The sequence below is a fragment of the Pseudomonas sp. SORT22 genome (genome assembly GCF_018417635.1).
Lineage (GTDB): Bacteria > Pseudomonadota > Gammaproteobacteria > Pseudomonadales > Pseudomonadaceae > Aquipseudomonas.
Genome location: NZ_CP071007.1, coordinates 3616771 through 3726323, shown reverse-complemented (window position 1 = coordinate 3726323; position 109553 = coordinate 3616771). Strand labels below are relative to the sequence as shown.

The following is a 109553-nucleotide window of genomic DNA, read 5'->3' as shown; positions in this document are numbered from 1 at the left end:
ACACAAGTGTGTACTTGAGTAGCAAATTTATGGATACAAAAACTAGCCGTAGCGTTACTGGTTTTCTCACCGTAACGCTGTAGGCGATTGACCACTTGATCAGGTTTATTCGCTTTTCAAGTGTTCAGGTGAAAAATTAATTCTATAAAAATCAATAGCTTAAATGTGTTTATAGGATGCACGTTCAACCACTTCGCCACCCATCTGGCACACATATTGTTCGTCGAAAATCGTTAGACAATTATTGTATGCAATTTTTGTATGCATCGGCGCAGGGCAGCGCCAACACTGCGGTCCCACTCTTCAAATCCAACAATAATTCGCTGCAACGCCCTGACTCAGGGGCTGCAGAAGGAGCCCGGGGAACATGCAACTGGATACTTCCAACCCGCTGCAAACCGCCTACCTGCCGCCGCAGGCCGCGCCGCTCGAGCCGGGGGCGCTGAGCCCCAGGCTGCACAATGCCGACCTCGCGCCAACCAAGGCCGAAGGCCGGCGCTGGGGCGGCTACAGCATCTTTGCCTTGTGGACCAACGATGTGCACAACATCGCCAACTATTCCTTCGCCATGGGCCTGTTTGCCCTCGGGTTGTCCGGCTGGCAGATGCTCGCGGCGCTGAGCATCGGCGCCGTGCTGGTGTACTTCTTCATGAACCTTTCTGGCTACATGGGGCAGAAAACCGGGGTGCCGTTCCCGGTGATCAGCCGCATGAGTTTCGGCATTTATGGCGCGCAGTTGCCGGCGATCATCCGCGCGGTGATCGCCATCGCCTGGTTCGGCATCCAGACCTACCTGGCCTCGGTGGTGCTGCGGGTGCTGCTGGTGGCGGTGTCGCCGGACCTCGCTCGCTTCGATCAGGACGCGATCCTCGGCCTGTCGAGCCTTGGCTGGGCGAGTTTTATCGCCATCTGGCTAGTGCAACTGGTGATCCTCACCTTCGGCATGGAGATGGTGCGCAAGTACGAATCCTTCGCCGGGCCGGTGATTCTTTCCACCGTGCTGATCCTGGCGGTTTGGATGTACCTGCGGGTCGATGGCAACCTGGCCTGGTCGGTCGGCGAGCCGCTGACCGGCTGGACGATGTGGACCCAGGTGTTTGCCGGTGGCGCGTTGTGGCTGGCGATTTACGGCACGCTGATCCTCAACTTCTGCGACTTCGCCCGTTCCGCGCCGTGCCGCAAGACCATTCGCGTCGGCAACTTCTGGGGCCTGCCGGTGAACATCCTGGTGTTCGCGGTGATCAGCTTTGTGCTGGCCGGGGCGCAGTTCAGCATCGATGGCCGGGTGATTGACAGCCCGACCCAGATCGTCGCGGCGATCCCCGACAAGGTATTCCTGGTGCTCGGTTGCCTGGCGTTCCTGATCGTCACCGTGGCGGTGAACATCATGGCCAACTTCGTCGCCCCGGCCTTCGTGCTCTCGAGCCTGGCGCCAAGCCGCCTGAACTTTCGCCGCGCAGGCTTGATCAGCGCCACCCTGGCGGTGCTGATCCTGCCCTGGAACCTCTACAACAGCCCACTGGTGATCGTCTACTTCCTTTCCGGCCTGGGCGCGCTGCTGGGGCCGCTGTACGGGATCATCATGGTCGACTACTGGCTGATCCGCAAAGCCCAGGTGCACGTGCCCGACCTCTACAGCGAAGCGGCCAGCGGCACCTATCACTACACCCGCGGGGTCAACTACAAGGCAGTTGCCGCCCTGGTGCCCTCGGCCATTGCCGCCGTGGTGCTGTCGCTGGTACCGGCCTTCAGCGCCCTGACGCCGTTCTCCTGGTTCTTCGGCGCCGCCATTGCCGGCGGCGTGTACTACCTGATCTCTGATCGCAACAAACATTACGTGGACTGCTCCGGCGAGCACTTTGCCGTCGACAGCGCCCAGCACTGAGTTCTGCACAAGGAATACCGCAATGAGAATTCTGGTCGTAAACGTCAACACCACGCAGTCGATCACCGACGCCATCGCCCGCCAGGCGCGTAGCGTGGCCTCGCCGGGCACCGAGATCGTCGGCCTGACCCCGCGCTTTGGCGCCGAATCGGTGGAGGGTAATTTTGAAAGTTACCTGGCGGCGGTGGCCGTGATGGAGCGGGTGCTCAGCTACGACCAGCCGTTCGATGCGGTGATCCAGGCCGGTTACGGCGAACATGGCCGCGAAGGCCTGCAGGAGCTGCTCAATGTACCGGTGGTGGACATCACCGAGGCGGCGGCCAGCGTGGCGATGCTGCTCGGCCATCGCTATTCGGTGGTCACCACCCTGGACCGCACCGTGCCGCTGATCGAAGACCGCCTGAAGCTGGCCGGGCTGGACAACCGCTGCGCCTCGGTGCGCGCCAGTGGCCTGGCGGTGCTCGAGCTTGAAGAAGATCCGCAGCGGGCCATCGAGTCGGTGGTGCGCGAAGCCGAGGAGGCGGTTAATGTCGACAAGGCCGAGGTGATTTGCCTGGGTTGTGGCGGCATGGTCGGGCTGGAGGAGCGGATCCAGGCGCGTACCGGGGTGCCGGTGGTCGATGGGGTGACGGCGGCGGTGGCGCTGGCGGAGTCGCTGGTGCGCCTGAAGCTGAGTACCTCGAAGGTGCGCACCTACGCCAAGCCGCGGCAGAAGCAGATTCTGGGCTGGCCTCGGGCGATGTTGGAGTGAATGGCCTGGTCCACTTATGAAAAAGGCCCGCATTGTGCGGGCCTTTCTTACTCAGCGGTGTTTGTGCTTACGCTTGTGCTTGTGTTTATGCCCGCTGGAATCGTGACGGTTATCGTCGGCGATGTTGTTGCCCAGGGCGCCGCCGGCCGCGCCACCGAGGCCGGCACCGATGGTTGAGCCGGTGCGCCCGCCCACCTGGTTGCCGATCACCGAGCCACCAGCCGAACCCAGGCCGCCGCCGATCGCAGCTTCGGTGCGGTTGCCCTTGCGTGCGCCGACCGCGCTACCGGCGGCGCCACCGACGCCGGCGCCAATGGCTGCGCCGGTGCTGCCGCCGATCTGCTGGCCGACCACGTTACCCAACGCCCCGCCCAGGCCACCACCAATGGCGGCGGTGCCGTCGCCGGCAGCCATGGCGCCCTGGGAGAGCAGGATACCCAGCGTCAATGCAGGTAATGAGATACGCATGTTGTTAGCCTCAGGAAATACGGGGGTTATGGGAACAGCAGGCAGCTCAGTCGTGATCATCGTCGTCACGGTCGCGACGCCGGTCATGGTCGTAGTTGCGGTAGCGGTCGTCATCGCGGTAGCGCTTGTAGTTGCGATGGTCGTGATCGTCGCGGTCGTCCCAGTCGCGGGAGTAGCGATGGTCACGGTCGCCACGGCGGTAATCGTCGCGGTCGTAATCGTGGTAATAGCAGCCGGAGGCGGCCAGTACGCTGGTGATCACGGCGATTTGCGTCAGCTGTTTCAGCACTGAGGGTCCTTGATCCGCAGGGCGGTAGGGAAGGTACAAACTCAGACTGTGTTTTCGGGATTTTGTTTCCCCATGAGCGTTGTAATTTGCCGCAACAAAAAAGGCCCACCGAGGTGGGCCAAACGTTCTGAAGGGAGGAATTGGAGGATAAATCCGCGGTGGTTAAGCCGTCGTTAAGGCGGGGCCGGGTCTATAATTTTTTCGCGTTGCCCGTCTTGCCCTCTATATCCGTGCTGATGCAGCCCACTGATCAGATCCAATCGCACGATTCTCCCGCGCCGGCCTCCCAATAACACGCCTCTGGCTTCTGGAGGCGCGATCAGGAGGACTTCATGAACAAGCACAGCGACAGCGGCGCAAATTCGTCTGAACACGCCAGCAAAGCGGATGACTTGGGCTTCGACCCGGACTCGCCGGACCTCGATGATCCGCAGGTCGACCCAACCGGGCCGGCCAAGGCGCCTAACCAGCCCCGACCCGACCAGGCCGCCCGGGACAACGACTACAGCCCGGACTTCAAGTCCAGGCCCGAAGACAAACCGCGCAAGGACGCCGACATTGATACCGATGGTGGATAGCAACCGCGCAGTTGACAGGCGCGCGCATCTGCGCCAAGTTGGCCGCCTTCAAGCCTGACCTCGGTCGGGCTTTTGTTTTTTCTGGCAGGGATGTCGAACGATCGTGAAGTTTCTCAAGAAAGCCGTGTGGTTTGTCCTGTGTGTTACCTCCGGGATTGTCATGGGTACCGGGTTGTTCCAGTTCGTCGGGCCTGGCGGCAATACCGACCTGGGCGCGATGCTGGTGATGATCGCGTTCTTCATGGGCTATTTTTTGCGCCCGCAACGCCCGCGGCAAGTGGTGCGCTGAGCCATGGACTGGAAAGCCCTGGAAAACAGCCTGGTCGAGTCGGCCCGGGCCACCCTGGAGGCGCTGCTTGCTGAAGGTGTCGGGCCGCTGTATGGCGCCGCCTTCCATGCCAGCTACCGCGAAGAGGAGCGGGTCATCGACCTGCCGTCGTTTGCCGCCAACAGCCTGGCGGCGCTGGAGGAGGATCATCCGCGGCGCAAGCAGGAGGGCTTCTGGGGCGTGCAGTGGAACCCGGCGGACTGGCGCTGGGACTGGATGCTGGACGATTACGCCAACCCCTCCCTGAGTGCCCTCGAAGCGCCGTTGCAGGCTTACGCCAATCGCGCCGGGCCGGATGCCTGGACGGCGGCCGAACAGCGGTTTGTGAAGAGCGTGGCGCGCGCTGCCAAGGCGCTTAACCGCATTTACGCTAAAGACCCACGGCTGGCCAAGAACTTCATCGTGTTCTTCCATGATGAATGCGGCGGGCCGCAACTTGCGGCCAAAAGCCTGACGCCGCGCCAGTTTCTGCTGCACTTCCCCGAGCAGGACGCCACCGGCCAGGAGCGACGTCGGGTAGCCGCGCTGGCAGAGCAAGAGCAGGTGAGTTATTACCTGCGCTGCCTTGTCCGTCCTATGCCGATTGACGCTGAAGAGGCCTGCCGCTGGCTGATTGCCCGGGGTGCCAGTGCCACGGCGGCGCTGGTGCAGATGCTGCACAAGGGCCCGGAGCGCTGGCGGGCGGCGATGCTCCTGGGGCTTGCCGGGGTCGCCGACCCGGCGGCAATCGCGGCGCTGCGCTTGCAAGTGGTCAACGGCACAGAGCCGAGCACGCGCAGGTGGAGCGCCAACGCGCTGGGTTACCTGGGTGATTTCGACTGGTTGCTGGCGCAGGCTGATGACGCAGCGCTGGCGAGCTTGGCGGTGGCGGGTTGCTGCGCCAATCTTCGGGCCTTTCGGGATCAGGGCGCGCAGGCGTCGGTACTTGACTACCGGCCGCTGGAAACCCTGCTGCAGCGTTACCCGCAGTGCGCAGCGGACGCCGAGGAGGTGATCAAGCCGGGCTCCAGCTACTGCACCATCAGCAACAGCGATATCGACGAAGCGCTGCGCGGCCTGGGGTGCGAGCATGTCGCCATTCGTCGCCATGCCGCCTGTGTGCTCGACAACCGTCGACTGGGCAAGCGCAAGCTGAAAGCGGCCCTGATCGCGCTGCAGGAATGCCTCAATGATGCTGACCCGAAGGTGGCCTACCTGGCTGGCTTGACCTTGGAGTCGCTGCAACGCTGAGACGGGCAACCTGCCTCTGTCTTGGCAGCCACTGGTCCAGCGGACACAGCTCCACTGTGGGGCTTTGCCAGCGTCCTACAGGTCCGGTGTATGCAGATCTATTGTGGGAGCGGGCTTGACCCGCGATGAGGCCGGTGCAGTCAGCACATCAGCTAGCGCCTGGATTGCGACCGCTTCGCGCTCGATCGCGGGGCAAGGCCCGCTCCTACAGGTCCGGTGCATGCAGATCTATTGTGGGAGCAACTGTCTTGATCAGGCTGTTAGCACATCACCTGGCGCCTGCTCGCCTGGCGCCGCAAACACCCAACCATATAAAGGACAGCAACCAGACGTAATACCCATAGGTGTACCCGGTAACGGTGAACTGACCGTCCTCGTCATACAGGCTCACCGGCTGCCACTGCAGCGACAACCCGGCCAGCAAGGCCAGCAGGGCATAGATCAACCGGCGCCTGTCGCTACGGGTGCGGTAGGCCGCCAGGAACAAGGGGTTCGCCAGCCAGGCGAAGTAGCCGAACAGCATCGCCGGCAAGCCCAGGATGCAAGCAATGAAGCCGGAATTGATGGTGTGGCTGTACTCCTCGCGCAGCCAGTTGTGCTCCTCGCTGTGCACCGCCGGGAGCACCAGGCTCAGCAGGTACAGAGCAAGAGCCAGGTGACGCCATTGCAGCCGAGGCAGGCGCAATTTGTTCATCGCGGCAACTCGATACGCGCCAGCAGGCCACCGCCCCGGCGGTTGCTCAGCAGCAGTTCACCCCCCTGTTCGCGAACCGCCGAGCGCGCCGACGACAGCCCCAGGCCAACACCCCCGGTATCGCGGTTGCGCGAGGACTCCAGGCGAAAGAACGGCATGAACACCTGTTCCAGCGAGGCCTCGGCAATGCCCGGGCCGCGGTCGCGGATTTCGATGACGACGGCATGGGCGCCGCGGCTCAACTGCACTTCGGGCTCGCGGGCATACTTCAGGGCATTTTCCACCAGGTTGGTCACGGCGCGCTTCAAACCCAGCGGCCGGCCATGGAACACCAGGTTGGCCGGGCCTTCGAAAGCGATGCCGATCTGCTGGTCGCGGTAGTCGTCGATCAGGGTTTGCAGCAGTTCGGCCAGGTCGAACGGGGTGGTTTCTTCCAGCCGGGTTTCGTCGCGGAAAAAACCCAGCGCGGCATTGATCATGCTTTGCATCTCATCAACGTCACGGAACAGCTTGCGCTGTTGCTCGGGGTCGTCGATGAACTCGCCGCGCAGGCGCATGCGCGTCAAGGGCGCGCGCAAGTCGTGGGAGATGGCGGCGAGCATCTGCGTACGCTCGGTGACGAAGTGCTGGATCTGCGCCTGCATGGTGTTGAAGGCAGTGATCGCCTGGCGCCACTCGTGCGGGCCTTCGAGGCGGATGGGCGGTGCGCGAAAATCGCTGCCAAAGCGCCGCGCCGCCCGGGCGAAGCGCTGCAGCGGGCCGGCCAGCTGGCGGGTGCCGACCCAGGCCACCAGCAGCGCGGCAACCAGGGCCAGCACGCCGATGATGGTAAAGCGCATGGCAGAGCTCAGGCCCCAGCTGCGATATGGCGGGGTGAAGGCCAGCCAGCTGCCGTCGCTGATCTGCATGACCAGTTTGTAATGGGCGTCGGCGCTGTCCGCCGGCCAGTCGCTGGGCTGGAAGCCCTCAAGCTGGCGTGGGCTGTCGGCCAGCAGGCGCTGCAGCGGCGGGGTTTCTTCGAGGGTAATCCGCGCGCCCGGCCCGGGCAGTTGCAGGTCGGCGCGCTGGCGGCTCCACTGCACCTCGAGCAGCGGGTTGCTGGCGGCCTTGGCCAGGGTCGCGCGCAGTTCCGGTGGCGCTGCTTCGAGGGTGCGGGTGGTGACGGCGATCTGTTCCAGCAGGCCGGTCTGGGTCAACGGCGGGCGCGCCCAGACCCCGGCCATTTGCACGAACAGCACATTGAGCGCCACCGAGGTCAGCATCGCCGCGATGATGGTCAGGGCGATGCGCCGGCTGATGCTGTCGCGGCGCAGGTCGAGGCGGATCACGAGCGGCTGACCTTGGCGCTGAACAGGTAACCGCCATTGCGCACGGTGCGGATCAGCTCCGGGCGCTTGCTGTCGGGCTCGATCTTGCGCCGCAGGCGGCTGACCTGCACGTCGATGCTGCGGTCGAACGCCTCGTGGCCCTGGCCACGGGCGAGGTCGATCAGTTGCTCGCGGGTGAGGATGCGCTGCGGGTGTTCGAGGAATACCAGCAACAGGTCGAACTCTCCGGCCGACAGCGGCACCATCACCCCGTCGGGGGTGCGCAGTTCACGGCGGGTGACGTCCAGCTGCCAGTGGTCGAAATGAATCAGCGGGCGGCTTTCCTCGTTTGTCGGGCGCAGTTGCTCACCGGCCCGGCGCTGCACGGCGCGCAGGCGGGCGAGCAGCTCGCGGGCGTCGAAGGGCTTGCCCAGGTAGTCGTCGGCGCCCAGCTCCAGGCCGACGATGCGGTCACTGAGCTCGTCCATGGCGGTCAGCATGATGATCGGGATGCCGGTGTTGGCGCGCAGTTTCTGGCACAGGCTCAGGCCGCCTTCGCCGGGCAGCATCAGGTCGAGGATGATGATGTCCGGGCGCTGCTGCTCGATCGTCGCCCACATGGCCTCGCCGTTGCCGGCCAGGTCGACGTCATAGCCGTGGCGGACAAAGAACTTCTTCAGCAGGGCACAAATTTCCAGGTCGTCATCGACGATCAGCAGTCTGCTCACGTTGTGGTCCACGGGCCGTGAAAAGTGCGTATCTAAAACCATTCTGCGCTGCCGGTCATTTATTTCAATCTCGTAACATTCCTGCACGGCCGACACAAAGCGGACATCAGCCAGCAAAAGCCCTGGGGCAGGCTGTGGCCAGTTCACTCAAGAGAGTTTTCCATGCCGGCCACCCACCCGACCCAAGACTTTGACAGCAACCAGTCGCTGACCCTCGACCTGCGTACCCAGGAGCTCTGGCGCAACGCGCTGCTCAGCTACCAGGACTCGCGCCTGGGTTTGTCCAGCGACGGCAGGCACATGCTCCTCAGCCATTATTTCGAGCGCTACAGCCCGACCAGCAATCAGTGGATGGAGTACAGCTACAAGATCCCCGTGGGCGAACTGGTGCACTGGATCATGAGCCACGGCGAGCTGCACGTGGACCGCTCGACCAGCACGCCGCGCCCGGCCAATGACGGCTTCGGAGGCTGAGCATGCGCAAGCAATTGATCGTACCGCTGTTGAGCGCCTCGCTGCTGCTGGCCGGTTGCAGCCAGAACAAGGTCAGCCCCAAGGAGTACTCGGGCTTTTTGCGCAACTACGACCAGCTGAGCGAACACAAGACCGCTTCCGGCGACGCCGTGCTGCGCTGGGTCAGCCCCAAGCTGCGCATGGAGCGCTACAGCCAGGTGTACATTGCCCCGAGCCAGTTCTACCCGATGCCCAAGACCAGCCCGCAGATTCCGGCGAGCACCCTGCAGGCGGTAACCCGTTACTACGATGCGGCGCTCAAGCGCGAACTGGGCAAGGTCCTCAACCTGGTCGAGCAGCCCGGCCCGCACACCTTGATCGTGCGCCCGGCGATCACCTCGGTGGGCGCCCATACCCAGGCGCTGCATTTTTATGAATACCTGCCGGTGACCCTGGTGGCCGCCGGAGTCAGCAGCGCCGTCGGTATTCGCGATCTGGACAGCGTGATCGCCACCGAAGCAGCGTTCCTCGACGGCGGCAGCCGCGCGGTGGTTGCCGAGGTGGTGCGCAAGGGCACCGGCCTGCCGCTGGAGAACGACGATCAGGTGATGACCGCCGACAACCTCAAGGTGGTCCTTGATGGCTGGGCGCGGGACTGGCGCCAGGCCGCCGAAACCCTCCAGGCGCAGAAGCGCGGCGCCGTCACAGGGCAAACAGCCAAGGCACCATGATCACGCTGACCACCATCACCAGCAGGGTGAACGGCACCCCGACCTTGACGAAATCGCCGAAGCGATACTGGCCGGGGCCGAGCACCAGGGTGTTGACCGGCGACGATACCGGGGTCATGAACGCCGCCGAGGCGGCCAGGGCGACGATCATCGCAAAGGGGTAGGGCGAGGCGCCCAGTTGCTCGGCGGTGGTCACCGCCACCGGCGCCATCAGTACCGCGGTGGCGGTGTTGGAGATGAACAGGCCGATGATCGCGGTGATGGCGAACAGGCTGGCGAGGATCACATAGGGCCCGGCGCTGCCGAGCATCTGCACCAGGCCGTGCACGGCCAGGGCGATGCCGCCGGTTTTCTGCAGGGCCAGGGCGAACGGCAGCATGCCGACGATCAGCACCAGGCTCTGCCAGTGGATGGCGCGGTAGGCGCTGTTCATGTCGATGCAACGCCCGGCGCCCATCAGCAGGCAGCCGATCAGCGCGGCAATCACGTTGGGCACCACGCCGCTGACCATCAGCCCGACCATCACCGCCAGGCTGATCAGCGCATAGGGCGCGCGGTTGCCGGCCGGGGCGACGTTGTCGATTTCCGCTGGCAGGCTCAGTACCAGGAAGTCCCGCGGCTGGGTCTGCAACCGGCGAATGGCTTTCCAGGTTCCGATCACCAGCAGGGTATCGCCGAGCTTGAGTTTTTCTTCCACCAGTTGATCTTCGATGGCGTTCTGGTCGCGGCGCAGGCCGACCACGTTGAGGCCCCAGCGGCTGCGGAAGGTCAGCTCCAGCAGGCTCTTGCCGATCAATTGCGAGCCCGGCGGCACCGCCACTTCGGCCATGCCCACTTCCTGGGACTGGTCGATGAAGTAGGCGGCCTTGAAGTGCAGCGGTTCCAGCTGCATGCTCTGGCACAGGCTGCGCAGGTCGTCCTTGGGCGCGAACAGGTCGAGCAGCAACACGTCGCCTTCGTGCACCGTGGTGCTCGAATCGGGGCTGAGCACGCGGGTGGTGAACTTGTGCTGGCGCTCGATGCCGACCACGCTGGCGCCGTGTTCGGTGCGTAGTTTCAGTTCGCTCAGGCTGTGGCCGATCAAGGGCGAACCGGGGCGCACGCGCAGGCGCCGTTCGCGGCCGGCGAGCTTGTAGTCGATGATCAGGTCGAGCAGGGTGCGGCGGGTTTGCGCGCTGCCGTCCTTGCGCACTTCGCCGCCCAGCCAGTGGCGGGTCAGGAGCATGTAGCCAACCCCCAGCAACAGCACCACCAGGCCGAACGGGGTAAAGCTGAAGAAGCTGAAACCGCTTTCGCCATGGCGCACCAGTTCACTGTGCACCACCACGTTGGGCGGGGTTGCCACCAGGCTGAGCATGCCGCTGATCAAGCCGGCGAAGGCCAGCGGCATCATCAGCCGGCTGGGTGAGACCTGCATGCGCGCGGCAATGCTCAACACCACCGGAATGAAGATCGCCACCACCCCGGTGGAGCTCATCACCGAGCCCAGGCCGGCGACGCAGACCATCAGCAAGACAATCAGCCGCGCTTCGCTGTTGCCGGCGCGGTCGGCCATCCACTCGCCGATGCGGTAGGCGATGCCGGTACGCACCAGGCCTTCGCCGATCACGAACAGGGCGGCGATCAGCACCACGTTGGGGTCGCTGAAACCGGCCAGGGCCTCCTGCACGCTGATGATGCCCAGCAGCGGCAGGGCGACGATCACCAGCAGGGCGACCACGTCCATGCGTGGCCGGTTGGCGATGAACAGGGCCACGGCGCTGAACAGCAGGCCGAGTACCCAGAGCAGATCGTGGTTCATGCAGTCATCCTGATACCTGAAGGCTGCAAGTCTGGCAGAAAATCAGCGCCAGTTCGTTGATGTGCTGCAGCGTGCGGGGCATTGCCGCGGATCGGTGGTAGAGTGGCCGCCGATTTTTGCTCATTCAAGGAAGAACGTTTTGGACCACAACACCAGCAACTGGAAGGGCACCGCCGTGGCCCTCGGTTTCATTGGCTGCATCACGCTGATCGGCTACATCATCAACTACACCTCGACGATCAATGTCTTTCTGATCTGGGATTTCAAGGCCTACTCCTACATCGCCATTTGCTTCAGCCTGGTGGCCCTGGCGTTGCTGGGTACGTTTTTGCTCAATCACCACAACATCGACACCAACGTCTTCGGCGGCCTGCTGGTGTTGGCGATAGCGGGTATCTCGCAGATGATCTTCGGCGTCGAGCCCTCGGTGATCATGTGCCTGGCCGGGCTGTACGTGGCGGGGGTGATAGGGCTGATGAACGGCATGGCCAACAAGCGTGAAGTCGAAGAAGACGAGGACGCCGACGAGGCTTTGTAAGTTAGCCGGTGCCTGCCTGCTGGCGCAGCACCCTGAGGTCGCGGCTGTCGATCACATAGCTGCGCGCCAGCCAGTCGCCGGGCCGCTGGCAATGGCGCGACTCGGCGCACAGCCAGATGACGATCAGGCCAAAGGCGGCCTCGAGCGGCCGGGTGATGCCGCGCACCAGCGCCTGCAACAGGTTCGGCGGCTGGCCGGCGCGGTTGATCACCATCAGCCCCAGCAGCAGCTTGCCCGGGGTTCGCCCGCGCATCAGGTATTCAAATACCGGGAAGTACAGCAGCTGCATCAGCAGCATGCCGTCTTCGCCACGGCCATAGCCGAGCACGGCCAGCACAAACCAGGCGCCGAGGGCGAACAGGGTATCGAGCAGCCAGGCGCCGATGCGGCGGATGATCAGGGTGGTGCGGGAGACGTGCATGGTGATTGCGCTGATCCTTGCGAGGTAGGGCGATGGTCGCATTCCTGGCGCTTTAACGCACGGCCTGGATTGGCAGCAACCCCCTGATGCGCTCGCAATTCTTGCACCAATGGATTAACACTTATAGCCAAGGAGTATTTGCTTATTGTCGCCGGTGCTTTAACCATGTGGATTGGATCCACAGCAGGGATGCGACTCAATGGCCAGGCATATTGTCATTGTGGGTGGCGGCGTCGGCGGTACGATGCTGGCCAATCAACTGGTAAGCAAGCTCTACCCGGAAGTGCTCAGTGAGCAGGTGCGCGTGACCCTGCTGTCCAATTCCGCTCATCACTACTACAAGCCCGCGTTCATGTACGTGGCCTTCAACCAGTTCTTCGAAAACGAGCTCAAGCGCCCGCAGCGCTCGTTGCTGCGCCCGGAAATCGACTTCCAGGTGCAGGAAGTCACCCACTTCGATTTCGCCGGGCAAACCCTGCATACCCGCTCAGGCAAGCGCTACGGCTATGACTTTCTGGTGATCGCCACTGGCTGCGTGCCCGCCCCGGAGCGTATCGAGGGCCTGCAGGAGGCCGGTGACCACTTCTACCAGTACGAGCCGGCGCGGCAACTGGCGCGGCGCCTGGCGAGCATCGAGAAGGGGCGGATTTTCATCACCGTGTCGTTTCCGCAAACCCCCAACGTGCCGCACCAATGCGGCATCGCTCCGGTGGAAACCACCCTGATGCTCGACGACTACCTGCGCCAGCGCGGGGTGCGCGACAAGGTCGAGATCATCTACACCTACCCGAGCACCGCGCAGCTGCTGCGCAATTGCCTGTTCTTGCAGCGGCCCACCGGCGAGATCCTGCCGGGCATTTTCGAGCAGAAGAACATCCGCTTCCAGCGCGGCTTCACCCTCGGCAAGGTCGATCCCGCACAGCGCATTGCCTACTCCGAAGAGGGCGACGCGCAGCCGTTCGACATTCTCATGGCCACGCCGCCAATCCGCGCGGTGGATGCCGTGTTGCACAGCGGCGCCTCGCGCGCGCCGAACAACGAAGGCTGGCTGCCGACCAACCACGAAACCCTGCAGGTCTATGGCCTGGACGGCGTGTATGTGATCGGCGACAGCGTCGACCTGCCGATCAGCAAGGCCGGCGGCGCCTGCCATAACCAGGCACCGATAATCGCCAACAACATCGCCGGCGAAATCCGCCTGGGCAGCACCTGCGCGGTGTACAACGGCAAGGTCCAGGCTGCGGCGCAGATGGGCCTGGGGATGGGCATGCCGCTGTGCTACGACTACCTTCACGACGTGCTGCCGACGCCGCCGACCAAGCTTGGCAGCCTGCTGCGCAATGGATTCAACCGCGGCCTGTACTGGGCCGTGGCCCGTGGAATGCTTTGACCCGACAACGGGAGGAGCCGAGTGTCATGGATGCTATCGATTCACCCGCCGTAGTGAGCGCCAACCCGGGCCTGGACGCCCTGCTGCGCAAACTCCAGCCGCTGCTCGACAGCGGCCGCCTGGACAACGTCGTCGACCTGCTGTCACTGAGCGCCGACCTTGTCGACCTGCTCGATGCGGCCATGGTCGAGAAACTCTCGGGGCTGTTCGAGGAGGCCACGGCCCTGAGCTGGAACCTGGGCAATGCCTTGCGCATGGCCTCGGCGCAAACCCGCAACCAACCCACCCCCAGCCTGTATGGCCTGCTGTTGCTGCTACGAGACCCGCACACCCGTCGAGGGCTTGCCCTGGTACTCAGAGTATTGAATGTCATTGGACGACAGGATTGATCGCACGGAGCTAGAGGACCACCGTCATGCTCGAACCGCGTAAACGCACCACCGCACCCGGCGCCAACAGCGCCTGGGACCCCAAAAGCTACCTGCAGTTTGCCCGCCTGCGCGAACGCCCGGTGCTGGAATTGCTCGACCACCTGCACCTGGACTCACCCGAATGCATCTATGACCTGGGCTGCGGCACCGGCATCGCCACGCGCCTGCTCGCCGAGCGCTGGCCACGGGCCGAGCTGTTCGGCGTCGACAGTTCGGTCGAGATGCTCCAGGAGGCACTGGCACTGCCGATCAGCGTCAACTGGCTGCATGTCGATGTCAGCCAGTGGCAGGCGCAAAAACCGGCCAACCTGCTGTTTGCCGCCGCCGTGCTGCACTTTATCGAAGACCACGAAAGCCTGTTGCCGCGCCTGCTCGGGCAGTTGCAGGCGGGCGGCTGCCTGGCTGCGCACATGCCCAACTGGCGCGATGCGCCCTGGTACCAGTTGATGCTGCGCGCCCTCAGCGAGCCCGGGCCCAGTGGCCGGCCGTTAGGGACCCTGGAGCTGCGCAAGTTCATGGCCGCGCGCAATGTGCTGACGCTGGACAGTTACTATCGCTTGCTGGCGCCGCTGACCCGCGAGCTGGACATCTGGGAGACCGAGCACCTGCAGGTGGTCGAGGGCAATTCGCCGATCTTCGACTGGGTCAAGGTCTCGGCCCTGCGCCCGGTGCTCACTGCCCTGGACGAGGTCGAACGCCAGGCCTTTCTCGACAAGTACCTGAAGCTGTTGCACGCGCACTACCCGCAGGAGGACGACGGCCGCACGCTGTTCCCGTTCAAGCGCACCTTTATTGTCGCCACCCTGTGAATTTGCCCGGCATCAGCGCCGGGCGATGTCGTAGGGCAGCAGCACCACGTCCAGGGTCACGTCCACCGGCAGCGAGACGATAAAGGCCGCCGGGCAGACCAGGGTTGGCCAGCAGTACTGTAGGTAGGTCGGGGCGAACAGCATCGCCACATTCGAGCGGCTGCCCATGAAGGCGCCATCGGAGGGGCGCTCAGAGTAGTAGCCCGAGCCCCGACCCATGATCGAGCCGCAGGCAGAGAGGGCGAGGGTGCTGCTGAGCAGCAGGCAGGCGAGGGTTCTGATGGTGCGCTTCCTTGGCAGATGAAACCGCTGCTTTATGCGCGCGGGTTGTCTCTTTGACGCCCGGGCAATGCTACAGTCACGTCTTTTTTCTGACGAGGATGAGTCATGCGGGTAGTAATGGCGATGGTCGCTGCAGCGTTGTTGGCCGGGTGTGCGTCTTCGGCCATGGAGGCGGCGCGCGGCCAGGCGCCGACCAAGGCCTTCACCTCGACCAAGGCGGCGGATGTGGTTGCCCAGTGCATCCAGTTCGGCTGGCAGGACGAGGACGTCTTCGGGGTCGATGCCAGCGGCTACCTCGAGCCTGGCAAGCAAGGCGGCTTCACCGTCTACACCCGTGAGGCGGAGTCCTTTGCCGACATCAAGGCCCAGGGCGCCAGCACTGCGGTCAGTTACTACGCCAAGCACAACGACAACGTCGCCCTGCGGCGCATGGCGGCCCTGGCCACCTGCCTGTAAATCTGCCTAGCGCGGCATGTACCTGAGCTGCCAGCGCCGCGGGATCTTCAGCGAGATCAAGCCCAGCGCGGCGGCCAGCAGGGCGCTGAACAGCAGTGCGGCCAGATCGAAGGCCTGCTCCAGCAGCACCCCGAGCACGGCGCCGACGAACATCCCGGTCCACGGAATCAACTGCACCCGCCAGCCTTGCCGGCGCTCGCCCAGCAGCGCCCGGCCCAGGCCCCGGCCAAAGCGCGACAGCGCGCCGGTGACATAGGTGAGGCCGATCGGCAGGCCGTTCACCTCTTCAACCACGGCGTTGATCATGCCCATGGCGGTGACGGCCGAGACCAGTGCCGGCAGTTGCAGGGTGCTCGGCAGCAACGCCGCCAACCCCAGCAGCGCAGCGATGATCAGCAGCAGCGGGCACGGGCGGCGGCCGCTCAGGCGCGCGATCACCACGCCCAGGGCATTGCCGACGACAAAGGCCAGCAGCACCGCGCCAATGCGCAGGATCGGCGCCAGCTCACCTGCACCCAGCGATACCGCCAGGCGCGTGGTGTTGCCGCTCATGAACGAGACGAAATCGCCGGTGGCCATGAAGCCGATGGCGTCGGTCATGCCGGCCAGCACCGACAGCGCGGCGACAAAATACAAGCCGACCCTGCCGCGCAGGCGCGCGACCCGGGCAGAAGTAGAGGTGGAACCTGGCAGCATCCTTGGCGCTCCCGATAAGCGATGAGTGGGCTTAGGGTTTTTCTGTCAGCCGTGCTTCGAGCCCGGCGATATGCGCCTGCAGGCGCTCGTGCTCGCAGCGCTCGGCGCTGATGTCCTCGAACACGCTGATCAGGTGCTCCGGCGCACCGTCCCGGCGGCGCTGCAGCGAGGTGCGCGCGCGTACCCAGAGGTACTCGCCGTTCTTGCGGCGCACGCGTTTTTCCACCTCGTAGCGCTCGCTCTGGCCCGCGAGCATGGCCTGCAGCAACTGCAGGTTGGCGGCCAGGTCATCGGGGTGGGTGATCTGCTGGAAGGTCATGCCGTAGAGTTCTTCGGCGCGGTAGCCGAGCAGCTCGCAGAGGCTGTTGTTGACCCGCTGCCAGCTGCCGTCGGGGTCGATGTAGGCGAGGGCGCCCCAGGCCAGTTCGAAGATCGCCCGGAAGCGCTCTTCACTGTTGCGCAGTTCTTCTTCGGCGACCTTGCGCTCGGTGTTGTCCATGCTGATGCCGACCATCTTCACCGAACGCCCGGCACTGTCGCGCAGCACCGTGGCCCGGGAAGCAATCCAGCGCACCTCGCCGTCGGGGCGGGTGATGCGAAAATCGCATTCGCAGCCACTGCCGTCGGCCACCGCCTGGGCGTACATGGCCTGCATGTGCTCGACGTCTTCGGCCGGCAGGTGGGCCCAGAAGTCTTCGTTGCGATGCACCGGCCAGCCATAGACCTGCTCGACGTTGGGCGAGTAGGTGACTTCGTCGCTGATCAGGTTCCACTCCCAGGTGACGATGCGCGCACCTTCCTGGGCCAGCTTCATGCGCGTTTCGCTTTCCATGATCTGGGCGGTGTAGCGCCGGCGCAGGTCGGTCATCGGCAGCTCGACCACCTGCGGCTGCTGGATGTTTTGCAAGGCTTCTTCGCCGTAGCGCAGCCAGATCCAGTTGACCTTGAGAAAATCGGCCAGCTTGCGCAGGTTGTCGTAGTCGATTTCGCCGCCGCGGGTCCATTTGTGTACCGCCGTGCGCGAGATCCCCAGGGCCGTGCCGACGGCTTGCAACGTCAGTTTGTGATGCTCGAGCAGTTCCTTGAGGCGAAAGGCGAAACTGTTTTCCATCATCGGCAGGGTGTCCTGATCGGGGGCCAAGAGCCTGCCAGTATACCTGTGGGGCAGCTTCAAGCTTCAAGCTTCAAGCTTCAAGCTTCGAGCTGCAAGAGGAGCCTGAGCGTACCTGTCTTGCAGCTTGAAGCTTGAAACTTGGCGCTTGATGCCTACAGATCCAACACCAAGCGTGCCGAGCGGGCCCGCGAGACACAGAGCATCATGCTCTGCTGCGCGGCTTTTTCGTCATCGCTCAGGTATTGGTCAAAGTGCTCGGCCTCGCCCTCAAGGATCGCCGTCTCGCAGGTGCCGCACACGCCTTCGCGGCACAGGCATTCGACCTTGGCGGCCTTGGACTTCTCGATGGCCTGGAGGATGGTCATGCCTTCCTCGACCTGCAGCTCGGTGCCGGAACGGGCCAGCACCACGGTGAAGGCGGCGCCGGTCACCGGGGCGGCGGCGAACTGCTCCCAGTGTACGCGCTGCTCGCCGATGCCGGCCTTGGCGGCGGTGGCGATCACCGCATCGATCAGCGGCTTGGGCCCGCACACATACAGGTGGGCATCGTCAGCCAGGCCCGCGCACAGCGCGGCGAGGTCGAGCTTGCGCTCGAGGCTGTCGATGTAGAAACGGGTGTTGCCGGCATGCGGGCCGCTTTCCAGCTGCTGCTGGAAGGCACCGTGCTCCGGGGCGCGGAAGGCGTAGTGCAGCTCGTAATCAGTGGCGCCACCTTCCAGTTCGTGCAACTGGGCCAGGAACGGCGTGATGCCGATGCCGCCGGCAATCAGCACATGGCGCCCGGCGCTGGGGTCGAGGGCGAACAGGTTGTTCGGCGAGGAGATGGTCAGGCGGCTGCCGACCTGCACCTGCTGGTGCATGAACGCCGAACCGCCCTTGGACTGCTCTTCAAGGCGCACGCCGATCTGGTAGCTGCGGGTGTCGCGCGGGTCGCTCATCAGCGAATAGGCGTTGCTGAACTGGCTGCCATCGGCGCCCTGCATCTGCACGATGACATGGCTGCCGCCGGTGAAGGCGGGCATCGGCGCGCCGTCTTCGCGGGCCAGGGTGAAGCGCTTGATCAGCGGCGTTGCCTGTTCGACTTCGGTTACCTGCACGCTGAACATTTCATACTTGTTGGCCATGTTTCACCTCGACTGCAACAGCACGCGGCAGGCCCTGCCGCGTGTCGGAACCTGTGCTCAGACCGCCAGGCACAGGTATTTGATTTCCAGATAATCCTCGATGCCGTACTTGGAGCCTTCACGGCCCAGGCCCGATTGCTTGATGCCACCGAACGGCGCGACCTCGTTGGAGATCAGCCCGGTGTTGACCCCGACCATGCCGTACTCCAGCTGCTCGGCAACCTTGAACACCCGGGCGATATCGCGGCTGTAGAAGTAGGCGGCGAGGCCGTACTGGGTGGCGTTGGCCAGGGCAATGACCTGCTCGTCGCTGCTAAAGCGCACCAGCGCCGCCACCGGGCCGAAGATTTCTTCTTCGAGCAGCTCCATGCCCGGGCCAATGTTGGCCAGCACGGTGGGTTCGAAGAAGTTGCCGCCCAGGGCATGGGCCTTGCCGCCTAGCACCAGCTCGGCGCCTTTGCCGAGCGCGTCGTCGATCAGGCTGCGGACCTTGGCCACCGCCTTGTCGCTGATCAGCGGGCCGATCTGGCTGCCGACGGCGCTGCCATGGCCGACTTCCAGGGCCCGTACGCGTTCGACGAAGCGCTGGGCAAACTGCTCATACACACTGTCGTGCACGTAGAAGCGGTTGACGCACACGCAGGTCTGCCCGGCGTTGCGGTACTTGGCGACGATGGCGCCTTCGACCGCCGCGTCGATGTCGGCATCGGCGAAGACAATGAACGGCGCGTTGCCGCCGAGCTCCAGGCTGACTTTCTTGATGGTCTCGGCGCACTGGCCCATCAGCAGGCGGCCGATAGGCGTCGAGCCGGTAAAGCTCAGCTTGCGCACGCTCGGGTGGCCGGTGAACTGCGCGCCAATCGCCGGGGCATCGCCGGTGACCACGCTGAACACCCCGGCCGGTACCCCGGCGCGCTCGGCAAGCTCGGCCAGGGCCAGGGCGCAGAACGGTGTTTCGTTGGCCGGCTTGACCACCATGGTGCAGCCAGCGGCCAGGGCCGGGGCGACCTTGCGGGTGATCATCGCCGCCGGGAAGTTCCACGGGGTGATGGCGGTGCACACGCCGATGCCTTGCTTGATCACCAGCAGGCGTTTGTCGTTGGCGGGGCTGGGGATCACGTCGCCATAGACGCGCTTGCCTTCTTCGGCGAACCATTCGACGAAGGAGGCGGCGTAGCGGATTTCACCCAGGGCTTCGTGCAGTGGCTTGCCCTGTTCGAAGGTCATCAGCCGGGCGAGGTCCTGTTCGTGCTCGAGCAGCAGCTCGAACCAGCGGCGCAGCACCTGGGCGCGTTCCTTGGCGGTGCGCCCGCGCCAGTCGGCCAGGGCCGCTTCGGCGGCTTCGATGGCGCGCACCGCTTCGTTGCCGGCCATCAGCGGCACGCTGCCGAGCAGCTCGCCGGTGGCCGGGTCGGTTACTGGCAGGCTGCGCCGGTCATCGGCGTCGCACCAGCGCCCGGCAATGTAGGCCTGCTGGCGGAACAGCTTGTTGTCATTGAGTTTCACGCAAGGCACTCCGAAGCGCGCCGCAGGCGGTCAGGCCTGCGGCGGGCGGTATCAGTCGTTGAGGTGGGCGACGGCGATCAGGTTGTGGAAGTGAGCAATGCCGTGCTCGCTCATGCCGCTGCGCTCGCGGTCGGCCATGATCCGGCCCTGGCCACGGTAGCCGCGCGACTTGAGGCCTTTCTGCACGCTCTCGACCAGGCGCAGGTCTTCGGGGCGGAACACTTCGCGGTACCAGTCGATGAGCTTTTGCTGCTCTTCGCTGATGTCCTTGTTGAGGAAATAGATGTCGTAGTGCTGCAGGGTGGTTTCGGCATCGACCGGGAACTCGTAGATCACGGTCATGAAGTTGGCTCCTGGCGGCACGTTGAACATGGTGCACGGCCAGGCCCAGAAACCTGCGAAGGAGGGGTCCTTGACGCTTTCGTCGAACTTGAACGACTGCTCCGAAGGTTTCGCCAGGCCGTACTGCAGGGTCCAGTTGCCATGCATGCTGTGGCTGTACTGGCCGACGTCGACCGAGTCGGAGAAGCCCGGGTGGGCCGGGGCGCAGTGGTAGCACTCGAGGTAGTTGTCGACGATCGACTTCCAGTTGGCCGGGGTGTCGCTGACAAAGCGCGCGGCCAGGTGCAGGTCGTCGATCACGCCGCAGGCTTCACGCATGCGCGCTTGCAGGCCGGGCAGCTGGTCTTCGACCGAGCCTGCTTGCATGTCCATGTTGATGAAGATGAAGCCTGCGTATTCTTCGACGCGCAGCTGCACCAGGGTCGAGTTCTCTTTGTCGAAGTTGACCACGTTGTCGCAGTTGCGGGCGTGGGCCAGGTCACCGTCGAGCTTGAAGGTCCAGGCGTGGTACGGGCAGGTGATGACGTTCTTGGCCTTGCCGCTGCCGCTGAGCAACTGGTGGCCACGGTGCGGGCAGACGTTGTAGAAGGCGCGCAGGATGCTGTCGCGACCGCGCACGACGATGATGCTTTCGCCGATCACTTCACGGGTGATGTAGGCGTTGTTCTCGGCCACTTCACTGCGGTGGCCGACGCAGATCCAGCTGCGGGCGAAGATGTTTTCTTTCTCGTGCTCGAACACCGCGGCCTGGGTGTAGAAGCTCGCTGGGATGGTGAACGCCTCTTCGGCGTTGGCGCAGAAATCGGCGGGCAGGCGTTTGAAGTCATTCATGATCGGGGTCTCACAAGCACGGTTTTTAGTTATTGGTTAACGCGTATCTATCAGTTAACAAATCAGGCAAAAAAATTTACTGCTGTTGTAGGAGCGGGCTTGCCCCGCGATCTGGCCTGTACGAGGCTCAGATCGCTATCGCGGGGCAAGCCCGCTCCCACAGGTGTGTGATCAGTGCACTGCGGCGGCGCTGCGCGGGGCTTTTTGCGCCGGTTCTTCACCGGCCATGCGCGCCGCTTCTTCCTCGATGCGGTAGGCCGGGACCTGGCCGTAGTCTTCGATCATCCATTTGAAGAAGCCGTAGATCTTTACCAGCAGGATCACCATGAACGGGATGGCGGTGAGCACCACGGCGGTCTTCATGGTCGACAACGAGGCCTTGGCGAACAGCATGGCCAGCGGCACCAGGGTCAGCACCACGCACCAGAACAGGCGGTGGGTCGGCGTCGGGTCGTCGCCTTCGCGCAGGTTGCGGGTGCTGGTGGCGGCCACGGCATAGGCGGCGGCGTCCATGTGCGAGGCGCAGAAGATCGCCATGATGAACAGGTACACGCCCAGGAACACCTGGCCCCACGGCAAGGCCAGCAGCAGATGGGTCACCGCCGATTCGCCGCCTTGTTCGCTGAGCATCTTCGGCACGTCGACGGCGCCGGTGATGAACTGGTGCATGCTGTAGCTTTCCAGCGCACCGAAGAAGAACCAGCAACCGAAGCTGCCACCGAGCAGCAGGGCCATGACCACTTCCTTGATTTGCCGGCCGCGCGATACGCGGGTCACGAACATGGCCACGCCTGGCGCGTAGGACACCCACCAGAGCCAGTAGAACACCGTCCAGTTGCGGGTAAAGGCACCATCGCCGGCCGGGTCGGTGAACAGGCTCATGTGCACGTAGTTCTGGATCATCAGGCCAATCGAGTTGGCGGTGTTGTTGATGGTGAACTGGGTCGGGCCGACCAGCAGCACCACCAGGGCAAACACCAGGGCGCCGATACAGACCATCTTGCTCAGGCGCTGCAGGCCGCCATCGATACCGATGTAGGAGCTGAGCGAGAACATCACCGCCACCGCACCGATCACCAGCAGTTGCACGGTGAAGGTGTCCGGGGTGCCGGCCAGGTCATGCAGGCCGCGGGTCAGGGTCGAGGCGGTGAGCGCCAGCGACACGGTCAGTGCGCCCATCATGGTCAGCAAAAAGATCAGGTCGACGCTGCGCCCGACCGGGCCGGTGGCCTTGAAGCCGGTCACCGCTTCAACGATCGAGGCCAGGTTCAGGCCGCTCTTCTTGCGTACATGAAAGTGATAGGCCATGGCCAGCGAGGCCAGGGCATAGATCGACCAGGCGCTGACGCCCCAGTGGAAGAACGAGTAGCTGATGCTGTACTCGAGCGCCTTGGGGGTAGCGGCGGCGATGTTCAGGCCAGGGGTCTGGTAGTAGTAGGCCCATTCCATCACGCCCCAGTACAGGGTCGAGGAACCCATGCCGGCGCAGATGAACATGAACACCCAGGTGGCGGTGGCGTACTCGGGTTTGCCACTGCCCAGGCGGATGTTGCCGTACTTGCTGAAGGCCAGGTACAGCACCGCCAGCGAGCTGCCGAACACCAGCACCTGGACACTGGTGCCGAAGGTCCGGGTCGACAGTTCGAACAACTGGTTGGCCGCGTGCTCGGCTTCGCCCGGGAAGGCTGCAAGGCCGATGACAGTGAGCAGCACGGCAATCAAACTCACGGTAATCAGGAACACATCTATCTTTTTATTTTTGTGCGACATCATCGTCTCCTGGACGTTGGCGTTCTTAGCTATACCCGGCAGGCACTCCGGGGTGTTGCGGCAGCACTCCCTGCTTCTATGTTAACTAATGGTTAACGTGAATCTTTTGGTTAACAGATTCTGCAGATAATCCGCTTCACCCGCAAGAGCCAAGGGGCCGTTTTGTCAGACAATTCTGACAATCGGCCCCTGGTCCTCAACCTTCGATCAGCGCGCTGATGGCTTCGCCGACTTGCTGGGTCGACTTCTGCCCGCCCATGTCGCGGGTGGTGTCGCCGGCGGCAATGACCTGCTCGATGGCCTTGAGGATGTCGTCGTGGGCGGCGCGGTAGCGCGGGTCGGCGCCGTCGTTGCCAAGGAACTCGAGCATCAGCGCGCCCGACCAGATCATCGCGATCGGGTTGGCGATGTTCTTGCCGTAGATGTCCGGGGCCGAACCGTGCACCGGCTCGAACAGCGACGGGAATTTGCGCTCGGGGTTGAGGTTGGCCGATGGCGCGATGCCGATGGTGCCGGCGCAGGCCGGGCCGAGGTCGGAGAGGATGTCGCCGAACAGGTTCGAGGCCACCACCACGTCGAAGCGATCCGGCTGCAGCACGAAGCGGGCGCAGAGGATATCAATGTGCTGCTTGTCCCAGGTGATGTCCGGATAATTGGCAGCCATGGCTGCGGTGCGCTCGTCCCAGTAGGGCATGCTCACGGCCATGCCGTTGGACTTGGTCGCCGAGGTCACGTGCTTGCGCTCGCGGGTTTGCGCCACCTCGAAGGCGTACTTGAGGATACGGTCGACACCACGGCGGGTGAACACCGACTCCTGCAGCACGAACTCGTTGGCGGTACCTTCGAACATGCGCCCGCCCAGGGACGAGTATTCGCCTTCGGTGTTCTCGCGGATCACCACGAAATCGATATCGCCCGGCTCACGGCCAGCCAGCGGGCAGGGCACGCCAGGGAACAGGCGCACCGGGCGGATGTTCACGTACTGGTCGAAGTCGCGGCGAAACTTCAGCAGCGAGCCCCACAGCGAGATGTGGTCCGGGACTTTGTCGGGCCAGCCCACTGCACCGAAATACAGGGCGTCGAAATCCTTGAGCTGCTCGAACCAGTCGTCCGGCATCATCTTGCCGTGGGCCAGGTAGTAGTCGCAGCTGGCCCATTCGAAGAACTCGAAGCTGATGTCCAGGCCATGCTTGCGCGCGGCGGCCTCGACCACGCGGATGCCTTCGGGGAGGACTTCGTTGCCGATGCCGTCACCGGGAATTGCGGCGATTCTGAAAGTCTTGCTCATGAGGGGCGCACTCGTTGTCTAGGGAACAGGTGCGGCTCATGCTATAAGGGCAGGATTCAGAGATAATCTCGTGATTCATGGATTCTTAGTGCACGCATTGTGAATAATCTTCCCAGCCTCGACGACCTCAATATCTTCCTTCAGGTGGCCAAGCGCGCGAGCTTCGCGGCGGTGGCCGAAGAACTCGGCATGTCGGCCGCGTTCATCAGCAAGCGCATCCGCGTGCTGGAGCAAACCCTTGAAGTGCGCCTGCTGCACCGCACCACCCGGCGGGTGACAGTGAGCGAGGAGGGCGAGCGGGTGTACCAGTGGGCGCAGCAGATTTTCGATGCGGTGCAGCGCATGGGCGACGACATCAGCGCCCAGCACCGCGAGCCGGTGGGCCAGCTGCGGATTGCCAGCAGCCTGGGCCTGGGCCGGCGCTTCGTCGCCCCGGCGCTGTCGGAGCTGGCCGAGCGCTACCCGCGCCTGGATGTACGCCTGGACGTGCATGACCGCCTGGTGGATCTGATCGAAGAGGGCGTCGACCTGGACATCCGCGTCGGCAATGCCATCGCCCCCAACCTGATTGCCAAGCCGCTGGCCCGGAACCGCCGGGTGCTGTGTGCCTCGCCGGCCTACCTGGCCCGGCGCGGCACGCCCGGGGTGCTGGCCGAGCTGGCCAGCCATGATTGCCTGGTGATCAAGGAGCGCGACCACCCGTTTGGTGTCTGGCAGCTGCAAGGGCCCAATGGCGAGGAGAGCGTGCGGGTGACCGGCAGCCTGTCGAGCAACCACGGCGAAGTGGCGCACCAGTGGTGCCTGGATGGCCGCGGGATTTTGCTGCGCTCGTGGTGGGATGTGCACGACAGCCTGGCCGACGGGCGCCTGGTGCAGGTGCTGGCGGAGTATCACCAGCCGGCGGACATCTGGGCGGTGTACACCTCGCCCTTGGCCAGCTCGGCCAAGGTGCGGGTGGCGGTGGAGTTTTTCCGCCAGTACTTTGCCGAGCGCTATAGCTTGCCGGATTAGCGGTGCAAGCCCGCTCCCACAGCCTGTGTAGGAGCGGGCTTGCCCCGCGATGGCCTCACCTCAGAACGTGTAATCCAGCGTCGCAAAATACGACCGCGGCTGCCCCATCAACCACTGCTCGCCGCTATGCGCGGTGGCCGCATAACGCCGGTCCAGCAGGTTATTCAACTGCAAGCCCAGGCGCACATCCGGCAGCACCTGCCAGCCCAGGTTGGCATCGACCACGGTAAAGCCCGGCACACTCTGGGAGTTGGCGGTGTTGGCATAGCGCTCATCGACATAACGCAGGCCCAGGCCGGCATCGACGTCGTCGCCAAAGCCCTTGCTGACCCACAGGTTGGCGGTGCGCCGTGGCACGTTGCTTGGGCGGTTGCCGGCGCGGGAAACGCTCTGGCCGTTCACTACCTGGTCGAAGTCGTCGTATTTGGCGCGTACCACCGAGGCGTTGGCCGAAACATGCCACTGGTTGGCCAGGGCCAGTTCCAGAGTCGCTTCCAGGCCATCGGAGGTCTGCTGGCCGGCCTGTTCTTTCTGGTGGGTGTCGGGGTTGTCGACCAGCAGCTTCTTCTTGACGATGTGATAAGCCGCCAGGGTCCACTCGCCACGGCCGTCCCAGAACAGCTGCTTGAGGCCGAACTCGGTCTGCTTGGCTTCGGTCAGGTCGAACTGCTGCTGGGTCGGGCTCAGGGTCACCAGGTCGCTGACGCCATCCTCGCTGGTGGAGTACTGGCCGTACAGGCTCAGTTGCTCATTCACCGCGAACACCAGGCCGGCGCGCCAGTTACCGCCATTGAGGCTGCGGTCGCTGCGGGTGTCGTTGACCAGGTTGTTGCGGTCAATGTGGTTCTGGTCGCGACGAATGCCGGTGACCAGCGACCAGCGCTCCGACAACTGGGTGCGGTTCTCGGCGAACAGGGCGAAGGTGCGGGTGGTGCTGTCGGTTTGCGCGCGGGTCGGACTGGCGCTGTGGAAGTAGCCCGGCGCCGGCTGCCACGGGTCGACGAAATCGCCGCCGATGTCGTTGTACGGCGAGTTGCTGTCGATGCCGAAACGAATGCGGTTGTACTCGGCGCCGACCACGGTCTTGCTGGCCAGGCCAAACAGCGAGTGGTCGAAGGTGAAGCTCTGGCGATCGCCGAGCTGTTCCTGGTCGTGCTTGATCTCCAGGTAGCTGCCACGCTCAAGCTGGCCAACGCCGCTGTTCCAGCTGTAGTCCTCGGCGTTGCGCCAGTGCCGGCGGCTTTTGAGGTAGTAGAGCTGGTTGCTGGCGCTGATCGAGTCGCTGATGCTCCAGTCGGTGTTAAAGCGCGTCCACTCGTCGTGGTAGTGCTGGGCCGAATCCTTGAGGTTGTAGTTCTTCTTGCTCAGGCTGTCGCGGTAGTGGCCGTCGATCAGCGGCGTGCCGAAGTAGTTCATCGGTTCGGCGTCGCCGCGCTCGTGGGCCAGGGTGAAGCTCAGGTCGTCGCTGGCATCGAAGCGCAGGGCGGCGCTCATGGCCAGGTTCTTCGAGTCGCCACGGTCGATCCAGCCGTTGCTTTGCTGGCGGTTGAGGGTCACCCGGTAGCTCAGCCGCTCGCTCAGCGAACCGCCGCTGTCCAGGCCCAGTTGCTGGCGGTCGTAAGAGCCGTAGCCCAGGCGCAGGTGGTTGCGGATCTCGCCGGCAAAGGGCTTTTTCGGGATCACGTTGATCACCGCACCCGTGGCGCCTTCGCCGTACAGCACCGAGGCCGGGCCGCGGATCACGTCGATGCGCTCGATCATCCACGGGTCGACCGGGAAGCTCTGGGTGCCGGCGCCGGTGTACATCCGCGCGCCGTCGAACAGGGTCATCACCGCACCGTGGCCACTGAAGCCACGGGCCGACAGCGCCGTGTTGCCGTTGCCCGGGGTGGCCACCGAGGTGATGCCCGGCGAGCGCGTCACGGCATCCTGCACGGTGAGGTTGTTGCGCCCGTCGATGGCTTCGCTGCCCAGGCTGCTGGTGCTGGCCGGGGTGTCCATGGCGCTGAGGTTCAGGCGCGAGCCGGCGGGCAGCGGGGTGGCCAGGCTGACGGATTCGTTGTCGCTGCTGCTGGTGATGGCCGTCGAGGGCAGGGCCAGCGCAGAGGGGCTGGGGTCATCGGCGAAAGCTGGCGCAGAGAAGGCCAGGCAGGGGGCCAGGGCATTGGCCGCCAGGGTGTGAAGCTTGGAAGTACGGGACATGTCGTTCCACAGTCAACAGGAAGAATGAATCCCGGAGGGAACAACGCATGGAGGCATGGCGCACGCGCAGGCGGACGCCAACCGGCCTGCGCCCGCCCACCGCGGGGTTGCCAAACAGAAGCTTCAGGCCGGTCTCCGGGCTTGCGAGGGTCATGAAGGCCTTCACCTTCCCATGCCAGGGCACAGTGGTGTTTCGAAGGCTTCGCTCGCTTACCGTTGCGGGGGCAGCGCCGGACTAGTCATTTGCATGACGCACCGGCTTCCCGTTTCACCCTGCGCACGGCGGCGCAGGACACCTGAAACTGGCGCGCATCTGAACACCGAAAACCTTTGCAGTCAACGGCTTGGGCAAATGAGCAGATCAGTTCGCCAGCGCATCGCCACTATCGATTCAACGCCCGCGCTTGCGCGACACCACCGCCTCGATGTTCTTGCGCCCGATCAGCATTGGCTGCTTCGGCTCCTCAAGCCACTTGTACATCACCAGGCTGTCCACCAGCCCCAGGCGCGCATGCCGGTAGGCGTTGGGCAAGCGCCCGACGATGGCAAAGCCGAGCTTCTGCCACAAGGCCACCGCCACCTCGTTGCTGGACACCACCGAGTTGAACTGCATGGCCAGGAAACCCAGTTGCCGCGCCAGGCGCTGCGAGTGTTCGCACATCAAGCGCGCTACGCCGCGGCCACGGGCGGCGTCGCAGACCATGTAGCCGCAATTGCTGACATGGTTGCCGGGGCCGGCGGCATTGGCCTTGAGAAAGTAGGAACCGAGCAGCACACCATCTTCTTCGGCCACCAGGGTCTGCAACGGTGCGTCGAGCCACAGCTGGCGGGCTTGCTCCTGGCTCATGGCCGGGTCGAATGCGTAGGTTTCGCGGGCGCTGACAATGGCCTGGAAGGTCGGCCAGAAGAGCTCGAAGTCAGCGGCGGTCATGGGGCGGATGTGGATCATGGGGTGTCCTGGAAACGGTTCGCCCGCTAGCTTATGCGAAAACGCCAGGAAGTGGGTGAGGCGCGGCGCAGGCCGCGCACTCAGGGTCGGCCTTACTGCCCGGCCTTGCCCACGGCATCCAGTGCCCGCGCCGAGTACACCAGCGCCGCCCCGGCGTTCATGGCCACGGCCACGCCCAGGGCTTCGGCGATTTCCTCGCGGCTCGCGCCGTGCTTGACCGCCTGGGCCGAATGCACGGCGATGCAGCCGTCGCAGCGGGTGGTGACCGCCACGGCCAGCGAGATCAGCTCGCGGGTCTTGGCATCCAGGTGGTTGGTCTTGGCCCCGGCGCCGCTGGCGGTCATGTAGCCGTTGACCGTGTCGGGAGAGAGTTGCTTGAGATCGCCGATGCCGGCCATCAACTGCTTACGGTAGGCATCCCAGTCCATCATGCTCATTGTCTTCACCTTGGTGTGGTTGGCAACTAGAACAGTGAAGCTAGTTTTTTTGCCGGCGGGGCGCCGTTGGTCGATGGTCGGGGAAAGGCAGGACTTTGGCAGGGGTGCCATCGCGGGGCAAGCCCGCTCCTACAAGGAGCTGGCTTGCCAGCGACAGCGGTCTGAATCAGATGTAGATGAACACCAGCACCAAGGCCGCCACCACTGCCCATTTTTCCAGGTAGTAGCGGGTGCGGTTGCGTTTTTTCAGGGCCTTGCCGCGTTCGCGGATCTTGTAGATGCGGGTGAACAGGCGGTTGATGCCGCCGGTTTTGTCGCCGGCATCGTTCGGCGCCGCCGCGGCTGCCATCACGTTCTTGCTGAACCAGCGGTTGAACGCCGTGGCCCAGCGGTACTTGAGCGGGCGCTCGACGTCACAGAAGAGGATGATGCGGTTGTGCTCGGTCTGGTTCGAGGCGTAGTGGATGTAGGTCTCGTCGAAAATCACCCCTTCACCATCGCGCCAGGCGTAGTTCTGGCCGTCGACGCAGATGTAGCAGCCGTCGTCATTGGGTGTATCCAGGCCCAGGTGGTAGCGGTACGAGCCGGCATAGGGGTCGCGGTGGCGCACCAGCTTGGAGCCCGGCGGCAGGGTGGCGAACATCGCCGCCTTGACCGTGCCGATGCCCTGCAGCAACTCGGTGGTGCGCGGGCACAGCTTCATTGCCGACGGGTGGCTCTCGCCGTACCACTTCAGGTAGAAGCGCTTCCAGCCGCTTTTGAAGAACGAGTTGAAGCCGACGTCGTCGTAGTTCTGCGAACTCTTGATTTCGCCGACGTGCAGCAGTTGCTGGGCTTCGGCGCGAATTTCCTGCCAGTTGTCCTGCAACGGCTTGAGCTCGGGGAACGACTCGACCGGCAGGTACGGTTTGGCCGGCAGCTTGGAGAACAGGTACAGAAAGACGTTGACCGGGGCCAGGAAGCTTGAGTGATCACCCAGCTGGCGGGTGACTTTGTGCCTGACTTTGCCTCTGAAATGAACGTAGGCAATCGAGAAAACAAACAGTAAAACGAAGAAGATTTTCATGGGCGGATACTTGTCGATGTGGCGATGCGCCATGGCATAAGCCGGCCAGCATAAACAATCGTGATCACGGTTTGTAGTAATTGTTACCGGTTATGTGTCCGACCATAGTGCTAGGCGCAAGTGTTTGCGTGAACGATTCAGCGGGTGGCTAACGCAGATAAGTTCGTGAGAATTCCAGTCCTCGCCGCCATGGCGTAACTGGCGGTAGAGTCTCAACAACCCCAAAACGCACAGGATGACGAGGCATGGACCCAGGCAATGGCGATACCGGTGAGCCGTTCAAGCGGCTGTTTTTTGCCCTCGATTGCGCACCGCAACAGCGCCGGGCGATTGCCCGCTGGCGCAGCGAGCTGGAACTGGAAAGCGCGCGACCGGTGCCGTCGGCGAACTTTCACCTGACGTTGATGTTCGTCGGTGTGGCGGGCACTGCGCAGTTACCGGCGATTCTGGCCGCCGCAGCGGGCGTGAAGGTGGCCGGCGAACCCCTGACAGTGGTGCTCGACCGTTTGCAGGTGTGGCGCCCGGCCAAGGCGCTGGTGCTGGTGCCAAGCCAGACGCCGGCGGCGTTGCGCCAGCTGGCGTATGCCCTGCAGCAGGCGATGCTGGCGCTGGGTTTTACCGAGGACCCACGGGACTACCGCCCGCACCTGACACTGGCCCGCGACTACCGTGGCAGTGAGCCCGAAGCGCTGGTGCCGGCAGAATTTATCCTGCGCGCGCGGCACTTCAGCTTGTTCGAATCGCGCAAGGGGCAGTACTGGCCGCTGGCGCAGTGGCCGTTGTAGCGCTGTTGCCTGATTGATGCCCGCTCCCACAGAGATCACCTCAAACCTGTAGGAGCGGGCTTGACCCGCGACAGGGCCAGCACTGACTACCTAGAACTGCGGCGTGTACTTCACGCTGAAGGTGAAGTTGCGCGGGTCGCCGAAGTTGTTGTTGCCGTTGAGCTGGTTGTAGGCAGCGATGTAGTAGTGCTTGTCGAACAGGTTGTTGGCGTTCAGCGCCAGGCCCACTTCCGGCGTCAGCTGGTACGCCAGACGCGCGTTCCACACGGCGTAGCCGGGCACGTCGTAGGTGTGCTCGTAGCCCAGGGTATGGGTTTGCGCGGTAAAGCCCAGACCGGCGCTGGCCTTGCTCCAGTCACCCGGCAGCTGGTAGTTACCCCACATGCGCAACATGTGCTTGGGCGTCCAGGTACTGAACACCTTGCCCTTGTTGTCCGGGTCGTCGAGGTAGGTGGTGGTGTTGTAGGTGTAGCCGGCAAACAGCTGCAGGCCGCTGAGCACTTCGCCGCTGACTTCGGCCTCGATACCCTGGCTGCGCACCTTGCCGGCGGCGGTGGAGCAGTACCAGTCATCGCAGGCAAAGCCTGAGGCAACGTCGGTGATCGCGCGGTTTTCCTGGTCGTAGCGGAACACCGCCAGCGAGGTGTTGACGCGGCCATCGAGCAGTTCGCCCTTGATGCCCATTTCATAGTTGCTGCCAATGATCGGCTTGAGCGCCGCGCCGCCGACTGCACGTTCGGTCTGGGGTACGAAGACGTCGGTGTAGCTGGCATACAGCGACCATTCGCGGCTTAGGTCGTAGATGATGCCGGCGTACGGGGTAACCTCGCCGCTTTCGGTCATGGTGCTGGTCGGGTTGACAGAGACGACACCGGTGCCGCCAAAGTAGTCGCTCGAATCATAGCGGTAGTCGAACCAGCTGACCCGCGAACCGAGTACCAGGGTCAACGGCTCTGCCAGCTTGACCCGCCAGGCGCCATACAGGCCTTTCTGGCGAATGTCGTAGGCGCCGGTCAGGCCCCGCCCGGTGCGTTGTGCCAGCAGGCTTTCGGTGCTGATTTCCGGGCGATGATGGTCGATACCGAAGATGCTGTCGCTGGTGGGATTGAAGGCGCGGGCAAAGCGGTCATCGGTGGTCAGTTTCGAGTAGTTGCCGCCCAGGGTCAGTTCCTGCTCGAAGTTGAAGGCGTCGAACTTGCCCACCAGGTTCATGTCGACACCGACCTTGGTGGAGTCGAAATCGGTGATCCAGTCGGCATAGGTGAGGCCGCTGCCGTCAAGGTTGATGCCGTCGCCGGTGCTTTGTACCCGCTGGTGGGTCGACTTGTTGGTCTCGCTCATGCGAATGGCGCCAACGTGGAATTTCCAGTCGTCGTTGAAGCGGTGCTCGAGGTCGGCGTACAGGGTGGTGACGTCGATCTCCAGGTGGTTCCAGCGCGAGCCGGTGAAGGTCGAGCGCGATACATCCAGACCGCTGCCATCGACATAGCGCGGCAGGCCGCGCAGCATCGGCCGCGACTCGGCATTGGACTGGCTGATCGCCAGGCCCAGGGTGGTGGCCTCGTTCAGGTCAAAGTCCAGCGCGCCGTACAGCGAGTGGGTCTTGCTCCATTCGTAGTCGACGAACGAATCGCTCTGGTCCTCGTCGGCAACGAAGCGCCCGCGCACGGTGCCGGCATCGTTCAACGGGCCGCCGGCGTCCAGTTGCAGGCCGTAGTGGTCCCAGCTGCCGGCCTTGCCGGTGACGGTCACGGTGGGCGCAGCCTGGCCGCGCTTGCGCACCAGGTTGACGGCGCCGCCCGGGCTGCCGGTGCCTTGCAGCAGGCCGGAGGAGCCGCGCAGTACTTCCATGCGGTCGAAGAAGATCAGGTCCTGGGTCGCCCAGTTGCCCAGCGAATAGTTGTTGCGCGGGATCGCCACGCCGTCGTATTGCCAGTCGTCGATCTGAAAACCGCGCGAGGTAATGATCAGGCCCGGGCCCACGCCCTGCAGGCCGACCAGGCCGGTGGTCTGGTTGACCGCGTCCTTGAGGTCGACGATGTTCTGGTCGTCCATCTGCTGGCGGGTCATGACCGTGACCGACTGAGGGATTTCCCGCAGGGTATGGCTGCCCTTGCCAATGGTCGTGGCCCGCGCCGCATAGGAGCCGGTGCCCTCGGTGGTGGCTGGGTCCAGACCGCTGCCGATACCGTTGATATTGGTCGCACCCAGCTCCAGGGCGTTGCCGGCGTCGATGCTCGGCAGCACGCTGAAGTTGCCCTGTTCGGTGACCAGCAACTGCAGGCCGCTGCCGGCCAGGGCCTTTTGCATGGCCTGCACGGCGCTCATCCGGCCGACGATCGCCGGTGCCTGCTTGCCTTGTACCAGCGCCGGGTCCAGGGACACGATGCGCCCGCTCTGGCTGGCGATGGCATTGACGGTGCTGGCCAGGGCGGCGGCGGGCAGGTTGAAGCTCAGGGCCTGTTCCTGGGCCTGGGCGGCGCTGGCCAGCGTGGCCAGGGCCACGGCGACAGGAAGGGCGTGGGACCAAGGGTTGAGCACGGAATTCTCCTGATTATGTTGGCGTGTCAGGAGATAGGTGCAATGAGAAATGAAAACCGGACACAAATACGAGTGATTTGCATAAATTATTTTTGCGCCGGGGTTTTCGCCCCGATCAACGTCAGCCACGGGCTGTAGTGATCGACCGTGAGCGGCAGGGTTTCAGCCAGTGCGGCGAAGGCCCGTTGCGGTTCGTCCAGCGGGAATACCCCTTGCACGCGCAGCCCGCGCACCTCGGGTTCGACCCGGACAAAGCCGCGGTAGTAGGGGCGCAGCGCCTCGACCACCGACTCGAGGGAGTCATCCAGCACGTTCAGGCGCCCACTGAGCCAGTCGGCGCGTTGGCGCTCGCCGTTGCCCAGGGCTTCGATGCGTTCGCCGCCGAGCAGCGCGGCCTGGCCTTCCTGCACGTCCAGCTCGCTGCCGTTGAACAGCCGCGCGCGCACTGAGTGCTCAAGCACCACCAGGCGCGTGGCCTGGGCTTGCTGGCTGACCAGAAAGCGCGTGCCCAGGGCGCGCATTTCGCCCTGAGCGCTGCGCACCCGTAACGGCCGTAGCGGGTCGGCGGCGACCTGGATGATCAGCTCGCCACGGCGCAATATCACCAAGCGCTGCTGGCCATCGAACTGCAAGTCGACGGCGCTGCCGGCGTTCAGGCTCAGGCGGCTGCCATCGGCCAGGGTAAAGTCGCGGCGCTCGCCCTTGGCGGTGCGCAAATCGGCCAGCAGCTCTTGGCCGACCTCGCTGCGCGCGCCCAGCCACAGGCCGCCGCCGAGCACACCGATACCGACGAAGGCACGCAGCAGCTCGCGCCGCGAGCCGTTGGTTTGCAGCAGCAATTGGCGCGCCTCACCGGCCTGGCCCGGGGCGCGGCGTTCGAAGTTGCGCACGGTCTGGCAGGCGCCACCCAGACGCTCCTGCAAGCGCGCCCAAGCCTGGGCGTGGGCCGGGTCGCTGCCCAGCCACTGGCTGAACTCGCTGTGCACCTGGGCGTCGGTGTTGCCCGAACTCAGGCGCACCATCCAGTCGATAGCGGCTTCGGCGCTGGGCTCGAGGCGGCGCTGGCTCATGGCGCCAGCTCGCTGAGGTAGCACTGGCTCAGGGCCTGCTTCATGTAGCGGCTGACCGTGCGCTCGGAGATGTCGAGCTTGCGCGCGATATCGACGTAGCTCATGCCGTCGAGCTGGCTGTAGAGGAAGGTGGCCTTGACGATCATCGGCAGGCCGTCGAGCACCTGGTCGATGCTCACCAGCGCCTCGATCAGCAGCAGTTGCTCTTCGGGGGAGGGCGCCAGGGGCTCGGGCAGCGCCGACAAGCGTTCCAGGTAGGCCAGCTCCAGCTGGCGCCGACGATGGCGGTCGAAGATCAGCCGGCGGGCGATGGTCGACAGGTAGGCGCGCGGCTGCTGGATGCTGGCCGGGTCGACCTGGGCGGCGAGCATCTGGCAGAAGGTCTCGGCGGCGGTGTCTTCGGCGTCGGCGCGGTTGCGCAGGCGCTTATGGATATGCTGCAGGAGCCACCGGTGATGGTCGCTGAAAAAGAAGCCCAGCTTGCGGGTGGAAGAGGTTGGCACCGGTTGGCGTTCCCGAAGGTGTGAGTGTGAATCGTTCTCAATCTTACCTGTGCGGAGAGGCAAGGTGCAATCACCCGCGTCCGGCCCGCTTTACAATTTACCTACAGATTGTTCCTGGCCGCAGTAATAGGGTGGCGGCCAGACAAAAACCAAGAGAAATGCGCATGGACCTGTCGATCGCAGGCCAGCAGTTCAGCCTGCTGGAAAACTTCAAGGACGATACCCGGCTGCGCGCCAGCTTCAACGCCTTGACCCACCAGACCTTCGAATTTGATTTCGAACAGTGGTACCAGGATGGCTATTGGGGCGAAGGCTACCAGCCGTGGGCGTTGGCCCATGACGGGCGCATCGTGGCCAACATCTCGGTCAACCTGATGCATTTTGATGTGCTCGGCGAACCCAGGCGTGGCATCCAGTTGGGCACGGTGATGGTCGCACCGGAGTATCGCGGCCAGGGCCTGAGCCGCGTGTTGCTGGAGCGGGTGCTGGACAGATGGCAGGGCCAGTGCGAACTGATCTACCTGTTTGCCAACGACACGGTGCTGGATTACTACCCGAAATTCGGTTTTGCGCGGGTGCTCGAACATGAATACAGCGCGGCGCTAACCCCACCGTACAGGCCTTGCAGCTTCCACCGGGTCGACATGGACGACCTGCTCGAGCGCCAGCGCTTCATCAGCGCGGTTGACAGTGCCGTGCCCGTTGCACGCCTGGCGATGCGCAGCAACCCTGACCAGACGATGTTCTATTGCACGTCGTTTTTCAAAGACTGCGTTCACTACTCGCCAGCGCTGCAGGCCTATGTGGTGATGGAAATCGTCGACGGGGTGATGACGCTCTATGAGGTGTTCGCAAGGCGTGCGCTCGACCTGCAGGCACTGATTGCAGAACTGAGCACACCCCAGACCACCCGGGTGGTGCTGGGGTTTGCGCCGCTGGATAGCAGCGGCTTCGAGGCGCAGCCGCTGGTGTCGGATGACAGCCTGTTCGTGCTCGGCCAGGCCGGCCAATTCATCGAAGACGCCCGGCTGATGTTCCCGTTGCTGTCACACGCCTGAGCCGTTCAGGCCACAACCGGAATCAGCGGATCGGCCGCCGCCAGGGCAACCGCCCGATCGGCTGCGGGCGGGTAGATCCACACCGAGTTGATCTGCTGCTTGAGGGCTTTGGCGTCGTCCTTGATCAGCTTCACCTCACGCTCCCAGCCCTCGGTGTACACCGCGCCCCAGGCCCCCAGGTCCAGGCAGGTGACGTACTTGGGCTGGCGGTATGGCGTCGGCTCGACGCCAAGCAGGTCGGCGGCGACGTTGTTGCCCGAGTGGCGGCCCAGGGCGATGGCGTGCTGGCAGGTCATCAAGGCGTGGTTGCCCAGGTCGTCGGTGGCGGCGTAGGCCACGTCACCGGTGGCGAATACATGCTCTTGGCCAATGACCTTGAGGTTGTCATCGACATGCAGGCGGCCATGGCCATCGCGTTGCCCCGGGACTTGTGCGGTGAGGGCGCTGGCGCGCACGCCGACGGTCCAGACCACGGTGGCGGCCTCGATGCGCTGGCCGTCGGCGAGGGTCACGCCGTCGGCATCGACGCCAGCCACCGAGGCATTCAGGCGCCACTCCACCCCCAGCGCCGTGCAGGCTTCGATGATCGCCGGGCTGATGCCTTCGCCCAGGGCGGCGCCGATCTTGTTGCCGCGATCGACGATGATCACCTGCACCTGGGCATCTTCGCCGAGCACCGCACGCAGGCGGGCGGGCATTTCGGTGGCGGTCTCGATGCCGGTGAAGCCGCCGCCGGCCACTACCACGGTATTGCGCGCCTTTGATGCAGGCCGCAGGGCCAGGGCTTCGATGTGCTGCTCCAGGCGGCTGGCCGATTCGATCTGGTCGACGTCGAAGGCGTACTGCTCAAGCCCGGCCAGCGCTGGGCGGACCACACCGCTACCGCTGGCCATGACCAGCCGATCGTAGCCCAGCACCTGCGGACGGCCCTGACCGTCGCGGTAGCCGACGCGCTTTTCGGCCACATCGATCTGGTCCACCGCGCCCTGGATGAAGTTCACCCCCACCGCGGCAAACAGCTCGGCCAGCGGCGCTTTCAACTGCTGCACAGCGGTTTCGTAGAAGCGCGGGCGGATGCGCAGTTCGGCTTGCGGTGCGAGCACGCTGACAGTGACATCGTTGCGCCCGTGCTGGTCCAGCAGGCGGCTGGCGCTGAGGGCGCTCCACATACCGCCGAAGCCGGCGCCGATGATCAGGATGTGCTGTTTCATGTTCTGCTCCGAGAAAAAAGGGCTGTTGTTTGCCGGACGCAGGGTGTTGTTGCCCGCACCGGATAACTACGACTGTATTGGTCGTAGTTAAATGGTGCAAGCATTTTCTTAATGCCTATGCGTTAAGCCTTGGATTTGCTGGTGGTCAGGATGAACTGCTAGTATTGGCGACAAATCAAGTCGGAGATGGTCATGTCCCTGTATAGCGCCGGCGTCGAGTACGGCTTGCACTGCCTGCTGTTTCTGGTCGACGACCTGGGCGAAAGCCGGGAAGCCAGCGTGCGTGACCTGGCCGAGTTGCAGGGGGTGCCCCATGAATACCTGGCCAAGGTCTTTACCAAGCTGGCCAAGGCCAGGCTGGTGGTGGCCACCGAGGGTGTGCGGGGTGGTTTCCGGCTGGCCCGGCCGGCGGATGAAATCACCGTGCTGGATATCGTCACGGCCATCGACGGGCACAAGGCGATCTTCGATTGCCGCGACGTGCGTGACCGCTGCACGCTGTTCGACGGCGCGCCGCCGGCCTGGGCCATCGATGGCACCTGCGCCATTCACGCGGTGATGCTCACCGCACAAAAACGCATGGAAGAAGCCCTGGCCCAGCAGACTATCCTCGACCTGTCGCGGCGCCTGGGGCGCAAGGCACCGGCGGAGTTTTCCACCCAGGTGGTGAAGTGGATCAACGAGCGCCGCGACAGCAAGTAAGGCACTTCAGGCGGGTTCGGCGACCTCGGTGAACAATCTGCGGCCGTGCTCGAACATGCGCTGCAGGTGGGCGCCGGGGTCGGCGCTTTCCGATTCCAGCAGCAGGGTCGAGCTCACCACGCGGGCGCCGCAATAATCGAAGATGCCGTGATCGATCTGGGTCTTCATCGCCTGCCCGTAGCCATGCTTGCTGAAGGTTGCCGCATCGGCGCCGCCAACGCCCACCAGGTGCACGTTCAAGCGGCCCAGCATTTTTACCATCGGCGCTTCGGTGCTGAAGTCGAACGCCCAGCCATTGCTGAATACCCGGTCGATCCAGCCTTTGAGCAGCGCCGGCATCGACCACCAATACACCGGAAACACCAGCACCAGCGCATCGCTGCGGTCGATGCGCGCCTGCTCGGCCAGCACATCGGCGCCAGGTGCTGCGGTGCGGTGATGAACCGCGTGGTCGGCGGCGGCGAACACCGGGTTGAAACCTTCGGCGAACAGGTCGGCGAGCTCGGCGCTATGGCCGTTTTGTGCCAGGCCTTCGACCACCTTGGCGGCCAGGCTGTGGGTGAGTGACTGCGGGTCATGATGAGCGACAACAACAAGCGCGTGCATGGCAAGGGCTCCTGCGGATTGCGGGGAAAGGGTGAAACTTGTAAGCTGGGCGTAAGTTACTTTTGGTAAGTTACTTTTGGTAGGTAAGCATGTCAAGCGATCCGCAACCTCGTCGGCGTCTGTCGCGCGAAGACCGTCAGCAACAACTGCTTGAGGTGGCCTGGCGCCTGGTCCGCGAAGAGGGTACCGAGGCACTGACCCTGGGCCGACTGGCGGAATTGGCCGGGGTTACAAAGCCGGTGGTGTATGACCATTTTGGTACCCGCTCAGGCTTGCTGGCGGCGTTGTACCAGTGTTACGACGAGCGCCAGGCTGCGGTGATGGACGCCGCCCTGGCCGCCTGCGAGCCGACGCTTGAGAGCAGCGCTGCAGTGCTTGCCAATCGCTACGTCGACTGCGTGTTGACCCAGGGCCGGGAGATACCCGGAGTGATTGCTGCGCTGGCCAGCTCGCCAGAGCTTGAACAGATCAAGCGCGAGTACGAGGCAGTGTTCATGGAAAAATGCCGGGCGCTGCTGGCGCCGTTCAGTGCCAGCGGCGCGATTGCCGTGGCCGGATTGCGGGCGATGATCGGCGCGGCGGAGGCGTTGTCGCATGCGGCGGCGAATGCTGAAATTAGCGCCGAGCAGGCGCAGCGCGAATTGTTCGAAACCATCAAGGCGATGGTGCTGCGCAGTTAAATTGCATCGCGACAAGGAAGAAAATATGGACATTCAAGAAATCAAACAACGCCTGGCCAAACCCGCCATGCGCTTTTTCGCCGGCGGCTTTCGCCCGACCGACAGCGATGAAGAAAGCTGGCTCGGCCGGGTCTTCCTCTACGGCCCCGACGAAGGCGTACCGACCAACGCCGCTGGCGAGCCCTTGTTGCCCGTGGCCCAGTTCCACCTGCCGAGCCTGCCGTTCAGCAGCCCGCTGCTCAAGGACATCCGCGTTCTCACCCTGTTCGTCGGTTACCCGTTCCCGGATGAATTCGAGCCCATGGGCAACAACTGGCTGATCCGCGAATACCGCGCCGACGACGAGCTGGTGCGCAAGGACCTGCCGGTCGCCAACTCCTTTCTCAAGGCCTTCCCGCTGCGCGCTGAAAAACTCGCCGAGGACTATCCGCTGTGGGACGGCGGCGGTGTGCCGGATGAATTGGTCACCGAGATCGTCAAGCTCGAACAGGCAGGGGACATCGAGTGCTACTACGAGGTCATCACCCACGCCTACGAGCACAAGATTGGCGGCTATCCGTCGTTCTGTCAGTCGGGCGTGGACCCGGGCGACGGCTTTGAGTTCGTCTTCCAGGTCTCATCCGATGCCAAGATCAACCTCAACGTGATCGACAGCGGCAGCCTGATGTTCTTCAAGCACCGCGACAGCGGCGAGTGGACGATCTACTACGACTTCTATTGAGCTAGTGCGACTCGCCGTTGCGCGGCTTGTAGAACAGAAACTCGCTGGTCTCGGCTGTTCGGGCAAAGGTCTTCGACCAGTCGGGGCGCACATGGCGGTCGTGAAAGTACAGGGCGCCACCGGTGCGATCCGGCAGTTGTTTGTTAAGCGCCTTGCGCGCTATTTCCTTGGCCAGGGTGTAGCGCACCTCTTCCTGAACAGCGTCCGAGCGGCCATCGCACCACCAGGAGAACTGGCAGGCGCCGGTCTCCGAGCCCTGCTTGACCACGCCGCAGACCGAATCGGGAAAGCCCGCGTGGCCAACCCGGTTCATCACCACATTGGCCACCGCCTCCATGTCGGCTGATTCGCCGCCCTTGGACTCCCAGTAGATGCTGCGCGCCAGGCAGGTGATGGCATCATCCAGCGCGGCTGCACCAGCCGGGTCGACGGCCTGGACTTCGGTCTTGGTGATGGCTTGGGATTTGGGCGCGGGTGGGGCATCGGGGTTGCTGGCAGCTTTTTGCTCCAGCACCTGGGCTTTTTCTTCGGCCACCTGGGCCTTGGAGTCGGCCGCCAATGTCAGGGCGCTGGAAAACGTCAGTACCAGGCAAGTTGCAATTGTTAGCAGGCGCATGCTCGAACCTTTGATTGGCCTGGGAGTAGAACTTCCCGTTACAGGGTCGACCGCGCCGCGCTCAAAACATTCCCGCTGTCAGACGACGGGCAACTTCGGGCATCATCTACGCAGTCCGTTCAAGGGAGATTTCCATGCGCGTCACTTCACCTGTTGCACCGCTGGCGTTGTTGTCGCTGGGCCTGGCGTTTAGCGTGACCGCCCAGGCCAGCGACGAGTCGCAGCTGATCGAGTCGATCAACGCCTACCGCAGCCAGGCCCAGCGTTGCGCAGGCCAGGGGTCGATGGAGCTGCCGCCGCTGGCCAGCGACCCGCGCCTGATGCTGCCGGCCAACAGCATGGGCGACCTGCGCGAGGCTTTGGCGCAAAACAGCTACCCGATGGTCAACGTCCAGGCCATCAGCCTGTCCGGGCCGCGCGATGCGCAGGCGGCGATGCAGGCGGTGCGCGAAAGCTTCTGCCAGGTGGTACTCGACCCGCAGTTCGTTGATGTCGGCGTCAGCCGCGAGGGCCGCGACTGGCGCATCGTGCTGGCGCGGCCGCTGCTGGCCGGGCGCCTGGGCGACTGGCAGGCCGAAGGGCAGAAGGTCCTGGAGATGATCAACACAGCGCGTAGCCAGGCCCGCCAGTGCGGCGGCCAAGCGTTCAATGCGACCACGGCGCTGGCCTGGAACACTACCCTGGCCGGCGCCGCCGAAAGCCACACGCGGGCCATGGCCAACAACAACTTCTTCGATCACAAGGACCGCGACGGTCGCACTCCGGGGGATCGCGCCGAGCTTGCCGGGTATGCCGGCCAGCAGGTCGGCGAGAACATCGCCGCCGGCCAGGACACCCCGCGCAAGGTGGTCGATGGCTGGCTGGCCAGCCCCGGCCACTGCGCCAACCTGATGAACCCGCAGTTCAGCGAGCTGGGCGCAGCTTATGCGGTCGACCCCAAAAGCGACGCCGGGATCTACTGGACAGCGATGTTCGGCGCGCCGTAAACCGCCCTAGTGCTCAAGCCCGGCGCGCTTGAGCAATTGCTTGCAGCGTTCGGACAGGTGCACCACGCGCAGGTGCTTGCCGTTGTTGCTATAGCGCTCGCGCAGGGTCTTGAGCGCGGCGATCGCCGAGTAGTCGACAACGTTCAGGTGACGGCAGTCGAGGGTCACCTGGGCCGGGTCATTGGCCGGGTCGAACTGGTTGAGGAACGGCGTGGTCGAGGCGAAGAACAGGGTGCCGTGGACCTTGTACAGCTTGCTGCCGTCGCTTTCGTCGTGGCTGTCGGCATACAGCTCACGGGCCTGTTGCCAGGCAAAATTGAGCGCGGCGATGACGATGCCGCACAGCACCGCAGTGGCAAGGTCGGTAAACACCGTGACCAGGGTCACGGCGATGATCGCCAGCACATCGTTGACCGGCACCTTGTGCAGCACCCGCAACGACGCCCACGAAAAGGTCTGCTGGGCCACCACGAACATCACCCCGACCAGCGCTGCCAGCGGAATGCGCTCGATCAGCGGAGACAGGAACAGCACGAACATCAGGATCATCACCCCGGCGACCACCCCCGACAGCCGCCCTCGGCCGCCGGAGCTCAGGTTGATGGCGGTCTGGCCGATCATCGCGCAACCGCCCATGCCGCCGAACAGCCCGCTGGTCATGTTGGCCACGCCCAGGGCTACGCATTCGCGGTCGGGGTGGCCGCGGGTCTCGGTGATTTCATCGGTGAGGTTCAGGGTCAGCAGGGTTTCCAGCAGGCCGACCAGGGCCATGAGCAGTGCGTAGGGGGCGATGACCTGCAGGGTTTCGAGGTTCCACGGCACCTGCGGCCAGCTCCAGGCCGGCAGGCCGCCGGCGATGTGGGCAAGATCGCCGAGGGTGCGGGTCGGCAGGTCGAGCAGGTAGACGCCGGCACCGACGCCGAGAATGGCGATCAACGCCGGCGGCACGCTGCGGGTCAGGCGCGGCAACAGGTAGACAATCGCCATGGTCAGGGCCACCAGCCCCAGCATCAGGTACAGCGGTGCACCGCTGAGCCAGGCGCCATCGGCCTTGAAGTGCTCAAGCTGGGCCAGGGCAATGATGATCGCCAGGCCGTTGACGAAGCCGAGCATCACCGAATACGGCACCATGCGCACCAGTTTGCCCAGGCGCAGCAGGCCGAAGGCGATCATGATCAGCCCGCCGAGCAGCACCGTCGCCAGCAGGTACTGCACGCCGTGGGTGACCACCAGGGCGACGATGACCACGGCCATGGACCCGGCCGCGCCGGAAATCATCCCCGGGCGCCCGCCGAGCAGGGCGGTCAGGGTGCAGATGATGAAGGCGCCATACAGGCCCATCAACGGGTTGAGGTGCGCCACCAGGGCGAAGGCGATGCACTCGGGCACCAGGGCGAAGGCTGTGGTGAGTCCTGCCAGGACATCGGCGCGTAGCGGGGTTGTTCTCATGACTTACCTGAAGAGCGGCCCGGCAGCGGGGTGCTGCCGGGGCAAAAAGCGCAGGATGCTACGTAATTTGCCGATCGCAAGCCAGCGCCCTGGCGAGGAATCCCGCCGTGTGGCTGTCCTTGCACGCCGCCACCTGCGCTGGCGGCCCGCTGACCACCACCTTGCCGCCGGCGCTACCGGCCCCGGGGCCGATATCGATCACCCAGTCGCTCTGGGCCACCACGCGCATGTCGTGCTCGACCACGATCACCGTGTGCCCGGCCTCGACCAGGCGCTGCAGTTGCACCAGCAAACGGTCGATGTCCTGCGGGTGCAGGCCGGTGGTGGGTTCGTCCAGCACGTAGAGGGTGGCGCCGCGGGCCAGGCGTTGCAGCTCGGTGGCCAGCTTGATGCGCTGGGCTTCGCCGCCCGACAGCTCGGTGGCCGGCTGGCCCAGGCGCAAATAACCCAGGCCGATGTCCTGCAGCACCCGCAGGGCGCGGCTGATCGCTGGCTGTTCGGCAAAGCGCTGGCTGGCCTGGTCGACGGTCAGTTGCAGTACCTGGGCGATGTTCAAGTCTTGCCAGGTGATGGCCAGGGTCTGGGGGTTGTAGCGGTCGCCATGGCAGGTCGGGCAGGGCGCATAGACACTGGGCATGAACAATAGCTCGACGCTGACAAAGCCTTCGCCTTCGCAGGTCTCGCAGCGGCCCTTGGCGACGTTGAACGAGAACTGCCCGGCATCGAAACCTTGGGCTTGTGCATCGGGCGTTGCCGCAAACAGCTTGCGCACGTGATCGAACAGGCCGGTGTAGGTCGCCAGGTTCGAGCGCGGCGTGCGGCCGATGGGCTTCTGGTCCACCGGCACCAGGCGGCGGATATGCTCAAGGCCGGCGCTGATCCAGCCGTCGCTGGTTTGTTCGGGTGGGTCTTCCAGGCTCTGTTCTGCGACATCCTCCTGACTGCGGGCCTGGCCCAGGTGCTCGCCGAGCAGGTCGAGCAGCGCCTGGCTGACCAGGCTCGATTTGCCCGAGCCGGAAATCCCGGTGACCGCGCTGAAGCAGCCGAGCGGGAAGGCCACCGCCAGTTGCTCGAGGTTGTTGCGGGTGACGCCTTCAAGTTGCAGCCATGCCTGGGGCGTGCGCGGCGGGCGAACCTGGGGGGGATTTTCGTTGAACAGGTAAGTGCGGGTGCGCGAGGCCTCGACCTTGGCCAGGCCTGCCGGCGGGCCGCTGTACAGCACCTGGCCGCCGTGCTCGCCGGCGTCCGGGCCGACGTCCACCAGCCAGTCGGCGCGGCGCATGGTGTCCAGGTCATGCTCGACCACATACACCGAGTTGCCCGCCTGCTTGAGCCGCTGCAAGGCCGTGAACAGCGCTTCGCTATCAGCCGGATGCAGCCCGGCCGAGGGCTCGTCGAGCACGTAGATCACCCCGAACAGCTGCGAGTTGAGCTGGGTGGCCAGGCGCAGGCGTTGCAGCTCGCCCGACGACAAGGTCGGTGTGCTGCGTTCCAGGTCCAGGTAACCCAGGCCCAGGTCGATCAGGGTGCTGATGCGCTCCAGCAACTCGGCGGCGATGCGCTGCGCAGCCAGGCGTTTTTCCACCGACAGGTTGGGCGTGTGGCGCACATCCGCACCGCCTTCATGGGGGTTGTCGCCGCGGGCGGCGCGTTGCTCGCGGGCCTGTCGGGTTTGCGCGTGGCTGAGCACAGCGCCGGCTTCTTCAGGCTGCTTGAGGTAATCGGTATTGGCGACGGTCTTGAGCAGTTCGGCCAGGTCAAGCAGTGGCAGGCGCGACAGCTCAGTAATGTCCTTGCCGGCAAAGGTCACCGTCAGCGCCTCGGCTTTCAGACGCTTGCCGGCGCAGGCCGGGCAGGGGCTGGCGCGCATGAAGGCGGACACGCGCTTGCGCATCAGCGCACTTTGCGAATGGGTGAAGGTGTGCAGCACGTAGCGCCGCGCACCGCTGAAGGTGCCCTGGTAGCTGGGTTCGAGTTTGCGCTTGAGCGCCTGGCGGGTTTGCGCCGGGGTCAGGCCGGCGTACACCGGCACCGTCGGGGTTTCTTCGGTGAAGAGAATCCAGTCGCGCTGCGCCTGGGGCAGGTCGCGCCAGGGGATGTCGACGTCATAGCCGAGGGTCACGAGGATGTCGCGCAGGTTCTGCCCCTGCCAGGCCATGGGCCAGGACGCCACCGCCCGTTCGCGGATGCTCAGCGACGGGTCGGGCACCATCGACGCCTCGCTGACATCGAACACCCGGCCCAGGCCATGGCATTCGGCGCAGGCGCCTTGCGGGGTATTGGCCGAGAAGTCTTCGGCGAACAGCATCGGCTGCTCGGCCGGGTAGCTGCCGGCGCGCGAGTAGAGCATGCGGATCAGGCTCGACAGGGTGGTGACGCTGCCGACCGACGAGCGCGCGCTGGGCGTGCCGCGTTGCTGCTGCAGGGCCACCGCCGGCGGCAGGCCTTCGATGGAATCCACTGCCGGCACCCCGACCTGATCGATCAAGCGCCGCGCATAGGGCGCCACCGATTCGAAATAGCGACGCTGGGCTTCGGCATACAAGGTGGAGAACGCCAGCGACGACTTGCCCGAGCCCGACACCCCGGTGAACACCACCAGCGCATCGCGGGGAATGTCGACGTCGACATTCTTCAGGTTGTGCTCACGGGCGCCGCGCACCCGCACACAACCGGCGGGGTTGGCACTGACTACTGGTTTTGCACACATGACGATATTCTTCCCTGCTGAGCGATCCGCGTAAGTGGCAGACCGCCGAGCATGGCGCCAGTGCCGTCGATTTTCAAACAAATGAGGGGCCGCTTCGCGCTCCATCGCCGGCAAGGCCGGCTGCCACAATAGTCCTGTGTGCACCAGACCTGTGGGAACTGGCCTAGCAGCCCCGTTACTCAGCCCATCGCCGCCAGCATCAGCTCCAGGTTCTGCACCGCCGCCCCCGACGCACCTTTGCCGAGGTTGTCGAACACCGCCGTCAGCAATACCTGGCCGTGCTCTTCATTGGCAAACACCGCCAAGTGCAGGTCGTTGCTGTCGTTGACTGCTTGCGGGTCCAGTTGTACTGCCGAGGCGCCCGACTGCAGCGGCGCCACTTGCACGTAACGGGCGCCGTGATAATGCTCGGCCAGGCACGCCTGCAACCGCGCGGCGCTCACGCCCGCCGGCAGCAACCAGGTCTGCAGGGCGATGGTCAGGACGATGCCCTGGCGGTAGCTGCCATAGCTGGGCACAAACACCGGCCGCTGCGACAAACCGGCATGCTGCTGGATCTCCGGCACATGCTTGTGGTCCAGGTGCAGGCCATACACCAGCACGCCCTGGGCTGTGTGTGCATCGGGCCCTTCATGACGTTCGACCGCCGCCCGGCCGCCACCGGAGTAGCCCGATACCGCGTTCACCGTCAGCGGATAGTCCGCTGGCACCAGGCCTGCGCCAATCAATGGCCGCAACAAGGCAATGGCGCCGGTCGGGTAGCAGCCTGGGTTGCTGACCCGCTTGGCCTGGGCAATGCGCTCGGCCTGCTCTTCATCCAGCTCCGGCAAGCCATACACCCAACCCGGGGTGGTGCGGTGCGCGGAGCTGGCGTCGATCACCCGCACCTGCGGGTTGACGATGGCCGCCACCGCTTCACGGGCGGCGTCATCGGGCAGGCACAGGATCGCCACGTCGGCGCTGTTGATGGCTTCGGCGCGCAGGTGCAGGTTCTTGCGCTCGCCCGCCGGCAGGGTCAGCAGGCGCAGGTCGTTGCGAGCGTTGAGGCGGGCGTGGATCTGCAGGCCGGTGGTGCCTTGGTCGCCGTCGATAAAAACCAGGGGCTGGTGCATGGGGGCTCTCGTACATAGGTGACAAATGTGCAGCCATCTTCACCTGCGGCTGGACGAAAGAAAATTTGAATATCATGATGCTCAACTTCATTTTTTCTGAACGATAAGCCCATGCGCGAGATCAGCCTCGACCGGCTGCGTACCCTGGTGGTGATCGCCGACCTCGGCTCCTTTGCCCAGGCGGCGCGGGCGCTCAACCTGGCGCCGCCGACAGTTAGCCTGCACGTTGCCGACCTCGAGGCGCGCATTGGTGCGCCGCTGCTGTCGCGCAAGCGCGGGCAGATCCGCCCCACGGCCATCGGTGAAACCCTGCTCGAACGCGCCCGGCGCCTGCTGGCCGATGCCGAACAGGCGCTCGATGATGTGCAGCGCCAGGTCCAGGGCCTGGCCGGGCGGGTGCGCCTGGGCGCTTCCACCGGTGCCATCGCCCATTTGCTGCCGCAGGCGCTGGATATCCTCGGCGTGCAGCACCCTGGCATCGATGTGCAGGTGCAGGTGCTGACCTCCAGCGAGTCGCTGGCGCGCCTGCACGACGGCAGCCTCGACATCGGCCTGGTGGCGCTGCCGCAAGCAGCGATCAAGGGCCTGCAGATTCGCCCGTGGCGGCGCGATCCGATCATGGCGTTCATTCCCGCCAGCTGGTCACCGCCGGCGCGGATCAGCCCAGCGTGGCTGGCCAGCCGGGCGCTGATTCTCAACGACAGCAGCACCCAGCTGTCGCGGGTGACCAGCGAATGGTTTGCCAGCGCCGGCCTGCAGCCGCCAGCGCGAATCCAGCTCAACTACAACGACGCGGTAAAAAGCCTGGTGGCGGCGGGCTATGGCGCGACCTTGCTGCCCCATGAATCGGCAGCGCCGGAGCATGACCCGCGGATCTGCATGCGCCCGTTGCGCCCGGGCCTGTGGCGGCACCTGGGCATCGCCTGCCGCCAGGGCGAGGTGGAGCAGGGCACCGCCTTGGTGCTGCAGGTGCTGATGAGCCAGGCGGTGAAAAACTAGACCAGCCGCAGCCCGCGCCCGCCCTCCAGCCACGGCCCTTGACCCAGGCGCTCGAGGGCCAGGGCCCGGGCTTTGCGGCTGAGCTGGTCGAGGTGGCGGTCGCGCTGTTTCTCGGCATCGACCATCGCCCGCTTGCCGTGTTGCTTGAGCAGGTAGCTGTGGATCTGCTGCACCTCCAGGGTGCGGTAGATCGGTGCTACGTCGAGCACCGCCGCTATGCCGGCGCTGGGCTCGGCGTGGGTGTTCATCAACACCTGTGGGCCGCGCGCGCCAGTGACCTGAAAGCCCAGGGCCTCGAACACCGGCACCTTGCTGGCGACGCAGCCGAGCTCGGCCTGCGGGTAGCGCGCGGTCATCTGTGCCAGCATGGCCCGGGCAATCCCCTGGCGGCGGTGGCTGGCGTGTACGGCCAGGTAGGCCACAGAACAGGCCTGCGGGTCATCCTTGAGCGGCAGGTACAGCAAAAAGCCCACCACCTGCTCCGGGTCGTCGAGGTCCAGGGCCACGATCAGTTCGACCGGGATGCCGCGCGAGCCGTCCATGGCCTGCAGGTACAGGTGCACTTCGAAGCCGATGCCGTACTGGTACAGACTGTACAGCGGGTTGCTCGGCGCCAGGGCGACGCTGCTGATGTCGGTCAGGTAGTCGACCACCATCTGCAGGATCTGGCTTTTGATCGGCTCGGCGGGCGGCGCGACGAAGTGGTGGAGGGCGGGCATCGGCAGGGGTGACTCCAGGCAAAAACGGCAATGGCGCGATTCTACCGCGCCGGCCTGCCATCCGTCCCTTTGCCGCGCAGATGATCTGAACTTCAGTTGCCGAGCACCGCTCCCTTGCATAGAGGGCACTTCTCGCCCGACTGCCGAAGGCTGCCGCCATGACCGTGATGACCGCCGCACCCGTGCTTGACCCGCATGTCATCGATAGCCGAGCAGGCCATGCAGCGCGTTATCACGCTCTGTTGCAGGGCGAGCTGAGCGACAGCGCCGCCTGGCTCGGCGAGCAATTGCAACAGGCTGAGGCCTTGCCTGATGAACTGCCGGCCAACCCCGTCGAACTCGGCCAATGGACCGCCGAGCGCGCTGCTGCCGTGGCCGGGCAATACGCCCAGTACCTGGCCGAGCGCAAAGCCGGCGCTGCCCGGCGTTACTTCAGCAACCGCGCCCATGCGCTGTATTTTCTCCAGCACGTCGCCCCGACCAAGGCGGTGGATGGTGCCTGGCTGTTCGGCATGCTCAGGCACTGGGCCGACCCGCGCTACCACGGCCTGATCCGCATCTACCTGGAAGAGCTCGGTGATGGCGACCCGGCCTGCAACCATGTGCTGATCTACCGGCGCCTGCTCAGCGAACTGGGCTGCCATGAGCAGCTGCCGCTGGGCGACGACCGCTACCTGCAAGGTGCGCTGCAACTGGCGCTGGGCTTCAACACCGAGGCGTTCCTGCCCGAAGTGATCGGCTACAACCTGGGCTATGAGCAACTGCCCCTGCATTTGCTGATCAGCGCTTACGAGCTGGACGAACTGGGCATCGACCCGCAGTACTTTCGCCTGCACGTGACCATCGACAACGCCAGCAGCGGCCACGCCTGCAAGGCGGTGCAGGCACTGATGCAACTGTGGCCGGCGCAGGGTGCCAGCGAGTTCTATCGGCGGGTGGCGCGAGGCTATCGGCTCAACGACCTGGGCCCGGGCTCAGCGACGATCATTGCCGAGTTTGACCTCGAAGCCGAGCTGCTGGTCGCCTTCGAGCGCAAGCGCAGTTTTGGCCAGCACATGCATTCCGATTACTGCCGTATCGAAGGACGCACGGTCAACCAGTGGCTGGCCGAGCCCGGCAGCATTGCGGGGTTTCTCGCCGCCCTGCAGGAAACGGGCTGGATCAAACGCGGCCAGGACCCGGCCGACAGCCGTTTCTGGCAACTGATCGACGGCCCGGCAGCAGCGATGTTCGGCGTCTTCAGCCCCTATGAAAAGCAGCTGCTGCATGACTGGATCGCGCTCAGCTGGCAGCCGCGCCGCCCTCGTCACGGGCCGGTCAAGGCCGAGGTGTCGATGCACGACGAGGCGCTGGTGAGCGCGCTTGAGCGCGAGCTCCATGACCTGCCGGCGCAGGCGCGGATCGCCTACCTGATCAGCGAAATGGCCGGGGCTCGTCACGCCTTGCCCCAGGGCCTGGCGGCGACGCGCAAATACGCGCAGATGACTGGGCTCAATCAGTAACGGAGGCTGACCATGCAATTGACCGAGGCGCAACGCCAGGCCGATCAGGCCTTGCTGCAACTGGGGCGGCGGCTGTTGGCCGATGGCTATCGCTTTACCAGCGTCACGCCCTTGACCCAGTGGCGCAATAACCAGCGTGAGGGTGCAGAACAGTCTCATACCCTGCGCGATATTTTCGGCTGGAACCGGCCCTTTGCGCCCGCGCTGCTGTCAGCGGACGAGCTGGCGCAGCTGCAACGGGCGCAGATCCTCGACGAGCATGAACAGCTGCTGCGCAGCCGGGTACGCTGGTCGAGCCTGCATGATTTGCTCTTCGTTCATTCCGGTTTTCCCACCGACAGCACGGACGCGGTGTTCTTCGGCCCGGACAGCTATCGCTTTGCCCAGTTGATCGAAGCCCACCTGCAGCAGAGTTTCGCCAGCATCAACCACGCCGTGGATATCGGTTGCGGTGCCGGGGTCGGCGCGGTGCTGATCGCCCGTGCCCGCCGGCATGCGCAGGTCAGCGCCGTGGACATCAACCCGCAGGCCCTGCGCCTGACCGCTATCAACGTCGCCCTGGCGGAGCTGGCCAACGTCTCGGTCGAGCACAGCGATGTGCTCCAGGGCATCAGCGGCAGCTTCGACCTGATTGTCGCCAACCCGCCGTACATGCTCGACGCCAGTGAGCGCGCCTACCGGCATGGTGGCGGCGCCCTGGGCGCCGGGCTGTCGCTGCGGATCGTTGAACAAGCCCTGCCACGCCTGGCGCCGGGCGGCACCTTGCTGCTGTACACCGGGGTGGCCATGGTTGATGGTCGCGACCCGTTCCTGACAGCCTTGCAAGCGCCTTTGGCGTCCGCCGACTGGGCCTGGCACTACCATGAACTGGACCCCGACGTGTTCGGCGAACAACTGCTCGAGCCCGGTTACCAGCAGGTCGAACGCATCGGCGCTGTGGCCTTGAGCGTCACCCGCCGATGAACAGCCCCTGCGGCTTTGGCATCGAGGAAGAATACCTGCTGGTCGAGCTGGCCAGCGGGCGCATGCTCGCCGCGCCGTCGGCGGCGCAGATCGACCTGTGCCGCCAGGTGCTTGGCGCACACTTTGCCCAGGAGATGTTCAAGGGCCAGATCGAGGTGGCATCGCCAGTGTTCAGCAGCCTGGCCCAGGCCCGGGAGTTTCTCGCCGGCAGTCGCATGCAACTGGCACAGGTACTGGCCGAGGAAGGCATCGGCCTGTTGAGCGCCGGCAGTCATCCCCTGGGCGGCTGGCGCAAGCAGCAGCCTGCTGACGACGAACACTTTCGCCAGTTGTTCGCCGACTACCAGCAGGTGGCCCGGCGCAGCCTGTTGTGCGGCCTGCATGTGCACGTCGGGGTGCCGCCCGGGCACGACCGCATCCAGCTGATCAACCAGTTGCTACCCTGGTTGCCGCTGCTGTTGCTGCTCAGTACTTCATCGCCGTTCTGGGAAGGCCAGGTGACCGGCTACATGAGCTATCGCCAGGTAGCCTGCGGGGAATGGCCGCACATGGGCCTGCCGGAACGCTTGAGCGACTGGCAGGGATACCAGCGCTACCTGGCCTTGTTGCGACGCACCGGTTCGTTGCGCGAGGGTGATGACGGCTGGTGGGCGATCCGCCCGTCGCGGCGCTTTCCGACGGTGGAGCTGCGCATCGCTGATGCTTGCCCGAACCTTGAAGATGCGCTGTGCATAGCCGGGTTGTTTCGCTGCATGGTCGAGCATTATCTGGCGCAACCACGTACCACCGTGCACCTGAGCCGCGAGGCCCACTGGCTTGCCCGGGAGAACTACTGGCGGGCCATGCGCCATGGCCGCCATGGGCAGTTCATTTGCCTGGAGGATGAAGGGCAGGGTAGCGCCGGGCAGTGGCTGGCGCGGGCGCAAGCGGTGTTTGCCGATGCGCTGCAGGGGGTTGACGGTGATCGCAGCTTTGCCCGGGCGCAGGTGATTGTTGCTCAGGGGAGCAGTGCCGACCGGCAATTGGCGATGGCGCAGCAGGGGATGTTGGCGGTGGTGCAGGGGTTGTTGCAAGAGGTCAAATCGTGTTGACGCCATCGCGGGTCAAGTCGAGGCGTCGCGACAGATGCCTACTTTGTTTTCTCTCGCTGGCGCAGCGTCGTCACCGTCTCGCCACCCACACCCCAGTTGTCGGTGTTCACTTCTTCGATCACGACGAAGGTCGACGACGGTGGCTTGTTCAGCACCCGCTCGAGCATCGCGGTGGTCTGTTCGATCAACTGCTGCTTCTGTTCGCGGGTGACGCTTTCGTCGGTCACGCGAATATGGACATACGGCATGTTCTTTCCCTCTGTGTGTTTACCAGGTTCCCGTCGCCGAACCACCGTCGACGGCCATCACCGTACCGGTGACAAATGTCGAGTCCGTCAGGTATAGCACCGCATCGACCACATCCTTGGGCGAACCGACCTGCCCGGTGGGGGCGAGGGCCTTGAGGGCTTCGCGGGTCTGCGGGTCATCGCCATGCAGCGGGGTATCGATGATCCCCGGGGCCACGGCGTTGACCTGCACCTGTGACGGCGCCAGTTCCAGGGCCAGGGCGCGGACTGCCTGGTTGATGCCGCCCTTGATCAGCACCGGCAGCAGCGCCGGCACCTTGATGTTCGGTTGCAGGGCAATCGAGGCGCTGATGTTGATGATATGCCCGGCGCCGTTGCCGGCCATGTGCCGGGCCGCTGCCTGGGCCGGGTAAAAGAAGCCCTTGAGGTTGGTGTCGACGATGGCTTCGACCTCGGCCTGGGTGTAGTCGCTGACCGGCTTGGCGATGAAGATCCCGGCGTTGTTGACCAGAATATCGACCTTGCCGAACGCGTCGATGGCCTGCTCGAACAGTGTGCGCGCCGTGTGCGGCAGGGCGATATCGCCCTCGACCAGCAGCAGGTTGGCCGGGTTGCCGAGCTTGGTGGCGGCCTCCTGCAGGCGGGCGAGGGTGCGGGCATTGGCGACGACATTGTCGCCGCGCTCAAGGTAAGCCTTGGCGATGGCAAAACCCAGGCCGCTCGAGGCGCCGGTTACGATGACAGTCTTGGCGGTGTGCATGGTCGGTCTCCAGTGGGCCCGGCGGGGTCGCCGGGTAGGTGAGGCAGACTTTAATTTGCAAGCGACTATTGAAAAATGCTGCGCATGGAATTTGAATTGATACTTTGTGTAATCAATTGAGCCGCCATGACCCGCCATTTCGATGACCTTCAACTGGGCAGTATCGAGCTATTTTGCCTGGCTGCCGAAACCAGCAGTTTCACCGGCGCGGCGACCCTGGCCGGGGTCACGCCGGCAGCGGTCAGCCGTTCGGTGGCGCGCCTGGAAGAGCGCCTGGGGGTGCGCCTGTTCGTGCGCACCACCCGGCAGATGCGCCTGACTGAAGGCGGGCGCAATTACCATGAGCAATGCCGTCAGGCCCTGAGCCAGCTGATGGATGCCGAACGTGCGCTTAGCGGCGGCCAGGCCGTGCCGTCGGGGCTGCTGCGCATCAGCGTACCGACACCCTATGCGCACTATCGTTTGCTACCAAGACTGGCCAGGTTTCGCCAGCTGTATCCGCAGGTGCAGATCGACCTTCACGTCAGCAATCGCAACATCGACTTTGCCGACGAAGGCTACGACCTGGCCATTCGTGGCCGCGAGCCTGCCGATTCGCGGCTGATCGCCCGGCGTCTGGAAGACGCCGAGCTGGTGGTCGTGGCAACGCCTGAGTATCTGCGTGCAGCGGGCACACCGCAGACGCCGCACGAGCTGGCCACTCACGAGTGCATTCAGTTCGAACTGCCCAGCAGCGGGCGCAAGGTGCCCTGGTCGTTCATGCTTGAGGGCAAGCGCGTGGAGCTGGAGGTGACTGGCAGCATCACCTGCCTGGAAGACTTCCTGGCCACCGCCACACTGGTCAAAAGCGGTGCGGGGCTGATGCAGGCGTATCGCTTTACCGTGCAGCAGGAACTCGACAGAGGCCAGTTGCAAGAAGTGCTGGCGCCCTATGGCGGCACCTCACGGCCGTTCATTTTGCTCTACCCCCACGCCCGGCATGTGCCGCTGCGGGTGCGGGCCTTTATTGATTTCCTGATTCAGGATGCAGCTGGCTGAAACGCTAGCCCTTGGCTTTTTTCAGGCTTTTCATCCGCTGCTTGGCGCGCTGCACGGCAGCCATTTTTTCCGGGCGTTTCATGCGCTTCCATTTGCGGATGTCGTCCTTGCTGCGGCCGCAGCTCAGGCACAGGTCGCCGCTCAACTGGCACACGGCGATGCAGGGGTTTTCGATGTCCTTGGCCATGTGTCAGCCGCGCTGTTCGATGTCGAACTGCACGTGAGGTGCGAGCGGATGCAATTCGACGTCGGCTTCTTGCAAAGCCAAGGCCGTCAGCTCGATCATCCGCTCACCTTGTCCGCTGGCCAGGGCGTGTTCCTTGGCAGCCCGGGTTTCGAAAACCCAGATCACCTGCAAACTGGAAGGGAAGCGTGTGTAATCGACCAGGTGGGTGAGCCAGGCAAAACCGACGATTTCGGCCTTGGCGGTCTCGCAGGCTTCGGTCAGGGTGGCGACCAGACGGCGGTCAAGCTGCGCCTGTTCGCGTTTGCTCAGTGGCATGGCGGTAAGGGTCTTTGCGGGAGGAGAGGCGATCATACGCTATCTGAGCGCGCTACCCGGAACTGGGCGCAGCGGTGCCGGGTCTTGCGCCAATCCTGTGGGAGCGGGCTTGCCCCGCGATCGAGCGCGAAGCGGTCGTGGTTCAGGCACGCTCCTACACCGGTGGCTGCGGGGCTTACTGAACGTTGTGCAGCTTGACCACATCACCCGAGACACGGGTGGTGTAGCCGGTCAGTACCCAGGCCCAGAACCAGTTTTCCTGGACCTGGGTGTTGATCATCGCGTCGCCGCCCTTGGCCTTGATCGCGGCATTCTGGGCGCGCACGAAGCGGCTGTTCTGACGCACTGGAATGACGCCCAGTACCAGCAGACCGGTGGCGCTGGCTTCGCTGTGGCCGATCACGGTGTACTGGTCGGCGTTGTAGTGCTGGGTTTTCATCGGGGTGCCGGTGCAACCTGCCAGGGCCAGGACGAACAGGCCGCAGGCGACAACTTTGCTCAGGTTTTTCACTGCATAACTCCATGACAATTGGCCCGGGATCCATCTCTCGAGCGGCGCATACTTTACCGGATCAGCCAGGATCACGCTCGTCTGCTGGCGCACGGCCTACCGCTACCCGGCGTAAAATACTGGGTTGCGACCCTCCCGCGGAGCAGCAGCCATGAAAATCGTCGTGATCGGTGGTACCGGCCTGATCGGCACCCAGTTGTGCAACAACCTGCGCGCCAACGGCCACAAGGTGCTCGCCGCCTCGCCCAAGACTGGCGTCGATACCCTCACCGGCGAAGGCCTGGAGCAAGCGCTGCAGGGCACCGATGTAGTGGTCGATGTGGCCAACTCGCCGTCCTTTGACGACGCTGCCGTGCTGGCGTTTTTCCAGAGCTCCGGGCGCAACCTGCTGGCCGCCGAGCAAAAGGCCGAGGTCCGGCACCACATCGCCCTCTCGGTGGTGGGCACCGAGCGCATGCAGGACAGTGGCTACTTTCGCGCCAAGCTGGCCCAGGAAGAGCTGATCAAGGCCTCAGGCAGGCCCTATACCATCCTGCGCGCTACGCAATTTTTCGAGTTCATGGGCGCCATCGCTTATTCCGGTGCCGACGGCAACCGCGTGCGCCTGACCAACGCCGCGTTGCAGCCGGTGGCCTCATCCGACGTGGCCCTGGCCCTGGCCAACCTTGCCGAGCAGGCGCCGGCCAACCGCACTCTCGAAATCGCCGGCCCTGATCGCCTGCCGCTGGCTGATTTCGTGCGCAGCTACCTGCAGCACAATCAAGATGCCCGCGAGGTGATAGCCGACCCCGAGGCCACCTATTTCGGGGCGCCGATCGACGACCGCTCACTGACCCCGGATGAAGGTGCGATCCTTGGCTTGCTGCACTTTCAGACCTGGTTGAAAACCACCGCCGTGCAACGCTGAGCCGTTGCACAGGGACCTGACTTCTTTACCTGCGCCACACCGGCCACAGGTCGCTGCCCAGCGCCCAATGCCCTTGCCCGGGCAGCAGGGGCACACCACCGACCCAGCGCTCGGGGGCCTGCTGCTCAAGCCAGTTGGCCTGGCCCGCCAGCACCTGCTCGCCCAGCGGGGTGAGGCTCAGGGGCCGGCGCGGCCAGTCCAGCTCGGCCTGCGCCTGGTTGAGCAGCGGTGTCGGCGAATCGATCAGCGGGCGCAGCAGGGCATGGAACATCATGTCGCCCAGGTAAGGCAGTGGCTCGCGCTTGCCCATCAGTTCGGCAAACACCCGGCCGAACGGCACCTCGCCGAACTCGTTGATGATCTGCAGCGCCAGGCGTTCGCTCAGCGACAGGCCGTCGTCCACGCCCGGCAGCTCCTGCAACTGGCGTAGCAGCGCTGGGGCGAGCAAGGGCAGGGCCAGGTCCTGGCGATGGGCCAACTGTGCCCAGGCCAGTGGCGAGGGGGCGCAATACGCTGCCCAGGCCTCGCGCGCCAGTTGCAGCATGGGCCCATCCACTGCCCGGCGCTGCGGCCACAACCAGGCCAATACGTCCGGGGCCAACTGGCCGATGCCGATAAACCGCTCGACCCCGGGCATTCTGTCAATCTCGATCAGCTCCAGGCGCTGCGGCGGCTTGGCCAAGCCGGCCAGCACGCGGATCAAAAACAGCTGGTCATAGGCATCCGCCTCGCACCAGAGCACCGCGCTGGGGCAGCCGTCGAGGCGGGCCAGGTCGGCGTATTCGGTGTCCATCTTGCGCTGTACTTCGGCGAGCTCCAGGCCATAGGCCTGGCTGATGTAGTCGCTGCGCAGGGCGCGGTAAGGCACTGTCGGCACGTCGCGCACCGGGCCCATCACCAGCGGGTCGCTGAGCATCTGAAAGGCGCCGGTAAAGCCGGCCAGGCGCAGGCTGTGGCTGATGTCGTTGCCGCAGCGCCAATGCTGGGTGGCGGCTTCGTCATCGGCAGTAAATTGCGGGTGGCGGGCGGCAAACTCGATGGCCTCGACATGCGCCTTGAGCTTGGGCCAGCTGGCAAAGCCCAGGTCGCGGGCAATCAGCCACTGGGCATCGGCCAGGCGCGGTGAGGCAGGGCCGAGTAGCGCCAGTTGCTCGGGCGCGGTACCGCTGCGCAGGCGCTGCAGCAGCTCCTTGGCGCGCTTGCGTTGTTGTTCACGATTGATGTGCCCGTCATGGGACGGCGACGACAGTCGAGCAGGCATACGAACTCCTTGTGCGAGCCTTGTCCGCTGTCAGGCCGGGAGTCGTAGACAAAAATGTGGGGTGTACAGCCTGGGCGCAGCCCTTTCCGCGGACGGGTGGCGTGGTTGACGCCGGCTGCGACTATAGGCCCGGCGCCCGGCAAAAGGCAATCGTCAGCTCCAGGCGCGCGGCCAGCACTCCTGCAGCAGGTCGCTGAACACCTTCAGGCGCGGCGAGTGCTGGCGCGACGGCGGGTAGACCAATGCCAGTTCACGCCAGCGCCCGGAAAACGGCTCCAGCACCGGTACCAGACGCCCGTCGGCCAGGGCCTGGCGGGCGACGAAATCCATCACCTGGACAATGCCGAAACCCTGCAGCGCGGCATCGATCAGCGGGTCGCCGACATCGAACAGCAGCTGCCCGCTGACCTGCACGTCGACCCGCTTGCCGTCCCGGACGAACTGCCAGTCGACGCGGCGCCCGAGGTAGGGGTTATGCACCACCAGGCAGTTGTGCCGGGCCAGGTCTTCGAGGGTCTGCGGCATGCCGTGGCGGGCCAGGTAGGCGGGGGAGGCGACGGTCACCCAGTGCATCGGCGCCAGCGGCCGGGCCACCAGGCGCACATCGCTGAGCGGGCCGATGCGCACCGCGGCGTCGAAGCCTTCTTCGGCGAGGTCGACCAGGCGATCGGTCATGGTCGCATCCACCACCAGTTGGGGATGGCGTTGGGTCAGTTCGCCCAGCAGCGGCAGGATGACGATCCGGCCAAAGGCCGAGGGCAGGCTCAGGCGCAGGGTGCCGCTGGGTTCGCAGCGGCGGTCGAGCAGCAGTTGCTCGGCTTCCTCGAAGCCGGCCAGCAAGGGGGCGCAACGCTCGCGCAGTAGCAGGCCGTCGGCGCTCAGGCTGACGCTGCGGGTGTTGCGGTGCAGCAGCTTGACCCCCAGTTGCTCTTCCAGACGGCGGATTGCCCGCGACAAGCCTGACTGGGTCAAGCCGGTGCTGGCGGCCGCGGCGGTAAAACTGCGCAGCTCGGCGACCTTGAGCAGCAGGGCAACGGTGTTCAGATCCATGATTAAAGTCATTACTGAAAGAACTGGCAGCGTATTTATCATGCCTGGCGCATGAAAGACACTGGCGCCTTCTTGCCAAGGATGCCCCGCATGTCGACTCCCACCCCGCGCCACCCTGCATTGATGCTGCTGTTGCTGGCGTGCGCCCAACTGATCATTGCCCTGGACTACACCATTGTTTTCGTCGCCTTGCCGACCATTGGCGAGCACCTGGCCATCGGCCCGCGCCAGTTGCAATGGATCATCAGCGCCTTCGGCGTGGCCTTTGGCGGCTGCCTGCTGCTTGGCGGACGCGCCGCCGACCTGCTCGGCCGCAGGCGCCTGTATCGGCTTGGCCAGGGCTTGTTCGCCATCGCCTCGCTGGCCGGCGGTCTGACCCATCAGGCCGAGATCCTGGTGCTGGCGCGGGCGCTGCAGGGGTTGGCGGGTGCCTTGCTGTTCCCCGCGACCTTGGCGCTGATCAACAGCCAGTACGCCGAAGGTGCGCCGCGCACTCGCGCCCTGGCGATCTGGAGCGCCGCCTCGGCCGCGGGCCTGGCCCTCGGCGCCTTGCTCGGCGGCATCCTCACCCAGTGGCTGGGCTGGCAGGCGGTATTTCTGGTCAACGTGCCGCTGGCGGGGGCTTGCGCCTGGGCCGCCGGCTACTGGATTCCGATCGACCCGCCACGGGCCCAAGGGCGCTCGTTTGATCTGGCCGGTGCCCTGACCATCACCCTCGGCGGCAGCCTGCTGGTGCTGGCGCTGATCGAAGGGCCGAGCTGGGGCTGGCAACGGCCGCTGTTCTGGACCGTGCTGGCGGCCGCACTCATCTGCCTGGCGGTGTTTGTGGTGATCGAAACCCGCAGCCGCGACCCGTTGATGCCGCTGCGCCTGCTGCGCACCCCGGGCCTGCGCGCGGCCATGGGCCTGACCGCAGTGTTCATGGCCAGCTTCAGCGTGCAGTACTACTTCCTGGCCTTGTACTTCCAGCAGGTCTACGGCTACAGCGTGCTTGCCAGCGGCCTGGCGTTTTTGCCGGCGACCCTGGTGTGCACCCTGGGCATCGGCATTGCCGAACGGGCGCTGGCCCGCCTGGGTTTGCGCAGCACCTTGATTATCGGCTTGCTGGCCGGCGGCCTGGGTATCCTCTGGCTCGGCTGGATGTTGCCCGGGGATGGCGCTTTTGCCCGCCTGCTGGCGCCGATTGCCTTGCTCAGCATCGGCCAGGGCATGACCTGGACGGCCATGTGGGTGTGCGCCGGGCAGGGGGTTGCGGCGGCCGAGCAGGGCGTGGCGTCAGGGATGGCGTCTACCGTCCAGCAGATTGGCGGGGCGTTGGGCCTGGCGCTGCTGGTGGGGTTGGCCAACCAGGGGCTCGACGGCTTGAGCGGCGCAGCCTGGCAGCAAGGTTACGCGCTGGGCTTGCAGCGTGCAGTACTGGTCAGCGGCGGGATCGCGCTATTGGGTGTGCTGATCGCCCTGGCGTTGCCTGGCAAGGTTCGCAGCACTTCAACAGAGGCTCAAGGCTGTTAGCCGGCTTTGACACACGGCACACTGGCGTCCCGACCCTGACTCACGGAACGAGCCGATGCCCCTGCACATTCGCCCCGCCACGCCCGCCGACGCCAGCGCCATCAGCGCAGTGATCATCCAGTCCTTGCAGCAGACCAACGCCGCCGATTATTCGGCGGCGCTGATCGCCCAGGTCGAGCAGAGCTTTACTGCAGAGCGAATACTGGCCTTGCTTGAGCAGCGCCAGGTGCTGGTGGCGCTGCTCGACCAGCAGTTGGTTGCCACTGCCAGCTTGCAAGGCAATGTGCTGCGCAGCGTGTTTGTGGCGCCAGGGGTGCAGGGCACCGGCGTGGGTCGCGCGCTGATGCAGGCGCTTGAAAACCTGGCCCGGCAAGCGGGGCAGATGGTGCTGCGGGTGCCGTCATCAATCACTGCAGAGGGGTTTTATGCCCGGCTCGGCTACGCCAAGGTCCGCGAGGTGATGGAGGGGGAGGAGCGGATCATCGTCATGGAGCGCGTTATAGGTCATTGAAATTCATGGCGCAATAGCAGTACTCGCCGCCGTTTGCACCCCTCTTTGCGCGCGGGGTACCTGGCATTTATGTCAGGTGACGCTGTTGTTCTCGATCGATAGCATCAACGGGGCCGAGGTGTTTGGTTGCAGGCAGTCAGCGAAGGTTTCAGGCACCGGGCAACAACCACCCTGTAAATCGAATTTGTGCAGGAGCACAAGCTGATGAATACATCCAGAAAAGCAGTGTTGGTCTGCGGGTTGATCTTGATGGCGTCGCCGCTGGCAGGCTGGGCCGAGACTGAAAAGTACATTTGTGAATACAGCAAGATGGAGGACAACCAGAAAAAGGATTTTGGATACGACTCTTATAAAGCATCCAGTGTCCAGGATGCCGAGAAGCAATCGCGGGCGGATCCATCCAACAAGGAAAAACAATCTGAAGACATCAAGCTTGAATGCAAGGTGTACGAAGAAGAGTAAGTGCCGTACCCACGCCGTACCCACGCCGGCTTTCAACGAAGGCGTTGTGGGCGCGGCGCTTTTGGAGGCGGTCAGCTCTGTCAAGCGTACGTTGTAACTGGTCGCTATCAATTCGCGATCACCCTGCGCTGGTTGACACCTGAAGCTGATCGCCGCCTGCCTGCAAGCAACACTCGCCAGCGCGTGCAGCGTTGGCAACAGGCGCTGGAGCAGATGCGGGCTGACGGTCGGTTGCAGCAGCGCTGGCTGAGCGACCTGGCGACGCCGCCGACACCAAGATAATCAATACCCGAGCCTGACAGATTCCCTGCCCCTAACGGTCAGGGCGCTTCGTCGTTGTCGCTGAATATCATTTGACATATTTGATTTGTGATCACATATTCGCATCACAAGAACGACAACACAGGCTTTTTTCCATGACCGACCGTCCCGTCCTGTTGCCGGCCCTGCGCCAGGTGTCCCGCGATACCCTGCAAGACCAGGTCTACCGGCAGATCCGCGAAGCGCTGATGAGCGGGCGTTTTCAGCCCGGGCAGAAGCTGACCATCCGTGGCCTGGCCGAAGCGCTGGGTTCCAGCCCCATGCCGGTGCGTGAAGCACTGCAGCGCCTGAGCGCCGAAAATGCCTTTGAAGTCACTGAAACCTCGCGCCTGCGGGTACGGGTGATGACCACTGAACGCCTGCGCGAAATCCGCGATGCGCGGGTGGCCCTCGAAGGCTTGCTGGCCGAGAAGGCCGTGGCCCATCTGGGCGATGCCGACCTGGCTGAAATCACCGAGCTCTGCGTGCAGATGCAGGCCGCCGCCGACAAGGTCGACGTGCCGGCTTACCTGTGGGGCAACTTTGCCTTTCACCGGCGCATTTATGCCGTGGCCCAGGCTGAACTGACCGTCGCCGCGGTGGAGAATTTCTGGCTGCACATGGGCCCGTGCTTTGCCCTGGTCGCCCCGGACAAAGCCCACCTGCAGCGCTCGATGCAAGCCCACGACCGCATCGTCGCCGCCCTGGCCGACCGCGATGCGGCGGCGGCGCGGGCGGCGGTGACCGACGACATCATGCAGGCCGCCGACTCCCTGGCGCGCCTGCTGGTCAACAACGACCGCGCGCGGTCTGTTTCTGGAGTGAAAAAAGCATGAGCGTTCTCAAGCGTCTGACGCCGTATCCGGGCCTGCGGGTGTTGATTTCCGGCGGCGCCGCCGGTATTGGTGAAGTGCTGGCGGCGGCCTATATCGAAGCCGGGGCCCGGGTGCATGTCTGTGATGTCAGCGAGTCAGCCCTGGCGGCGTTTCGCGACCGCTACCCAGGCAGCGTCGCCACCCGCGCCGACGTCGGCGATGCGGCGCAGATAGAGGCGCTGTTCAAGGTTCAGCGCGAGCAGTTCGGCGGCCTCGATGTGCTGGTCAACAACGCCGGCATCGCCGGGCCTACCGCCGGTATCGACGCCATCAGCGACGACGACTGGCAGCGCACCATCGACATCAACCTGACCGCGCAATACCGCTTCGCCCACCACGCGGTGCCGCTGCTCAAGGACTCGCCCAACGCCCACCTGCTGCACATCGCCTCGGTGGCCGGGCGCCTCGGTTACGCCTGGCGCACGCCGTATGCGGCGACCAAATGGGCCATCGTCGGCCTGATGAAATCCCTGGCTTCGGAGCTTGGCGACAGCGATATCCGCGTCAATGCCTTGCTGCCCGGCATCGTCGAAGGGCCGCGCATGGACGGGGTGATTCGCGCCCGTGCCGCGCAAGTGGGGGTATCCGAGGCGCTGATGCGCGAGGAGTACCTGAAGAAGATTTCCCTCAAGCGCATGGTCACTGCCGAAGACGTCGCCGCCACCGCCTTGTTCCTCTGCTCACCAGCTGCCCGCAACATCACCGGGCAAGCCATCAGCGTCGATGGCAACGTCGAATACCTCTGAGCTGTACCTGCGCTTTTACCGCACTGCTTTCTCGCCAAGAATAAAAACGGAGAACACGCATGTCCAAGAAACGCCCGGTTATCATCACCTGCGCCGTCACCGGCGCCATCCATACGCCGTCGATGTCGCCGCACCTGCCGATCACCCCGCAACAAATCGCCGACGCCGCCATCGGTGCCGCCGAGGCGGGTGCTTCAATCGTTCACCTGCACGCCCGTGATCCGTTCGACGGCAAGCCCAGCCAGGACGTCGAGCTGTTTCGCCAGTTCCTGCCGCAGATCAAGGCGCAGAGCGATGTGGTGATCAACATCACCACCGGCGGCGCGCCGACCATGGGCGTTGAAGAGCGCCTGCAGCCGGTGGCCCAGCTCAAGCCGGAGCTGGCCTCGCTGAACATGGGCTCGATGAATTTCGGCCTGTACGAAATGCTCGAGCGCTTCACCGAGTTCAAGCACGACTGGGAGCGGCCGTACCTGGAAGAGAGCGACGACCGCATCTTTCGCAACACCTTCCGCGACATCACCTACATCCTCAACGCTTGCGCCGAGAACCGCACGCGCTTCGAAATCGAGTGCTACGACATCGGTCACCTGTACACCGCCGCGCATTTCCTCCAGCGCGGGCTGCTCAAGGCGCCGTTGTTCATCCAGTCGGTGTTCGGCCTGCGCGGCGGCATCGGTGGCCACCCCGAAGACCTGGCGCACATGCGCCGCACCGCCGACCGCCTGTTTGGCGACAACTACCAGTGGTCGATCCTCGGCGCCGGGCGCAACCAGATCCCCCTGGGCACCATGGGCCTGGCCATGGGCAGCAACGTGCGCGTGGGCCTTGAGGACTCGCTGTGGGACGGCCCGGGCAAGCTGGCGGCGTCCAATGCCGACCAGGTCAAGCGCATCCGCACGGTGATCGAAGCCCTCGGCGGGCGTGTCGCCAGCCCCGACGAGGCGCGGGAAATGCTCAGCCTCAAAGGCCGCTACGCAGTCGATTTCTAGCTTGCCTGCATGCCCCGGCCGAGCCTGGCCGGGGATGTTCCCATCGCTGTCGTCACACTAGAGATTCGTGCCATGACAATTACAAGATCGCCCGAAGAACTGACTGTGCCCCGTGATCCTGCAACCCTCAACCGGTTGCTGTTCGTCAAACTCATGCCGTTGCTGATCGCCGCCTATGTGCTGAGCTTTCTCGACCGCACTAATATCGCCCTGGCCAAGCATCAACTGGATGTCGACCTGGGCATTTCCGCGGCCGCCTACGGATTGGGCGCCGGGTTGTTTTTCCTTACCTATGCGCTGTCGGAAGTGCCCAGCAACCTGATCATGCACAGGGTCGGTGCACGCTTCTGGATTGCCCGGATCATGGTGACCTGGGGCCTGATTTCCGCCGCCATGGCCTTCGTCCAGGGCGAGACTTCGTTCTACGTGCTGCGCCTGTTGCTGGGCATCGCCGAGGCCGGCTTGTTCCCCGGGGTGATGCTCTACCTGACCTACTGGTTCGGCCGCGAACAGCGCGCCCGCGCTACCGGCTACTTCCTGCTCGGGGTGTGTTTTGCCAACATCATCGGTGGGCCGTTGGGCGCGGCATTGATGCAGATGGACGGCCTGATGGGCTGGCACGGCTGGCAGTGGATGTTCATGCTCGAAGGCTTGCCGGCGGTGTTCTTCGCCTACGTGGTGTGGAAGAAGCTGCCCGACCGGCCGAGCAAGGCGCCGTGGCTGAGTAGCGCTGAAGCCGAGCAGATCGAACGCCAACTGGCCAGCGAGGCCGAGGAGGGCGCCGGCCACAGCGGGCACTCGCTCAAGCAGTGCCTGACGCCGCAGATCCTGTTGGCGATCTTTGTCTATTTCTGCCACCAGATCACCATCTACACGGTGATCTTTTTCCTGCCGGGGATTATCGGCAAGTACGGCGACCTGAGCGTGCTGCAGATCGGCTTTCTCACCTCGTTGCCGTGGCTGGCGGCAGCGGCCGGGGCGATCGTCCTGCCGCGGTTTGCCAGCACGGCGCAGCGGGCGCGACGGATCCTGGTCAGCGGTTTGCTGACCATGGCCCTGGGCCTGGCCATCGCCTCCCAGGCGGGGCCGGTACTCAGCCTCTTGGGCTTTTGCCTGTCGGCGCTGATGTTCTTTGTGGTCCAGTCGATCATCTTCCTGTATCCGGCCTCGCGCCTCAAAGGTGCGGCGCTGGCGGGCGGCCTGGGCTTCGTCAACTCCTGCGGCTTGCTTGGCGGCTTCTTCGGGCCGTCGCTGATGGGCATGATCGAGCAAAGCACCGGCAATGCCGTCAACGGTTTGAAGTTCATCGCTGTAGTGCTGGTGGTGGCGGCCTTGGCGGCGCTGCGCTTGCGCCAGGGGCATGAGCGTAACCGCGCGAAGGGCGGTGCGCTGAAAAACGCGCAGCGCCAGTCGGCCTGAGCATCGCGGGTCCAGCCCGCTCCCACAGTGGATCTGCATGCACCGGACCTGTGGGAGCGGGCTTGACCCGCGATGAGGCCATCCCAGACAACACAGCGCTTGACAGCCCACCCCCATCTCGTTTCCAATCCGCCCCCTCAGATCCACCACCCCTCATTATTTAGGTGAAGCCAGTGCCCCACGCCAACCAACACGCCTGATGCCGACGACGGACGTTTAAGCCTGTTGGTGCCTGCCTGCGCACGCACTTTCACCTGCCCGCTGTCGTCGGTTTTCGCCCTTTTGGAGAAGACCCATGACACTCGATATCCGCGAGCTCGCGCAGCTCGACCTGTTCAAGTACCCGCGCACCCCACACCTGCAAAGTTCTCGCCTGCAATCGGGCGATAGCGACCATGACCAACTGCCTTACAGCGAACTGAAGGGCCAGTACCTGGTGGTCGAGGAAAAGCTCGACGGCGCCAATGCCGCGATCAGTTTTTCTGCCGCCGGCGAGCTGTTGCTGCAGTCCCGTGGCCATTACCTGGCCGGCGGTAGCCGCGAGCGCCAGTTCAACCAGTTCAAGCAATGGGCGGCCTGCCATGAACACTGGCTGCTCGAGCACCTGGAAGACCGCTACGTGCTGTTCGGCGAGGTGATGAGCAAGCGCCACAGCGTGTTCTACGACCAGCTCCCGCACCTGTTCTTCGAGTTCGATATCTGGGACCGCGAGGCGCAGGTGTTCCTCTCCACCGCACGGCGCCAGCAGTTGCTTGCAGGCGGCCCGGTGTTGTCGGTACCGGTGCTGTTCGAAGGCATCGCGCCGCCTCGGCTGAAGGACCTGCTCGCCCTGGTCGGCCATTCCCAGGCCAAGTCGCAACGCTGGAAAGACGCGTTTGCCGAGGTCATCGCCCGTCAGCAACTGGACTTTGCCAAGGCCTGGAACCAGGGCGACCGCTCTGACCTGATGGAGGGCCTGTACCTGAAAATCGAAACCGCCGAGCACACCACCGGGCGGATCAAATGGGTGCGCCACGACTTTGTCCAGGCCATCCTCGAAGCCGATGAGCACCACCTGCGCCAGCCCTACATCCCCAACCTGCTGGCCGCCGGTGTCGACCTGTATGCGCCCGAGCCCCAGGTCACCTGGGCCAGCCTGCAGGCCGCCGAACAAGGAGTTGAATGATATGGACATGAACACATTGCGAGCGCTGATGCCCGGCCCCGGCCGCGCGGTCGACTACCCGGCACTGCTCGAGGCGATCCCGTCTCTGCGCGCATTGGCGGCAACCCCGCAAGACCCGGTCTACCACCAGGAAGGTGACGTCTGGACCCACACCATGATGGTGGTCGATGCCTTGCTCGCCGACCCTGCCTACCAACGCGCCACGCCAGAGCAGCAGTTCGTGCTGTTTTACGCTGCAGTGCTGCACGACATCGCCAAGCCGTCGTGCACGGTGATCGATGAAGTCACCGGCAAGATCGGCCAGCCCGGGCATTCGCGCCGCGGCGCGGTAGATGCGCGCATCCTGTTGTGGCAGGCCGGGGCGCCGTTTGAGCTGCGCGAAAGCATCTGCCGGATCATCAGCGTGCACCAGTTGCCGTTCTTTGCCCTGGCCGGGGACAAGAGCGGGCGTTCGGCCGAGCAGATCCTTCATCGCCTGTCGTGGGAGTTGCCGGTGTGGATGCTCTGCGCCGTGGCCAGCGCCGATATGCAGGGCCGCGGCTTTGCCGGCAAGCAGGGGCTGCTCGATGACATCGAAGTATTTCGCCTGCTGGCCGAAGACGAAGGCTGCCTGGATCGACCCAAGGCCTTTGCCGACGATTACACCCGGCGCTGCTACTTTCGCGGTGCCTCGGTGCTGCCGCAGTACAGCCTGTACCGCGAGGTGCAGGGCTCGCAGGTGATCATGCTGGCGGGGCTGCCGGCCAGCGGCAAGGACACCTGGGTCAACCAGCACGCAGCGGATCTGGCCGTGGTGTCGTTCGACGATGCCCGCCAGGAGCTGGGCCTGAGCCATGGTGACAAAGGCCCGGTGGCGCAGTACGCGATCGACAAGGCCAAGACCTTGCTACGGCGCCGTGAGCCCTTCGTGTGGAACAGCACGCACTTGTCGCAACAGATGCGCAAGAAGACCCTCGACCTGCTCTACAGCTATGACGCCGACGTGCGCCTGGTGTACCTGGAGCAGAGCGAGCGCGAGCTGATGCGCCGCAACGCCCGTCGCGACACCACGCTGCGCAACAAGGACATCGAGCGCATGTACTTTCGCTGGGAAGTGCCGACGCCGGTGGAAGCGGATCGGCTTGAATATCAGGTGTGAATCAGCGGGTATTAATGCCACTGTTGACGGGCTTTGTGCGCTTGACCAACGGCGCTAAGATCGATGTCGATGTAAGGCCATGCAGGGAACAGCACGATCATGATGAACCTGATGCACTGGAAGCTGCTGGTCGCCGTGGCCGATGCCGGCAATGTCTCGCGCGCTGCCGAGGCCTTCGGCATCACCCAGTCTGGCGCCAGCCAGGCGATCAGCCAGATGGAGGCGGCGCTGGGGGTAAAGGTGTTCGTGCGCGAGCGCACGCACACTTGCGTGACGGCGCTGGGCGAGCAGGTGCTGGTGCGTGCCCGGCGCATGGTCGCCGAGCTGGAGTCGATCCAGCACCTGGTCGACGCCAGCCGCGGTTGCCACCTTGGGCGTGTGCGCCTGGCGACCTTCCCGTCGTTGTTCGCCTCGCTGTTGCCACCGCTGTTGCAGGCTTTCAAGCGCCTGCACCCGGGTATCGAGGTGATCTGCCTGGAGGGCACCGACGAGGAGGTCGAAAGCTGGCTGGCTTCGGGGGCTACCGACCTGGGCGTGGTGATGAACCCGCTGCCGAGCCGAGATCCGGTGATGCTTGGGCGTGACCGCTGGGTGGCGGCAATACCGCTCGATCACCCCTTGGCCAGGCGCGGTAGCCTGAGCCCGGTGGAGTTGGCAGAGCTGGTCGATGAGCCGTTCATTGTCGCCACTGGTGGCTGTCATGTGCATGGCCAGAGCCTGGTGCAACAGGCAGGGCTGCACCTGAGCAACGTGCGCCTGACGGTGCGCGACTGGCGCACCGCGTTTGCCCTGGTGGGCGAGGGCATGGGCGTGTCGATCGTGCCGGCCTCAACGTTGCCAAAGGACCCGCGTGCGATGCGCGTGTATGACCTGCATCCGCCGATCTACCGGCGTTTCGGCTTGGTCAGTGCGTCGGCAAACCCGCCGTCGCCTGCGGCCCAGGCGCTGCTAAAGCATGTGCACAAGGCTATGGGCGAAGTTGGGCTTGATGTAGCGGACCACACCGCCTGACATAAGCGCAGCTAATGATCAGGTGGTGAAATTGTAAGTTTACCTGGCGCTGGCGTTTGTTGATCCTGCGCCTCTTGATCCTGTCAGGAGACGCCCGATGAAACTCTATTTCGCCCCCAATGCCTGCTCGCTGGCGCCGCATATCATCCTGCGCGAACTGGGCCTGCCATTCGAGCTGGTACGGGTCAATAACCAGAGCAAACGCTGCGCCGATGGCCGTGATTTTCGCAGCATCAACCCCAAGGGTTACGTGGCCGCGCTGCTGCTTGACAATGGTGAGGTACTGACCGAAGGGCCGGCCATTCTCCAGTACCTGGCCGACCTCAGGCCCGAGGCCGGATTGGCGCCGGCCAACGGCAGCTGGGAGCGCTCGCGGCTGCAGGAGCTGCTCAATTTCATCAGCGCCGAAATCCATGCCGGCAGCGCACCGCTGTTCAATGCCGAGCTGCCGGAGGCGGCCAGGGTGATCTTTGGCGACAAGCTGTTCAAGCGCCTGGGTTATTTGAACGAACTGCTCGGTAGCAATGACTACCTGCAGGGAGCTTTCAGCATCGCCGATGCCTACCTGTTCACTGTGCTGGGCTGGTTGCCGGTGTTTGCCATCGATATAGCGCAATGGCCAGCGCTGGCGGGTTATGTCGAGCGTGTAGCGGCCAGGCCGGCGGTGCAGGCCGCCGTCCACGCAGAGCACGCCAGCGCACCGGTCTGACCCTTCAAGGCATGCCGCTAATCCGCTTCAGGTACTGGACTCTGGCTTGCGTCTGCTTCAACAGGCAATGGGTATGGATGGTGGCGTAGCCGCTGCCGCCAACCGACTCATACGTCTCCAGTTCACAGCTGGCATCACGAAAGGCAATCCAGGTGCGCTGGGCTTTTTTCAGCGCCACGTCCTGGGTCGGGCGCCCGGGTGACGCGCCCTCGTCCTTGAAGCGTGTAACCAGCTCCTGGTAGAGCTGATTCAATTGCCGATCGGATTTTTTCAGCGAGCGCTGCATGCATTCGAGCATCTGCACTTCGGTGTTGGCGCCGGGGCACAGGCTGCTTGCCTGGGCCGGGGTAGCCAACACCATCAGCACGCTGAAACCGGCATAAATCAAGCGATACATGGGGGCGTCCTTGCGTTGAAGTTATTTCAGTCTATTGGTGTTGCGGCCAGGTATCGCCAATCACCAGCCAGCAGGCCTTGGACTGTACATGCACATGTTTTTGCCGGGCAGGCTCGAACGGCGTATCCAGGGTGCCCAGCGCAACGCTGACCCAGTCCGGATACTCGCCACTGGCATTGGCCCAGAACAGGCTCGCGCCGCAGCCTGAACAAAAGCTGCGGCTGACCGTGGGTGATGACTTGAACACCTGCAACATGCCCTGCGGATCGCTGCAGCTCAGGGCCGCAGCCGGCACGCTGGCGTACGTGGCGAAGGCTGCGCCATGGGCTTTGCGGCACTGGCTGCAGTGGCAGTGGCTGACGGCTTTTAGCGGGGTGTTGATGCGGTAGCTGACGGCGCCGCACAGGCAGCTGCCGTGAAAATCGCTGGTTGTCGGCGCAGATTTGTCGTTGTTCATCCCTGGAGCCCGGTAGAATTTCGCCCGCGATCATAAACCAAGGACAGGAACACCACGATGCGTGAACGTAAATCAGCCCGGCTGTTAGTCATCAGCCCCTCCCGCAGCGTGTTGCTGTTTCGCTTCGTCCATCGCAACGGCGCGCTGGCCGGTGACGATTACTGGGCAACGCCGGGAGGCGGTGTGGAGGAGGGCGAAAACTTCGAACAGGCCGCCATTCGCGAGCTGCGCGAAGAAACCGGCATCGAGGTCGACGCGGTGGGCGCGCACTTGAGCGAGCGGCGCTTTACCATGCAGCTACCCAGCGGCGAGTGGGTCACGTCGGTCGAGCAGTACTACCTGATCCAGGCGCAAAACCAGCAGCTGTGCCGCCAGGGCTGGACGGCTTCGGAGGTCGAGGTAATGGCCGATCATCGCTGGTGGTCGGCCGAGGAACTGCGGCAAACCACCGACATAGTGTGGCCCGAGCGGCTGATTGAAACCCTTGAGTCGGCCGGGGTGTTCAGCGCCGCGCCAGCGCATGGCTGACGCATTGCTCGTAGTAGGTCTGCTTGATGGCTGCGGGCTTGAGACGTGACTGGCTGTTGTAGGTCTGTTCGGTGATGCCCATGGCGGTCATGCGCATCCACGGCTTGTTGAACTTACGCACCTGCAGGCGCTTGCGCGCGGCGTACAGGGTCACCCCTGACAGCTTCGACTGCTGCGCGCCGGCGGCAATCTGCGAACCCCAACTGCACATGTAGCGGTCATTGTTGCCCAGGGCCTTGGCCTGGACACCGAGCGGGAGGGCGAGCAGAAAAAACGCTGCCAGGGTTAATCCATAAGCCCGCATAGCACCTACCTAACTTGCTGAAAAGAAAGCGAGTTTGCCAACGAAGCGGCTAGCAGGGGGCCAGCAATTTGCCTTATTTGCGCCTGAATTTCACAGCAGTTGCGCTTGTGGCTGACGGCCCAGCAGCAGGCTTTCTGCAGCAACGACAAAGGTGCTGCCCAGCAGCCAGAAGGCATCGTGAACCTGGCTCATGAGGTAGCAGGCGCCCTGGCTGTCGACAAACAGCGCGCCATGGCCGTGGTGGACATCGCCGATGCACACCAGGGTGGTGTTGAGCTTGTGTTGCATCCTCACGATGACTTTGTCGTCGTGCAGGGCGGGCTTGGCCCTGAACTCGATGTCGCCGGCAGCGCATTCTTCACCGGCGCCGCAGTGGCCGACGCACAGGCCGTTGAGGCTCAGCAGCAGCGTGGCCGCCGGATGGTTGGTCGGCACACTGGCCGGTAGCGGGTTGTTGGCCGGCCATCCGGCGGCAATGAACAGTGGGCGTAGGGTGTCAGGTAGGTCGATTGGCATGTCTGCTCTCTGGTCGAATCCGTGCGAGGGGCCAGATTAACACGCCAGTCATCATTGCCCCCTGCGCAGCGCTGGCAACATCAGGCTTGACCTCTACTTAAGTCGAGGTTTGATACTCGCCGCTCCCATCATTCGGAGCAGCACCATGACCGCAGCTTTCCACCTGTCCAACCCCGAAGGCCTCTATGATCCCAGCGCCAATGCCTACTCCCATGTGGCTGAAGTCGCCGCCAATGCCCGGCTGCTGTACATCGCCGGGCAGGGTGGTGAAGACCTTGAAGGCCGCTTGTCGAGTGACTTTGCCGAGCAGGCACGCCAGGCCCTGGGCAATCTGCAGATTGCCCTGGCATCCAGAGGCGCAAGCCTGGCCGATGTGTTCAAGCTGACCCTGCTGATCGTCGACCACGACGAGGCCAGGCTGCGTATCTGGGGTAGCGAGGCCAAGCGGGCCTGGGGCAGCAACATGACCCCGACCTGCACGCTGACCCCGGTGCCGCGCCTGGCGCTCGACGGCATGTTGATCGAAATCGACGCGGTCGCCGCGCTAGCTGCCGGGTGACATGTTTTAGCGATGGCATTGGCCCCGGCTTTTGTAAACAATAGCGCCCGCAAAACGCGCTGTTCGTTCACTTATCGAGATACCAATGCCGTCGATTCTTCCGCTGTATGAGGTCCAGCCATGAGCGGCCTTACTGTCGAGCTCCTGCAAACCGGCCCCGAGCAGATCGAGCTGATCCGCAACCTCTACCAGTTTTACGCCTACGAGTCGTCGGACTGGGAACAGGAAGACGTCGAGGTCGATGGCCGCTTCTATGTGCATGACGAGCACCTGCAACGCTACTGGCAAGAGCCGCAGTGGAGCGCCAACCTGATCCTGGTCGACGGCTACATCGCCGGCTTCCTGCTGATCGAACGCAGCGAGCTGCCGGACCTCGACGCCCTGGAGCTGGCCGACCTGTTCATCCTCAAGCGCTACCGGCGCAAGGGCATCGCCAGCGCCCTGGCCAGCCAGGTGCTGGCGAGCGGGCAGAACCAGTGGCTGGTGCGTTACTACGACCAGGACGAAACCGCCCATGCCTTCTGGCGCGCGGTGCTCGACAAGTTGCCGCGGCCGGTACGCTCGATCGAACTGGACGACGAGCCGGAACTGGTGAACTTCCTCGTGACCCGGGCCTTGCACTGACAGCCAGGTCGCAAGGTGCCAACCCTCAGCACTCAGGGTCGGTCAGCGACAGCCAGTCAGGCCGTCTTCCAGCCTTGACCTGTGAAGCAATCGAAGCGGTGAAACTGTCCTCGTTCTTGTACTTCTGCTGCAGACAGCGCAACGCCCGGTACGCCGCGCTGTGTGAGTCAAAGCGGGTCCAGCCGCTGTCGTGGTAAATCCATACCGGTTTGGCGGCATTGTGCAGTCGATGGCCATTGCCGTCGGCTGCAGCAATGGGCGTGGATATCTTCAGGCTCAGGTCGACGGGGTACAAGGGGGTGCCGTCCAGTCCGAGGACATTGAGCGTGCTATCCAGGGGTGCCTGGGTTTCGAAATAGGCTTTGCGTCTTTTTTGGCACAACGTTGAGGTGACGCCGCGCGCTCGTTTTCTATAGGTGTCGATCTGAGCCAGGGTAGCGAATTTTTTACCCAGGTAGAGGTAGCCGGATGCCGGTACACGACAATCGACAATCTCCATTTCCGGGTAAAGGGACTGTTGCGTCTTTGAGTCGTAGATGTTGAAACCCGTGGGAAATGCCAAAGGGTTGGCCGCCGATTCGGCTTCTTTTTTCCAGGTTGTGAAGTAGCGGTGGATGACCGAGTGGCTCAGACCATAAAACAACGAGGCTGACTGCATGCTGGGGAACAGCCGGTTGCACACTTTGTAGTAATGCTGCAGGGTGCGGCCCCTGAGCAGGAAGGGATCGATTTCCGGGTAAGTGGGCGCACCGCTGGCATCGGGCACGTTCAGCCCATGAGGGAAAACCCCGGCCTTGATGTAACGATTGATCTGGCTGGTGAACGCAAAGTAAGTGATGTTCTCACTGTGGCTGGATTGTCCGAAAGCGCTCATGCGGTTTTCGTAAAGAATGCCGTTCAGCAGAACAGGCTTGGACACCAGGTCGATCAGAAACTCGGCGTTTTTGAGGCGAGCAACGTCCAGCAGTCCCTGTTGGCTTTCCTGGAATAGTTTGTTCCCGGAGGCGTCCAGCAGGTTGAAGCCTTGATAAAAAAGGTTGCTCGATACCATTCTTCGAAACAGGGCGGCCAGGTTGGATTCGGTACCGACGCTTTCCTTTGCGGCAGCCTCGCTGATGGTGTGATAAGCATTGCCTCTCACCCAATAGCGGGGGTAGGCGTAACGGGTGTTCCAGGCTTTCTTGTAGCCCTCCATGCGGTTGGCCTGAGTCTGCTCCTGGATAAGCGCCCGGCTGTTTTCCATATACACCGGCCGGTCTTCGTCCAGATAGTTGAAACCTTCCGGAAAAAAGCCTTGCTTGGCCCAGTTGTGATACCAGGCTTTGAATGTGTTGTAGTCCGTGCAATACCCGGATTCGATATCGACTTCCAGGGCGTTGGCGATTTCCAGTGGGCTATGGGCCTAGAAGGCCACTTTGATCCCCGCGTACTTTTTGCCGTTGAACAGCACCGGTTGCCTGGCCTTTTCCCGCAGAAGCTCCAGTACATGCTCGGGCATCTGCAGGCCACTGACCCCTTCGCCTCCGTCGGTCAAGTTGGTCAGGCAACCGCTATTGTTCGAACTGCGCCCCCAATGTGCGATCAGCTTGATTTCAAGGTCATTGGCGTACTCGCTTGAGTGACAGGGAATGATCTGGATGAGTACCTTATCCCTGCCGACCTTGTTGATGGTGTGGATCTTGCGCATGTTTTTGGACGGTGCGTATTTGGCCGTCGTCGCCGCTTCATAGTAGTGAAAGGCGTAGCGTCGCTTGATGCCTTTACCCACATAAAACGGTTGCGGGGCATTGTGCTCGGTATCGAGCTTGTCCGTGCGCCTGAGGATGTAGACATAGGCGCTGTTTGCATCATCCAGCAGTAATGATGGGAACTTGACTGCGTCCTGGTAGGTGAAGGCCGCAAGCTCACCGATAAGCGGGATGTTGAAGGTTCCTTGTGTCGCTTGAGCCAGGCTTTTGCTGGTGACTGCCGAGCGTTGCGGCAAATTTGCCTGGGTGGCATTACTCATGGGGTTCAAGGTCCTTGCTTGCGGGGTGTACGGCGGATGCAGTGCGCGCTGAGCGGCAAGCTTGCCGGGTTGTCCGGGTAACAGCAAGTTGCCCACCAGGGCTGAAGCTCACACCGACCGTTGTTGCCAGCGCCTGTCCAGGCTTGCCAGCGGATTGCCGAGCCGTTGCGGGGTCTCGCCGGTCAACTGGCACAGCAGCTCGATCAGTGTTTCGCCGTCCAGTACGCCTTGCTCGCGCAGCCGTTCAGCGAGCACCCGCAGCACCGGCCAGTAAGCGCGTAGCAGGCTGTGACAGCGACCCAGGGCCATGGGCCCGGCCTGCGCAACCTGGCGCGCCGGCAGCAGGGCGATCAGTTCATGGGCCCGGCGCAGGTCGCCGGCGCCACTGGTGGTGAGAAAGCGATCATCGGCGCTGTGACGGTAGATTGCCTCGGCCACGGGGCCGGCGAAGCAGTTGAGCAGGTCGCGTTCGATCAGCTCGATCATCGATGGCAGGTGTTCGGCGATGCCTGGCGGCTCGAAGGCGGGCAGGGGCACCAGGTAGTCCGCCTCGACCAGGCCCTTGACCGCCTGCAGGTTGCCGCGCAAATCCACCATCGGCCCGATCAGCGCTTCTGCCCGGGTGCGCACGGTTACCCGCCTGATCGCCAGGCCGTTCCACCAGAAGGCCAGGGCATGGCCGGCTTCGTGGTAGGCGGTGCGACGCGGACGGCTGTTCATGGTCATGACCTCAGGTGAGGCGGCTATCGCTACGATCTGCTCCTTCCCTGGGGTTGGTATAAGAGATTATGGCTATCGGCGGGCAATACTGCGTCTATTTGCTGACTGCCGGGGCCGGGACTAGCCTTGATGATGCGCTGGCGGGTGCCGGCCGGACCTGATGTGGAGATAACTAAAACGCTGGATACAAAGGTAGCTCACCCATGTCTACTGAATCGAAATGCCCGTTCAGTCATGCCGCTGGCGGTGGTACGACGAACCGCGACTGGTGGCCGAACCAACTGAACCTGAAGATCCTCCACCAGCACTCGCCGCAGTCCGATCCCCAAGGCGATGGCTTCAACTATGCCGAGGCCTTCAAGAGCCTGGACTTTCAAGCCCTGAAACAAGACCTGCATGCTTTGATGACCGATTCCCAGGACTGGTGGCCAGCGGATTTCGGTCATTACGGGCCGCTGTTCATCCGCATGGCCTGGCACAGCGCCGGCACCTACCGCACTGGTGATGGCCGTGGCGGCGCAGGCTCCGGACAACAACGCTTCGCGCCGCTCAACAGCTGGCCTGACAACGTCAGCCTGGACAAGGCCCGGCGCCTGCTGTGGCCGATCAAGCAGAAGTATGGCCGGAGCATCTCCTGGGCCGACCTGATCGTGCTCACCGGCAACGTTGCCCTGGAATCCATGGGCTTCAAGACTTTTGGTTTTTCTGGCGGCCGCGCGGATGTCTGGGAGCCGGATGAAGACGTCTACTGGGGCTCGGAAAACAAGTGGCTGGGTGGCGATACCCGCTACGGCAAGGGCCCGCAGCCGATGCAGGAGCCTGGTGAGGGCACCCTGGTGGCCGAGCCCGAGCAGCACGGCAACGAAGAAAGCCGCACCGACCAGGGCCGCAACCTGGAAAACCCCCTGGCCGCGGTGCAAATGGGCCTGATCTACGTCAACCCGGAAGGCCCGGAAGGCAACCCCGACCCGGTCGCCGCCGCCAAGGACATCCGCGAAACCTTTGCACGCATGGCCATGAACGATGAAGAAACCGTGGCCCTGATCGCCGGCGGCCATGCCTTCGGTAAAACCCACGGCGCCGGCCCTGCCGATAACGTCGGCCCGGAACCGGAAGCCGCCGGTCTTGAAGAACAGGGCCTGGGCTGGCGCAACAGCTTTGGCACGGGCAAAGGCGCCGACACCATCACCAGCGGCCTGGAAGTGACCTGGACCACCACGCCAACGCGCTGGAGCAACAACTACCTGGAAAACCTCTTCGGCTTCGACTGGGAACTGACCAAGAGCCCGGCCGGGGCCAACCAGTGGACGCCAAAAAACGGCGCTGGTGCGGGGATCATCCCCGATGCCCACGACCCGAACAAACGGCGCAACCCGACCATGCTCACCACCGACCTGTCGCTGCGCTTCGACCCGATCTACGAGCCGATCTCGCGGCGCTTTCTGGCCAATCCCGAGCAATTGAGCGATGCCTTTGCCCGTGCCTGGTACAAGCTGATCCACCGCGACATGGGCCCGCTGTCGCGTTACCTGGGCCCGGAACTGCCCAGCGAAGAGCTGCTCTGGCAAGACCCGATCCCGGCGCTCGACCATGCCCTGGTCGATGACAGCGACGTGACCGCACTGAAGGCCAGGCTGTTGGCGTCGGGGCTGTCGGTGGCCGAACGGGTGTCCACGGCCTGGGCGGCGGCCTCGACCTTCCGCGGCTCCGACAAGCGCGGCGGGGCCAATGGCGGGCGCCTGCGCCTGGCGCCGCAGAAGTTCTGGCAGGCCAACCAGCCTGAGCAGCTGGCCAAGGTGCTGAGCGTGCTGGAAGGCATCCAGAACGACTTCAACAGTGCCCAGGCCGGTGGCAAGAAAATCTCCCTGGCCGACCTGATCGTGCTGGCAGGCAGCGCCGCGGTCGAGCAGGCGGCCAAGAACGCCGGGGTCGACATCCGCGTGGCGTTTGCCCCGGGGCGCATGGATGCCTCGCAGGAGCAGACCGACGTCGAGTCGTTCGGTTTTCTTGAGCCCAATGCCGATGGTTTTCGCAACTACCTGAAGAACAGCTACCGGGTGCCGGCCGAGGCCTTGCTGATCGACAAAGCGCAACTGCTGACCTTGAGCGCGCCGGAAATGACCGTGCTGGTGGGCGGCCTGCGGGTGCTGGGGGCCAATGCCGGGCAAAGCAAGCACGGCGTCTTCACTCAGCAGCCGGGTACACTGAGCAACGACTTTTTCGTCAACCTGCTGGACATGGGCGTGGAGTGGAAGCCGGTGTCGGCGGCCAACGAAACGTTCGAAGGGCGTGACCGCAAGACCGGCGCGGTGAAATGGACCGGCACCCGGGTCGACCTGGTGTTTGGTTCCAACTCGCAACTGCGGGCGCTGGCGGAGTTCTATGCCAGTCGCGACGCCAAGGAGCAATTCATCAAGGACTTCGTCGCGGCCTGGACGAAAGTGATGAACCTGGACCGGTTCGATCTCAAGTAAGCCTCATCGCGGGTCAGTTCCGCTTCCCTGTGGGAGCGGAACTGACCCGCGATCGAGCGCGCAGCGGTGGTAATGCAGGCACCAAAGAGCCAATCAGCGCTGCGCCAGCCAGTAGTCATGCAGCGCCCGCGCCGCCGGGGCAATCGCCACCACCCGCTGACGATGCAAGGCAACGTCCAGGTTCGCCGGCAGCTCGAATTCATCCTGCTCGGCCCAGCCGGTAATCACCTGCAAGGCCTGCATTTGCGCTTCAGGCAGCACCGGCCAGTTGGCAATGGCGATACCGCGCAAATAACCAAAGCACCATTCCTCCGCCAATGGCAACGGCTGGCCCTGGTGTTCGGTCTGCTCAAGGCGCGGGGCAAATGCCTGCGGCGCTTCAACCAGTTGGGTGGCCAGGCTGTTCAGGTGACGGGCACACAGCTCGACGAAGCGCTGGCAGTCAGCAGCGTTTTGCCATTCCGGCATCTGCCCGCCCCAGATCGCCGGGAACCACTTGCGGATGTCCACCTGCACCGGGCTCGACACCAGCGCAGTGAAGTAGCCGTCGAGCTCCGAGGCGTTGAGCACCGAGTGGTCATCGCCGTACTGCTGCAAAGTGGCGTCGAGGAACGCGAAGTCGGCGGCAGCCAGTGGCAGGTCATGCATGGGGATCTCCTTGGCCGCTCAGGCGCGGGCAAAAGGCGGGGAGGATGAGGCTTTGTGCAGTGTAAATCCAGCCCCGTTGCTTCAAGTTGGGCCTCACCCCATGGGCGTCAGCTGCTGCAACTGCTCGGCGCTGGGAAAACCGAGGGTGCGAAAGCGTGGCGGGTAGAGCTCGCCGTCTTTGCTCAGCAGCCCGCCCAGCAGTGTTTCAACCTCGTGCCAGGCCACCACCTGGGTCTGGGCCGAGCCGTCTGCCTGGGGCTGGACCAGGATCACCCGGTCGGTTTGCGGCAACGAGGTGAACACGCCCTCGGTCCAGGCCGCGATCGAAAAGCTGCTATTGCCGTTTTCGGCGTCGCTGTAAAGCCTGTGGGTGGCGACGAAGATGTCCTCGGGATGGGCTTCGTGGATCTTGTCGAGAAACTCTTTTTGCGTGCTATAGATGCCGTGGCGCAGCAGCCGCTGCAGGTCGCCCAGGCGCGCTTGCAGGTGCGCGTCCTGCACCTGGAAGGGCACGATGCGGCGGTCGTGATAGGTATAGATCTGGCTCGACTGCGCGCGCCCGTGCTCCAGCGCGTGGAAGCTCAGCTCGACCATCTGCCGCAGATTGTCGGCGTCCTTGTCGCCGGTGACCATCAGCACATCGCGGCTGGGCATCATGAACACCGGCTGGCCCTTGAGCGCCAAGCGCTGCAGCACGTCGGGCAGCAGCACGCGGCTGGTGTCGTAGCCGTCCTTCCAGGCGCCCTGGTACAAACCGGGGAGGATCGCTTCGAAGGCATCGGGGCTGGCGTCGCGCAGGTTGTCCAGGGCAATCGCCAGCGCCTGCTCCAGGCTGATGCCCCAGTCCTGTGGCGGGCCGGCGGTCTGGGTCGAGGTGGTGTCGGGGTAGTCGATGGCCAGCAAGGTCACGCAGTCTTCGCAGAACGGCTGCCAGGCCATGGGGCAGGGCGAGTCCCAGCCTTGATGACGGACCTGATGCAGGCGGATCTCTTCGAGCATGGCCAGGTTGCGGATCACCGGCCGCAGCAGCGGTCTAACCTGCTCCAGGGGCTGCACCGCGCTGCTGTTGCGGCTGTCGATCAGGCCGCGCAGGTAGCTGTCGAGCACCTGGGCTTTACGCGCCTTGTCGGCGTTCAGGTAGTCGCGGTAGGCGTTGTGCAGGTTGAAGTAGCTGCTACCGCCGTAGCGCAGGCGAAAGTCGTCGGCCTGATAGTCCAGTGGCTCGGCATAACCGCCGGCGCGCGCGGCCTTGATGAAGGTACGGGCAAAGCCTTCCTCGGTAGGCGTGCGCTTGAACAGTGTGTCGAAAAGTGCCCTGAACATGTGCGAAATCCTCCGTGAACGCGAAGTGCGCATGATGCTCGTGGTGGTGGGAGGGGTAAAGCTGAATATCTGCGCCTCGTCCAGGCCTGGCGGCCGATTTTGCACCTTCGCACGCGGCTGAATGCACCGCTGCCCGCTGGCTCCCCGTTCCGCTGTGGGCAATTTTGGTGCTAAATAGGCCGCTCAGGTAATTCGTCCAGACCCTGCAGCGTCATGCCGTGCAATGAGAACAACTATGCGAACCCATCTTCAAAGCCGTGAAATCCCCGTGCTCCAGACCCCGTGTGGTGCAAGCCTTAACCCAGTCAGCCATCAACCCTCGGCGGTAGCAGCATGATCGAAGTCACAGAGGTTTCCATTGCCCAGCTGCGCGCTGCGCTCGAGTCCGGCCAGACCACCGCGGTGGAGCTGGTCAAGGCCTACCTGGCGCGCATCGACGCCTACGATGGCGCGGACACTGCCACCAAGCTCAATGCTGTAGTGGTGCGCAACCCCGAAGCGCTGAACGAAGCGCAGGCTTCTGACGAACGCCGCGCCCAGGGCCAGACCCTCGGCCCGCTCGACGGCATCCCCTACACCGCCAAGGACAGCTACTTGGTCAAGGGCCTGACCGCCGCCTCCGGCAGCCCGGCCTTCGCTGACCTTGTGGCCTATCGCGACGCCTTCACCATCGAGCGCCTGCGCGCTGCCGGCGCCATCTGCCTGGGCAAGACCAACATGCCGCCGATGGCCAACGGCGGCATGCAGCGCGGCGTTTATGGCCGCGCCGAAAGCCCGTACAACGCCGACTACCTGACCGCACCGTTTGCCTCCGGCTCGTCCAACGGCGCCGGTACTGCCACGGCGGCCAGCTTCGCCGCCTTCGGCCTGGCCGAAGAAACCTGGTCCAGTGGTCGCGGCCCGGCCTCGAACAACGGCCTGTGCGCCTACACGCCCTCGCGTGGGGTGATCTCGGTGCGTGGCAACTGGCCGCTGACGCCGACCATGGACGTGGTGGTGCCCTTTGCCCGGACCATGGCCGACCTGCTCGAAGTGCTCGACATCGTCGTCGCCCAAGACCCGGACAAACGCGGCGATCTGTGGCGCCTGCAGCCCTGGGTGCCAATCCCCAGCGTCGATTCGGTGCGCCCGGCCTCCTACCACGAGCTTGCAGTCGATGCCGCAGCGCTCAAGGGCAAGCGTTTCGGCGTGCCGCGCATGTACATCAATGCCGACCCTGAAGCCGGCACCAGCGAAGCCCCGGGCATCGGTGGCCCGACCGGCCAGCGGATCAACACCCGGCCATCGGTGATCGCCCTCTGGGAGCAGGCGCGCAAGGCCCTGGAAGCGGCCGGTGGCGAAGTCATCGAAGTCGATTTCCCCCTGGTGTCCAACTGCGAAGGCGATCGCCCGGGTGCGCCGACCGTGTTCAATCGCGGCCTGGTGTCCAAGGAGTTCCTTCACCACGAACTGTGGGACCTGACCGCCTGGGCCTTCGATGATTTCCTCCAGGCCAACGGCGACCCCAAGCTCAACCGCCTGGTCGATGTCGACGGGCCGAAGATTTTCCCGCATGATCCGGGTACGCTGCCCAACCGCGAAGGCGACCTGGCCGCGGGCATGGACGAATACGTGCGCATGGCCGAGCGCGGCATCACCCCGTGGGACCAGATCAGCACTGTGCCGGACGGCCTGCGCGGCCTGGAACAGACCCGGCGCATCGACCTCGAAGACTGGATGGATGCGCTCAAACTCGACGTGGTGATCTTTCCGACTGTCGCTGACGTCGGCCCGGCCAATGCCGATGTCGACCCGGCGTCGGCCGACATTGCCTGGAGCAACGGCGTGTGGGTGGCCAACGGCAACCTGGCGATCCGTCACCTGGGCGTGCCGACGGTGACCGTGCCGATGGGCGTGATGGCCGATATCGGCATGCCGGTGGGCTTGACCTTTGCCGGTCGCGCCTACGACGATTCGTCATTGCTGCGCCTGGCGGCTGCCTTCGAGTCGACCGGCTCCCGGCGCCTGGTGCCGCCGCGCACGCCGGCGCTGGCCGGCGGCAAGTAAGCAGAAGGGGCGGGTAACCGCCCTTTTTTATTCCCCAGACACGAGATACCCATGGCTAACCAAGACATCAGCTTCATCCCCGACCCGGACGCCGAGTCGATCTCTTCCGACGTCGCCGGTTTCGGCGGCATCCTGGTTTCGACCCAGATCCCCACGCGTGCCGACGGCAGCCTGGAACTGGGCGATATCACCGCCCAGAGCGAATGTACCCTGCAAGCGCTGAAAGTCGCTCTGGAGCGCGCTGGCAGTTCCATGGACCGGGTGTTGCACCTGACCATCTACCTCACCGACATGGCCGAGCGGGCGGCGTTCAACGAGGTCTACCAGCGCTTCTTCGCCAAGCCCTGGCCGGTGCGTGCCGCAGTGGGCGTGGCGTCGCTGGCGGTGGAAGGCATGCGTGTGGAAGTGACTGCGATGGCGGCCAAGGCCTGAGTTGTTGCGGTGGCTGGGCTGGCCTCATCGCAACGCCGAACCTGTGGGAGCGGCGGTGCGACGCCTCGACTTGACCCGCGATCGGGCGCACCACCGGGCAGGCTACGGGTGCCGATCGGGCGTTTCGCCGCTACAATGCGCGCCTCGACCGTGACAGCCTGACTAAAAAAACATGTCCCTGCCCAAGCATCACCTGGAATTGCTCAGCCCCGCCCGCGATGTCGCCATCGCCCGCGAGGCCATTCTGCATGGCGCCGACGCTGTGTACCTCGGCGGCCCGAGCTTCGGTGCGCGCCACAATGCCTGCAACGAAGTCAGCGATATCGCCCAGTTGGTGGAGTTCGCCCATCGCTACCACGCGCGGGTGTTCACCACCATCAACACCATTCTCCACGACAACGAGCTGGAGCCGGCGCGCAAGCTGATCCACGAACTGTACGATGCCGGCGTCGACGCGCTGATCGTCCAGGACCTGGGGGTGATGGAGCTGGACATCCCGCCGATCGAGCTGCACGCCAGTACCCAGACCGACATCCGCACCCTGGCCCGGGCCAAGTTCCTCGACCAGGCCGGCTTCTCCCAGCTGGTGCTGGCCCGCGAGCTGAACCTGCAGGAAATCCGCGCCATCGCCGACGAGACCGACGCGGCGATCGAGTTCTTCATCCACGGTGCGCTGTGCGTGGCCTTCTCCGGCCAGTGCAACATCTCCCACGCCCAGACCGGGCGCAGCGCCAACCGTGGCGACTGCTCCCAGGCCTGCCGCCTGCCGTACACCCTCAAGGACGAAAAGGGCGGGGTGATCGCCTACGAGAAGCACCTGCTGTCGATGAAGGACAACAACCAGAGCGCCAACATCCGCGCCCTGGTCGAGGCCGGCGTGCGCTCGTTCAAGATCGAAGGGCGCTACAAGGACATGGGCTATGTGAAGAACATCACCGCCTACTACCGCCAGCGCCTGGACGCCGTGCTCGAAGACCGCCCGGACCTGACCCGCGCCTCCAGCGGCCGTACCGCGCACTTCTTCCTGCCCGACCCGGACAAAACCTTCCACCGCGGCAGCACCGACTACTTCGTCAGCGAGCGCAAGATCGACATCGGCGCCTTCGACTCGCCGACCTTCACCGGCCTGCCGGTGGGTGTGGTCGAGAAAGTCGGCAAGCGCGACCTGCAGGTGGTCACCCACGAGCCGCTGTCCAACGGCGACGGCCTCAACGTGCTGGTCAAGCGCGAAGTGGTGGGCTTTCGCGCCAACATCGCCGAGCCGAAAGGCGAGTTCGATGAAGACGGCGAAAAACGCTACCGCTACCGCGTCGAGCCCAACGAGATGCCCAAGGGCATGCACCAGCTGCGGCCCAACCACCCGCTGAGCCGCAACCTCGACCACAACTGGCAGCAGGCATTGCAAAAGACCTCGGCCGAGCGCCGTATCGGCCTGGCCTGGGTGGCCAAGCTTGACGAACAGCGCCTGGCCCTGACCGCCACCAGCGAGGAGGGCATCAGTGCCAGCGTCGCCCTGGACGGCCCGTTCGGCCTGGCCAACAAGCCGGAGCAGGCGCTGGAGCAACTGCGCGACCTGCTCGGCCAGCTGGGCACCACCGAGTACCACGCCACCGACGTTCAGCTCGATGCGCCGCAGGCGTACTTTATCCCCAACTCGCAGCTCAAGGCCCTGCGCCGCGAGGTCATCGAAGCGCTGACCGCCGCGCGCATCCAGGCCCACCCGCGCGGTGGCCGCAAGGCCGAGACCAACCCGCCGCCGGTGTACCCGGAGTCGCACCTGTCGTTTTTGGCCAACGTCTACAACCAGAAGGCCCGCGACTTCTATCACCGTCACGGGGTCAAGCTGATCGACGCCGCCTACGAGGCCCACGAAGAGGCGGGCGAAGTGCCGGTGATGATCACCAAGCACTGCCTGCGTTTCTCCTTCAACCTGTGCCCCAAGCAGGCCAAGGGCGTGACCGGCGTGCGCACCAAGGTGGCGCCGATGCAGCTGATTCACGGTGATGAAGTACTGACCCTGAAGTTCGACTGCAAGCCGTGCGAGATGCACGTCATCGGCAAGATGAAAGGCCACATCCTTGGCCTGCCGCAACCGGGCAGCGTGCAGCAGGTGGTCGGGCATATCAGCCCTGAAGACCTGCTCAAGACCATCCCGCGCGCGCCGCATTGAGTGAAACACCGCGGCCAGCACCTTCAGGGTGCTGGCCGCAATGGACTCTGGCCCCAGCTGTGCGGGGCCGACAGCCAGGAAGGTAACGTGAACCTACAACTGCAAATCCAGCATATTTTCAGCGGCCTGGCCTTTGCCCGGCCGCTTTTCTATAACTACCCGCAAGGCCTGCGCTTCGAGCTGGCCGAAGGCGGCAGCGACATCGAACGCTTCCTGCTGGCAGTCAGCAAGGCCACCGCGGTGTGCCGCGACCTGTTTGCCGGTGAGCAAGCGATGGTGGTGTGCCTGCGCGTGCACTCCAACGGTAACGGTTTTGCCCACCGCGACGTGTTGCGCGACTTGCGTGCCGCCGGTATTCGCGTCCCCGCCCGGCGCTCACTGTGGAGCCAGCGGCTGGACCCGGACGACTGGTTCGAAGAGCACCAGCCCGAGTACTGGCTGCACCTCGCCTTTGAGGCGCCACTGTCGTTGCTGCAACCGGTGCTCTGGTGCGCATTGGCCGATAATCCGGGGACCATACGCCCGAGCCCTTGCTGCGGTGTCTACCTGTTCAACCTCAACCAGCGGTTGATGGCCTTGCCCTATGACGATCGGGGTATGGATGTGGTGGGCCCCAACCACGACGTGCTCGCGCTGTTGTACCGCCAGCACCAGCCGTGGCTGCTGGACTACGATCGCGAGCGCATGGACGCAAGCTTCGCCACCGTCCTGCATTGACTCACTGCAGCGACTCGATTTTCCAGCGCCAGCTGCCCAGCGGGTTGTCTTCGCGGGTGCGGACGAACACGCCGTAGTCGACCAGGTAGCTGTAGCCTTCGCGCCAACGGTTGCCGCGAGGGCTCTGCCAGGTGCAGGTCAACGGCTTGGCGCTGCCTTGCAGGGCCGGGTGCAGGGCGCTGGCCGCTTGCGCCTTGCCGACCTGGCAATGGGTGGTGCGGGTAATGCTCGCAGTTTGCCCGGCGTGGCTGCTGGTGTAGCTCAGCTGCGCATGGGCGGGCAGGGTTTGCCAGTCGCCGCTGAATGACAGCGCGGTCAAGCTGTCGCTGGCGTCCTGCTCCTGCCCGGTCATGATGTCGATGCCGCGTGCGGCCAGATCGAACAGGCCGCGAAAGCTCAGTTGCAGCTGCTGCGCTATCGTCGGGTCCACAGCCTGTAGCAACACTTGGCCGGAGCGGCTGTCGGTGCTGAGGAATACCTGGCGCGGCCTGTTGACGGCATTGTCGCCGTCGTTGAGGTTGGCGTCGTAGCGATAATCCAGCCGGTGCAGGCTCAGGCGTGGTGTCGGCAGGTCGAGGGCGGCGATGGCGGCAAGCACTTCAGGCCTGGCCCTGGGTGGCAAAAACGGCGGCGGCAACGGTGTACGGGCTTTGAGCGGGGCAAGCTTGGCAAGCTCGGCCGGCGCTTGGCAGGCGGCGTCGAACAACTGCTGATAGTACAAAGGGGCCTGCCGGTAGAACGCGCTGAAGGGCTGCCACTGAAGCCTGGTGCGGTCTACGCGATTGTCGTTGTCGAGGAACACCTGGCTTTGCCGGCTGATGAGTTGGCGCTGGCAATAGAACGCCAGGCGCTCGCGGCTGTGCAGGGCCATCACCGCGTGGCCGTATTGCATCGGATAGCGGTGGCGCTGGATGCCGGTCCAGGCGTAGGTAATGTCGCCCTCATGCTGCAGGCTGTTACGGTCGATCAGCAGCCAGTCCTGATCCTCGTCCAGGTTCAGCACGCGCCAGTCGGGGGCCGGACCCTGGTACTCGGGCAACTGACCGGCACCTGGCGGATCGGCTTGAAAGTGGCTGCAAGCGGCCAGGGTGAGCACAGCCAGGCTCGCAGCAAGCGGCTTGAGGGCAAAACGGGCGAGGGCATCCATGCGCATAGGCTCTTGGGGCAAAGCGCGCAGTGTAGCGAATGCCTGCGCCAAGCTGTATGCCTGGCGCTAGCCCCGGGTACGCCAGATCTGCGGCCAATGGGCAGTATCGACGCTGTCGCACCAGCTCATGCGGCTGAATGCCTTGAGCTGCATCACCGCGCCGTCATAGCGCCAGGTTGCATTGGCGCCGCAGTAGCGCCCGCCCGGCTGCAACTGGTTGAGCTCGCCGCGGGCCGGGTCGAACTTGAAAAAGCCATACATCTCGCCGCCCAGCACATCATGCCTGGGGACCTCGATGTGCAGCGAGGTGGGTTGATAGGGCGCGCTGCGCAAGGCGCGGTAATAGCTGTACATGCAGCCCTGGCTCCCACAGCCGTAGCGCAGGCCTACCAGCACATGGGTCGCGTCCAGCGGCGAGACCTCGGCTTCGGCTTGCCAGTTGTCGTACTCGGGTTCGCTCCATTCATGGCGGGTGATGGCAATGACGGCGTCGGCGATGGCCTTCTGCTCGGCATCGCTCACCCCTGGCGCCGGAGTGAAGGGGGCGAGGGTGGGCGTCGGCGGTGCTGGCGGCAGCTGGCTGTCGGGGCGTGTGCCGGGGTTTACAAAGGCGCTGGGGTGATCGATGCGTCCTTGCACCGAGTCGATGAACAGCAAGGAGGCACTCAGGCCCTGCAGCGATACCGGGTGCTGGCCGTTGCTGGTGTCCAGGGTCAGGGTCTGGCCGTTGCGCAGTTGGCGCAACAAGCGCAACGCGACGTCACCTTTGGCGTGATAACGCATCTGCCCCTGCGAGCCTGGCCGAAACCCCGCTGGCAGCGGGCCGCCGTCGAGCAGCAGCCGGGCGCCGAGCTCGACTCTGGCGTCGCTGAACAGGGTCAGGGTGGTAGTCCCCTGGGCCCCGGCTTCGCGCACCAGCTCAAGGCCCACGCCTTGATCGACGCTGCTCGACACGGCGGTACAGCGCAGGGTGTTGTCGCAGCCCACGACCCATTGCTTGAACTGCTTGAGCACCGGCTCCGGTTCCGGCGCAGCCAGGGCCAGGGCCGGCAGGAGCATCAAGCACAGCCAGTTCCATCTTGGGTCAACCATGGTGTTTCAATCCTGCAGGGTAAGCGAACGTCCGTCCTGGCCGGGCATCATCGCAGAAGCCGGGCCAACTTCAAGCCGTTGCCGATCAGAACTCCAAGGCTGCTGTGCTATCCAACGGGTATGACACGGGAGGTAACTGCAATGACCAGCAACGAGCGCGAGGCGCCCGCCAACGAGACGGACAAGCCTGCTGAAGATGAAGACCTTGCCAACCGGCCGATCACTCCGGCCAATCACCGTACTCAGGCTGAGGCCGCTGAAGAACTTAGCCGCAAGATTGCCGAGATTGAACGCAAGGTCGCTGATGGCAATTAACTATCATCTCTATATATAGAACGAAGGGCCATGACGGCCCTTCGCTTACTTACAACTCATCTATCCGCTGAGTTTACTTGCACAGGGTGTAACTGCCCTGGTGCGCACCGCCTCTGTACAAGTCAAAGCGGTAGCCGGCACCCGCGCCGAAGTTATAAGAGCCACCGGTCAGTGTCCAGGAGCCGGCGCTGACGGAAAACCCGCCGCTTACCTGGTCCACTTCCTGATCGTCGAGCACCCGCAGGGCAGAGGGTTGCGCGCTGGTCATGTCGATGTTTTGTGCATGGGTCATGTTATCTATACCTCGTTTGCTACAGTGGGTTCGTCCTAGGTTGATCCCCCCAGGAGAGGGCCTGGGCGCAAGGTGTTGCACTATAAAAGTGTGAGATCGATCACAGTTCCAATAACAGTGGCAGGCTGTTTCGATCCCCGGCCAAGTTAGTAATGCCAGCGCTTTAAGTGCAATAGTACAAGTGTGCTAGTGCCTGTCGATTAACTCGCCGTTATGCTGCAACGGGCTCAGGCGATCAGTCTGTTCATGTTATTAACGTTATCCGCCGGGTCATGGATTGGCATGTTATTCAGGAGCGAAGCCGTGCACGCACGGCGTGACAAGGAGTTGGGCAGCGTACTGCTGGTGTCGCCCGTGCCCCTGCGCTGGGCGGCGCTGGCTGCGCTGCTGTTCAGCCTGGTGTTGATCGTGTTCCTGACCTGCGCCACCTACACCCGCCGCGCCACCGTGAGCGGCGTACTGGTGCCCGAGGGCGGGCTGATCAAGGTGTTTGCGCCACAGGCAGGGGTGGTGCAAGGCCTGGCTGCGGTCGAAGGTCAGAGCGTTGAGGCCGGGTCGACACTGATGGCCCTGGGCAGTGACCTGTATGCCGAGGCCGGTGGCGCGCACGTGGCTATCAGCCGCTTGATCAAACGACGTAACGACAGCCTTACTGAGGAGATTGCCAGCACCCGTGCGCTGCACCTGAAGGAGCTTGAGGGCAAGCGCCGGCGCCTGGCGGTGCTGGAAAGCGAGCAGCAGAAAATCCTCACGCAGATGGACATCAGCCGCCAGCGCCTGGGGTTGGCCCAAGGCATTGCCGCGCGTTATGCCGACCTGCAGCGCCAGGACTACGTGTCGCGCGACCAGTTGCAGGAAAAGCAGGACGCCGTGCTCGAAGTGCGCCTGCGCAGCGAAGAACTGAGCCGTTCGTTGCTGTCGCTGCGCAACGATATCGCCACCTTGCGCGCCGAGCTTGCCGAGTTGCCGTTCAACCAGGGCAAGCAACTGGCCGAGCTTGAGCGGCGCTTGTCGCAAAGCCAGGGCAACCTGCTGGAAAGCGAAGTCAAACGCCAGGTGGTGATTACCGCCCCGGCCAGTGGCGAGGTGACGGCGGTGGGCGTGGTCAACGGCACCCGCGCCGACAGTAACCGGCCGCTGTTGAGCATCGTGCCCAGCGATGCCCAGCTGTACGCCGAACTCTATGTGCCCAGCCGTTCGGCCGGTTTTGTGCGCAGCGGCGATGCCGTGCTGTTGCGCTACCAGGCTTATCCCTACCAGCACTTCGGCCTGGCACGCGGCACGGTAGCGTCGGTGTCGCGCAGCGCGCTGCCAGCCGACGAAATCATGAGCGTGGGCGGCGTCTCCGAGCAGCAGCGCGAGCAAGGCCCGATGTACCGGGTCAGGGTCACCCTTGAACAACAAGCCATGCGCGGACGCGGGCTGAACGAGCGCTTGCGTTCGGGCATGCAACTGGACGCCGACATCCTGCAGGAGAACATGCCCCTCTACGAGTGGCTGCTCGAACCCCTGCGCGGCATAGGGAAACGCCTTTGAACATTCGCCAACCGCTGGCTTTCGGCATCGGCCGCAAGCTGCCCATGGTGCTCCAGGCCGAAGCCGCCGAGTGCGGCCAGGCCTGCCTGGCGATGATCGCCGGCTTTCACGGCCAGCGTCATGACCTGTTCTCGCTGCGCCAGAAGCTGTCGCCGTCGATGAAGGGCGCGACCCTCAAGCAACTGATGGCCATGGCCAGCCAGTTGGGCCTGGCCAGCCGGCCATTGCGCCTGGAACTGCAAGCACTCGGGCAACTGCGCTTGCCCTGTGTGCTGCACTGGAATTTCAACCATTTCGTGGTGCTCAAGGAGGTCGGGCCGCGCGGGGTGACCCTGCACGATCCGGGGCGCGGGGTGTGCAAGCTGTCGTTCGAAGAAGTCTCGGCAGCCTTCACCGGCGTGGCCCTGGAGCTGTGGCCACAGAGCGATTTCCAGCAGGGCGCGGCCAATCCGCCGCTGCGCCTGCGCCAGTTGCTGGGCCGGGTACAGGGCTTTGGCGGGGTGCTCAGCCATGTGCTGTTGCTGGCGGCGGCGCTGGAGCTGTGCATGGTGCTCAGCCCGTTTTTTTTGCAAACGGTGATCGACAAGGTGCTGGTCAGCGCCGATCTCGACCTGCTGGCGGTGCTGGCCATCGGTTTCGGTCTGCTGCTGGTGATGCAGCAAACCCTGGCGCTGGGGCGCTCCTGGGCGTTGATGTACCTGGGCACCCTGCTCAGCGCGCAATGGCAGATTAACGTCTTCAGCCATCTTGTGCGTTTGCCGGTGGCGTTTTTCGAGCGCCGCCACCTGGGCGATATCGTCTCGCGTTTTGGCTCGTTGAAGTCGATCCAGCACACCCTGACCACCTCGTTTGTCGAAGCCTTGCTCGATGGCCTGATGACCCTGGTAACCCTGGGCCTGATGTTCGCTTACAGCCCGCCGCTGGCACTGATCGCGCTGCTGGCCATGGTCATCTATGCCCTGGCCCGCTGGGCCTGGTTCGGCCCGCTGCGCCGCGCCAGCGAAGAGGAGCTGGTGCATGCCGCCCGCCAGCAGAGTTACTTTCTGGAAAGCGTGCGCGGGGTGCGCACCATCAAGTTGTTCGGCCATCAGGAGCAACGCGCCAGCGCCTGGGGCAGCCTGCTGGTCGAAGAAATCAACGCCGGCTTGCGGCCGCAAAAGCTCGCGCTGGCTTACCGCGCCTTCAATGGCCTGCTGTTCGGTCTGGTGACCGTGCTGGTGATCTGGCTCGGTGCCAGGCTGGTGCTTGATGGCCAGTTCAGCGCCGGCATGCTGATTGCCTTTAACGCCTACAAGGAGCAGTTCAACAGCCGTGTAGCCGGGCTGATCGACAAGCTGGTCGATGTGCTGATGCTGCGCCTGCATGGCGAGCGCCTGGCCGATATCCTGCTGCAGGTGCCCGAACCCAGAGCGCCTGAGAAACCTGACGACAACGACGCCGTCGACAGCGTGCCGAGCCTGGAAGTGCGCCAGCTCAAGTTTCGCTATTGCGAGCACGAGCCCTATGTGCTCGATGAAGTGTCGGTGCGCATCGAAGCCGGCGATTCGCTGGCGATCGTCGGCCCCTCGGGAGGCGGCAAGAGCACCTTGCTCAATGTCATGCTCGGCATTCTCAGCCCCAGCAGCGGCAGCGTGTTGCTCGACGGTGTGGCCATCGACAGCCACAACCTGGAGCGGTTGCGGCGGATCAGCGCCACGGTGCTGCAGGATGATGTGCTGTTCGCCGGCTCGATTGCCGACAACATCAGTTTTTTCAGCGCCGAGGCCAACCCGCGCTGGGTCGAGCAGTGCGCGCGCATGGCGGCGGTGCATGACGACATCGCGCAAATGCCCATGGCCTACAACACCCTGGTGGGCGACATGGGCACGGTGCTGTCGGGTGGGCAGAAGCAACGCATCCTGCTGGCCCGGGCGCTGTACCGGCGGCCCAAGCTGCTGTTTCTCGACGAAGCCACCAGCCACCTCGACATCGACCGCGAGGCGGCGGTCAACCACGCGCTGCAGGCGCTGAACATCACCCGCATCATTGTTGCCCATCGCCCCGATACCATTCGCTCGGCGCGCCGGGTGCTGGCGCTGGACAACGGCCGGGTGGTGTATGACGGGCCGCTGATTGAGGCCGATGAGCAAGCGCCAGCCGAGCCAGATGAACGTGCCTGTGGTACGGCGTCTTCGTCATGAACCGTCACCTGACCAGGCTGTGTCTGGCTGCCTTGCTGCTGGCCTGGACGGTGCTACCGGGCATGGCCGCCGAAGCCCTCGATGCCTGCCCAGGCAGGTTAAGCCCTGCACAGCCACTGGTGTTGTCCAGTGCCGTGGCCATCGCCCTGTGCGCCGATCCGCAAGTGCGCGAAGCCTGGCTGTCACAACTGAGCAGCCAGGCCAGCCTGGATGCCGAGTACTCGGCCTACTGGCCGACTGTGCAAGCCCAGGCCAGCAGCGGGCGGGCGAGCCGCAAGACGCGCTTTGACAACTTTCCCGAGGCTGACTCGACCCTCAACACCCGCACCAACAGCTATGGCCTGAACCTCAACTGGGTGCTCTATGATTTTGGCCTGCGCGCGGCGAAAGTCGAGGGCGCCCGCCAGCTGTTGAACGCGGCCAGCAGCAGTCGGGTGGAGAAAATCCAGGCCACGGTGCTCGCCACCAGCAAGGCCTTCTACCAGGTCCAGGCCAACGCCGCCTTGCTCGCGGCCAAGCGCAGCGCCGAGTCCCTGGCGGCCAGCAGCCTCAAGGCGGCCACCGCCAAGTACCAGGCCGGGGCCGGCGAGCAGAGCGACCGTCTGCAGGCCCAGACGACTCACGACCAGGCGCAGCTTGAACGGGTGCTGGCTGAAGGTGACTACGCGACGGCCCAGGGCGCCCTGGCCAGTGCCCTCGGGCTGTCACCCTCGGCGCCGCTGACACTCACCGCCTTGAACGAGCCGGCGGGGCAGGAGGATGAGTTCATGGCCAGTGTCGATGCCTTGATGGAGCAAGCCCGGGCCCGGCACCCGGCCATCGAAAAGGCCCGCGCCGATTGGTTCGCCACCCGCGCCAGGGCGGATGAAGCGCGTGCCGAGGGGCGGCCCAAGGTGTCGCTGTTCAGCAGCTACCAGCAAGAAGACACGCCGATCGACCAGGTGTCGACACGCCAGCAGATCGAGACCTGGAGCGTGGGCGTGCAGATTACCGTGCCGATCTTCGACGGCTTCCTCAGCCGTCGGCGTGCCCGCGCCGCCGATTATGAAGCCGGCGCCCGCGAGCAGGCCCTGGAGCAGGCCGAACGCAGCGTGGCCCTCAACGTCTGGAAAAGCCGCCAGGCCCTGGATGCGCGCACCCGCGCCCTGGCCATCAGCCGCAGCTTCGTCGCCAGCGCCGGGCAATCCCATCAAGTGGCATTGGGGCGCTACAAGGCTGGGGTGGGCAGCATCATCGAACTGCTCAGGGCGCAGAACGAGCTGGCGCTTGCCGAGCAGCGGCGCGTGGAATCGCTGGTCAACTGGTACACCGCCAGGTTGCAACTGGCGGCGGACCTGGGGCAGTTGAATGGTGCGTTGTGAGTGTGTTCGCGGTCTTTCTGACTAGACTCTACCTGCCATTCACCAACCGTGGAGAACCAGGATGAGCCCTAAAAATACCATCTGCCTCTGGTACGACGGCACCGCGCTGGAGGCTGCGACCTTTTATGCCAAGACCTTCCCCGACAGCAAGGTCGGTGCCGTGCACCGGGCGCCGGGCGACTTTCCCTCGGGTAAAGAGGGCGATGTGCTGACCGTCGAGTTTACCGTGCTGGGCATCCCCTGCGTGGGGCTTAACGGCGGGCCGATGTTCACCCACAGCGAGGCGTTTTCGTTTCAGGTGGCGACCGAGGATCAGGCCGAAACCGATCGCCTGTGGGACGCCATTGTCGGCAATGGCGGCCAGGAAAGCGCCTGTGGCTGGTGCAAGGACAAGTGGGGGCTGTCGTGGCAGATTTCGCCGCGGGTGCTGGTCGAGGCAATTACCAGCACTGACCGTGCCGCCGCCAAGCGCGCCTTCGATGCGATGATGGGCATGCGCAAGATTGATATCGCGGCGATTGCGGCGGCGGTCAGGGGTTGAATTGCCGGAGCTGGCTTGCCAGCTCCCGCACAGATCCTGTTGCAGCAACAGCGTTGCCCTCAGAACCCCAGGGTCGCTGACACCAGGTAGGTGCGCGGGGTCGACAACGTCAGCCCGGCCTCGCTGTCATCCGAGGCGCCCGCCGAAGCCCAGTAGTGCTCATCCAGCACATTCTCGACACTGGCGCGCAGGGTGATGGCCTTGTCATCTACCTTGAAGGCATAGCGCGCCCCCAGGTCGTAACGCTCCCAGCCGTCGATCTGCTTGCTGTTGGCCTGGTCCAGGTACTGCGAGCTTGAGTGGATGCCCCGGGCCGTCAGGGTCAGGCCGGCGAGGGCAGGCACGTCATACTCGGCGCTCAGGCTGAGGTTGTACTCCGGCGTTGCCGGGGCGCGGTTACCGTCGAAGCTGGCGCCGACGGTGTCGGTCAGTTCGCTGTCGATGTACATCACCCCACCGAGCAGGCGAAAGCCCTTGAGCGGCTCGCCGAACACATTGAGTTCAATGCCCTTGTTCTCACGCTTGCCATTGGGTCCGAACACCCGGGTAGTGGCGTTGGTCTCGTAGGCCGGCTGCTTGATGCGAAAGGCGCTGGCGGTCAGGGCGAAGTTGCCCAGGTCGTACTTGGCGCCGACTTCTACCTGGCGGCTAATGAACGGCGCGAAGATCTGGTCTTCGTTGATCGAGGTCGACGGGGCGATCTTGCCCTGGCTCAGGCCTTCCATGTAGTTGGCATACAGCGACAGCTGGTCGCTGAGCTTGAACAGGATGCCGCCCGAGGGCGAGAGCTTCTCTTCGTCGTAGGCGGTATCGCCCTTGATGCCATCGCTCCAGTCATCGACCTGGACCCGCTGCCAGCGCGCACCCAGGGTCAGCAACAGGCGCTGGTCAAAAAAGCCCAGGGTGTCGGACAACGCCACGCCGCTGAAGCGGTTCTCGGTGTAGACCTTGAGGTCCGAGCGCAGCCGGGTGCCGGGCGTCGGGGTCGGGCGCGGGTTGTAGAGGTTGCTGGGGCCGGCGGCATAGCGCCCGCCGCCGTTCTCGAAGTCCATGTAGAAGTAGTTGGCCGCCAGGTTGAACTCGTGGCTCACCGGGCCGGTTGCGAACCAGCTGCGCAGGCCGGCGGTGGCGGTGCGCACGTTCTCGTCGCGGGTGAAGTCGCGCGGCTGGACGCTGAAGTCGCCGGCATCGTTGGACACCGGTACGTTGTGGCGGAGGAAGTCGTGGTTGCTCTTGCGCGCGCCGACGGCGCCGTAGGCCATCAGCGCGTCGTTGATGTCGTATTCGGCGTTGACTGTGCCGAAGGTGTCGTTGGTGCGCGCCTTGCTCCAGGCCTGGGCGTAGTTGCGGCGCACGTCGCCGGCGTCCGGTACTTTGGCGTTGGCGCCAACGATGACTCGCTCCTGGGGCGCATCGGTGTTGCGCTTGGTATGGCCGACATCGCTCGACAGGCGCAGGCGCTCGCCGCGAAAGTCCAGGCCGAGCACGGCCATTTCGCGGTCGACGCTCTGCTGGTCCCACTCGGTGTCGCCGGCTTGCCTGACGCCATTCAAGCGCAGGCCGAACTTGCCGTCCTCGCCAAAGCGCCGGCCGATGTCGACCGCACCGCCCACCTGGCTGTCGGACGCGTAGTTGCCGGTGAACTCGGTGATCGGCGTGTCGCTGGCGCGCTTGGGCACCACGTTGATGCCACCGCCGACGCTGCCGCGCGGCGAGATGCCGTTGATCAGCTGGCTGGGGCCCTTGATGATGTCGACGCGGTCGGCCATTTCCATGTCGATGGAGTAAGTCGGCAGGATGCCGTACAGGCCGTTGTAGGCAACATCGCTATTGAACAGGCTGAAGCCGCGAATGGTGAATTGCTCGAAGCGCCCGCCGGCGGGGTTGGTGGCGCGCACCGACGGGTCGCTGGCGATCAGGTCGCCAAGGGTGCGCGCCTGCTGGCCCTTGATCGCCTCGCTGGTATAGGTGGTCATGCTGAACGGCGTTTCCATGAAGTCCCGCGAGCCCAGCAGGCCTTGCGAGCCCCGGCGCGCAACCTGGCCGCCAGCATAGCGCTGGCCATCATCGTCGCCGCCGCTGTGGGCGCCGAGGATGCTGGTCGGGGCGATCTCCACGGCGTCGCCGCTTTGCGGTGTAGGCACCAGGGTGTAGGCGCCCGCTGTCACCGGCTGCAGTTGCAGGCCCGAGCCCTGCAGCAGCCGGGCAAAGCCTTCATCGACGCTGAAGCTGCCGCTCAGGCCGGCACTGCGCCGACCATTGACTAGGCCCGGGTCGACCGACAGGCTGACCCCGGCCTGGGCGGCAAAGCGGGTCAGCGCGGTGCCCAGTTCGCCCGCCGGTACCTGGTAGCTGCGGCTGGCTCCGTCGGCCAGCGCCGCTGGCGGCGCCAATGACGCCAGGCCCAGCACCAGGCACAGGGTTGGGGACGAAAACGAAGACGCCAGGCGCGTTCGATGGCGTGTCAGTACGGGCATTGTTGCGCTCTCTTTTCGATTCACATGCCCTTGATGACAAGCGAGCGAACAAAAGGGGACAGCGGTATGCGCAAATAATGCCACGCCTGGCCACGGCAGGCCTGCTCGCGCTTCAGGCCGGTGCGTACGGGGCGTAGTCCAGGTAGCCCTTGGCGCCGCCGCCGTAGTAGGTGTCGCGGTCCGGGGTGGTCAACGGCCAGCCGTTTTTCAGCCGGGCGACCAGATCGGGGTTGGCGATGAACGGCTGGCCAAAACCTGCCAGGTCGATCAGGCCGGCGTCAACCAGGTCCTGGGCACGCTCCAGGGTCATGTCGCCGGCCAGGATCAACGCGGTCTGGCGCAGTTGCGCCTTGCAGTCGGCCAGCAGCGCGCGCAGGGCCTGTTCCTGGGCCACGGCGCCTGCGCTGGCGAGGAAGAAGTGGGTCTGGTCCATCACATGCACATAGGCGATACCGCGCGCGCCCATGCCGGCGCAGAGGGCCGAGTAGGTCTCGTCGATTTGCGCGTAGATCGGCATGTCGAACAGCTGGCCGTAAGGCGAGATACGGATGCCGACCTTGTCGGCGCCGATGCGGTTGACCACAGCATCGACCACTTCAAAGACAAAGCGCAGGCGGTTTTCCAGGGTGTCGGCGGCGTAACGGTCGCTGCGGTCGTTGACCAGCGGGTTGAGGAACTGCTCGATCAGGTAGCCGTTGGCGCCGTGGATTTCGACGCCGTCAAAGCCTGCGGCAATGGCGTTGGCCGCGGCCTGGGCGAAGTCTTCGACGACCCGGCCGACTTCTTCGGTGTTCAGCGGGCGCGGCGTCGAGGTCGGGACAAAACCCGGCTCGCCGCTGTCGGTGTAGCCGAAGGCAATCGCGCCCTGGGCGACCTTGCCGGTGGCGCTGACCGGGGCCAGGCCATCGCGCTGGATCGAGGTGTGCGAGACCCGGCCGACATGCCACAGTTGGGCGAAGATCTTGCCGCCGACGCTGTGCACCGAGTCGGTCACCAGCTTCCAGCCGTGGATCTGCTGCTCGCTGAAGATGCCCGGGTTGAACAGATAGCCCTGGCCTTCGCGGGAGATCGGCGTGCCTTCGGAAACGATCAGGCCGGCGGTGCCGCGCTGGGTGTAATGCAGGGCGATCTGTTCGGTGGCGATGTCTTGCGGGGCGCGTGAACGGGTCATCGGCGCCATGACGAAACGGTTGCTCAGCTGCAGTGGGCCGAGGTCATAGGGGGCAAACAGGTCTTTCATGCGTGGGGCCTCTGGGTGGAATGGCGCCATGCTAGGGGCTTGCGAAAACAGCCACAATCAAGGCTAAAGGCAAAACACTATTGCTGTAACAGCAATATGAGCACCTATACTGGACGGATTTCTCGTTCAGGAGCCGCCCATGCACCTCAAGGCCCACCGCTTCTTCGCCATGGTCGCGGTGACCGGTAGTTTCTCTGCCACCGCCCGGCATTTTCAGGTGCCGGCCTCGTCGGTGTCGCGTTTTATCGCGGCGCTGGAGCGCGAGGTCGGGCAGCAGTTGCTGTACCGCAACACCCGCGCGGTGAAGCTGACCGAAGCCGGTGAGCGCTATTACCTGCAGATTCGCGAAGTGCTGGAGCTGCTGGATGCTGCCGACGAGTCGATCAGCGGCAAGCCCGGCGACATTCGCGGCCTGGTGCGGATCAACGCGCCGGTGGCTTTTGCCCATCTGCATCTCGTGCGCCTGCTCAATGGCTTGCATGAGCAATACCCGGAACTGACCGTGGAGCTGACCGCCACCGATGCCTACATCGACCCGGTGCAGGAGGGCGCCGACATCACCTTTCGCGTCGGCCATCTGCAGGATTCGGGGCTGATCGGCCGGCAGATCTGCACCCAGCGTTATGTCCTGTGTGCCAGCCCCAGCTACCTTGAAAAACATGGCCAGCCGGGCTGCGCGCAGGACCTGCGCCAGCATAGCTGCCTGGTCTACAAAGGCACCGGCGGTGCGCAGCGCTGGTACTTGCGCCGACCGGGCAGCGACAGCGTCGAGGTGGTCGAGGTGCACGGGCCGCTGCGCAGCAACAATGCCCAGGTGCTGGTGGAAGCGGCCCTGGCCGGGCGCGGCATCGTGTTTTTTCCGACCTGGCTGTTCAGCAAACACAGCTTTACCAGCAAGGCCCTGGTGCAACTGCTGCCCGACTGGCAAGGCGCCGTGGAGGCGACGCCGAGCCAGATCCACTTGTTGTCAGCGCAAAACCGCCTGCGCTCGCAGAAGGTGCGGCGGGTGTGGGACTACTTTCTCGACGCCATCGGCACGCCGCCGTACTGGGACGACCTCGGCGCCTGAGTCAGCCCTTGGCCCGCCAGGTCACCGGCCAGTACTCCTCGTTGATGCTGTCGCAGCGCCACATGGTCCGCCGGTCCTTGAGCTGCATGGCCGCACCGTCGTATTGCCAGGTCGAGCTATCACCGCAGTCCTTGCCCATCTCGCGGAAAATCTTCAACTGGCCGCTGACCGGGTTGAAGTTGATCTGCCCATACAGGTCAGGGGAGAAGTGAGCCTCGGGCGCCGCCTTGAGTTCCAGCGGTGTCGCCTGGTACGGCGCGGTGCGCGAGACACGATAGAGGCTGTGGTTGCAGCCGTCCTCGGCGCAGCCGTAACGCAGGCGCACCAGGGCGTGGGCCGGGTCCAGGGGGTAGACCTCGGCCTGGGCCTGCCAGTTCTGATGGGGCGCGGCGCTCAGTTCGTCCTTGGTCAGGGCAATCAGGTAGTCGCCGATGGCCTGTTGCTCGGCGTCGCTCAAGGCCGGGGCCAGGGTAAAGCGCGGCAGTTTGGGAATCGCCGGGGCCGGCGGCACGCGGCTGTCCGCCTGGTAGCCCGGGCGCACGAAGGCGCTGGGGTGGCCGATGCGCCCTTGCACCGAATCCATCAGCAACAGGGCGGCGCTCAAGCCCTGCAGCGATACCCGGCGCTCGCCAAAGTTGCTGTTGGAGCTCAGGGTGTCGCTGTTGCGCAGCTCGCGCAGTTTTTCGACGGCGGCATCGCCCTCAAGGTAATAGTACTCACGGTCGTTGGAGCCGTACTGCCAGGGCTCGGTGGGGCGGCCGTCGAGGTGAAACTCATAGCGCAGGCCGACGTCATCGTAGCCGATCACACTGACCCGGGTGCTGCCCTTGGCCCCGGCTTCGCGAGCGATGTACAGGCCCATCCCGGGGTTGTCGGTGCTGCCCGACACCGCGGTGCAGCGACGGGTGTTGTCGCAGGCCAGCCGCCAGTCCTGGAATACCCGGGTCAGTGGCACCGGCTCCGGGGTGGCGGCCTGGGTCAGGGCGGGTAACAGGCCAAGGGCCAGCCAGGTCCATCTTGCTGAAAACATCGTGGTCGATCCTGCGGTGTTGATGAAGGGCGGCATGATCGCATCTTGGTGGTAGTCTGGCAGCTGTTCAGGATCAATCAGCCAAGGAAGCCTTGTGATCGCCGTCCGCCCCGTTTTACCCCATGAATGGCCCACTTACCGCGATCTGCGCCTGCAGGCATTGCAGGATTCGCCAGATGCCTTTGGCAGCACCTTCGCCGCCGAGTCGCAACGCAGCGATGAAAACTGGGCCACGCGGATAGCGGCGGCCCATGCCAGCGGCAATGACCGGGCGTTTTTCGCCGTTAACGGCGACGCCCTGTGCGGGATGGTCTGGTGCAAATTGTCCGCGGCCGAGCCAGGTGTGGCCGATATCTACCAGATGTGGGTCGACCCGGCCGCGCGTGGCCTGGGCGCCGGCAGTGCCTTGCTCAAGGCGGCGCTGGGCTGGGCTGCCAGCGTGGCCGTGCGCCGGGTGGGCCTGGGCGTGACCCTCGCCGACAGCCCTGCGATGCGCTTGTACCAGGCCCATGGCTTTCAGCCGGTCGGCGCCCCGCAGCCATTGCGCGAAGGGTCCAGCCTGATGTCGCAGGGGATGCAGCGACAGCTGGCTCGCTAGTCCTCGAAGCGCCCCGACGGATCGCGATCTTTTTCGTAGTGGTGGCTGAGCGGGAAGGGTGGCAGCCAGGATTCGCGGCGGGTGGTCCAGCTTTCGTAGGTGGGCGTGAACAGGTTGGGGGCATCCAGCGCGCCGAGGTTGATCTCGACTTCATCGCCTGAGCGGGCGAACACCGACGAGCCGCAACGTGGGCAAAAATAGCGCCCGGCGTAGTCACGGGTTTCGCCTTCGATGCTGACTGCCTCTGCGGGGAAAATCGCCGAAGCGTGAAACAGCGCGCCGTGGTGCTTGCGACAGTCCAGGCAGTGACACAGGCCGACCCGGTAGGGGCGTCCCGAGGCTGCAAATCGCACGTTGGCGCACAGGCAACCGCCGGTGAGTGGGTCCATGGTGGGGCTCCTCATGTGTGTTAGCGGCCCTCGCGGGCTAGGGTTCGCAGATTTTGTACAACCCGAGACTTATGATCATTAACACGAACCCAATAAAGATCAGCCTGCCGGAAACAAGCACGCGACGCTTGAGCTGCCAGGGAAAGTTTTGCACTTGCGCTGCATCGAGCTGGCCTCGGCGAATATGTTTGTGGGGGGAGGCCAGCAAGCCACTTATCATTCCGACCAGTACCCAACGTGACACCAGGCTTGAAGTCCCCCAAACGCGAATCTGCTGCTCAAGCCAAGTGCTGCTTTGCAGCGCTGAAAGCGATCTTTCGAAATCTCGGCCATTTGCGATGCACGCATTCATCACGATCCCAGTCATCATGATGATCCATGGGCCTAGGATCAGTACCATCTGCACTTCCAGGGGCCAGGAACGAGGGTCAATAATCATGGGCCTGTCCAGTTGTAAAATAGTTCTCCAGCAAGATCGCCCGATGTGTTGCCAATCATGCTTCCCACATAAGTGCCCATGCCTACCAGGACTATGCCGCAAACGGCGCCGCCGTGCGGTCCGATGCCTACGCACACCGAAGCGGCGGCCCGAAGCCACTATCTGACCGTCAGTCATGCTGCGCGGCACGATGTAGAAGCCGGGCTGCAGCAATTCTGAGGAAGACATTATCGAGTGAGCTGGGGAAGGTGTTGAGGGTGGCATCCTTGTCATGCGCAGGTTCCTTGGGCAATGAAGGCCGGAACCTAGCACCGCCGCTCGCGATCTAGCGCACCGCTGGACGGAATCGGAAAGATCCTACAGTGACAGCGGATTCGGATTGGCGGGCGTACGATGAGACCGGTACAGCCAGCACTTCAGGTGCTGGCCGAATTACGACCGCTTCGCGCTCGATCGCGGGTCAAGCCCGCTCCCACAGGATTGATGCGAGCCCGCACCTGCAGCATCAGTACCCGGTCATCTCCAGATAGCCCTTGCCGCTCACACTGCCATTAAAGCGCACCGGCCCTTCCCAGTACGGAAAACGCGTCGACATCCACGCTTTGGGCTCCAGTGCATCGACCTGGACATCCACCCCGTGCGCCGGCACTTGCACACGCCAGCGGGTTGGCAGCTTGTGGCCGTTGTCCTGCGTGCTCCAGGCCAGCTCCTGGAGCTGGATCTGCGCACCCTGCAGAGCCTGGGCGTTGCCTTCGGCGCTGATCCAGGTGCCTGCGCGGTAGGGCGTGCCCTGGGCTTCGCGCACGCGAAACAGCATCAGTTTGGCGCCGCTGTCCAGGTGCAGGGAGAACCAGTCCCAGCCCGATTGCCCGGCCGCCAGGGGCTGGCTGCTCCATTCGCGGTCGAGCCAGGCGTTGCCGGTCACCGCCACGCGCTGGCCGTTGCGTTCGACCTCGCCGCTGACCTGGTAGAACGGCTGGCTGTAATAGTACGAGGCCTGGCCCTTGCCGGATTTTTCGCTGTAGCCTCGAGCGCCGTGCAGCACCAGCGGGCCGTTGCTGATCAGCTTGAGGGTGTAGCTGAAACCCTTGCCATTGGCGCTCATTTGCAGGCGCCCGATGTCGTCGCTGCCTTGTAGCGACCAATCGTTGATCCAGGCGCGAAACGGCTGGGGCTCGACGCCCGCCTGACCGATGCCGCCGCGCGCCAGGGTTTCGGCGTATTGATGGCCGCCGGGGCCGGTGAGCGCGGCGTGGCCCATCCACAGGTTGGGGCTGTTCCAGTCGGTGGTTTCGGTGCCTGGGCGCAGGGCCGAGCGGAACAGCGTCCACTGCGCGCCCCAGTCACGGCCCTGAGCGTCCTTGAGGTTGGCGGTGACGTACCACCATTCGATGCGAAAGCCGGTGTGCGGCCCGTGATCGAGGGGGAACAGCAGCGGATGATCGCGGGTTACCGGGGTGAAGGCCGCAGCGTCCTGGCCCAACCCGGCAAAGCCTATGGGAGCAGGTGTGGGCTGGTCGCAGCCACCCAGCAGCAACAGGCCGATCATCAGGCAAAGGTCAGGTTTCATCGGCAAACTGCCTCAACAGTTCGCTGGGCTGGCTCCGCGCCAGTTGCCACAAGGGCCAGGCGCTGGCCAGCAGGCTGGTCAACAGGCCAAGCAGCGCCAGCTGTAGCAGTTGCGCGGCAAACACATGCAGCGGCAGGCGCCAGCCGAAAGCCTGAACATTCACCACCGCCACCAGGCACCAGGCCAGCAACAGCCCGAGAGGGATCGCCAGCAGCACCGTCAGACTGCTCAGCATCAGGGTTTGCCCCAGTGACAACCCTACCAGCTGCGTGCGCCGCACACCCAGGGCCCACAGCGGCGCCAACTGGCCCAGGCGGCTCTGGCTCAAGGTCAGCAAGCTGATGAACAGGGCGATGCCCGCCACCCCCAGGGTCAGGCTATTGAGGGCGGTGGTGGCGGCGAAAGTGCGGCTGAAGATTTCAGTCGACCAGCGTTTCAAGCTGGCTTGCTCGACCATGCGGCTGTCGTCCAGGGCGAAGCGTTGTTGCAATTTGTCTTTGAACGTGGCGATGCGCTCGGGCGCAAGATTGAGGCTGATGGTGCTCAGCGTCGCCTGCGGCAGGTGCCCACGCAGCCAGTCGGCATTGACCAGCAGGTGGCCCTTGGGGTTGCCATAGTCGGCATAGATGCCCACCACAGCCATGGTTTGATTGGCCAACTGCAGGTTGTCGCCCAGCTGCACGCCCAGGCGCCGGGCCAGTTGCTCGCTGAGCATCAGCGCATTGCCGCTGGCCAGTTGCGCCCAGGCCTGCGGGCTTTGCTCCAGCAATGGCCAGCGCGCGGGGTAGGCGGGGTGATCGATGATGCCCTGGACCTGCACCGGCCACTGCTGCACGCGTATTTCGGCACGCCAACTGGGCAGCAACGTGGTGATTGCCGGTTGCTCGGCGAGCCAGTCAGTGAGTTGCAGGGCCTGAGTCGTGTCCTGCGGTGTGAGGTACAAGTCGGCAGAGAGGCGCTGGTCGAGCCAGCCGCTGAAGGTCTTGCGAAAGCCCTCGGTCATGCTGCCGACGCCGACGCTGGCGGCCAATGCCAGCAGCAGCGCCATCAGCGCCAGGCTCAGTGCCGGAAGCTGCTGACGGCTGTCGGCGACAAACCACTCGGCCAGCGCCCCGCGACACCCGCGTGCCAGCCAGGCCAGCGCGCCGTCGAGCAGGGCGGGCAGCAACAAGGCCGCCGCCAGCAACAGCGCTGCCAGCAGGATCAAGGCACTGGCCAAGCTGTTGCCCCATTGCCAGCAAGCGAGCGCGACCACCAGCAACAGCCCGGCGACCGCTGCCTGACGGCGCAGCCACGGCCCCTGGGCCATGCGCCAGGCCTGCGGCTGGGCCAGGGCCAGCAGCGGCAAACGGGCGGCGCGCAACACGCTGCCGGCTCCGGCCAGCAAGGCACCGAGCAGGCTCACGGCGATGCCCGCCAGCCACCACCCGGCTGGCAGGCTCAGTTGCCCGGCCACCTGGGCGCCGTACAGGCCGCGCAAACTGGCGGCGATATCGGGCAGCAACAGCGCGGCCAGCCCATAGCCGCTGGCGGCCCCGGCCAGGCCGCCGAGTACGGCGAAAACTCCCAGTTCCAGGCTCAGGCCGAGCAACAGGGTGTTGAGGCTGATGCCACAGGCACGCAGGTTGCGAATCAGCCCGCGGCGCTGTTCCAGGGCCAGGCCGATGGCGGCGTGGGCGATGAACAGGCCGACGACGAACGCCAGCAGGCCCAGCGCCGTGAGGTTGAGGTGAAAGCTGTCGGTCAGGCGCTGCAGGTCGCCGTCATCGCTGGGCGCTTGCAGGGTCAGGCGCGCGGCGATGTCTGCGGGCAAGGGCCTGGCGTTATCATTCAAAAGCAGTCGCGACAGCTGCCCGGGCGCTTGCAGCAAGGTTTGCGCATGGCCGATATCCACCACGATCACCCCTGGTGCCAACTGCGGCTGCACAACAAACGGCGGCAGTACCTGGCCGTCGCTGGTGGTTGCTTGCCCGCTGGCATTCAGAGGCAGTTGCCGCAGGGTATCGGGGCTGATCCAGGCTTGCCCGGGCTCGCCAATGAATGCCTGCACATCGAAGCCTTGCAACGGCGTGCCGGCGACGGTCATTGTCGTGGGCAGGCTCAGCGGCTCGATACCGATCAGCCGTACCGTCAGCGCTTGCTCCCCGGCAAAGCGCAAGCGACCTTCGAGCAGCGGCGACACCTGCCAGCCGAGCCTGCGCAGTTGCAGGTACAGTGCTTGCTCGAAACGCTCACCGTTGCCAGCTATCAACTGCGCCTGGGTGGGCCCGGTCAGCACTGCGCTGGCGCGGGCGTAGTCGGCCCGCGCCTGGCTGTTGAGCGCCTGCACCCCGGTCCATAGCGCAGTGGCCAGCCACAAACCGGTAAAGATGCTGAAGAACTGCAATCGATGGCGCCGCCAGTAGCTCAGCAGCGCCTGCAGGGCAATCAGCAGCGGGCCCATCAGTGCGCCTCGACCTGCACACGCCCGGCGTGCAGCACGCAGCGCTGCTCAAGGCGCGCTGCCAGACGCGGGCTGTGGGTCACCATCAGCAGGCTGCTGGCAGCCTCGGCGACCAGTTGCAGCATCAACGCCAGCACTTCATCACTGCTGCGCTCGTCGAGGCTGCCGGTGGGTTCATCAGCCAGCACCAGCGCCGGGCGAGCGGCCAGCGCCCGACCGATGGCGACCCGCTGCTGCTGGCCGCCGGAGAGTTGCTCGGGGTAGCGCTGCAACAGGCTGGCCAGACCCAGGCGGGCAGCCAGGTAGTCCAGCCATTGGCGGTCAAACCGCGCCGCCAGCCTGGCCTGAAAGGCAAGATTGGCCGCCACATCGAGGCTGCTGATCAGGTTGTACTGCTGGAACACCAGGCCGATGCCTTGCCGACGCCAGCGCGCCAGGGCTGATTCCGAACGGGCGTCCAGCGCCTGGCCATCGATCAGGATGCGCCCACTATCGGCGCGATCGAGACCGGCGACCAGGTGCAGCAAGGTGCTTTTGCCGCTGCCGGACTCACCCATCAATGCCAGGCTGCTGCCCTGGCCCAGGCGCAAGTCGACGCCCTGCAATACCGGCAGCAGGCCTTGGGCAGTGCTGAACGACTTGTGCAACTGTTCGATGACCAGCATGGGGCGGGTTCTATCCTCAGCTGTTTTTAGCGCTCGCCAAAAAATACGCCACCAGTGCATTGGCATGGCCATGGCCCAAGCCATGCTCGGCCTTGAGCCAGCTGACGATCTCCATGTGCTTCTTGCCGCTGACCGTGCCGATCAGCTCCAGCCAGTGGTTGACGGGCTGGCCGTAAGTCTTCTCGATGGAGGGGAAGTACGACGCTGGCCCTTTTACTTTTGTCTCTTCGCTCATGGTATGTGGTTCCTGATTAGGTGGGTGGGATGCGCTTCAATCTTTAGGCTCGGCTATCAACAACAATGATTGCGGCAGCGGGCTTTGTGGATGCTGCGGCTCCTGCACGGCGACCAGCTTGAAACCCGCCATGTCCAGTGCAGTGAACCAGCTGGACAAAGTGCGCAGGTACCAGGGCATGGGCTGCCACTGGCCGGCAAAGCTGGCAAAGGTTTCTTGCCGCCAACCGTCCTGATAGTTGCCGGCCGCGGCCGCCCACGGGTGCAGGGTCTGGATCACCAGGGCGCCGCCAGCGGCGAGCAGGGCGTTCATGGCGCCGAGCAGGGGGATGATGTCCTGGTGCAACAGGGCGAAGTTGGCGCAGACCAGCGAGTAGTCGCGGCCGATATCAACCTGTGCGTCTGCCAGCGCTGCATAGCTGGCCAGATACACCTGGGCCGTCCCCGCTGCCCGCGCCGCCTCGACCAGGGTCGGATCGCCGTCCACCCCCACCGCGTCGATGCCGCGCTTGGCCAGTGCGCGCAACAGCCAGCCTTCGCCACAGCCCAGGTCGAGCACGCGTTCGGGCTGGCGGCCGAGCACCGCCAGCAGAATCGCCTGGTCGGTGACTTGCTGGCGGCTTTCGATGGCGCCGCTGCGAACGGCTTCAATCCACGCTTGGGCGTTGTCTTGCCAGCTTTGCAACAGCTCGTTTTCGGGGGCAGGCATTGCGCTCTCCATTCAACATTACCAGCGCTGGCAAGGCCAGCATGCACAGCTGCAGTCTAGGCAAATGAGCCGGTGCGCACCTCCCCGTCAAGCACATAACGGGTAATCAGCACTCCACCTGGCGTGCTGCTCGAATCGGCCAAAGTAAAGGACGCCGCTTGCGCCTGGTCATCGAACAGGCGCTTGCCACGGCCGAGGATGATCGGGTGAATCAACAGCCGCAGTTCATCCACCAGGCCCGCCGCCAGCAATTGACGCACCAGCTCGCCGCTGCCCTGGGTCAACAAGGTGTCGCCGTCCTGCTGTTTGAGGGTACGAATAGCCCCGGCTAGCTCACCCACCAGGGCATGGCTGTTGTGCCAGTCGAGGGTCTCGGGGTGGTGGGTGGCGACATGCTTGGGCACACGGTTGAACAGGTCGGCGATGAACTGATCCGCAGAGTCGGTCTGGTGCGGCCAATAGCCGGCAAAAATGTCGTAGGTGCGCCGCCCCAGCAGCAGTTCGAACGGCTGCGAGAACAGCGTCTGCATGGCCTCGCCGAAGGCCTGGTCGGCAAATGGCACGACCCAGCCGCCGTAGCCAAAACCGCCGCTGGTGTCTTCTTGCGGCCCGCCCGGGGCCTGGATTACGCCGTCGAGGCTGGTGAAGGCGGCAACGATGAGTTTGCGCATGAGTGGCTCCTGATGGGGCTGCAGGCGGAACTGCCTGACACTAGTCGAACCGGCGCCGGCGAAATCGACAGCGCTTCGATCATCTGTGTACTATCGCCCCCAGGCTAATGCTGCCCGCCGCTCGCGCCCACACGGCCTCGGCTTCAGGAGAAAAACGATGATTTCAACCGAGCAAGCCAAGCAGACGGCAATCCGCTTCGACAAGCCCATTCCCATCCTGCGCAGCTTTGACGAAGCCAAGGCCCGCGAGTTCTACCTGGATTTCCTCGGTTTCAGCGTTGAGTTCGAGCACCGTTTCGAAGCTGACCTGCCGCTGTACCTGGGCATCAGCCGTGACGGCCTGCAACTGCACCTGTCCGAACATCATGGCGATGCCAGCCCGGGGGCGACGATCTTCGTGCCCACGCACAACATCGAGCAACTGCGCGACGAACTGCAGGCCAAGCGTTATGGCTATGGACGCCCGGATATCGTCGAGCAGGGCTGGGGTAAAGTGCTGGAAGTCTACGACCCGTTTGGCAACCGGATACGCTTCTGCCAGAGCTGATAGAACGGCATTGAGCCGCGATCAACTGCGGATAAAGGCCAGCAGGTCGGCATTGATGATGTCGGCATGGGTGGTAGGCATGCCGTGAGGGAACCCCTTGTAGGTTTTCAGCGTGCCGTTGCCGAGCAGTTTCGCCGACAGCGGCCCGGAGTTGTCGTAGGGCACGATCTGGTCATCATCGCCGTGCATCACCAGCACCGGTACCGTGACCTTCTTCAGGTCCTCGGTGAAATCGGTCTGCGAGAAGGCGACGATACCGTCGTAGTGGGCCTTGGCGCTGCCCATCATGCCCTGGCGCCACCAGTTGAGGATCACCCCTTGCGACGGCTTAGCGCCCGGACGGTTGTAGCCGTAAAACGGCCCGGAAGGGATGTCGTGGTAGAACTGGGCGCGGTTGGCCGCCAGTTGCGCCTGCAGGTCGTCGAATACTGATTTTGGCAGGCCGCCGGGGTTGCTGGCGGTCTGTACCATCAGCGGCGCAACCGCGGCGAGAAGGGCGGCCTTGGCCACCCGCTCCTGGCCATGGCGGGCGATGTAATGGATGACTTCGCCACCGCCGGTCGAATGCCCGACATGCACGGCCTTTTGAACACCCAGGTGCTTGACCAGCGCCGCCACGTCATCGGCGTAATGGTCCATGTCGTGGCCATCCCAGACCTGGCTGGAGCGCCCATGGCCACGGCGGTCGTGGGCGACGACCCGATAACCCTGGGCCAGAAAGAACAACATCTGCGTATCCCAGTCGTCGCTGCAGAGCGGCCAGCCGTGGTGAAAGAAAATCACCTCGGCGTCACGCGGGCCCCAGTCTTTGTAGAAGATCTCAACGCCATCGTTAGTGGTCACGAATGCCATGTTCGCTGCTCCTCTGAGGTGTGGGCGAACCATGAGCATAGGAGATCAGGCTGGAACGTGATTGAAGCCTTCGACAAACGCCGCAATTTGCCGGCTACCGCACAAATGCACCACCGGTACCTGCGGCCCGATGGCTTCACGTACCCTTTCAATCCCCGGGCGATAACCGCGATCGAAGGTCCAGACGAATTTCAGGAAGGTCAGAAACGCCCGGTCCAGCTTTTCGCTGCAGCCGTCGGCGAGGTCAGGGCGCGGGCGGTTCAGCACGCTGCGCTTGATCACCCGCATCAAGCAGGTCAGGCGCGGCGTATCCAGCCAGATCACCAGGTCAGCCTGCGGCAGGCGCAGGTCGAAGGTGCGCCGCGCATAGTTGCCTTCACACACCCAGGCGTCCTGCGACACTGCCTCGCGCACGCGCGAGCGGAACTGCTCGGCATCCGGCTCGACCCAGCCGGGCTCCCAGAACAACCTGTCCAGGTGCACCACCGCCAGGCCCAGTTGCTTGCCCAGGGCGCGGGCGAGGGTGGACTTGCCGCTGCCGGCGTTGCCCAGAATTACGATCCGTTGCATGAGGGACTGCCTTGTCGGAAAAAAAGCCGGCGATTGTGCAGGTTTTGTCGGGGCAGTGAAAGTGTATCGGTAGGGATTTTGCAGCTATCCGGGCACTCACTAGCCGGGCGCAGAGGGAATCAGATCGTCTTCAATCCACTTGGCAAGCCGGTGCCGGTTGATAGCGCGCGCCATGTGCGCCAGATAGGCCAACTCTGCAGTGCCGAGGGTCAATCCGTGGGACAGGAGTAGCGCCAGACCCTCAAGCGCATCGTGCTCTTGCTCCATGCAAATGACCGTTTGCCGGGCCGGGGTGAGGCCGTTGTTGGCGACCGATGAAAGGCTTGCACCACACTCGATCAAGCGCTTGGCGCGGTCCGCCCGACCGAACTTGAGCAGCGTCGAGAGTACGGTGAAGCCATCGTCGCTCGCTGCATCGACACTGTTGTTGCTGCTGTACCAGGCCAGCACCCATTCGAACACAGGGTCATCACTGTCCAATGACACCCGGTGCAGCAGGTTATTGCCGCCAAGGCTGTTTTTTTGCAGAAAATCAACGCCATTGGCCGCAAGAAATTCCAGCGCCTGAATGTTTTCAGCCACATAGAACAGAACAGGAGTGCCGTTATAGGATTCG

General features: G+C 64.3%; 113 protein-coding genes, 1 pseudogene and 1 riboswitch (1 of these 115 running past the window's edge). Of the genes and pseudogenes, 52 read left to right on the top strand and 62 right to left on the bottom strand.

Going from position 1 to position 109553, the window contains the following annotated elements:
* Window positions 1-367: 367 nt before the first annotated feature.
* Window positions 368-1885 (top strand): NCS1 family nucleobase:cation symporter-1, encoded by a 1518-nt coding sequence (locus JYG36_RS16980; RefSeq protein WP_045201230.1) that lies wholly within the window; start codon window positions 368-370, stop codon window positions 1883-1885.
* Window positions 1886-1907: 22 nt separating this feature from the next.
* The gene (locus JYG36_RS16975; protein WP_213601749.1) at window positions 1908-2636 is read left to right on the top strand and encodes an aspartate/glutamate racemase family protein; all 729 of its coding nucleotides are present in this window, start codon (window positions 1908-1910) and stop codon (window positions 2634-2636) included.
* Between the two features lie 51 nt (window positions 2637-2687).
* On the opposite strand, the gene JYG36_RS16970 is transcribed toward JYG36_RS16975, so the two are convergent.
* Complete coding sequence (locus JYG36_RS16970) at window positions 2688-3104, bottom strand: glycine zipper domain-containing protein (protein WP_093384495.1); 417 nt, start codon at window positions 3102-3104, stop codon at window positions 2688-2690.
* 46 nt (window positions 3105-3150) lie between these two features.
* The gene (locus JYG36_RS16965; RefSeq protein ID WP_213601747.1) at window positions 3151-3393 is read right to left on the bottom strand and encodes a hypothetical protein; all 243 of its coding nucleotides are present in this window, start codon (window positions 3391-3393) and stop codon (window positions 3151-3153) included.
* Between the two features lie 332 nt (window positions 3394-3725).
* On the opposite strand from JYG36_RS16965, the gene JYG36_RS16960 reads away from it, so the two are divergent.
* The 3 genes from JYG36_RS16960 to JYG36_RS16950 all read left to right on the top strand — a co-directional run bounded on the left by JYG36_RS16960 (window position 3726) and on the right by JYG36_RS16950 (window position 5529).
* Window positions 3726-3971: a DUF6021 family protein gene (locus tag JYG36_RS16960; protein ID WP_093384492.1), complete on the top strand. Its 246-nt coding sequence runs from the start codon at window positions 3726-3728 to the stop codon at window positions 3969-3971.
* 103 nt (window positions 3972-4074) lie between these two features.
* Window positions 4075-4260 (top strand): hypothetical protein, encoded by a 186-nt coding sequence (locus JYG36_RS16955; protein ID WP_143013292.1) that lies wholly within the window; start codon window positions 4075-4077, stop codon window positions 4258-4260.
* A gap of 3 nt (window positions 4261-4263) precedes the next feature.
* Complete coding sequence (locus tag JYG36_RS16950; RefSeq protein ID WP_213601745.1) at window positions 4264-5529, top strand: DUF4303 domain-containing protein; 1266 nt, start codon at window positions 4264-4266, stop codon at window positions 5527-5529.
* A gap of 268 nt (window positions 5530-5797) precedes the next feature.
* Here JYG36_RS16950 and JYG36_RS16945 read toward each other — a convergent pair whose 3' ends face one another.
* The 3 genes from JYG36_RS16945 to JYG36_RS16935 are packed head-to-tail and all read right to left on the bottom strand — an operon-like array spanning window position 5798 to window position 8258.
* The gene (locus tag JYG36_RS16945; RefSeq protein ID WP_213601743.1) at window positions 5798-6223 is read right to left on the bottom strand and encodes a hypothetical protein; all 426 of its coding nucleotides are present in this window, start codon (window positions 6221-6223) and stop codon (window positions 5798-5800) included.
* The gene (locus JYG36_RS16940) at window positions 6220-7551 is read right to left on the bottom strand and encodes an ATP-binding protein (protein WP_213601741.1); all 1332 of its coding nucleotides are present in this window, start codon (window positions 7549-7551) and stop codon (window positions 6220-6222) included. The genes JYG36_RS16945 and JYG36_RS16940 overlap by 4 nt, the downstream gene beginning before the upstream one ends.
* The gene (locus JYG36_RS16935) at window positions 7548-8258 is read right to left on the bottom strand and encodes a response regulator (RefSeq protein WP_283817133.1); all 711 of its coding nucleotides are present in this window, start codon (window positions 8256-8258) and stop codon (window positions 7548-7550) included. Before JYG36_RS16935 ends, JYG36_RS16940 begins: the two co-directional genes overlap by 4 nt.
* 162 nt (window positions 8259-8420) lie before the next feature.
* Between JYG36_RS16935 and JYG36_RS16930 the strand changes: the two genes are divergently transcribed.
* Both JYG36_RS16930 and JYG36_RS16925 read left to right on the top strand, forming a co-directional pair.
* A complete protein-coding gene (locus JYG36_RS16930) occupies window positions 8421-8732 on the top strand; it encodes a hypothetical protein (protein WP_093384477.1) in 312 nt (103 codons plus the stop codon).
* 2 nt (window positions 8733-8734) lie between these two features.
* Complete coding sequence (locus JYG36_RS16925; RefSeq protein ID WP_093384474.1) at window positions 8735-9442, top strand: DUF3313 domain-containing protein; 708 nt, start codon at window positions 8735-8737, stop codon at window positions 9440-9442.
* Here JYG36_RS16925 and JYG36_RS16920 read toward each other — a convergent pair.
* Window positions 9414-11243, bottom strand: a complete 1830-nt coding sequence (locus tag JYG36_RS16920) for an SLC13 family permease (RefSeq protein ID WP_213601737.1) — start codon at window positions 11241-11243, stop codon at window positions 9414-9416. The genes JYG36_RS16925 and JYG36_RS16920 overlap by 29 nt on opposite strands.
* Before the next feature lie 139 nt (window positions 11244-11382).
* Here JYG36_RS16920 and JYG36_RS16915 point away from each other — a divergent pair, with 139 nt between their 5' ends.
* On the top strand, window positions 11383-11781 hold the full coding sequence (locus JYG36_RS16915; protein ID WP_045201241.1) for a hypothetical protein: 399 nt from the start codon (window positions 11383-11385) through the stop codon (window positions 11779-11781).
* A gap of 1 nt (window position 11782) precedes the next feature.
* On the opposite strand, the gene JYG36_RS16910 is transcribed toward JYG36_RS16915, so the two are convergent.
* On the bottom strand, window positions 11783-12202 hold the full coding sequence (locus JYG36_RS16910) for an RDD family protein (RefSeq protein WP_213601735.1): 420 nt from the start codon (window positions 12200-12202) through the stop codon (window positions 11783-11785).
* A gap of 199 nt (window positions 12203-12401) precedes the next feature.
* Between JYG36_RS16910 and JYG36_RS16905 the strand changes: the two genes are divergently transcribed.
* From JYG36_RS16905 to JYG36_RS16895, 3 genes are read left to right on the top strand one after another with little or no spacing between them, the layout of a single operon-like run.
* Window positions 12402-13592 carry an NAD(P)/FAD-dependent oxidoreductase gene (locus JYG36_RS16905; protein WP_213601733.1) on the top strand — a complete coding sequence of 397 codons (1191 nt, stop codon included), beginning with the start codon at window positions 12402-12404 and terminating at the stop codon, window positions 13590-13592.
* A gap of 26 nt (window positions 13593-13618) precedes the next feature.
* The gene (locus JYG36_RS16900) at window positions 13619-13981 is read left to right on the top strand and encodes a DUF1641 domain-containing protein (protein WP_195883694.1); all 363 of its coding nucleotides are present in this window, start codon (window positions 13619-13621) and stop codon (window positions 13979-13981) included.
* A 26-nt stretch (window positions 13982-14007) separates the two neighbouring features.
* On the top strand, window positions 14008-14832 hold the full coding sequence (locus JYG36_RS16895; protein ID WP_213601731.1) for a methyltransferase domain-containing protein: 825 nt from the start codon (window positions 14008-14010) through the stop codon (window positions 14830-14832).
* 12 nt (window positions 14833-14844) lie between these two features.
* On the opposite strand, the gene JYG36_RS16890 is transcribed toward JYG36_RS16895, so the two are convergent.
* Window positions 14845-15000, bottom strand: a complete 156-nt coding sequence (locus tag JYG36_RS16890; RefSeq protein ID WP_176794274.1) for a YceK/YidQ family lipoprotein — start codon at window positions 14998-15000, stop codon at window positions 14845-14847.
* 219 nt (window positions 15001-15219) lie between these two features.
* On the opposite strand from JYG36_RS16890, the gene JYG36_RS16885 reads away from it, so the two are divergent.
* Window positions 15220-15570: a DUF2322 family protein gene (locus JYG36_RS16885; protein ID WP_045201247.1), complete on the top strand. Its 351-nt coding sequence runs from the start codon at window positions 15220-15222 to the stop codon at window positions 15568-15570.
* A gap of 6 nt (window positions 15571-15576) precedes the next feature.
* On the opposite strand, the gene JYG36_RS16880 is transcribed toward JYG36_RS16885, so the two are convergent.
* The 7 genes from JYG36_RS16880 to JYG36_RS16850 all read right to left on the bottom strand — a co-directional run bounded on the left by JYG36_RS16880 (window position 15577) and on the right by JYG36_RS16850 (window position 24241).
* Window positions 15577-16266: a YoaK family protein gene (locus JYG36_RS16880; protein WP_045201248.1), complete on the bottom strand. Its 690-nt coding sequence runs from the start codon at window positions 16264-16266 to the stop codon at window positions 15577-15579.
* 31 nt (window positions 16267-16297) lie between these two features.
* Window positions 16298-17380, bottom strand: a complete 1083-nt coding sequence (locus JYG36_RS16875) for a helix-turn-helix domain-containing protein (protein ID WP_093384448.1) — start codon at window positions 17378-17380, stop codon at window positions 16298-16300.
* A gap of 152 nt (window positions 17381-17532) precedes the next feature.
* Window positions 17533-18504 (bottom strand): PDR/VanB family oxidoreductase, encoded by a 972-nt coding sequence (locus tag JYG36_RS16870; RefSeq protein ID WP_093384445.1) that lies wholly within the window; start codon window positions 18502-18504, stop codon window positions 17533-17535.
* A gap of 57 nt (window positions 18505-18561) precedes the next feature.
* Window positions 18562-20010: an NAD-dependent succinate-semialdehyde dehydrogenase gene (locus tag JYG36_RS16865; RefSeq protein ID WP_213601729.1), complete on the bottom strand. Its 1449-nt coding sequence runs from the start codon at window positions 20008-20010 to the stop codon at window positions 18562-18564.
* A 51-nt stretch (window positions 20011-20061) separates the two neighbouring features.
* Window positions 20062-21183 carry an aromatic ring-hydroxylating oxygenase subunit alpha gene (locus JYG36_RS16860; protein WP_045201252.1) on the bottom strand — a complete coding sequence of 374 codons (1122 nt, stop codon included), beginning with the start codon at window positions 21181-21183 and terminating at the stop codon, window positions 20062-20064.
* A 171-nt stretch (window positions 21184-21354) separates the two neighbouring features.
* Window positions 21355-22953 carry a BCCT family transporter gene (locus JYG36_RS16855; protein WP_052676557.1) on the bottom strand — a complete coding sequence of 533 codons (1599 nt, stop codon included), beginning with the start codon at window positions 22951-22953 and terminating at the stop codon, window positions 21355-21357.
* 196 nt (window positions 22954-23149) lie between these two features.
* Entirely contained in the window at window positions 23150-24241 is a 1092-nt protein-coding gene (locus JYG36_RS16850) for a tartrate dehydrogenase (protein ID WP_123567564.1), read from the bottom strand.
* A 99-nt stretch (window positions 24242-24340) separates the two neighbouring features.
* Here JYG36_RS16850 and JYG36_RS16845 point away from each other — a divergent pair, with 99 nt between their 5' ends.
* On the top strand, window positions 24341-25252 hold the full coding sequence (locus JYG36_RS16845) for a LysR substrate-binding domain-containing protein (RefSeq protein ID WP_045201255.1): 912 nt from the start codon (window positions 24341-24343) through the stop codon (window positions 25250-25252).
* A 60-nt stretch (window positions 25253-25312) separates the two neighbouring features.
* Here JYG36_RS16845 and JYG36_RS16840 read toward each other — a convergent pair whose 3' ends face one another.
* The 4 genes from JYG36_RS16840 to lpxO all read right to left on the bottom strand — a co-directional run bounded on the left by JYG36_RS16840 (window position 25313) and on the right by lpxO (window position 29906).
* Window positions 25313-27454, bottom strand: coding sequence for a TonB-dependent receptor (locus JYG36_RS16840; protein ID WP_213601726.1), 2142 nt, complete (start codon window positions 27452-27454; stop codon window positions 25313-25315).
* 109 nt (window positions 27455-27563) lie between these two features.
* Window positions 27564-27769, bottom strand: a riboswitch (cobalamin riboswitch).
* Window positions 27770-27845: 76 nt separating this feature from the next.
* Window positions 27846-28403 (bottom strand): GNAT family N-acetyltransferase, encoded by a 558-nt coding sequence (locus JYG36_RS16835; protein WP_045201257.1) that lies wholly within the window; start codon window positions 28401-28403, stop codon window positions 27846-27848.
* Between the two features lie 92 nt (window positions 28404-28495).
* Complete coding sequence (locus tag JYG36_RS16830) at window positions 28496-28840, bottom strand: carboxymuconolactone decarboxylase family protein (protein ID WP_045201258.1); 345 nt, start codon at window positions 28838-28840, stop codon at window positions 28496-28498.
* 166 nt (window positions 28841-29006) lie between these two features.
* Window positions 29007-29906 carry a lipid A hydroxylase LpxO gene (gene lpxO, locus JYG36_RS16825; RefSeq protein ID WP_045201333.1) on the bottom strand — a complete coding sequence of 300 codons (900 nt, stop codon included), beginning with the start codon at window positions 29904-29906 and terminating at the stop codon, window positions 29007-29009.
* Between the two features lie 245 nt (window positions 29907-30151).
* Here lpxO and thpR point away from each other — a divergent pair, with 245 nt between their 5' ends.
* Window positions 30152-30691 (top strand): RNA 2',3'-cyclic phosphodiesterase, encoded by a 540-nt coding sequence (gene thpR, locus JYG36_RS16820; protein WP_213601724.1) that lies wholly within the window; start codon window positions 30152-30154, stop codon window positions 30689-30691.
* A gap of 90 nt (window positions 30692-30781) precedes the next feature.
* Here thpR and JYG36_RS16815 read toward each other — a convergent pair whose 3' ends face one another.
* From JYG36_RS16815 to JYG36_RS16805, 3 genes are all read right to left on the bottom strand, one after another.
* Complete coding sequence (locus JYG36_RS16815; protein WP_093384417.1) at window positions 30782-33232, bottom strand: TonB-dependent siderophore receptor; 2451 nt, start codon at window positions 33230-33232, stop codon at window positions 30782-30784.
* A gap of 86 nt (window positions 33233-33318) precedes the next feature.
* Window positions 33319-34302, bottom strand: coding sequence for a FecR domain-containing protein (locus tag JYG36_RS16810; protein ID WP_045201261.1), 984 nt, complete (start codon window positions 34300-34302; stop codon window positions 33319-33321).
* On the bottom strand, window positions 34299-34805 hold the full coding sequence (locus tag JYG36_RS16805) for a sigma-70 family RNA polymerase sigma factor (protein ID WP_045201262.1): 507 nt from the start codon (window positions 34803-34805) through the stop codon (window positions 34299-34301). The genes JYG36_RS16810 and JYG36_RS16805 overlap by 4 nt, the downstream gene beginning before the upstream one ends.
* 164 nt (window positions 34806-34969) lie before the next feature.
* Between JYG36_RS16805 and JYG36_RS16800 the strand changes: the two genes are divergently transcribed.
* A complete protein-coding gene (locus JYG36_RS16800) occupies window positions 34970-35863 on the top strand; it encodes a GNAT family N-acetyltransferase (RefSeq protein WP_213601722.1) in 894 nt (297 codons plus the stop codon).
* Between the two features lie 5 nt (window positions 35864-35868).
* On the opposite strand, the gene JYG36_RS16795 is transcribed toward JYG36_RS16800, so the two are convergent.
* Window positions 35869-37074: an NAD(P)/FAD-dependent oxidoreductase gene (locus JYG36_RS16795; protein WP_213601720.1), complete on the bottom strand. Its 1206-nt coding sequence runs from the start codon at window positions 37072-37074 to the stop codon at window positions 35869-35871.
* Between the two features lie 192 nt (window positions 37075-37266).
* Here JYG36_RS16795 and JYG36_RS16790 point away from each other — a divergent pair, with 192 nt between their 5' ends.
* Window positions 37267-37776, top strand: coding sequence for an RrF2 family transcriptional regulator (locus JYG36_RS16790; RefSeq protein ID WP_045201334.1), 510 nt, complete (start codon window positions 37267-37269; stop codon window positions 37774-37776).
* 6 nt (window positions 37777-37782) lie between these two features.
* Here the strand turns inward: JYG36_RS16790 and JYG36_RS16785 are convergent, their stop codons facing one another.
* The gene (locus JYG36_RS16785) at window positions 37783-38382 is read right to left on the bottom strand and encodes an NAD(P)H-dependent oxidoreductase (RefSeq protein WP_213601718.1); all 600 of its coding nucleotides are present in this window, start codon (window positions 38380-38382) and stop codon (window positions 37783-37785) included.
* A gap of 89 nt (window positions 38383-38471) precedes the next feature.
* On the opposite strand from JYG36_RS16785, the gene JYG36_RS16780 reads away from it, so the two are divergent.
* A complete protein-coding gene (locus JYG36_RS16780) occupies window positions 38472-39062 on the top strand; it encodes a TetR/AcrR family transcriptional regulator (protein WP_213601716.1) in 591 nt (196 codons plus the stop codon).
* Window positions 39063-39087: 25 nt separating this feature from the next.
* Window positions 39088-39783 (top strand): DUF1963 domain-containing protein, encoded by a 696-nt coding sequence (locus JYG36_RS16775; RefSeq protein ID WP_213601714.1) that lies wholly within the window; start codon window positions 39088-39090, stop codon window positions 39781-39783.
* Between the two features lies 1 nt (window position 39784).
* Here JYG36_RS16775 and JYG36_RS16770 read toward each other — a convergent pair whose 3' ends face one another.
* A complete protein-coding gene (locus tag JYG36_RS16770) occupies window positions 39785-40399 on the bottom strand; it encodes a cell wall hydrolase (RefSeq protein ID WP_093384391.1) in 615 nt (204 codons plus the stop codon).
* A gap of 134 nt (window positions 40400-40533) precedes the next feature.
* Here JYG36_RS16770 and JYG36_RS16765 point away from each other — a divergent pair, with 134 nt between their 5' ends.
* Window positions 40534-41385 carry a CAP domain-containing protein gene (locus tag JYG36_RS16765; RefSeq protein ID WP_213601712.1) on the top strand — a complete coding sequence of 284 codons (852 nt, stop codon included), beginning with the start codon at window positions 40534-40536 and terminating at the stop codon, window positions 41383-41385.
* A 6-nt stretch (window positions 41386-41391) separates the two neighbouring features.
* Here JYG36_RS16765 and JYG36_RS16760 read toward each other — a convergent pair whose 3' ends face one another.
* The 3 genes from JYG36_RS16760 to argC form a co-directional block, all read right to left on the bottom strand.
* The gene (locus tag JYG36_RS16760) at window positions 41392-42834 is read right to left on the bottom strand and encodes a SulP family inorganic anion transporter (RefSeq protein WP_213601710.1); all 1443 of its coding nucleotides are present in this window, start codon (window positions 42832-42834) and stop codon (window positions 41392-41394) included.
* Between the two features lie 58 nt (window positions 42835-42892).
* Entirely contained in the window at window positions 42893-45544 is a 2652-nt protein-coding gene (locus JYG36_RS16755) for an excinuclease ABC subunit UvrA (protein WP_213601708.1), read from the bottom strand.
* 179 nt (window positions 45545-45723) lie between these two features.
* On the bottom strand, window positions 45724-46656 hold the full coding sequence (gene argC, locus JYG36_RS16750) for an N-acetyl-gamma-glutamyl-phosphate reductase (protein WP_213601706.1): 933 nt from the start codon (window positions 46654-46656) through the stop codon (window positions 45724-45726).
* 111 nt (window positions 46657-46767) lie between these two features.
* Here argC and JYG36_RS16745 point away from each other — a divergent pair, with 111 nt between their 5' ends.
* Window positions 46768-47655, top strand: a complete 888-nt coding sequence (locus tag JYG36_RS16745; protein WP_213601704.1) for a LysR family transcriptional regulator — start codon at window positions 46768-46770, stop codon at window positions 47653-47655.
* Here the strand turns inward: JYG36_RS16745 and JYG36_RS16740 are convergent.
* Entirely contained in the window at window positions 47652-48374 is a 723-nt protein-coding gene (locus JYG36_RS16740) for a GNAT family N-acetyltransferase (RefSeq protein WP_093384366.1), read from the bottom strand. The two genes, JYG36_RS16745 and JYG36_RS16740, sit on opposite strands and share 4 nt — an antisense overlap.
* Window positions 48375-48532: 158 nt before the next feature.
* On the opposite strand from JYG36_RS16740, the gene JYG36_RS16735 reads away from it, so the two are divergent.
* The 3 genes from JYG36_RS16735 to JYG36_RS16725 are packed head-to-tail and all read left to right on the top strand — an operon-like array spanning window position 48533 to window position 51930.
* Entirely contained in the window at window positions 48533-49876 is a 1344-nt protein-coding gene (locus tag JYG36_RS16735) for an iron-containing redox enzyme family protein (protein ID WP_213601702.1), read from the top strand.
* Between the two features lie 12 nt (window positions 49877-49888).
* Window positions 49889-50839 (top strand): methyltransferase, encoded by a 951-nt coding sequence (locus JYG36_RS16730; RefSeq protein WP_093384359.1) that lies wholly within the window; start codon window positions 49889-49891, stop codon window positions 50837-50839.
* Window positions 50836-51930, top strand: coding sequence for a carboxylate-amine ligase (locus JYG36_RS16725; RefSeq protein WP_213601699.1), 1095 nt, complete (start codon window positions 50836-50838; stop codon window positions 51928-51930). Before JYG36_RS16730 ends, JYG36_RS16725 begins: the two co-directional genes overlap by 4 nt.
* Window positions 51931-51968: 38 nt before the next feature.
* Here the strand turns inward: JYG36_RS16725 and JYG36_RS16720 are convergent, their stop codons facing one another.
* Entirely contained in the window at window positions 51969-52178 is a 210-nt protein-coding gene (locus tag JYG36_RS16720) for a tautomerase family protein (protein ID WP_213601697.1), read from the bottom strand.
* A 19-nt stretch (window positions 52179-52197) separates the two neighbouring features.
* On the bottom strand, window positions 52198-52938 hold the full coding sequence (locus JYG36_RS16715; protein ID WP_213601695.1) for an SDR family NAD(P)-dependent oxidoreductase: 741 nt from the start codon (window positions 52936-52938) through the stop codon (window positions 52198-52200).
* Window positions 52939-53064: 126 nt separating this feature from the next.
* On the opposite strand from JYG36_RS16715, the gene JYG36_RS16710 reads away from it, so the two are divergent.
* Window positions 53065-53976 carry a LysR family transcriptional regulator gene (locus tag JYG36_RS16710; RefSeq protein ID WP_213601693.1) on the top strand — a complete coding sequence of 304 codons (912 nt, stop codon included), beginning with the start codon at window positions 53065-53067 and terminating at the stop codon, window positions 53974-53976.
* 4 nt (window positions 53977-53980) lie between these two features.
* Here the strand turns inward: JYG36_RS16710 and JYG36_RS16705 are convergent, their stop codons facing one another.
* The 3 genes from JYG36_RS16705 to JYG36_RS16695 form a co-directional block, all read right to left on the bottom strand.
* Complete coding sequence (locus tag JYG36_RS16705; protein WP_045201277.1) at window positions 53981-54163, bottom strand: DUF1289 domain-containing protein; 183 nt, start codon at window positions 54161-54163, stop codon at window positions 53981-53983.
* Window positions 54164-54166: 3 nt separating this feature from the next.
* A complete protein-coding gene (locus tag JYG36_RS16700; protein ID WP_093384338.1) occupies window positions 54167-54478 on the bottom strand; it encodes a hypothetical protein in 312 nt (103 codons plus the stop codon).
* A 175-nt stretch (window positions 54479-54653) separates the two neighbouring features.
* Window positions 54654-54989 (bottom strand): hypothetical protein, encoded by a 336-nt coding sequence (locus tag JYG36_RS16695; protein WP_038994655.1) that lies wholly within the window; start codon window positions 54987-54989, stop codon window positions 54654-54656.
* A 151-nt stretch (window positions 54990-55140) separates the two neighbouring features.
* Here JYG36_RS16695 and JYG36_RS16690 point away from each other — a divergent pair, with 151 nt between their 5' ends.
* Window positions 55141-55896, top strand: a complete 756-nt coding sequence (locus JYG36_RS16690) for an SDR family oxidoreductase (protein WP_045201279.1) — start codon at window positions 55141-55143, stop codon at window positions 55894-55896.
* Between the two features lie 25 nt (window positions 55897-55921).
* On the opposite strand, the gene JYG36_RS16685 is transcribed toward JYG36_RS16690, so the two are convergent.
* Together JYG36_RS16685 and JYG36_RS16680 are read right to left on the bottom strand one after the other, a co-directional pair.
* Window positions 55922-57157, bottom strand: coding sequence for a DUF1835 domain-containing protein (locus JYG36_RS16685; protein ID WP_213601691.1), 1236 nt, complete (start codon window positions 57155-57157; stop codon window positions 55922-55924).
* 153 nt (window positions 57158-57310) lie between these two features.
* Window positions 57311-58207 carry a LysR family transcriptional regulator gene (locus JYG36_RS16680; protein ID WP_213601689.1) on the bottom strand — a complete coding sequence of 299 codons (897 nt, stop codon included), beginning with the start codon at window positions 58205-58207 and terminating at the stop codon, window positions 57311-57313.
* 81 nt (window positions 58208-58288) lie between these two features.
* Between JYG36_RS16680 and JYG36_RS16675 the strand changes: the two genes are divergently transcribed.
* The 11 genes from JYG36_RS16675 to gstA all read left to right on the top strand — a co-directional run bounded on the left by JYG36_RS16675 (window position 58289) and on the right by gstA (window position 69047).
* Window positions 58289-59719: an MFS transporter gene (locus JYG36_RS16675; protein WP_249744443.1), complete on the top strand. Its 1431-nt coding sequence runs from the start codon at window positions 58289-58291 to the stop codon at window positions 59717-59719.
* 55 nt (window positions 59720-59774) lie between these two features.
* The gene (locus JYG36_RS16670) at window positions 59775-60230 is read left to right on the top strand and encodes a GNAT family N-acetyltransferase (RefSeq protein WP_213601688.1); all 456 of its coding nucleotides are present in this window, start codon (window positions 59775-59777) and stop codon (window positions 60228-60230) included.
* A 204-nt stretch (window positions 60231-60434) separates the two neighbouring features.
* A complete protein-coding gene (locus tag JYG36_RS16665; protein WP_045201284.1) occupies window positions 60435-60692 on the top strand; it encodes a hypothetical protein in 258 nt (85 codons plus the stop codon).
* Window positions 60693-61108: 416 nt separating this feature from the next.
* A complete protein-coding gene (locus JYG36_RS16660) occupies window positions 61109-61828 on the top strand; it encodes a GntR family transcriptional regulator (RefSeq protein ID WP_045201285.1) in 720 nt (239 codons plus the stop codon).
* A complete protein-coding gene (locus JYG36_RS16655; RefSeq protein ID WP_093384317.1) occupies window positions 61825-62613 on the top strand; it encodes an SDR family oxidoreductase in 789 nt (262 codons plus the stop codon). Before JYG36_RS16660 ends, JYG36_RS16655 begins: the two co-directional genes overlap by 4 nt.
* A gap of 59 nt (window positions 62614-62672) precedes the next feature.
* On the top strand, window positions 62673-63605 hold the full coding sequence (gene kce, locus JYG36_RS16650; protein WP_213601687.1) for a 3,5-dioxohexanoate:acetyl-CoA acetone transferase: 933 nt from the start codon (window positions 62673-62675) through the stop codon (window positions 63603-63605).
* 72 nt (window positions 63606-63677) lie between these two features.
* The gene (locus JYG36_RS16645; RefSeq protein ID WP_213601686.1) at window positions 63678-65024 is read left to right on the top strand and encodes an MFS transporter; all 1347 of its coding nucleotides are present in this window, start codon (window positions 63678-63680) and stop codon (window positions 65022-65024) included.
* Between the two features lie 295 nt (window positions 65025-65319).
* Window positions 65320-66189 (top strand): RNA ligase family protein, encoded by an 870-nt coding sequence (locus JYG36_RS16640; protein ID WP_213601685.1) that lies wholly within the window; start codon window positions 65320-65322, stop codon window positions 66187-66189.
* Between the two features lies 1 nt (window position 66190).
* The gene (locus JYG36_RS16635; RefSeq protein WP_093384295.1) at window positions 66191-67327 is read left to right on the top strand and encodes an AAA family ATPase; all 1137 of its coding nucleotides are present in this window, start codon (window positions 66191-66193) and stop codon (window positions 67325-67327) included.
* A gap of 99 nt (window positions 67328-67426) precedes the next feature.
* Window positions 67427-68338 carry a LysR family transcriptional regulator gene (locus JYG36_RS16630; protein WP_195883724.1) on the top strand — a complete coding sequence of 304 codons (912 nt, stop codon included), beginning with the start codon at window positions 67427-67429 and terminating at the stop codon, window positions 68336-68338.
* Window positions 68339-68435: 97 nt separating this feature from the next.
* Window positions 68436-69047, top strand: coding sequence for a glutathione transferase GstA (gstA, locus tag JYG36_RS16625; RefSeq protein WP_195883725.1), 612 nt, complete (start codon window positions 68436-68438; stop codon window positions 69045-69047).
* A 4-nt stretch (window positions 69048-69051) separates the two neighbouring features.
* Here the strand turns inward: gstA and JYG36_RS16620 are convergent, their stop codons facing one another.
* Both JYG36_RS16620 and JYG36_RS16615 read right to left on the bottom strand, forming a co-directional pair.
* The gene (locus JYG36_RS16620) at window positions 69052-69444 is read right to left on the bottom strand and encodes a lysozyme inhibitor LprI family protein (RefSeq protein WP_213601684.1); all 393 of its coding nucleotides are present in this window, start codon (window positions 69442-69444) and stop codon (window positions 69052-69054) included.
* A gap of 31 nt (window positions 69445-69475) precedes the next feature.
* Complete coding sequence (locus JYG36_RS16615) at window positions 69476-69901, bottom strand: GFA family protein (RefSeq protein WP_093384280.1); 426 nt, start codon at window positions 69899-69901, stop codon at window positions 69476-69478.
* A 57-nt stretch (window positions 69902-69958) separates the two neighbouring features.
* Here JYG36_RS16615 and JYG36_RS16610 point away from each other — a divergent pair, with 57 nt between their 5' ends.
* Window positions 69959-70429 (top strand): NUDIX hydrolase, encoded by a 471-nt coding sequence (locus JYG36_RS16610; protein WP_093384276.1) that lies wholly within the window; start codon window positions 69959-69961, stop codon window positions 70427-70429.
* Here JYG36_RS16610 and JYG36_RS16605 read toward each other — a convergent pair.
* Entirely contained in the window at window positions 70404-70733 is a 330-nt protein-coding gene (locus tag JYG36_RS16605; protein WP_213601682.1) for a hypothetical protein, read from the bottom strand. The genes JYG36_RS16610 and JYG36_RS16605 overlap by 26 nt on opposite strands.
* 90 nt (window positions 70734-70823) lie before the next feature.
* On the bottom strand, window positions 70824-71249 hold the full coding sequence (locus JYG36_RS16600; protein WP_213601679.1) for an SUKH-3 domain-containing protein: 426 nt from the start codon (window positions 71247-71249) through the stop codon (window positions 70824-70826).
* A gap of 145 nt (window positions 71250-71394) precedes the next feature.
* Between JYG36_RS16600 and JYG36_RS16595 the strand changes: the two genes are divergently transcribed.
* Window positions 71395-71808 carry a RidA family protein gene (locus tag JYG36_RS16595; protein WP_093384267.1) on the top strand — a complete coding sequence of 138 codons (414 nt, stop codon included), beginning with the start codon at window positions 71395-71397 and terminating at the stop codon, window positions 71806-71808.
* A gap of 120 nt (window positions 71809-71928) precedes the next feature.
* Window positions 71929-72432 carry a GNAT family N-acetyltransferase gene (locus tag JYG36_RS16590; protein WP_213601677.1) on the top strand — a complete coding sequence of 168 codons (504 nt, stop codon included), beginning with the start codon at window positions 71929-71931 and terminating at the stop codon, window positions 72430-72432.
* 25 nt (window positions 72433-72457) lie between these two features.
* Here JYG36_RS16590 and JYG36_RS16585 read toward each other — a convergent pair whose 3' ends face one another.
* The 3 genes from JYG36_RS16585 to JYG36_RS16575 all read right to left on the bottom strand — a co-directional run bounded on the left by JYG36_RS16585 (window position 72458) and on the right by JYG36_RS16575 (window position 75160).
* Window positions 72458-73681, bottom strand: coding sequence for a hypothetical protein (locus JYG36_RS16585; RefSeq protein WP_213601675.1), 1224 nt, complete (start codon window positions 73679-73681; stop codon window positions 72458-72460).
* 153 nt (window positions 73682-73834) lie between these two features.
* On the bottom strand, window positions 73835-74440 hold the full coding sequence (locus JYG36_RS16580; RefSeq protein ID WP_213601673.1) for a GIY-YIG nuclease family protein: 606 nt from the start codon (window positions 74438-74440) through the stop codon (window positions 73835-73837).
* 108 nt (window positions 74441-74548) lie between these two features.
* Entirely contained in the window at window positions 74549-75160 is a 612-nt protein-coding gene (locus JYG36_RS16575; RefSeq protein WP_213601671.1) for a M41 family metallopeptidase, read from the bottom strand.
* 203 nt (window positions 75161-75363) lie between these two features.
* On the opposite strand from JYG36_RS16575, the gene katG reads away from it, so the two are divergent.
* Complete coding sequence (gene katG, locus JYG36_RS16570; protein ID WP_213601669.1) at window positions 75364-77634, top strand: catalase/peroxidase HPI; 2271 nt, start codon at window positions 75364-75366, stop codon at window positions 77632-77634.
* Window positions 77635-77727: 93 nt separating this feature from the next.
* On the opposite strand, the gene JYG36_RS16565 is transcribed toward katG, so the two are convergent.
* The gene (locus JYG36_RS16565) at window positions 77728-78282 is read right to left on the bottom strand and encodes a UPF0149 family protein (protein ID WP_213601667.1); all 555 of its coding nucleotides are present in this window, start codon (window positions 78280-78282) and stop codon (window positions 77728-77730) included.
* 93 nt (window positions 78283-78375) lie between these two features.
* Window positions 78376-79605: a DUF1444 domain-containing protein gene (locus JYG36_RS16560; RefSeq protein WP_213601665.1), complete on the bottom strand. Its 1230-nt coding sequence runs from the start codon at window positions 79603-79605 to the stop codon at window positions 78376-78378.
* A gap of 333 nt (window positions 79606-79938) precedes the next feature.
* Between JYG36_RS16560 and JYG36_RS16555 the strand changes: the two genes are divergently transcribed.
* The 4 genes from JYG36_RS16555 to JYG36_RS16540 all read left to right on the top strand — a co-directional run bounded on the left by JYG36_RS16555 (window position 79939) and on the right by JYG36_RS16540 (window position 84970).
* The gene (locus JYG36_RS16555; RefSeq protein ID WP_213601663.1) at window positions 79939-81651 is read left to right on the top strand and encodes an amidase; all 1713 of its coding nucleotides are present in this window, start codon (window positions 79939-79941) and stop codon (window positions 81649-81651) included.
* Between the two features lie 51 nt (window positions 81652-81702).
* Window positions 81703-82083, top strand: coding sequence for a RidA family protein (locus JYG36_RS16550; protein WP_123567614.1), 381 nt, complete (start codon window positions 81703-81705; stop codon window positions 82081-82083).
* Window positions 82084-82255: 172 nt separating this feature from the next.
* A complete protein-coding gene (locus JYG36_RS16545; protein ID WP_213601661.1) occupies window positions 82256-84253 on the top strand; it encodes a peptidase U32 family protein in 1998 nt (665 codons plus the stop codon).
* Between the two features lie 87 nt (window positions 84254-84340).
* The gene (locus JYG36_RS16540; protein ID WP_213601658.1) at window positions 84341-84970 is read left to right on the top strand and encodes a DUF3885 domain-containing protein; all 630 of its coding nucleotides are present in this window, start codon (window positions 84341-84343) and stop codon (window positions 84968-84970) included.
* Between the two features lies 1 nt (window position 84971).
* On the opposite strand, the gene JYG36_RS16535 is transcribed toward JYG36_RS16540, so the two are convergent.
* A complete protein-coding gene (locus tag JYG36_RS16535; RefSeq protein WP_213601656.1) occupies window positions 84972-86117 on the bottom strand; it encodes a hypothetical protein in 1146 nt (381 codons plus the stop codon).
* Between the two features lie 66 nt (window positions 86118-86183).
* Window positions 86184-87209 (bottom strand): DUF1176 domain-containing protein, encoded by a 1026-nt coding sequence (locus JYG36_RS16530; protein ID WP_213601654.1) that lies wholly within the window; start codon window positions 87207-87209, stop codon window positions 86184-86186.
* 141 nt (window positions 87210-87350) lie between these two features.
* On the opposite strand from JYG36_RS16530, the gene JYG36_RS16525 reads away from it, so the two are divergent.
* Window positions 87351-87524: a hypothetical protein gene (locus JYG36_RS16525; protein WP_176794272.1), complete on the top strand. Its 174-nt coding sequence runs from the start codon at window positions 87351-87353 to the stop codon at window positions 87522-87524.
* Between the two features lie 73 nt (window positions 87525-87597).
* On the opposite strand, the gene JYG36_RS16520 is transcribed toward JYG36_RS16525, so the two are convergent.
* Complete coding sequence (locus JYG36_RS16520) at window positions 87598-87816, bottom strand: hypothetical protein (RefSeq protein ID WP_093384216.1); 219 nt, start codon at window positions 87814-87816, stop codon at window positions 87598-87600.
* Between the two features lie 282 nt (window positions 87817-88098).
* On the opposite strand from JYG36_RS16520, the gene JYG36_RS16515 reads away from it, so the two are divergent.
* From JYG36_RS16515 to JYG36_RS16500, 4 genes are all read left to right on the top strand, one after another.
* Complete coding sequence (locus JYG36_RS16515; RefSeq protein ID WP_213601652.1) at window positions 88099-89352, top strand: HlyD family secretion protein; 1254 nt, start codon at window positions 88099-88101, stop codon at window positions 89350-89352.
* 44 nt (window positions 89353-89396) lie between these two features.
* Window positions 89397-91532 carry a peptidase domain-containing ABC transporter gene (locus JYG36_RS16510; RefSeq protein ID WP_502937519.1) on the top strand — a complete coding sequence of 712 codons (2136 nt, stop codon included), beginning with the start codon at window positions 89397-89399 and terminating at the stop codon, window positions 91530-91532.
* Entirely contained in the window at window positions 91529-92893 is a 1365-nt protein-coding gene (locus JYG36_RS16505) for a TolC family protein (protein ID WP_213601648.1), read from the top strand. Before JYG36_RS16510 ends, JYG36_RS16505 begins: the two co-directional genes overlap by 4 nt.
* 61 nt (window positions 92894-92954) lie before the next feature.
* Window positions 92955-93434 (top strand): VOC family protein, encoded by a 480-nt coding sequence (locus JYG36_RS16500; protein WP_093384203.1) that lies wholly within the window; start codon window positions 92955-92957, stop codon window positions 93432-93434.
* Between the two features lie 59 nt (window positions 93435-93493).
* On the opposite strand, the gene JYG36_RS16495 is transcribed toward JYG36_RS16500, so the two are convergent.
* Both JYG36_RS16495 and JYG36_RS16490 read right to left on the bottom strand, forming a co-directional pair.
* Window positions 93494-95911, bottom strand: coding sequence for a TonB-dependent receptor (locus tag JYG36_RS16495; RefSeq protein WP_213601646.1), 2418 nt, complete (start codon window positions 95909-95911; stop codon window positions 93494-93496).
* Window positions 95912-96023: 112 nt separating this feature from the next.
* A complete protein-coding gene (locus tag JYG36_RS16490; protein ID WP_213601644.1) occupies window positions 96024-97151 on the bottom strand; it encodes an alkene reductase in 1128 nt (375 codons plus the stop codon).
* A 139-nt stretch (window positions 97152-97290) separates the two neighbouring features.
* Here JYG36_RS16490 and JYG36_RS16485 point away from each other — a divergent pair, with 139 nt between their 5' ends.
* Window positions 97291-98220, top strand: coding sequence for a LysR family transcriptional regulator (locus tag JYG36_RS16485; protein WP_045201313.1), 930 nt, complete (start codon window positions 97291-97293; stop codon window positions 98218-98220).
* A gap of 1 nt (window position 98221) precedes the next feature.
* Here the strand turns inward: JYG36_RS16485 and JYG36_RS16480 are convergent, their stop codons facing one another.
* Window positions 98222-99250, bottom strand: coding sequence for a DUF1176 domain-containing protein (locus tag JYG36_RS16480; protein WP_213601642.1), 1029 nt, complete (start codon window positions 99248-99250; stop codon window positions 98222-98224).
* A gap of 94 nt (window positions 99251-99344) precedes the next feature.
* On the opposite strand from JYG36_RS16480, the gene JYG36_RS16475 reads away from it, so the two are divergent.
* The gene (locus JYG36_RS16475) at window positions 99345-99848 is read left to right on the top strand and encodes a GNAT family N-acetyltransferase (RefSeq protein WP_213601640.1); all 504 of its coding nucleotides are present in this window, start codon (window positions 99345-99347) and stop codon (window positions 99846-99848) included.
* Here JYG36_RS16475 and JYG36_RS16470 read toward each other — a convergent pair.
* The 8 genes from JYG36_RS16470 to JYG36_RS16435 form a co-directional block, all read right to left on the bottom strand.
* Complete coding sequence (locus JYG36_RS16470) at window positions 99845-100237, bottom strand: GFA family protein (RefSeq protein ID WP_093384178.1); 393 nt, start codon at window positions 100235-100237, stop codon at window positions 99845-99847. The genes JYG36_RS16475 and JYG36_RS16470 overlap by 4 nt on opposite strands.
* Window positions 100238-100274: 37 nt before the next feature.
* Window positions 100275-100676 carry a hypothetical protein gene (locus JYG36_RS16465; protein ID WP_093384173.1) on the bottom strand — a complete coding sequence of 134 codons (402 nt, stop codon included), beginning with the start codon at window positions 100674-100676 and terminating at the stop codon, window positions 100275-100277.
* A gap of 505 nt (window positions 100677-101181) precedes the next feature.
* On the bottom strand, window positions 101182-102246 hold the full coding sequence (locus JYG36_RS16460; RefSeq protein WP_213601638.1) for a lipocalin-like domain-containing protein: 1065 nt from the start codon (window positions 102244-102246) through the stop codon (window positions 101182-101184).
* The gene (locus JYG36_RS16455; RefSeq protein ID WP_213601636.1) at window positions 102236-104689 is read right to left on the bottom strand and encodes an ABC transporter permease; all 2454 of its coding nucleotides are present in this window, start codon (window positions 104687-104689) and stop codon (window positions 102236-102238) included. The genes JYG36_RS16460 and JYG36_RS16455 overlap by 11 nt, the downstream gene beginning before the upstream one ends.
* Complete coding sequence (locus tag JYG36_RS16450) at window positions 104689-105354, bottom strand: ABC transporter ATP-binding protein (RefSeq protein WP_093384163.1); 666 nt, start codon at window positions 105352-105354, stop codon at window positions 104689-104691. The genes JYG36_RS16455 and JYG36_RS16450 overlap by 1 nt, the downstream gene beginning before the upstream one ends.
* 16 nt (window positions 105355-105370) lie before the next feature.
* Entirely contained in the window at window positions 105371-105589 is a 219-nt protein-coding gene (locus JYG36_RS16445) for a DUF4287 domain-containing protein (protein WP_093384159.1), read from the bottom strand.
* Window positions 105590-105625: 36 nt separating this feature from the next.
* Window positions 105626-106297 (bottom strand): class I SAM-dependent methyltransferase, encoded by a 672-nt coding sequence (locus JYG36_RS16440; RefSeq protein WP_213601634.1) that lies wholly within the window; start codon window positions 106295-106297, stop codon window positions 105626-105628.
* 56 nt (window positions 106298-106353) lie between these two features.
* Window positions 106354-106968: a dihydrofolate reductase family protein gene (locus JYG36_RS16435; RefSeq protein WP_213601632.1), complete on the bottom strand. Its 615-nt coding sequence runs from the start codon at window positions 106966-106968 to the stop codon at window positions 106354-106356.
* Window positions 106969-107158: 190 nt separating this feature from the next.
* On the opposite strand from JYG36_RS16435, the pseudogene JYG36_RS16430 reads away from it, so the two are divergent.
* A pseudogene (locus tag JYG36_RS16430) lies at window positions 107159-107515 on the top strand (glyoxalase superfamily protein); the annotation flags it as partial.
* Window positions 107516-107536: 21 nt separating this feature from the next.
* Here JYG36_RS16430 and JYG36_RS16425 read toward each other — a convergent pair.
* From JYG36_RS16425 to JYG36_RS16415, 3 genes are all read right to left on the bottom strand, one after another.
* Entirely contained in the window at window positions 107537-108367 is an 831-nt protein-coding gene (locus JYG36_RS16425) for an alpha/beta fold hydrolase (protein ID WP_045201325.1), read from the bottom strand.
* A 45-nt stretch (window positions 108368-108412) separates the two neighbouring features.
* A complete protein-coding gene (locus tag JYG36_RS16420) occupies window positions 108413-108937 on the bottom strand; it encodes a P-loop NTPase family protein (RefSeq protein ID WP_093384146.1) in 525 nt (174 codons plus the stop codon).
* 99 nt (window positions 108938-109036) lie between these two features.
* On the bottom strand, window positions 109037-109553 hold the 3' portion of the coding sequence (locus JYG36_RS16415) for an ankyrin repeat domain-containing protein (protein WP_093384143.1). It continues 104 nt past the right edge of the window; 517 of the gene's 621 nt are visible here — the last part of the coding sequence; its start codon lies beyond the right edge, outside the window; it ends in the stop codon at window positions 109037-109039.

Coding starts and splice junctions, on each gene's coding strand:
- JYG36_RS16730 (WP_093384359.1), top strand. CDS start 49,889: ATGCAATTGACCGAGGCGCAACGCCAGGCCGATCAGGCCTTGCTGCAA.
- JYG36_RS16465 (WP_093384173.1), bottom strand. CDS start 100,676: ATGATTATTGACCCTCGTTCCTGGCCCCTGGAAGTGCAGATGGTACTG.
- JYG36_RS16545 (WP_213601661.1), top strand. CDS start 82,256: ATGTCCCTGCCCAAGCATCACCTGGAATTGCTCAGCCCCGCCCGCGAT.
- JYG36_RS16700 (WP_093384338.1), bottom strand. CDS start 54,478: ATGCCACTGAGCAAACGCGAACAGGCGCAGCTTGACCGCCGTCTGGTC.
- JYG36_RS16460 (WP_213601638.1), bottom strand. CDS start 102,246: ATGAAACCTGACCTTTGCCTGATGATCGGCCTGTTGCTGCTGGGTGGC.
- JYG36_RS16725 (WP_213601699.1), top strand. CDS start 50,836: ATGAACAGCCCCTGCGGCTTTGGCATCGAGGAAGAATACCTGCTGGTC.
- JYG36_RS16715 (WP_213601695.1), bottom strand. CDS start 52,938: ATGCACACCGCCAAGACTGTCATCGTAACCGGCGCCTCGAGCGGCCTG.
- JYG36_RS16710 (WP_213601693.1), top strand. CDS start 53,065: ATGACCCGCCATTTCGATGACCTTCAACTGGGCAGTATCGAGCTATTT.
- JYG36_RS16960 (WP_093384492.1), top strand. CDS start 3,726: ATGAACAAGCACAGCGACAGCGGCGCAAATTCGTCTGAACACGCCAGC.
- JYG36_RS16670 (WP_213601688.1), top strand. CDS start 59,775: ATGCCCCTGCACATTCGCCCCGCCACGCCCGCCGACGCCAGCGCCATC.
- JYG36_RS16600 (WP_213601679.1), bottom strand. CDS start 71,249: ATGCCAATCGACCTACCTGACACCCTACGCCCACTGTTCATTGCCGCC.
- JYG36_RS16580 (WP_213601673.1), bottom strand. CDS start 74,440: ATGAGTAATGCCACCCAGGCAAATTTGCCGCAACGCTCGGCAGTCACC.
- JYG36_RS16840 (WP_213601726.1), bottom strand. CDS start 27,454: ATGTCCCGTACTTCCAAGCTTCACACCCTGGCGGCCAATGCCCTGGCC.
- JYG36_RS16620 (WP_213601684.1), bottom strand. CDS start 69,444: ATGTATCGCTTGATTTATGCCGGTTTCAGCGTGCTGATGGTGTTGGCT.
- JYG36_RS16785 (WP_213601718.1), bottom strand. CDS start 38,382: ATGCACGCGCTTGTTGTTGTCGCTCATCATGACCCGCAGTCACTCACC.
- JYG36_RS16525 (WP_176794272.1), top strand. CDS start 87,351: ATGACCAGCAACGAGCGCGAGGCGCCCGCCAACGAGACGGACAAGCCT.
- JYG36_RS16800 (WP_213601722.1), top strand. CDS start 34,970: ATGGACCTGTCGATCGCAGGCCAGCAGTTCAGCCTGCTGGAAAACTTC.
- JYG36_RS16760 (WP_213601710.1), bottom strand. CDS start 42,834: ATGAGAACAACCCCGCTACGCGCCGATGTCCTGGCAGGACTCACCACA.
- JYG36_RS16440 (WP_213601634.1), bottom strand. CDS start 106,297: ATGCCTGCCCCCGAAAACGAGCTGTTGCAAAGCTGGCAAGACAACGCC.
- JYG36_RS16755 (WP_213601708.1), bottom strand. CDS start 45,544: ATGTGTGCAAAACCAGTAGTCAGTGCCAACCCCGCCGGTTGTGTGCGG.
- JYG36_RS16765 (WP_213601712.1), top strand. CDS start 40,534: ATGCGCGTCACTTCACCTGTTGCACCGCTGGCGTTGTTGTCGCTGGGC.
- JYG36_RS16530 (WP_213601654.1), bottom strand. CDS start 87,209: ATGGTTGACCCAAGATGGAACTGGCTGTGCTTGATGCTCCTGCCGGCC.
- JYG36_RS16685 (WP_213601691.1), bottom strand. CDS start 57,157: ATGCCTGCTCGACTGTCGTCGCCGTCCCATGACGGGCACATCAATCGT.
- JYG36_RS16705 (WP_045201277.1), bottom strand. CDS start 54,163: ATGGCCAAGGACATCGAAAACCCCTGCATCGCCGTGTGCCAGTTGAGC.
- argC (WP_213601706.1), bottom strand. CDS start 46,656: ATGCACCAGCCCCTGGTTTTTATCGACGGCGACCAAGGCACCACCGGC.
- thpR (WP_213601724.1), top strand. CDS start 30,152: ATGGACCCAGGCAATGGCGATACCGGTGAGCCGTTCAAGCGGCTGTTT.
- JYG36_RS16875 (WP_093384448.1), bottom strand. CDS start 17,380: ATGATGGAAAACAGTTTCGCCTTTCGCCTCAAGGAACTGCTCGAGCAT.
- JYG36_RS16495 (WP_213601646.1), bottom strand. CDS start 95,911: ATGCCCGTACTGACACGCCATCGAACGCGCCTGGCGTCTTCGTTTTCG.
- JYG36_RS16480 (WP_213601642.1), bottom strand. CDS start 99,250: ATGTTTTCAGCAAGATGGACCTGGCTGGCCCTTGGCCTGTTACCCGCC.
- JYG36_RS16855 (WP_052676557.1), bottom strand. CDS start 22,953: ATGTCGCACAAAAATAAAAAGATAGATGTGTTCCTGATTACCGTGAGT.
- JYG36_RS16900 (WP_195883694.1), top strand. CDS start 13,619: ATGGATGCTATCGATTCACCCGCCGTAGTGAGCGCCAACCCGGGCCTG.
- JYG36_RS16645 (WP_213601686.1), top strand. CDS start 63,678: ATGACAATTACAAGATCGCCCGAAGAACTGACTGTGCCCCGTGATCCT.
- JYG36_RS16920 (WP_213601737.1), bottom strand. CDS start 11,243: ATGAACCACGATCTGCTCTGGGTACTCGGCCTGCTGTTCAGCGCCGTG.
- JYG36_RS16975 (WP_213601749.1), top strand. CDS start 1,908: ATGAGAATTCTGGTCGTAAACGTCAACACCACGCAGTCGATCACCGAC.
- JYG36_RS16485 (WP_045201313.1), top strand. CDS start 97,291: ATGCACCTCAAGGCCCACCGCTTCTTCGCCATGGTCGCGGTGACCGGT.
- JYG36_RS16575 (WP_213601671.1), bottom strand. CDS start 75,160: ATGAACAGCCGTCCGCGTCGCACCGCCTACCACGAAGCCGGCCATGCC.
- JYG36_RS16795 (WP_213601720.1), bottom strand. CDS start 37,074: ATGAAACAGCACATCCTGATCATCGGCGCCGGCTTCGGCGGTATGTGG.
- JYG36_RS16425 (WP_045201325.1), bottom strand. CDS start 108,367: ATGGCATTCGTGACCACTAACGATGGCGTTGAGATCTTCTACAAAGAC.
- JYG36_RS16675 (WP_249744443.1), top strand. CDS start 58,289: ATGCCCCGCATGTCGACTCCCACCCCGCGCCACCCTGCATTGATGCTG.
- JYG36_RS16470 (WP_093384178.1), bottom strand. CDS start 100,237: ATGGACCCACTCACCGGCGGTTGCCTGTGCGCCAACGTGCGATTTGCA.
- JYG36_RS16565 (WP_213601667.1), bottom strand. CDS start 78,282: ATGCATGACCTGCCACTGGCTGCCGCCGACTTCGCGTTCCTCGACGCC.
- JYG36_RS16560 (WP_213601665.1), bottom strand. CDS start 79,605: ATGTTCAGGGCACTTTTCGACACACTGTTCAAGCGCACGCCTACCGAG.
- JYG36_RS16930 (WP_093384477.1), top strand. CDS start 8,421: ATGCCGGCCACCCACCCGACCCAAGACTTTGACAGCAACCAGTCGCTG.
- JYG36_RS16835 (WP_045201257.1), bottom strand. CDS start 28,403: ATGATCCACATCCGCCCCATGACCGCCGCTGACTTCGAGCTCTTCTGG.
- JYG36_RS16435 (WP_213601632.1), bottom strand. CDS start 106,968: ATGCGCAAACTCATCGTTGCCGCCTTCACCAGCCTCGACGGCGTAATC.
- JYG36_RS16870 (WP_093384445.1), bottom strand. CDS start 18,504: ATGGCCAACAAGTATGAAATGTTCAGCGTGCAGGTAACCGAAGTCGAA.
- JYG36_RS16690 (WP_045201279.1), top strand. CDS start 55,141: ATGAAAATCGTCGTGATCGGTGGTACCGGCCTGATCGGCACCCAGTTG.
- JYG36_RS16520 (WP_093384216.1), bottom strand. CDS start 87,816: ATGACCCATGCACAAAACATCGACATGACCAGCGCGCAACCCTCTGCC.
- JYG36_RS16610 (WP_093384276.1), top strand. CDS start 69,959: ATGCGTGAACGTAAATCAGCCCGGCTGTTAGTCATCAGCCCCTCCCGC.
- JYG36_RS16535 (WP_213601656.1), bottom strand. CDS start 86,117: ATGGATGCCCTCGCCCGTTTTGCCCTCAAGCCGCTTGCTGCGAGCCTG.
- katG (WP_213601669.1), top strand. CDS start 75,364: ATGTCTACTGAATCGAAATGCCCGTTCAGTCATGCCGCTGGCGGTGGT.
- JYG36_RS16455 (WP_213601636.1), bottom strand. CDS start 104,689: ATGGGCCCGCTGCTGATTGCCCTGCAGGCGCTGCTGAGCTACTGGCGG.
- JYG36_RS16790 (WP_045201334.1), top strand. CDS start 37,267: ATGTCCCTGTATAGCGCCGGCGTCGAGTACGGCTTGCACTGCCTGCTG.
- JYG36_RS16635 (WP_093384295.1), top strand. CDS start 66,191: ATGGACATGAACACATTGCGAGCGCTGATGCCCGGCCCCGGCCGCGCG.
- JYG36_RS16780 (WP_213601716.1), top strand. CDS start 38,472: ATGTCAAGCGATCCGCAACCTCGTCGGCGTCTGTCGCGCGAAGACCGT.
- JYG36_RS16660 (WP_045201285.1), top strand. CDS start 61,109: ATGACCGACCGTCCCGTCCTGTTGCCGGCCCTGCGCCAGGTGTCCCGC.
- JYG36_RS16885 (WP_045201247.1), top strand. CDS start 15,220: ATGCGGGTAGTAATGGCGATGGTCGCTGCAGCGTTGTTGGCCGGGTGT.
- JYG36_RS16740 (WP_093384366.1), bottom strand. CDS start 48,374: ATGCCCGCCCTCCACCACTTCGTCGCGCCGCCCGCCGAGCCGATCAAA.
- JYG36_RS16850 (WP_123567564.1), bottom strand. CDS start 24,241: ATGAGCAAGACTTTCAGAATCGCCGCAATTCCCGGTGACGGCATCGGC.
- JYG36_RS16450 (WP_093384163.1), bottom strand. CDS start 105,354: ATGCTGGTCATCGAACAGTTGCACAAGTCGTTCAGCACTGCCCAAGGC.
- JYG36_RS16970 (WP_093384495.1), bottom strand. CDS start 3,104: ATGCGTATCTCATTACCTGCATTGACGCTGGGTATCCTGCTCTCCCAG.
- JYG36_RS16515 (WP_213601652.1), top strand. CDS start 88,099: ATGTTATTCAGGAGCGAAGCCGTGCACGCACGGCGTGACAAGGAGTTG.
- JYG36_RS16860 (WP_045201252.1), bottom strand. CDS start 21,183: ATGAATGACTTCAAACGCCTGCCCGCCGATTTCTGCGCCAACGCCGAA.
- JYG36_RS16950 (WP_213601745.1), top strand. CDS start 4,264: ATGGACTGGAAAGCCCTGGAAAACAGCCTGGTCGAGTCGGCCCGGGCC.
- JYG36_RS16890 (WP_176794274.1), bottom strand. CDS start 15,000: ATGGGCAGCCGCTCGAATGTGGCGATGCTGTTCGCCCCGACCTACCTA.
- JYG36_RS16830 (WP_045201258.1), bottom strand. CDS start 28,840: ATGAGCATGATGGACTGGGATGCCTACCGTAAGCAGTTGATGGCCGGC.
- JYG36_RS16895 (WP_213601731.1), top strand. CDS start 14,008: ATGCTCGAACCGCGTAAACGCACCACCGCACCCGGCGCCAACAGCGCC.
- JYG36_RS16615 (WP_093384280.1), bottom strand. CDS start 69,901: ATGAACAACGACAAATCTGCGCCGACAACCAGCGATTTTCACGGCAGC.
- JYG36_RS16510 (WP_502937519.1), top strand. CDS start 89,397: ATGGTGCTCCAGGCCGAAGCCGCCGAGTGCGGCCAGGCCTGCCTGGCG.
- JYG36_RS16420 (WP_093384146.1), bottom strand. CDS start 108,937: ATGCAACGGATCGTAATTCTGGGCAACGCCGGCAGCGGCAAGTCCACC.
- JYG36_RS16880 (WP_045201248.1), bottom strand. CDS start 16,266: ATGCTGCCAGGTTCCACCTCTACTTCTGCCCGGGTCGCGCGCCTGCGC.
- gstA (WP_195883725.1), top strand. CDS start 68,436: ATGAAACTCTATTTCGCCCCCAATGCCTGCTCGCTGGCGCCGCATATC.
- JYG36_RS16490 (WP_213601644.1), bottom strand. CDS start 97,151: ATGAAAGACCTGTTTGCCCCCTATGACCTCGGCCCACTGCAGCTGAGC.
- JYG36_RS16910 (WP_213601735.1), bottom strand. CDS start 12,202: ATGCACGTCTCCCGCACCACCCTGATCATCCGCCGCATCGGCGCCTGG.
- JYG36_RS16775 (WP_213601714.1), top strand. CDS start 39,088: ATGGACATTCAAGAAATCAAACAACGCCTGGCCAAACCCGCCATGCGC.
- JYG36_RS16445 (WP_093384159.1), bottom strand. CDS start 105,589: ATGAGCGAAGAGACAAAAGTAAAAGGGCCAGCGTCGTACTTCCCCTCC.
- JYG36_RS16735 (WP_213601702.1), top strand. CDS start 48,533: ATGACCGTGATGACCGCCGCACCCGTGCTTGACCCGCATGTCATCGAT.
- JYG36_RS16980 (WP_045201230.1), top strand. CDS start 368: ATGCAACTGGATACTTCCAACCCGCTGCAAACCGCCTACCTGCCGCCG.
- JYG36_RS16810 (WP_045201261.1), bottom strand. CDS start 34,302: ATGAGCCAGCGCCGCCTCGAGCCCAGCGCCGAAGCCGCTATCGACTGG.
- JYG36_RS16925 (WP_093384474.1), top strand. CDS start 8,735: ATGCGCAAGCAATTGATCGTACCGCTGTTGAGCGCCTCGCTGCTGCTG.
- JYG36_RS16500 (WP_093384203.1), top strand. CDS start 92,955: ATGAGCCCTAAAAATACCATCTGCCTCTGGTACGACGGCACCGCGCTG.
- lpxO (WP_045201333.1), bottom strand. CDS start 29,906: ATGAAAATCTTCTTCGTTTTACTGTTTGTTTTCTCGATTGCCTACGTT.
- JYG36_RS16745 (WP_213601704.1), top strand. CDS start 46,768: ATGCGCGAGATCAGCCTCGACCGGCTGCGTACCCTGGTGGTGATCGCC.
- kce (WP_213601687.1), top strand. CDS start 62,673: ATGTCCAAGAAACGCCCGGTTATCATCACCTGCGCCGTCACCGGCGCC.
- JYG36_RS16595 (WP_093384267.1), top strand. CDS start 71,395: ATGACCGCAGCTTTCCACCTGTCCAACCCCGAAGGCCTCTATGATCCC.
- JYG36_RS16550 (WP_123567614.1), top strand. CDS start 81,703: ATGGCTAACCAAGACATCAGCTTCATCCCCGACCCGGACGCCGAGTCG.
- JYG36_RS16640 (WP_213601685.1), top strand. CDS start 65,320: ATGACACTCGATATCCGCGAGCTCGCGCAGCTCGACCTGTTCAAGTAC.
- JYG36_RS16945 (WP_213601743.1), bottom strand. CDS start 6,223: ATGAACAAATTGCGCCTGCCTCGGCTGCAATGGCGTCACCTGGCTCTT.
- JYG36_RS16605 (WP_213601682.1), bottom strand. CDS start 70,733: ATGCGGGCTTATGGATTAACCCTGGCAGCGTTTTTTCTGCTCGCCCTC.
- JYG36_RS16655 (WP_093384317.1), top strand. CDS start 61,825: ATGAGCGTTCTCAAGCGTCTGACGCCGTATCCGGGCCTGCGGGTGTTG.
- JYG36_RS16630 (WP_195883724.1), top strand. CDS start 67,427: ATGATGAACCTGATGCACTGGAAGCTGCTGGTCGCCGTGGCCGATGCC.
- JYG36_RS16905 (WP_213601733.1), top strand. CDS start 12,402: ATGGCCAGGCATATTGTCATTGTGGGTGGCGGCGTCGGCGGTACGATG.
- JYG36_RS16720 (WP_213601697.1), bottom strand. CDS start 52,178: ATGCCGTATGTCCATATTCGCGTGACCGACGAAAGCGTCACCCGCGAA.
- JYG36_RS16590 (WP_213601677.1), top strand. CDS start 71,929: ATGAGCGGCCTTACTGTCGAGCTCCTGCAAACCGGCCCCGAGCAGATC.
- JYG36_RS16665 (WP_045201284.1), top strand. CDS start 60,435: ATGAATACATCCAGAAAAGCAGTGTTGGTCTGCGGGTTGATCTTGATG.
- JYG36_RS16555 (WP_213601663.1), top strand. CDS start 79,939: ATGATCGAAGTCACAGAGGTTTCCATTGCCCAGCTGCGCGCTGCGCTC.
- JYG36_RS16680 (WP_213601689.1), bottom strand. CDS start 58,207: ATGGATCTGAACACCGTTGCCCTGCTGCTCAAGGTCGCCGAGCTGCGC.
- JYG36_RS16770 (WP_093384391.1), bottom strand. CDS start 40,399: ATGCGCCTGCTAACAATTGCAACTTGCCTGGTACTGACGTTTTCCAGC.
- JYG36_RS16505 (WP_213601648.1), top strand. CDS start 91,529: ATGAACCGTCACCTGACCAGGCTGTGTCTGGCTGCCTTGCTGCTGGCC.